Origin of the sequence: Kribbella sp. CCNWLW201 (assembly GCF_037203805.1) — a bacterium.
GTDB lineage: Bacteria > Actinomycetota > Actinomycetes > Propionibacteriales > Kribbellaceae > Kribbella.
The window spans coordinates 1-113926 of sequence record NZ_JBBCBQ010000016.1 but is presented as its reverse complement, the minus strand read 5'-3'; the positions used below and the strand labels follow the sequence as shown (position 1 = coordinate 113926).

The window sequence follows — 113926 nt, the reverse complement described above, 5'->3', positions numbered from 1 at the left end:
GCCGCCGTTCCAGTCCCGCACCACCCAGTCGACGCGGACGTTCCGCGCGGTCAGGCCGGCGTTGGAGACCTGCAGGTTGACCGTCTTGGACCCACCGGTGTTCCAGAGGTTGAACGGCTGGTCGGTCCACAGGTCGATGCCCAGATCACCGTCGCGAGCGATCACGCCGGCCGAGTGCGGCCGCATCACACCGAGCACGATGTTCGTCTCGATGAAGCCGCTGGAGGCGCTGACGGCCGTCCCGACCGCGTGCAGGTAGCCATTGTTGCTGAAGCCGATCGTGCTCTGCGGGACGCGGATGAACGCGCGGTTGTCCGACCAGGTGTAGGAGTAGCAGACGCCGTTGGTGGTCTCGAACGGGATGCCGCCACGGAGCTCACCCGTGTCGGGATCGCGATCCCGGTTCCACAGCGCCACCGGGTCGTAGTCCTCGGTCGCGGTCCCCATCACCGCGCGGGCGAGCCGGAAGCTGTCGGACCTGAGGTTCGCGACCCCGGTCACGTCCCAGCGCACCCGGGCCTTCCGCAGTCCGACCGTGAACGTTCCGACGACCTGGCCGATCGGCGCCGTGTAGGTGATCGTGAACTGCTGGGCACTGTTCTGGACGATCGAGGTGATCCCGGTCGTTCGCAGGATGATCTTGTCCTCACCCGACATGTAGGCGTACTCGAAGGTCGTCAGGTTGAAGCGATGGACGCCGCCCCCGTCGAGCACTTTGACGTAGCCGCTGTCAGGTACGGCGACCAGCACGACAGTCGGGTTCGTCGCAGAATCGGCGATCTGGACCTCGGCGGCATACGCCGGAGTCGACGGCAGCGTCGTACCGAGGACGGTGGCGGCCACCGTGCCTCCGAGCACGGCGCGCCTGCTGAGGTTGAGCGGATCAGGCACGGACATCGGGGACCTTCCTTCCGGGGTCAGCCCTTCACGCCGGTGAAGCCGAGACCGGCGACGACGTAGCGCTGCAGAACGAGGAAGACGAGCACCGGCGGGGCCAGCGCCATCGCCATCGCGGCGATCAACTCGTCCAGCGGAGCGGAGTCGACCAGGTTCACCAACGCGACGCTGATCGGTTGCAGAGTGGGATCGGAGATCACCACCAACGGCCAGATGAACTCTTTCCAGGAGTGCATGATCGACAGCAGGCTGATGACCGCGATCACCGGCCGGCTCATCGGCAACACGATCCGGGTGAGCAGCTGCCACGTACTCGCGCCGTCCACTTTCGCCGCGTCGTACAGCTCCTGCGGCAGCGCTTCGAAGAAGCGCGTGGCCAGCAGGACGTTGAAGGCGTTCGCGCCGGCTGGCAGCCAGATCGCCCAGTAGGTGTCGAGCAGGTTGATGTGCAACAGCGGGACGTCCAGCACGGTGAGGAACAGGCTCACCAGCGACACGGTGTACGGCACGAACATGGTGGCGAGGATGGCGCCGTACACATAGCGGCCGATCCTTGGACGGATCACCGCGAACGCGAAGCCGGCCGTCATCGCCACGATCAGCTGGACCGCCCACGAGCCGATCACGACCTGCACGGTGTTGGCCAGGTAGCGGCCGACGCCGAGCTCGGTGAACGCTCGGGCGAAGTTGCCCCACTCAGGATCCGCGGGCCAGAGCCGGAGCGGGTGTGCGACGAGCTCGGCGGGTGGTGTCACCGCACCCTTGACGGTCCAGTACAGCGGCCCGACACCGATCACCAGTAGGGCCAGCAGCGTCAGTAGCTGGACCGTCCGCAGCGCGAAGGCGGTCCCGGGCCGGCGCAGATCGTTGCTCGACGCAAACGTCGTCATCGGCTCGCTCACGTGGTGCTCCAGCTTCTGGTCAGGCGGAGATAGCCGGCCGACAACACGGCCAGGACGAGGGCGAGCAGCACCGACAAGGCGGCGGCCTGTCCGTACTCGCCTTCCTGGAACGCGTACCGGAAGATCAGCAGCAGCACGGTCACGGTGGCGTTGTCCGGACCGCCCTGGGTGAAGATGTACGGCTCGGTGAAGACCTGAATCGTGCCGATCAGCTGCAACAGCAGGAGCAACCCGATCACCGGCCGCAGCTGTGGCAGCAGTACGTGCCAGATCCGCCGCCAGATCCCCGCGCCGTCACTCTCGGCGGCTTCGTACAGCTCCGCGGGTACGCCGGTCATCGCGGCCAGGTAGATGAGTGCGGCTCCGCCCATCCCGGCCCACGTTGCCTCCAGCACCAGGCTCAGCATCGCCGTCTGCGACGACTGCAGCCACGGGTACGGCCCGAGTCCGACGAGGCCGAGGAGCTGGTTGAACAGGCCGGTGCCCGGATCGTAGAACCACTTCCACAGCAGGATCGCGACCACCGGCGGAACCACGACCGGGAGGTACACGACTACCCGGAAGACCGCGCCACCACGCCGTACTGTCGACATGATCGCGGCGAGCACGATCGGTGCCGGGAAGCCGATCAGCAGACCCAGTCCGACGAACAGCAGGGTGTTCCATAGCGCCGTACCCACCAGTGGGTCCGACAGCACGGCCTGGAAGTTCTGCAGTCCGACCCAGACCGCGGGATCGACCAGATTCGTTTGCTGGAAGGAGATCAGCAGCCCGCGCAGGATCGGCCACCACGAGAACAGCCCGAAGATCACCAGCGCCGGGGTGAGGAACACCAGGCCGAGGAATTCGCGGCGGAGGCCGGCGCCGCGGCGGGACCTCGCCGCGGCCGGCCGGGCCGGGGCGGTGTTCCGCCGCGGGGGCGGCGCCAGGACTGTGGTCACTTCTGCTCCGCGGCCAGCAGCTTCTCAGCGTCCGCGTCCGCCTTGGCCAGCAGAGCGTCGATGTCGGCTTCGCGTTTGGTCAGCACGGACTGCACGACCGGGTCGAGCAGGGTGTAGAGCTTCTGCGCGGCGACCGGCGGCTCGGGTCGCAGCTCCAGCTTCGGCGTCCCGTCCAGCCACGGCCGGAAGTGCTCGAGTTCGACGTTCACGTAGGGCTTGATCGCGGTGTTGATCTTGTCCTGCTGGGCCGTCGTGAACAGCGGCAGCGTCGGTACGCCGACCGCGGCCTCGGGATCCTTGGCCAACTCCTTCGCACGCTCGGCCGCGATCTGCGGGTTGTACTGCGCCTCGGCCTGGGCGAACAGCAGCCACTTCACCGCCGCCTCCATCTTCTCCTTCGGCACCGACGCGGGGACCATGAACACCTCGGCACCACCGAGCGTCGCCCGGCCACCCGCCTGCGGCAGCGCGGTGATGCCGTAGTCGCCGGTGTTCTTCATCCCGAACTTGGTCTTGGCCAGCCGGTACGTTCCCGGCGTACCCATGAACATCCCGATCTGCCCGGCGGCGAACTGCTTGACCACGTCGTCCTGGTCCATCAGCTGGTTCTGGCCCATCGAGTTGTCCGTCCAGCGCATCTCCTTGATCAGCTGGAGTGCCTTCTTCGTCGGCTCTTCGTTGACCGCGGCAACGTACTTGCCGCCCTGCTCGGTCTCCATCGAGCCGCCGTGGGTGTAGGTGAGCATGGTCAGCTGCCAGCCACCGGTGTTGCCCTTCGACTCATGGACGAACCCCGCCTTGCCGGTCTTCGCGCTGACCTGCCGGGCGGCCGCGCGGACCTCATCCCACGTCGCCGGCGGCTTGTCCGGATCCAGCCCGGCCTGGGTGAACAGCTTGCGGTTGTAGACGAGGCCCTGCGCGAACGGCGCCTGCGGGATGCCGTACACCTGCCCGGCGCTGTCACTCAGCGGCTGGAGCACCTGCGGGTTGAACTCCTGGTAGTGGTTCCACTGCTTCAGCGCATCGGTGATCGGCTGCACGTGCTTGCGGGCGATCAGGCCCTGCGGCTCGGTCAGCGGCACCTGGATGATGTCCTCGATGGTCTTCCCGGCCAGCTTCGCGGAGAACGTCAGCGGATCCCACCTGTTCTCGGTGCCCTCGATCGTGATGCCCGGGTTCTTCGCCTCGAAGTCGCTCACCAGTCGCTCGAACTGCGCCAGCGCAGCGCTGTCCGTCGGGGCGGGCCTGCCCTGCACCCGCAGCACGATGTCCGCTCCGGCGCCACCTTCGTCGTTCGTGGTCGGGGTGAGCCCTGAGCACCCGGTCAGCGCGAGACCGATCGCAACCACCAGAATCCGGGCAGCACGAACACGCATCGTTGTAGCCATGTGTTTCTCCATGAAGGATCGGTACGACGACCGGACGCAGCCGGCTCGCCGTACGCCTGAGTCAGGCGCCGTGTGGCGCGGGACCGGTCGAGGCGCGCGGAATCAGCCGCGACCCGACCTCGACGAACGTCGCGTCCGGCCCGGAGACGTTGCCGTTGATGGCCTCGACGATCAGGTCGGCGGCCTGGGTGGCCACCGCCTGTGGTGAGATCCGGATCGTGGTGAGGGCCGGGATCGACGTACTCGCCAGCAACGTGTCGTCGATACCGATCACGCTGATCTGCCCCGGCACCGCGATGCCGGCTCCTGCGAGTTGGTGCAGCAATCCGACCGCGACCAGGTCGTTGTGCGCGAGGATCGCGGTCGCACCGTTCGCGACCGCCAGGGTCGCGGCGTGCAGACCGGTCTCGAACCGCGGTTCGTACGGCCCGAGCTCCACCATCGCGAGCCCGTGGGCGTCGAACGTTTCTCTTATCGACTTGCCCCGGGAATGTTCGGGCCGGGAGCAGTTGACGAACACGCAACTGGTGTGACCGAGCGCCCGCAGGTGCTCGGCCGCCTGACTGATGCCTGGCGTGAGGGACACGTGCAGCTCGGGGATGCCCGGCACGTGGCGATTCACCAGCAGCAGCGGAACCTCGGCGGCCAGGTCCAGCAGGCGGCCGTCGGACAGGGTCGATGCCCACAGCACCAGACCGTCGACCTTCTTCACGATCGCGTCGATCGTGACGAGTTCGTCGGATTCGCGCTCGTCACAGTCGGCCACCAGCAGCGTGTGGCCGTGGTGGCGGGCCCTGGCCTGCATCGCTTTGACGATCGGCGGGAAGAACGGGTTCGCGATGTCCGGGATCACCAGGCCGAGCGACTCGGTCCGGCCGCTGCGCAGCGTCCGGGCCGCGGGATCCGGCCTGTACCCGAGCTTGTCGGCGGCGTCGAGCACCCGCCGCCGGGTCGCCTCCTGCACCTGGTCCGGCGCGGTGAACACCCGCGAGACCGTGGACGGCGACACACCCGCTGCCTTCGCCACATCCCTGACCGTCGAGGCCATCGCGGTTCTCCCTTCCGTCGACCCGGCTGGTGCTGACCTGGCCTCCGTTGACCTGGCTGAAACATGCTTGCAATCGATCCTGCAACATGTCAACAGGTCGGCCTAGCATTCCTTGGCCCGCCCTGGAATGCTCGTCCTACATCGGATGACAACGTTCCTGAAACAAAGGTGAGACAGATGAAGATCACCGGCTGGGAAGTACTCACGCTCCCCGACCGCGGCGACGCGATGATGCTGGTCGTGGTCGATACCGACGAGGGCATCCACGGCATCGGCGAGGTGGGCATCCGCTCTCGGCAACGCGCCGTCGCAGGCGGCGTCGACCACCTGGGCGCGCTGATCACCGGCGAGGATCCGATGCGGGTGGAGCACCTCTGGCAGGTGATGTTCCGCAGCGGCTTCTACCCCGCGGACCGCATCCTCAGCTCGGCGATCGCCGCCATCGACGTCGCGTTGTGGGACATCCGCGGCAAGGCCCTCGGCGTCCCGGTCCACCAGCTTCTGGGCGGACCGGTACGTGACTACGTCCCCTGCTACGTCCACGTCGGCGACGGGATGGCCGACCGGCCCAGGTTCCTCGAGCGCTGCCGCTCCCTGGTCGCCGAGGGCTGGCATCACCTGCGGTTCTCGGTTCCGCACGATGACGCCGTACTGGACGAACGGCGCACTCTTCGCGAGGCGATCCACTTGTTCCACCAGGTGCGCGAGGTGGTCGGTGAGGACATCGAGCTGATTCTCGACGTCCACACCCGTCTCGACCCGCCCGAGGCGCTGACCCTGTGCCGCGAGATCGAATCGGCCCGGCCCTACTTCGTCGAAGACGCGATCCGGGCCGAGCATCCCGACGCATACCGGTCGCTTCGCGCGCGGACCGGCGTACCTCTGGCTGCTGGTGAGCAGTTCGCATCCAAGTGGGAGTTCGCGCGGCTGCTCGAGCACGATCTGATCGACTACGCCCGGGTCGACGTGGCGATCGCCGGCGGTATCACGGAGGCGCGCAAGATCGCGGCCACTTGCGAGACCCACTACATCAAGCTGGCCACTCACAACCCGCTCGGACCGGTGACCGCCGCCTCGTCGCTGCACCTCAATCTCGCGACTCCGATCGCCGCCATCCAGGAGCACCAGTCCGAGCCGGCACCAGAACTCGCGACCCTGTTCACCACCCGCCCGGCCGTCGTACCCGGTCGAGTCCTGAGCTCGGACTTGCCGGGGCTAGGGGTCGACATCGACCGCGAACGCGCCCGCGCCGCCCACGCGGAGGCCCGCGAACTCCCCCACCTGCACCGCCCCGACGGCTCCTTCACCAACTGGTGACCAGCCGCCGCGATGACTTGACAGCGGCAGTCCGCGGAGAAATCCTGGGCTTCTGTCGCTGCTAAGTGCACTGGTCAGACCAGTAGCTGGAGGATCATGAATGAGAGCCAGCGGTTCCAGGGCCGGATCGGCCTGACCCAGCTGGATTCCGAGCCGCACTGGGCGCCGGTCCGGACGCCGGGAGCCTCGGCGCCGAACGTCGTCTACGTGGTCCTCGACGACGTCGGGTTCGCCGATCTCGGCTGCTTCGGCTCGGAGATCGACACCCCGACGATCGACGGTCTCGCCGCCGAGGGGCTGCGCTACGTCAACTTCCACGCGACGCCGTTGTGCTCGCCGACCCGGGCCTCCCTGCTGACCGGGCGGAACCACCACTCGGTCGGGATGCGCCTGCTGTCCAACCTGGACACCGGCTACCCGAACGGGCGCGGCTACGTCACGAAGTCCGCCGCGACTCTGGCCGAGATGCTGGTCGACACCGGCTACAACACGATGTGCGTCGGGAAGTGGCACCTGGCCCCGACCGAGCACACGACCGCGTCCGGTCCGTACGACCAGTGGCCGCTCGGCCGCGGCTTCGAGCGGTACTACGGCTTCCTCGAGGCAGAGACCGACTGCTTCTATCCCGAGCTCTACGCGGACAACCACGCGATCGAGGCGCCGGCGCGGCCGGAGGACGGCTACCACCTGACCACCGATCTGGTCGACCAGGCGATCTCCTTCGTCCGGGCCCAGACCTCGGTGACGCCGGACAAGCCGTTCTTCCTTCATCTCGCCTTCGCCGCCGCACACGCGCCGCATCAGGCTCCGCAGGAGTACCTCGACAAGTACCGCGGTCGCTACGACGAGGGCTGGGACGTCATCCGCGAGGCACGGTTCGCACGGCAGAAGGAACTCGGTGTCATCCCGCCCGAGACCCGGTTACCACCGCGCAACGACGGAGTCGAGCCGTGGGCGGAGCTCACCGCCGACGAGCGCCGGCTGTTCGCTCGCCTGCAGGAGGCGTACGCCGCGATGCTCGACCACACCGACGCCCAGTTGCGGCGGTTCGTCGATGCCCTGGCCGCGCTTGGCCGACTCGACAACACGATGATCGTGCTGATGTCCGACAACGGCGCCAGTCAGGAGGGCGGCCGGCGGGGATCGCTCAACCCGGCAGCCTTCCAGAATGGCATCGAGCCGGACTTCGCCTGGAACCTGGAGCACCTCGACGAGATCGGCGGACCACGCGGTCACTCGAACTACCCGTGGGGCTGGGCACAGGCAGGCAACACACCGTTCCGCCGCTACAAGCAGAACACTCACGAGGGCGGCGTACGCGTGCCGCTGATCGTGCGGCACCCCGGCGCGATCACCGACTCCGGTGCGATCCGCTCACAGTTCCATCACGTCACCGACATCACGCCGACTGTGCTCGATGTCGTCGGTGTGGAGGCGCCGGAGGTCTACCGGGGTGTGCCGCAGCTCCCCCTGCACGGCACGCCGCTGACCTACACCTTCGACGACGCCGCGGCGCCGACCCGACATCGCACGCAGTACTTCGAGATGTTCGGTCATCGCGCCATCTGGCACGACGGGTGGAAAGCCGTCGCCTTCCATCAACGCGGCACGGAGTACGCCGACGACCGGTGGGAACTGTTCGACACCACGACCGACTGGTCGGAGTGTGACGACGTCGCCGAGCGCTATCCGGAGAAGCTCGCCGAGCTCCAGCAACGGTTCTGGGCCGAGGCCGGCAAGTACGACGTCCTGCCGCTCGACGACCGTGGCTTCGCCGTACGCGCCAAGGTGCCCAGGCCGGGATCGGTCCGCGCTCGACGGCAGTTCGTGTACTACCGCGGGATGCCGCACCTGCCGGCCGCCGCTTGCCCACCGACGATGAACCGCTCGCACCGCATCACTGCCTTCGTCGAGCGAACCGCGTCGGATGGCGACGGAGTGCTGGTCGCCCTCGGCGGCGTAGCCACCGGGTTCTCCCTGTTCATCAAGGACGGCTGTCTGGTGTTCGACCACAACTACCTCGGTCAGCACACGGTCATCCGCTCCTCGTCGCCCATTCCAGTTGGTACGACGGAGCTCGCGGTTGACGTCGAGGAGACCGGCGACTGCACCGCCGCCGTACGGCTGATGGTGGGTGCGGACGAGGTGGCCGCCGCGAAGCTCGACGCCGTACTGCCGAACTTCCATGGCTGGGAGGGTCTGGACGTCGGCCAGGACGGTGCGTCTCCGGTCTCATCCGAGTACGACGACACCTTCCCGTACCAGGGTTACCTCGACCGCGTCGTCATCGAACTCGAGGACGACGACGTGCCCCTGTTCGAAACCGTCGATTGATCCCTTGCGCGACAGTGCTCGTCGATCGCTGGCCGAGTATCTTGTATTGTCACAGTCTGCCAACGGCAGCCACTCTGTGCGATGCCCACCGCGCTGCGCCGGCCGGCGTCGTACGACGATATGACCGAGGAGCTCGCGCCTATGCCCGACGACTTCAGCCCAGTGATCCGGACGGACATTCCGCACTCGGCGCGGATCTGGAATTACTGGATGGGAGGGAAGGACAACTTCGAGATCGACCGCGTCGTGGGCGACGCCGGCGCGGAAGTCGATCCGGACATCAAGACGATGGCGGTGGAATCCCGGCAGTTCCTGGTGCGCTCGGTGCGCCACCTGGCCGCCGAGGAGGGCATCCGCCAGTTCCTCGACATCGGCACGGGCCTGCCGACGATGCAGAACACCCATGAGGTCGCCCAGAGCGTGGCGCCGGACGCGAAGATCGTCTACGTCGACAACGACCCGATGGTGCTCGCGCACGCCCGCGCGTTGCTGGTGAACACCACGCCCGAGGGCGTGACCACCTACGTCGACTGTGACTACCACAAGCCTGAGCAGATCATCGCCGATGCCCGGAACGTGCTGAACTTCAGTCAGCCGATCGGCGTCATGTTCATGGGTGTGCTCGGCCACGCTCAGACCTATGAGGACCTGCGCCGCATCGTGTCTACGGTGATGGACGCGGTCCCGTCGGGGAGCTACCTGACGATGTGGGACGGCACGATCGACAGCCAGGCCTACGTCGACCTCTGCGAGGGCTACGCCAAGACCGGTGGTGTTCCCTACATTCCCCGGCCGCGGGAGGAGATCCGCGCGGTGTTCGATGGGCTGGAGATGCTGCCGCCTGGCTTCGTCTCGATCACGCAGTGGTGGGCGCACGAAGACGACGCCGACCTGAGCGAAGCAGAGCCGATCTCCGCCTATGGTGCGGTCGCCCGAAAGGCATAACTGACGCTCGTCATGACGTGCCCGGCTGGAGTACCAGCCGGGCACGTGCTGCGCTCAGCGGATAGATGCACGCTGAGCCGCCGAAGTTGCGGCCGGCAGCGAATTGTTCGGCGATCGTTGTCGCAGTGGCGGCCTTTCGATGTTCGCCAATAAATAAAGGGCTTTTCGTGCTTCGGGGAGCTAGGCAGCGACGGTTTCGGCTGCCATTCTGCGGACATGAGCGCTGGGGGTTTCAGGGTGAAGGCATTGGTCGCAGCGGTTTCGTTGGTGTTCGCGGCGGTGATGGCACCCGCCGCGTCCGCCGTACCGGAGAAGGCGAGTTCGCCAGATCCGAATCTGACCGTCAGTGCGGTCACCCTCGGACGTACGTCGGTCGCCGTCTCCGGGCTGAACACCGTGGCGGTGCCAGTCACTGTGACCGCCAAGTACGCCACGACTGAGCCGTACACCATCTATCTCAACGTGTTCCTGGATCGCACCGGCGGCACCGGGCCGGCCAGGTACATGGTCGCGGCCCTCCTGAAGCTGGCGTCGGGAACGATCCAGGACGGCGTCTGGAAGGGCTACCTGTACGTACCGTCGACGGCGAACGGGACGTTCAAGGTCTCCGGCGTGATGCAGGGCCAGACCATCGACGGCTCCGACGGCAGCACGACGAGCCCGACTCCCTTCGCCGGTCCGAGCATCTCCGTCACCGGCTACCACCTGCCGAAGATCGGCGTCTCGATCATCCCGAAGATCGTGCCGTTCGGTACGGCGTACACGGCCCGCGTCGCGATCACCGACTCCGCGACCGGCAAGCCGTACGGCAGCCGGATCAACGTCCAGATCACCTGGGACAACCTCTGCGTCGAGTACGACGGAGACCGCTACTTCACCAACACCTCCGGCGTCGTCGACCGGCCGTATCCGGCCGCCGCCGGGGACGCCTTGAACTGCGTCCGGTTGCGAGGTCGTGCGTTCGACACCGCAGCGCTCGGCTGGTGGGTCGCCCGGCCGGGGATCGTCGGCGCGACGCCGTCCAAGACGAGCGTCCCGGTCGGCACGATCGTCCCGGTCAACGGCACGGTGGCGGGCGCTCCCTCCAACTGCCCAGTGATCCTGCAGCGCCTGTCCGGTTCGACGGTCTGGCGCGGAGTGAGCCAAGACGTCGTCCGGCAGAGCGGGCGATTCACAGTCCTTGCCCAGCCGCCGTACGCCGGCAACATCATCTACCGCGTGTACTTCCCACGCTGCTCCCGCTTCCAGCCCGGCTACAGCAAGAACTTCGTGATCCGGGGAACCTGATGAGGAGACTGGGGGCGGGACTCACCACTGCCTTCACCTTCCGCGGCTACTGACCTAGGCGTCCTTGACGAACAGGATCCCGTTGTTGCTGGCCAGGTGTGCAGGGTCCAGCGGGGAGTAGCCGTACCACGGGGAAACGCGGGGAACGGGTGTCACGTCCGCCAATCGGCGGGCGTCGACGAGGTACCGGTCCTCCGGGAGTGCGTACAGGAGTCCTTCGATGGTGTCCGGAGGCGGGGTGTCCACTCCCTGGTGGCGGATCGTGCCGAGGGCCGTGGCGAGGACGGCGTACTCATCTCCCAACTGAGCACTCACGATCGCGCCGGCGCTCCACCATTCCGACAGCAGGCCGCCCATCCGCATCGTGCTCTTGTCCCGTTGCAGATGGCCGTTGTGGGCACTCACCAACGTCGGACCCCGTTCGGCGAGGGCGAGCAGGTTGGCCGCCATCATTGCGTCCCGTACGCCGAGCAGCCACGCCATCCGGCCCGGCGACGTATCGGCCATCCAGTAGTGATAACGCAGCAGACCGGTGGCGGTTCGCCCATAGAGGCGTGCGCGGTCCCAGGCGTCCGGCTCAGACACCAGCTGTGGCATCTGCGCGTCGAGCAGCGCCACCAGATCATCGGCGAGCAGCCGCAGCTCTTTGGCCTCTGGCGTCCGGCCAACAGACTGGGACGGGTCTCGCATCGCGGCGGGGTCCATCCATTGGTCGTCGTCGCCGAGCAGGCGGTCGAGCGTTTCCGCCGTACAGGGAAGCAAGTCGGCGTCCACCCGAGCAGTGAGGTAGCCGTGCAGCGCGGTGAGCGCCTCCCGCGGACTCGCGGCGCCGGTGATCTCCAGCGGACCATCGAATCCGGCGAAACGCACGTGCTCGGATGCAGGCCGCCCGTCGTTGTACGCCCGCATCCAGCGCACCAACTCACGATTCCCCGCGAAGCCACCCCACTCATGACTGAACCCGCGCTCCATCACGTCATCGAGAACACCATTGCCCGAGGCAACGTACTCGTCCACCACCCGCCCCATCAGGCAATCACTCTCGATCGCAATCGTCCGATACCCCTCCCGCTCGACAAGCTCCCGAAACAGCTCGTTCCGCACCTCCAGCAGAACGCCGTCCCCATGAGTCGGCTCCCCCACCCCGAGCAACCGCGGCCTACCCGCCACCAAGCCCACCACACCAGCAGCACCGACAACCTGAACGACCTCTGCGATCCCAACGCTCATACCCTCAACAGTATCGTTGAACTGTCGAATGCAGACTTCTCGTCAGATCTCAGCGAACTGCAAGCCAAAACCTTCAAATCAACGGGCAACCCATCAGCTGAACTCATCCCCAGCGGGCGAAACTCCGAAGCGACTGCGAGCCAGTCCCGATCCGGGCAGACTGTGGTCCAAGCCGGGTCCCCAGAGCCGGACGTGCCCCGGCGCTGCGGATCTGCGCCGGGGCTCGCTCAGGTCAGCCGCTGATGGTGCGGTAGGCGCAGTCGCGGATCGGACCATCGTTGGAGTAGTCCTTGCGGCAGATGGTCAGCCGGACGTCGGCCTGCTCCCGGATGATGTCGACGTTGTTGCCGCTGCAGTCCTTGCCGTCACCGTCACCGTCCCCGGTCCCGTCCTTGTCCGCGACCCACGCGAAGTGACTCCAGCTGCCATCAGCCTGCTTGACCGAAATCCGGCCGATCGCACTCATATAGTCCCCGGCGTCATCACACACCGTGTACGAGTCGCCGTCGTCGTTGAAGGTGAGGTGCCCGTACCCATTGCTCACCTCCGGAAGCGCCGCCGAAGCCACCGGCGCCGCAACCCACATCACGCCGGCCACCATCCCAGCCCCCACCGCCGCCACCTTGAGTCCACGCATAACTCTCTCCCTCATCCCAGCCGAGCCCTTGCCAACCCGGTCCCAACACACCCTCGTGCCACCCCCTCCCCCTGACGAATCCCTTGCAGGAACCTGCAAAACCACCAGTACGACGCCCCCGTCAGCGCCGGCGCCGCCGCGAAAGATGTCGAAAGGATCTGCACTCATGCAGGCGCCGTCGGTCAGGCAGTCGACTGTAACGACGGTGGTCGCCACCCGATGATCCATGAGACATGGCTGTGCAAACAGCTGACGCTCGCACAGCCTGGGGGTGGGTTCGTGCTCACGACGGTCACCGCTACCGTCCTCTGCGGTTCAGCAGGCAGCCTTCGCGAGGTACTGCGCCTGTTCGTCGACTACCAGCCGACAAGTCAACGGATGCGAGGTCGTCGTACGTGGCAACGATCAGGGGAGTCGAATGACCGTCGCGCGCAGATTGCGCCATCATGCAGCCAACCGCCACCGTCCGCCGGAGGTCCAACTCCTATCGGCTGGTCAAGACCCCACGAGGACCGGCGATCAGGACTCGGACGCGCCGATGTCCGAGGGTTCCTCCAGTGCGCTGAACACGGATCATCGAGTCGACCAGGCGGCGGTGCTCGGCGCGACGTTGGCCGCAACGGTTAGCATCTCCGCCGCCGACGGGCCGTGGGAGCCGATGGAGTCTGTTGTCGGCGCGGTACTGATCTGCCTGGTGATCACCTACGTCGACGCCGAGTCTCTATCCGATGACAGGTATAGGCGTCGGCGCGTGGCGCTAGCCAGCGTGCTCGGAGTGTGCTGGTGCCTGGTGATCGCATGGCCGCTGCAACTCGCGCTATCCGGCCTTGGGCTCGGCCGGTGGACCGACTTCTTGTTGCCACTCCTCTGGATCGTGTTGGCATGGAGCCAGGTACGACGTATGCGACGCGGCCGGCCCCCATGGCCACGGAAGAGTTGGCTGATGGCATTGACACGCCGACTCTGACATTGCCAATCGCTCAACACGAGCAACGCCTGCTTGAGCGTTTGAGTCAGGGGCATGTCAGGCCGGTTGAGTGACTCCACTTTCGTCCTCATCCTGCGCGGCTGAGTCGGTGACATGTCCTTCCGAAGCGGATGCATCCGTGAACTCCTCGGCAGGCGGGGCGTCCGCGTCGCTCAAGGTCTGGTAGCGGGCTGCGGAGTACGCCACGGCGATTGAGAAGGCTCCGACGATCAGGGTCGCCACCACGGGGATGATGTCCGGCACTGAGGCTTCCGTAGTCGTCAGCGATATCAGAGCGGTCGTGCCAATCAGCGAGAGGAACGCGATATGCGCAGTTCCGCTAGCCAACCTGGTCACAAGCTTGTCTTGTTCAATCGATCGATTTCTGAAGCGGACCCGCAGACTTGCTCCGACGCCGGCGACCGTGGCGAGGGTGCCGAGCGAAACCCAATCGGCCCAAAGAAGCCTGGAGTCGGAGTCGTGCACCTGGACAAGATGGTCGCGAACACCACTCCACATCAGCAGCACCAGCAACGGCGGCAGCGTCACGACGGTCAGGTTCTTCAGTAGCCCAGTGGCGGCTTGGCCGAACCCGTGGTCCGCGAGCAGGACCAGGATCGAGTAGACCAGCATGATCCCGGCAATGCTGAAGCCCATTCCTGCTGTGGTCTGCACAGCGGCGACGCGATTGGTGCCTGCCGTTTCCCCTGCCACCAACGCGTAGTCCAAGCTTGAGGCCACCAGAGCAACAAAGGCACTGGTGAGTGGCGCAACACTGTGCCATCGGAACGACGTAGCTGTCCCGGAATCCCGCTTACTCGCCACCAAGGCGACTAACGCAGCGAACGAGAAGCCTGCCAGCACACCCGCAAGCTGCGAATAGAAGCCGGCAACTTCCGGAAGATCCGGCGCCGACGCGACGAGAACGCGCAATGCCATGCGATGACCTCTCCCCCGTGGCAATCCACCAGCGCCACCTTGCCCCATACATCGGCCCCGTACGCCGACTGTTACAGCGGCAAACTCGTTGGGTCTTGTGGGAAAGCAAACGCCCCACGGAGCAGGGTGGAGGTTGAGGTGCCGCCAAGCAGCCCGAAGCGCGGCGGACCTGAACTGTCAGCTCGACGGCACCGACGCAAACGTCCCTTGCAGGCGCCAGATCGTGTCGCGATGCTCGACGAACGCGCCACCAGCCTCCAGGCCTGTCTTGGCAACGAGAGCCTTGAGTTCGGCGTTCACGCCGTAGTCATCCGTTGAGCGCACGTCGATGACGAACGAATCCAAACCGGACTCCAGGCGCGCTTGGGCAACCTCCTGCCAAAGCGGCTCATGCGGGAGCCACACGAGGCCATCTGGAACGTGCGGAGATCGGGTCGGCTTCAACTTCATCGTCGCCAGAACAGTCCGCCCGCTAGTCGCCTTCCGGCCCGCGGAAGCACCTACGTCGACACTCGGAACGCCAGGCAGTGTGGGAATGGAAAGTCCTAGGTCGAGTCCCGAACTCTGATCCCAGCCCTCCACCCGTATGACATCTACGGTCAGCGCACCGAGGGAGCGGATCAGCCTCTGTGCTTCGGCGACTTTGTGCTCGAACAGGAACCGGTGGAAGTCAGCAACCGGAATGTAGGCAGGTGGATCGATCGGGTGGCCGATATAGACAACATTCTTGCGAGGGTGTCCGACGGGGAACCGCAGTGCCTCCGCATCCGACCAGGACACGGGCACAAGTTCTTCACCAGCCTCCTGCATCTTCCGCCGCGCCTCCACGATCAGTTGGACTGCAAGACCGGCTACTCCAGCGAAGCCGACGCCGACGAGGAATGACGATTTCACGGCGTCTAGCCAAGGCGACTTGCTGGTGGCAGCGGCGGCCGGCAACTTGTCCGTCACGACGATGATCCGGCGGTGGTCATAGGGCAACTTCAGCAACGCGCTTCCACTCATGCCTCTCCCCGTCTGCGACACTTCTGGGCGAGCTTCGGGCAGGCAACGCCCCGCACCACTCAGGCTCCCCCACTGCCTAGATCGCAGGACCAACACGTTCCGTTACAACTGCGCTGTTACCGATCACCGCTCCTGCTCGCTCTCGACTGTGCGTTCCCGCCGCCAGTGCCCGGCGGCCCGGTGCTGGCTACATCGCCCAGCGTGGAAACGTGTTACTGCACGCCGTGTTTCTCGTCTCTCGACGGTGTTTCGAGGACGCGACCAGCCTTGGCTGTCGGAACACCTGGCGGCGGCTCCGCGGGGGTTTCGAATAGCGCGCGACGATAGGAGCACGCGTGGTGTGGGCGGGTGGGAGCGATGGCGAGCTCGCGACGAAGGTGCGGGAGTAGCGGCGTGTGGGAAGGTTTACTTCAGCTCGGCGGAGGTCTTGCCCAACAGGCGGCGGGCGACGATTAGTTGTTGGATTTGTTGGGTGCCTTCGAAGATGTCCAGGATCTTGGAGTCTCTAGCCCATTTTTCTAGGAGGTGGTGTTCGGAGTAGCCGAGGGGGGCGGTTAGTTCTATGCAGCGGAGGGTTATGTCGTTGGCGGTGCGGCCGGCTTTGGCTTTGGCCATGGAGGCCTGGAGTGAGTTGGGTTGGCCGTTGTCGGCCATCCAGGCGGCTTGGAGGGTGAGGAGGTAGGCGGCTTCCCAATCGGATTCCATCTGGAGGTACGACGCTGCCGCCGCGGGCTGGAGGTGGACCGGGCGGTCGTAGTCGACTTCCACGCCGGCTTCGGCGAGCAGTTCCCGGGTGAGCTCCAACGAGGCGCGGGCCACGCCGACGGCCATGGCGGCGACCAGGGGTCGGGTGTTGTCGAAGGTCTGCATGACGCCCGCAAACCCTTTGTCCGTGTCGATTTCGGGCGAGCCCAGGAGGTTCTCGACGGGCACCCGGCAGTTCTCGAAGCGGATGGTGGCGGTGTCGGAAGCGCGGATGCCGAGCTTGTGCTCGAGCCGTTCGACCGTCATCCCGGGGGCGTCCTTCGGTACGACGAACGACTTGATCGCAGCGCGTCCCAGCGACTTGTCCAGCGTCGCCCACACCACGACCGCGTCGCAGCGGCCGCCCGCGGTGACGAAGATCTTCTCGCCGTCGAGGACGTAGTGATCGCCGTCCAGCCGCGCCGTCGTCTGGATGTTGGCAGAGTCGGATCCGCACCCGGGCTCGGTGATCGCCATCCCGGCCCAGACTCCGTCGAAGCGCCGCAACTGCTCGTCGGATGCCACCGACGCGATCGCGGAATTGCCCAGGCCCTGGCGCGGCATCGACAACAGCAGCCCGACGTCACCCCAGCACATCTCCATGACCGACAACGCCGAGGAGAGGTTCGATCCGTTCACGACCCCGTCCGAGGAGTCCGCAGTACGACGTACGCCGGAAGCGCCGGCGCCCGATCCGGTGCCCGAGGCACCTAATCCGTCGACCATCGCGGCGAGCATGTCCAGCTCGACCGGGTAGGCGTGCTCGGCCAGGTCGTACTTGCGCGAGTTCGGTCGCAGCATCTCGGCCGCGACCTGATGCGCCTGGTTGATGAACGCGCGGAACTTCCGTGGGGTCTCGAGGTTGATCATCAGACCAGCACCGCACCTTCCATCACGCCGATCGCCCGCAGGTCGCGGTACCACCGCTCCACCGGATGCTCCTTCACGAACCCGTGCCCGCCGAGCAACTGCACCCCGTCGGTCCCGATCTGCATGCCCTTGTCCGTGCACAACCGCCGCGCCAGTGCGACCTCGCGAGCGAACGGAAGCCCTCGCTCCGCACGCGATCCGGCCCGATAGGTGACGAGCCGCATCCCCTCCAGCTCGATCCCGATGTTGGCGACCATGAAGGCGACCGACTGCCGGTGACTGATCGGCTCGCCAAAGGCCACCCGAGAGTTCACGTACGGCGTCACGTAGTCGAGCACAGCCTTGGCCGTACCGAGCGACAACGCACACCACCCGAGCCGCGACAGCCGCACACACTCGGCGTAATCCTCAAATGTCCCCAACGGCACAGCCGGCACGTCCTCGAGGATGACCCGGCTCAGCGAGGCTGCCCGCAGTCCCATCGACGGCTCGGCCTCGATCGTCACGCCAGGATGACCGGACTCCACCAGGAACAACGCGGGACCGGAAGACTCCGACTGCGCCGCGATCACGAACAGCTCGGCCTCGGCGCCCCGCGGCACCAGCGACTTCACCCCGTTCAACCGCCCACGGGAGTACGTCGTCTGCAGCGTGAACGGATCGAACAGCGAACGCGGTTCGAGGATCGCCAACGCGGCCGCCGGTACCGACGAGCCGGTGAACGCGGGTAGGTACGTCGCCTGCTGTGTCTCGTCACCCCACAGCGAGATCGCCGTACTCACCGCCGCCGGGGCCAGGCACGCGACCGCCTGACCCAGGTCGCCGTGCGCCATCGCTTCACCCACGAGTACGCCGGTCATCGCGGAGCGCTCGGTGACGATGCCGCCGAGTTCCTCCGGTACTTCGATCAGGCTCAACCCGAGCTCGGCGGACTGCTCGAGCACCTTCGCATCAGTCGTGCATGCGGTGTCGGCACCGGACGCGGCGGGACGCAGTACCTCGGCGGCGAACTCGCGGACGACCTCGACCACCATCTGCTGGTCCTCGGTCGGCGTCAGGTCGAACCGCCCGGTCCCCTTCGCGGCCGGCAGCCGCGCGGGCTGGGTCAGCCGGGACGCGGCGGTGAAGCTCCGGGTCAGCGCGCCGGCCGTCCGGAATCCGGTCTTGGTCGCCTCGAACACCACCCGCTCGGTCTGCTTCCGCAACCCGAACCGGTCGATCGCCCGCGAGTTCGCCAGCCGGTTCAGCAACGCGACCCCGCGGCCGATGGCGTCTCGGCGGCTCTTCACCTGAAGGCTCATACCCGCCACTGTAAACCGAAGTTACAACTCAGGTCACGTGACCCAGCCCACACCCCGCCGTACGATCCGTTCCATGGGTACGACGGACGACCGGACGCAGGCACTGGCCGATCGGCTCCTCCGGGACGCCGGCGGAGCCCTGGAGCTCTACACCATCTACCTCGGCGAACGACTGGGCCTCTACCGGGCGCTCGTGGACCACGGCCCCGCCAGCGAAGTCGAGCTGGCCGATCACACCGGCATCGCGCCGCGCTACCTCCGCGAGTGGCTCGAGCACCACGCCGCCAGCGGCCTGATCGACGTCGACGACACAACCGCGGAACCAGAGGTACGGCGCTACAGCCTGCCGCCCGAGCACATCCCGGTCCTCGCCGATCCGGACGACGTCCGCTACCAGGCCCACCAGGGCGTGGAGATCGCCCGCGCCGGCCGGCGGCTGCCCGACCTGGTCGAGGCCTTCAGGACCGGCGGCGCACCGCCCCCGCTTGCCTGGGAACCCGAAGGACGGGCGGAGTGGAACCGCCCGCTGTTCCTGAACCTGCTCACGAAGGAGTGGCTGCCCTCGATCCCGGAGCTCGACCGCAGGCTCCGCACCGACCCGCCCGCCCGGCTCGCCGACGTTGCCTGCGGCACCGGCTGGGCGGCGATCGCCATCGCGCAGGCCTATCCCCGCGTCACCGTGGACGGGTTCGATCTCGACCAGGACGCGGTCGTCGCGGCGCGGGAGCACGCCGAGGAGGCCGGCGTGGCCGATCGGGTGACCTTCACAGTCACGGACGCCTCCGATCCGGCTCAAACGGCCGGCTACGACCTCGTCACCATCATCGAGGCCCTGCACGACATGACGCGCCCGGTCGAGGTCCTGCGCGGTGTGCGGGAGATGCTCGCCCCGGACGGAACTCTCCTGGTCGTCGACGAGCTGGTCGAGGACGAGTTCACCGCGCCGGCGTCAGACCTCGAGCGGTACCACTACAGCTGGAGCGTCCTGTCCTGCCTACCCGACGCGATGGGAGACCCACAGACCGCGGCGACGGGAGCGGTGATGCGTCCGTCGACTCTTCGCCGCTACGCCACCGAGGCAGGCTTCCGGGACCTGCAGGTCCTCCCGATCGAGGACGACTACTTGCGCTTCTACCGGCTGATTCCCTGATCTCCGGAGATACCGGCGGCCTTGGCGGTCAGATACCGCTGTTCAGGCAGGCTCGTCGTACGACGTGCCGCGGCGAGGTAGTGCTCATGCGCCTTCGCCGGCTCCCCCGCGCGCTCATACAAGTGCGCCCGTACGGCGTCCAGCCGGTGTGTCTCGGTGAGGTTCTTGTCGTCGTCGAGCGTGGCCAGCAAGTCGAGACCCGCTTGGGGACCTTCGACCTGGGCGAGTGCGATCGCCCGGTTCAGCGTGACCATCGGGTTCGGCGCGAGCTTCTCCAGCAGCAGGTAGAGAGCCAGGATCTGGCGCCAGTCGGTCTCGTCAGTACTCGGCGCCTCGGCATGGATCGCCGCGATCGCCGCCTGCACCTGGTACGGCCCGGCCGCGCCCTGAGCCAGGGTCCGCAGGATCAACGCGGCACCCTCCTCGATCTGCTCGCGATCCCACAGCGCCCGGTCCTGCTCGTCGATCGGCACCAGGCCGCCGTCGGCCGTCGTACGCGCCGTACGACGGGAATCCGTCAGCAGCATCAGGGCCAGCAGGCCGGCCACCTCACCGTCGCCGGGCAGGGACTCGTGCAGCATCCGGGTCAGTCGGATCGCCTCGGCGGTCAGCTCGACCCGCTGTAGTTCCTCACCCGAGCTGGCCGTATAGCCCTCGTTGAAGATCAGGTACAGCACCTGCAGCACCACCCGCAGCCGGTCCGCCTGCTCCTCCTCCGGCGGCATCTCGAACCGGCTGCCGGCCGCCTTGATGCTCTTCTTCGCCCGGCTGATCCGCGGTGCCATGGTTGCCTCCGGCACCATGAAGGCCCGGGCGATCTCCGTGGTCGTCAGACCGCCGACCGCACGCAACGTGAGCGCGACCTGCGAGGCCGGGGTGACGGCCGGATGACAGCACAGGAAGAGCAGAGTGAGCGTGTCGTCGGAGTCCGGCGGCGCGTCCGCATCGGCGCCTGGGGCAACCATCTCCTCAGGCCCGGCCATCGCGGCGACCGTGTCCTCACGCCGCCGCCGAGCGCTCTCACTGCGGAACTGGTCGGTCAACCGCCGGGTCGCGACCGTGATCAACCACCCCCGCGGATTCGCCGGTACGCCGTCCACCGGCCACTGCGTCGCCGCCGCCAGCAAAGCCTCCTGTACGGCGTCCTCACACAGATCGAACTGCCCGTACCGCCGAGCCAGGAACCCCAGCACCTGCGGCGCCAACTCCCGCAGCACCCCTTCCACACCCACGCCGTCACTCACCGCGATTCCCTCCCGCAAGCCGTCCTTGCACCCTACGCGTAGGACCAGCCGGACCAGCCGTTCACCTGGACGACGATGACCGGGCCGCGCGGCGGATCGGCTTCGTACTGTGGGTACTTCGCCCGCAGCAACTCAACCGCCGCCGGCGCCTCCGGCAGCACCCGCGCAACCCCGTCGACCCGCACCCACCACAGGTGCGTCCAGTCCTCGTCGTACTCGTCGACCAGGATCGCCACCCGCTCGTTCTCCGCGATGTTGCGCAACCGCTTCAACGCGGTCGTCGTCTTCGGCTTCTGATCGATCCCGACGAACACCTCGTCGCCGTGCACCGCGTACGTCACCGGTACGACGTGTGGCCGCAGGTCGGCTCCCACAGTCGCCAACCGGCCCACCCGCGCCGCCGCGACCCGGGCCCTGCAGGTGCCCTCGTCAAGTCGCACGTCAGCGTTGTAGGTGTCGGAGTGCCGCGGCTGGGAAGGTGCGGGTGAGGGGGCCGAGGAGGGAGGCGTCGCGGAGGGCGGTCCGGGCGGCCAGGTGGCCGCAGGCGCCGTGGACGCCGCCACCGGGGTGGATGGCGGAGCTACCGAGGTAGAGGCCGGACACGAAGGTGCGCGGACTGCCAAGGCCGATGGTCGGGCGGAAGACCAACTGCTGGTGGAGTTGCATGGTGCCGCCGCCCAGCGCACCGAGACCGAGGGATGCGTTGCCGGCCTCGAAGGCGCTCGGGCGCTGCACGTCCCGGTCGATGATCAGCTCGCTGAACCCGGGGGCGTACCGCTCGATCGCACGCTCCATCCGGCCAGCCAGTTTCGCCGCCGACTCGTCGTCGGCGATCCCGCGCGGCAGGTGCGCGTAAGCCCAGACCGCCTCGGTCCCCTCCGGTGAGCGGGACGGATCGGCCTTCGTGGTCTGCCCGATCAGCAGGAACGGCGTCGACGGCAGCCGGCCGGTGTCGAGGTCGGCGCTCAGGTGGACCAGGTCGTCAGCGGTCCCAGCCAGGTGGACCACCCCGGCGGACCGCGCCTCGGGCGACCGCCACGGGATCGGCCCGCTCAGCCGGAAGTTCAGCTTGACCGTCGGATAGTCCCACTCGAATCGCTCGTCCAGGTCCCGCCGCAATCCCGCCGGAATCGTTGCACTCGGCAACAGGGCGTCGTACAGCGCCGGCGCGGAGGTGTCCGCGATGACGGCGCGGTTGACCACCACCGTCTCGCCGGAAGCCGTGCGTACGCCGGTCACCCGGCCGGACGAGATCTCGATCGCGCTGACCGGCGTACCGGCGACAAGCAAAACACCGGCGCGTTCGGCCCGGCTGACCAGGGCGCCGGACAACGAGTTCGAGCCGCCGGCAGCCACCGGGTAGCCGACGTCCTGCGCCAGCATCGAGAGCAGCCAGCCCATCGTCCCGCTGACGCTGCCCGACAACGGCGCGTCCGCGTGCAAGGCGTTGCCGGCGAGCACGGCGCCACCACGTGGGCCTTCGAACAGCTCCTTGCCCATCCTGTGCATCGGCATCGCCATGAACCGGGCGAACCGCAGCAACTCCCCCGCCGACCCGAGCTTGCGGACCAGGTTGATCCCCGGCCGGACCGGCGGCCACGAGGTGAGCAGCGACTTCAGCAGGGGCTCGCGGATCGCGACGTACTGCTGGTAGAGCCGCAGCCAGGCGTCGCCGTCTCCCGGGTGGTCGGCCGCGATCGACTTCGCGGTGTCCTCGGGGTCTGGGTGGAGCGCGACCGAGCCGCCTTCCTCGTCCAGCAGGTGCACGAGCGGGAGTGGCGCGTGGGCCCAGCGCAGGCCGTGCTTCTCCAGCTCGAGCGCGCGCAGTACCGGTGACGCCACGCCGAGTGGGTAGCTCGAACTGAAACGGTCGCTGATCCAGCCGTCGCTCTCGGTCGACCGGACCGCGCCGCCGAAGGTCTCCGCGGCCTCCAGCACCAGCACGTCCCAGCCCGCGTCGGCGAGGGCGATCGCGCTCACCAGCCCGTTCGGCCCCGACCCGATCACCACGGCATCAACACTGCGCGGCAGCATGCCTACGACCTTAGGGCATGCGGGATGCCCTAACTCTGCCGGGACTCGATCTCTCGCATCAGGGTGGTCAGCTCGCGGGCGCGCCCCACCATGGCCGGGTCCACCATCCGGCCGTCCGGCAGCACGATGACACCGCCTTCGGCCACTCCAGCTTTCTCGACTGCGGTCAGCAAGGCCTCGGCTTCGGCCAGTTGTACGGCGGTCGGCGTGAAGCACTCGACGATCGTCGACAACTGCCGCGGGTGGATCGCCGTACGCCCGACGAAACCGAGCGCCCGGCCCTCCAGACTCGTCTGCCGTAGTCCGTCCAGATCGTTGACATGCGGATACACCGACATCATCGGAGCACCCAACCCGGCGGCCCGGGACGCCGACACCAGCCGGCCGCGCGCCCACGCCAGACCCGCCGACCCGTCCACCCCGAGCGAACTCGCCAGGTCTGCCTCACCCAGACCGATCGCCACCACGCGAGGGTCCGCGGTCGCGATCTCGAACGCCTTCTCCAGTCCCAGTGGCGACTCGATCACGGCCGTGATCCTTGCCGACGGCACTTGTTCCAGTACGGCGTGCACATCGGCCGCGCTCTCCACCTTCGGCAACCGGATCCGGATCCGCGGAAGCACGGCCACCGCGCCCAGGTCGTCCTCGATCCACGGCGTACCGGGCGCGTTGACCCGGACCTCCACCGGCCCCGACGCGTTGGCGGCGATCCACGCCACCGCCCAGCCGCGCGCGGCCGCCTTGTCGTCGACCGGTACGGCGTCCTCCAGGTCGAACACGACCAGATCCGGGCCCGCGGCAACTGCCTTCGCGAATCGATCCGGCCGGTTCGCCGGGACATACAGGGCAGTCAGCACTTAGACCACGCCGGCTTCGCGCAATGCCGCGAGTTGCTCGGGCGTGACACCGATCTCCGCGAGCACCTCGTCGGTGTTCGCGCCATGCGGCCGGCCGGCCCAGCGGATCGACCCCGGCGACTCCGACAACCGGAACAACACGTTCTGCATCTGCACCGGTCCCCCCAACTCCTCGTCGTCCACGGCAACGATCGTCTGCAGAGCGGCGTACTGCGGATCGGTCATGATCCCGCGGATGTCGTGCACCGGCCCTACCGCGGCCTCGGCCTTCTCGAACTCCGCCATCACCTCGTCCAGCGGTCGCTCGGCGATCCACGACCCGACCGCCTCGTCGAGCTCGTCGGCATGCAAAGCACGCTCGCGCCCGGTCGCGAACCAGGGCTGGGCGACCAGATCCGGCCGCCCTACCAGCGTCACCACCCGCTCGGCGATGCTCTGCGAACTCGTCGACACCGCGACCCACCGGCCGTCCGCGGTCCGGTAGACGTTGCGCGGCGCGTTGTTCGACGACCGGTTCCCCAGCCGCGGCTGCACGTACCCGGTCTGCTGGTACGCCGTGATACCGCCGCCGAGCATCATCAGGATCGGCTCGATGATCGCCATGTCGATCACCTGGCCCTGACCGGACCGATCGCGCTCGCGCAGCGCGACTATCACGGCGTACGCGGTCGCGAGCGCGGTGATCCCGTCCGCCAGCCCGAACGGCGGCAGCGTCGGCGGACCATCCGGCTCACCGGTGACGGCGGCGAACCCGCTCATCGCCTCCGCCAGCGACCCGAACCCAGGCCTGCTCGACCAAGGTCCCACCTGGCCGAAAGCCGTCACCCGGGCGATCACCAGCCGTGGGTTGGCGTCCAGCAATACGTCGGGACCGAGACCCCAGCGCTCCAGCGTCCCCGGCCGGAAGTTCTCGATCAGTACGTCGTTCTGACGCACCAGGTCGAGGAAGACATCGCGACCCCGGGACAGGTCGAGCGTCGCGAGCCGCTTGTTCCGGCCGAGCGTCTTGAACCACAGCCCGACCCCGTCCTTCGAGGCACCGTGTGTCCGGGCCGCATCGGGCCGGGCCGGGTGCTCGATCTTGGTGACATCGGCCCCGAAGTCAGCCAGGAACGTCGCCGCCAGCGGTCCCGCGAACAGCGTCGCCGCCTCAAGTACCTTCACACCGTCGAGTGGAGCAGTCCTCATCCCGCACACCTGAAACCGATGGTCTCCGAGCGATCGAGACCACCACCGGTCAGCACCAGCTTGAAGCTCACCTCAGGCTCCTTGGGCCCGCCGTCGGCGTACCAGTCGGAGCCCTCGGCAACATAATGCGAGCCGCCCTTGAGGATGCAGAACCGGCTGCGCCCGTCACGGTGCTCGCTCTCGGTCAGGTTCCACACCATCGGCTCGGCCCGGGTGAACCCGTCCAGCCCGGCCGCGACCTGCCACTCGTCCTCGGTCGGCAACCGCCCACCGCGCCACTCCGCATACGCCCGCGCGTCCGGCAGGTCGACGTACGTCACCGGCTGGTCCTCGGTCCCGGCCACGGGCGCGCCGTCCACCCAGTGCTTGAGGAACCGGTTCGCAATCCGCGGCCGGTAGCCGGTCGCGGCGAGGAACTCGGCGTACTCGGCGTTCGTCACCTCGGACACCGCAACCGAGATGCCCTCCAGGACGACATCACGCTGGACCGTCTGAGTGTCGTGCAACCGTGGCGGCAGCGGCTTCCACTCCTCCACGTACGGCGCCTGGTCGTACAAACCGGTCTCGCGACGCCGATGCCGGACCGTCAACGCCTGCTCCCCCGCCGGTACGACGACGACCGGGCCGATGGACGCATCACCCGAGACCTCGGGAACCGGAAGACGCTGGGCCGGTGCAGCCGGGAACGCGGAGTCCTTCAGGTGTGGTCGAGGCAGAGTACCCAGTCGGCGAGCAGTCGCCCGGCAACTGGATCCGGCCGTGGCACCGACCCGGACGATCCCGGTGACGCCACGCCCCGGGACGACCAGGTGGACCCCATCGTCATCGGCGGTGATCGGCACCCCGGAGGTCACGTCGTACCAGTCGCCGACCTGATCCTCCGAGCGCAGCACGATGCCCTCGAAGTCCTGCTCGTCGCGGTTGATCAGCGTCCAGAAGGTGATGTCGGCCAGATCCCAGCGCGAGCCGTAGACGCCGTGCTCACGCGCCTTGTCCGGCACCTCCGGGGTCAACTGGATCCAGTCGCCGTTGATCAGCACCGGCGCGAAGGCCCGTTGCGCGGCGACCATCCGGCGCAGCGTCGCCCGGTCGCGCGCGTTCCAGCCGACCCACGCCGAGAAGACCGACTCCCAGACCAGCATGCCGACGCCGTTCACCCAGGCCGACTGCAGCTCGTCGCTGTGATCGCGGTTCCAGCGGCGGGTGTGGTGCATCATGTGCCGGCGCTCGAACAGGTGCGCCCGCAGTACGCCGGGAGCCTTCGTGTCGGCGAACCACTGCGCCCAGGACAGCGCGTGGTCCCCGATCCTTGCCATCGGCAACCGCGACTCGCCCTCCAGCGCGATCGCCGGGTTCGCCCTCCGGAGCGCGCGGGCGAAGGCCGGGTCGCCCTCCTTCAGTGTGTCCAGGAAGACACCGTCGACGGCGTAGTCCGTGACCAGGGCGGCGAACTCGTCCGCGTCGGAACGCGCCGCCCGGCGGGTGCCGACGTCCCACGGGTTGTAGTCGAAGAACACCTTCAGCCCGAGCCGGTGCAGATCGTCGATCAGCTCCCGCAGGTCGGGTACGTCGCGGTAGAAGTCGAACTGGTTGCGCGAGTCGATCCCGATCACCGGGTACGCATGCCACAGCACGACCGCGTCGTACCCGCCGAAGTCCTCGACCGCGTGCTGGACGAACTTGTCCGGGGTGAACTTCCCGGTCGCGACGTCGTACAGCTGGTCGTCCCAGAGCCAGACGAGCGCCACCGAGTACGCCGTCTGGGTCCACTCCCGGCCGGGGACCTCGTAGTGGGTGCCGTCGTACGGCGTCCGGTCGTAGGCGCCGATCAACCACTCGGCGAGCTTGCCGCGCCACCGCGGCAGGTCGGCCGGGTCCTCCGGCGCGCCGAGGATCTTGGCGTCGTCGAGGAAGGCCAGGTCGGCCCGGAGCCCCAGGTCCACCTTGGCAGGCAGATCGATGGGCCGCGGCTCGAGCGGATTCACAGGTACACCTCCGCATAACGCGCGTCGATTGCATCCCCGTGAGGCACCGAGGCAATCGCCCCCGCGGCCTGAACACTCAATGAAGCAGCAACGTTAGCGCGTCGGACAGCATTCGTCAGGTCGCTTGGCGTGATCGGGTCGGTAGCTGACACGGCAGACAATGTTGCCGCGAGCACCCCGCAGAACGTGTCGCCCGCGGCCGTGGTGTCCACCACGTCGACCGGTACCCCGGGGACGACGATCTCACCCTCGCCGCGGGTCAGGATCACCGCGCCCGCACCGCCGAGGGTGACCACCGCGGCGGGCACCCGCTTGAGCAGTGCGGACCGGTCGGCGCCGGCGATCAGCTCGGCCTCGGTCTCGTTCACCACCAGCAGGTCGACGTCGGCGAGCAACTCGTCGGACAGCTCGGCCGCCGGGGCCGCGTTGAGGATGAAGAACGAGCTCGTCGCGGCCGCCTCCCGCACGGTGTCGAACGGGATCTCCAGTTGGGAAAGGACGATTTTCGCCCGGCCCACGACCCGGGCCGCGTCCTCGGTCAGGGCCAGCTCGCCGTTCGCACCCGGCGCGACCACGATCGCGTTCTCGCCGGACTCGTCGACGGTGATGATCGCCGTACCGGTCGGGGTGGTCGACGACGACACCAGGGAGAGGTCGACACCGGAGCCGGACAGCGCGTCGCGGAGCAGGTCGCCGGCGTCGTCGACGCCGAGTGAGGCAACGATCGCGGTTCGGGCGCCCGCCCGGGCCGACGCGACCGCCTGGTTCGCTCCCTTGCCACCCGGTCCGCGGGTCATCACCCCCGAGAGCACTGTTTCGCCGGGGCGCGGGATCCGCTGGACCGGGAGCACCAGGTCCACGTTCGCACTGCCTACTACGACCACGTCCGGGACGACATCAGGCTCCACGCCGCGCCACCTCCACAGTCCTCGCAGCCAGCTCGTCGATCGCGATCTGGTTCATTCCCGGCAGGCTCGTGGCCACCCGGTTGTCCAGTGGTGCAGACCACTCTGCCGGAACCCCGCGTACTGCGCCAAACACCGCACCGACCGTGGCGCCGGCCGAGTCAGTGTCCCAGCCACCCATCACCGAACGACCGACCGCGGTCGCGAAGTCGGGCGCCGTCAACGCGTACGCCGTGAGTGCGCTGTTGTTCACCGCGTGCACCCAATGCAGGTCGCCGTACTCGGCATGCAGAGCGTCGAGCGCGTCGTCCAGTTCAGCATCCGCGAGGGCCAATCCGAACCGGACAGCTTGTGCGATTGCGCCATCGGCAGCGACCACCTCCAGCCCGGCGAGGGCCACTTCCCGTGGGTCGTCCAAGACCAGCGCGGCTGCTGACATCGCAGCGACCCAGAGGGCTCCGTCGACACCTGCGCCGGTGTGGCTCAGCCGTGCGTCGACCAGCGCGAGCCGGGCGGCCGCCGTCCGGTCGCCGGGGTGCGCCCAGCCGTACACGTCGGTGCGGATCTGGGCACCGATCCACTCGCGGAACGGGTTACCGACCACCGCTGCCCGGTCCGGCTCGACTCCTTCGAGAAGGTTGCGGTAGGCAACACGCTCGGCGGTGAACACCCGCCCGGCCGGCAGGTCGTTCAGCCAGGCCTGGGCGACGTCCTCGGTGGTCAGCGCCGAGCCGTGCCGCTCCAGCAACTGCAAGGCCAGGATCGCGAAGTTGAGGTCGTCGTCCTCGGGCATCCCGTTGATGACCTCGCGCAGGCTCGTCGGCTTCGACCGCCGGTTCCACGGCCACCGCTTCTGCACCTCGTCCGGTACGCCGATCGCGGTGATGTACTGCGTCAGCGGCCACTGGCCGGACGTCTCCAGGATCTCCCGGATGCCGTCGCGCGGGATCTTCTCCACCGGCTTGCCGAGCAGGTTCCCTGCGGCCCGGCCGAGCCACGCGTTGAGCACCCGCTGATCGTCGGCCGCACCGAGCACGGGGAGATCCGGGATGACCGGTTCCTGCCACTTGGTCGCCCGCCGGTCCAGCTCGTCCATCAGCTCGCGGGCCAGCGACCGCAGCTCCGGCGACGCCGGTGCGTCCGAGGCACCCGAGGCCGGGGCATCCGTCGTACCGCCGGCTTCGCGCCAGCGCGCCTCGACGTCGGCGACATCCACACCTTCGGAACGGGATTGGATCAGTTGATGCGGCAGCAGATCCTCCGGCTGCACCCAGGTCAGTCTCATCCGCGTCCTTCTTTCCCTTCTTGCGGCAGCCGAAACGCGTGCATTCAGACCAGTGCGTCCAGGGCCGTGGTTCGCCGCGCCCACCGCTCGGCGTCGGCCGCGCGGATGTCCTCCGCCACCGACGCCATCACGCGGCCGGGTCGCTCCAGGTTGGTCTTGCTCGCCGCGGCGATGTCCGCCGCCCAGTCGGCCGGTACCCCGTCCAGGCCGCTGAGCGCACCGGTGATCGCACCGGCCATCGACGCGATCGAGTCCGCGTCGCGGCCGTAGTTCGTGCCGCCGAGGACTGCCCGCCGTACGTCGCCACCGGAAACCAGGACGAACCCGAGCGCGACCGGAAGCTCCTCGATCGATTTGGTCCGGCTCGGCCGGCGCGCGTCCAGAGACTGGTCGCGGTAGTCCGGCCCGACCAGGTCGTACGGCTCGATCGCCTTACGCAGCAGGGGGATCGCCTGTTCCCAGTCGATGATTCCGTCCGCCGCGTCAGCCACCGCCTCGACGGCCCTCCGAGTGCCGTCCTTGGCCAGCCTCAGGGCAGCGTCCACCGCCGAGGCGGCCGTTGCCCCCGGCACCATCGCGGCGGCGACGGCGGCCGCGAACACGCCGGCCGCCTCCCGCCCGTAACTCGACTGGTGGGCGCCGGCCAGGTCGATCGCCTCCGCGTAGGCGCCTTCCGGGTCACCCGCGTTGGCGATCCCGACCGGCGCCACGTACATCGCCGCACCGCAGTTGACGATGTTGCCGACGCCGGCCTCACGCGGATCGACGTGCCCGTAGTGCAACCGGGTGACCAGCCACTTCTCGGCCAGGAACACCCGGTGCAGCAGCAGCGCGTCGGTCTCCAGCTCGGGCACCCAACGGCGCCCGTTCAGCATCTTCGGCACCAGCAGGTCCGCGATCGCGTACGCGTCCAGGTGGGCCCGGCGCTCGTCGTACACCTCGACCAAGGCATGCGTCATCAAGGTGTCGTCGGTGATGTGCCCGTCGCCCTTGTGGTACGGCGCAATCGGCCGAGCTGTGCGCCAATCGTCGTACCAGGGTCCGACGATGCCGGTCACCCAGCCGCCGTGCCGCTCCCGGATCGCCTCCGGGGTCCAGCCCTCGACGGCACCACCGATCGCGTCACCGACCGCGGAGCCGACGAGGGCACCTGTTGCCTTCTCTTCCAGCAAGGACATCAGCTGTTGACCTGACCCCATCCGTCACTCAGTTTCTTGCCCAGCGTGGCCAGATCGGTCTTGTTCGCCAAGTACTCCTGGAGCGCCGGCGTCGCGATCTGGTCCTTCCACTTCGGGTAGTTCTCCACCGTCTGGAACGGCGCCTTGGTCAGCTCACTGCCACTGGCCAGCGTCTGCTGCCAGCCGTTCTTACCGCCGGTCGCCTTCAGGATCGCGTCCCGGGCCGCCTGGGTGGTCGGGATCAGCCAGTCACCCTGACCGACCGCGGCCAGGTTCTCGGCCTTCATGAAGTAGTCGATGAACTGCGCGGCCTGCTTAATGTGCTTGCCCTCGGCCGGCACGGACAGCGTCTGCGGGTTCGCCGCCTGCTTGGTGCTGGTGCCCATCAGCGGCGGCAGCACCTCCCACTGGAATCCCTTCGGCGCCTGCTCGACCATCTGCTGGGCCGCGTAGTTGCCACCAACAACCATCGCGTACTTGCCGGCGAAGAAGCCGGGCAGTACGTCGGAACCGCTCTGGGTCAGCGAGGTCGGCTCGATCGACTTGTCCGTGTACGCCATCGCGTGGATCCGCTTCGGCACCTCGAGCTCGGGGTCGCCGATCTTCGCCTTCGCGTCCCGGCCGGAGCCCTCGAAGAACTGCGCGTCGAAGTTCATGCCCAGGTTCAGCACGGTCGCGGTCGGGCTCTTCAGACCCCAGCCCAGGCCGTACTTGCCACCGGCGGTGAGCTTCTTGGCATCCGCCTGCAGCTGGTCCCAGCTCAGCGAGTCACCGGTCGTCGCGATCCCGGCCTGCTTGAGCAGCGCGGAGTTGCCGAAGACGACGTACGACTGCAGCAGGGTCGGCGCCGCCCATACCTTGCCGTCGCTGGAGACCGAGTCCCAGACCCCCTGCGGTACGGCGTCCTTCGTCTCCTGGCTCAGGTACGGCGACAGGTCGGCGAGGTACCCCTGGTTCGCGAAACCGGTGATGTCGGCGGACTCGTCGTGGATGATGTCCGGCGCCGTACCGCCCTGGAACTGGGTGACCAGCTGGTCGTGCACCGAGTCCCAGCTGCCCTGGACGTACTCGACCTGGATGTTCGGGTTGGCCGCGTTCCAGTCCGCGACGATCTTCTTGGTCGCGGCGACGGTGGTCTTCTGGAAGGCGAGGCTCTGGAACTTCAGCGTCACCTTCTCGGTCGACGATCCGGAGTCACCGGAGCTGCCGTCACTGTTGCCACCGCAGGCCGCGAGCGCCACCAGAGCGCCCGCCGCCATCAGGGCAGTCATTGCTTTTCTCATTGCATCTCCTCAGGGGATTTCTAACCCTTGACTGCGCCGCTGAGCAGGCCGGACACCAGCCGGCGCTGCAGGAAGGCGAAGAACACCAGGCTCGGGACAGTTGCCAGTACAGATGCCGCGGCCAGCGGTCCGAACTGGACCTGGCCCTCGGCACCGACGAAGCGGGCCAGGACCAGCGGCAGCGTCTTGAGCTCCGGATCCTGCAACAGGACCAGAGCGAAGAAGAACTCGTTCCACGCCGAGATGAAGGTGAACATCGCGGTCGCGATCAAACCCGGCCGCAGTAGCGGCATCACGATCGACACGATGGTCCGCAGCCGCCCGGCCCCGTCCACCGACGCGGCCTCCTCCAGCTCCCGCGGTACGGCGGCCACGTAGCCCTGCAGCATCCACAACGCGAACGGCATCGACCAGACCATGTAGACGATCACCACGCCGGGGATCGTGTTGGTCAGGTGCAGCGGCCGCAGGATCATGAACAGCGGGATCACGATCAGGATCACCGGGAACACCTGGCTGACCAGGATCCAGCCGTTCGTGATCGGCCGCAGCCGGCTGCGGAACCGGGCCAGCGCGTAGGCGACCGGCAGCGACACGATCAGCACCAGGATCGTGCTCGCGATCGAGATCTGCAGGCTGTTGCCGAGTCCCCGGACCAGACCCTGCTCGCTCAACGCGTCGCTGTAGTTGGAGAAGTCAATGTCCTTCGGGAACAACGAGGGCGTGATACTCGCGAACTCCCGTGGCGACTTCAGCGAGCTGGAGATCAGCCAGAGCAGCGGGAAGCCGAGGAAGATCAGGTAGCAGACGACGGCGACGTACTGCAGGACCCGGGCGGCCGGACGCGTTCTCATGCTTCGCTCCTCAGCCGGTTCCGCAGGTAGAAGGCGAGGAAGACGATGATGATGACGACCATCACGTCACCCATCGCGGCAGCCATGCCGAAGTTCCCGTACCGGAACGCCTCGTTGTAGGCGAACAGCATCGGCAGCATCGTCTTGCCACCCGGCCCGCCGGCGGTGAGCACGTAGACCAGGCCGAACGAGTTGAAGTTCCAGATCATGTCCAGACTGGTGATCGCCACGATTACGGTCTTCAGCTGCGGCAGCGTGATGTTCCAGAACTGGCTCCACGCGCTCGCACCGTCCACCGCGGCCGCCTCGTACAGCGACCGGTCGATACCTTGCAGACCGGCCAGCAGGGTCACTGTGGTCATCGGCATCCCGACCCAGATGCCGACCACGATCACGGCCGGCAACGCCGTACTGAAGTCGCCCAGGAAGTTGATTGGCTGGTCGGTCAGGTTGAGCTTCTGCAGCACCTCGTTGACCGGGCCGTTGGTCGGGTGCAGCAGCAGCCGCCACATGATCGCGACCACCACCGGCGGCATCGCCCACGGGATCAGCGCCAGTGTCCGGGCGACGCCGCGGAACTTGATGTTCGTGTTCAGCAGCAACGCCAGGCCGAGCGCGGCGACGAACTGCAGGATCGTCACCGACAGGGTCCAGATCACCCCGATCCGGAACGAAGACCAGAACAGGTCGTTCTGCAGGAGCTTGGTGAAGTTGTCGAAGCCGATGAAGTTCGTGTCGACGTTCAGGCCGGCCCGGGCGTCGGTGAAGCCGAGCGCGATACCGCGGATCAGCGGGTAGACACTGAGCAGCAGGACCGGGAGCAACGCGGGCAGGAAGAGAAAGATCGCTTCCCGGTTCTGCTTCGGCCTTCCGGTCGGCGCCTTCTGCTTCGCGGGCGCGGTCATAGTCGCGGTCATGGCGTCGACCCCCGCACACTGAGAGACGGCTGTACGACGATCCGCTTCGGACTCCGGGTGGAATCCTCAATCCTTGCCAACAGCAACTCAGCAGCCCGCCGCCCCCGCTCAGCCGACCCCAGATTCACACTGGTCAACGGCGGAAAACTCTGCTCAGCCAACTCACTGTCATCCATCCCCACCACAGCCACGTCCTTGGGTACCTCGAGTCCGGCCGCCGCCAACTCATGCATGAGCCCGACGGCCAGCAGGTCATTTGCGCAGATCACTGCATCCGGGTGTGGCTTTTCCAACACGTCCGGTGCTGCGGCGCGGCCGGCGGCGAAGGTGAAGTCGGCTGCTTCGGCGGTTGCGGCCGGCTGTAGGTCGTGTGCTCGGAGGGCGTCGGCGAAGCCCTTCGCGCGGGCCTCTCCCGGCACGGTGTCGGCGGGGCCGTTGAGGAAGGCGATGCGGCGGCGGCCCTTTTGTACAAGGTGTTCGACGGCGAGCAGCATGCCCTTGGGTGAGTTCGCGCGGACCGTGTCGACGCCGGCCTTGGCGGGGACGTTACCGGCGACGACCACCGGGACCTCGCACTCGCGGATCGACTTGATCAGGTCCTCGTCGACGCGCAGCGGGCTGATCACCAGACCGTCGGCGTACCCTCGCGCCATCCCCCGAACCAACGCGACCTCGTCCACCACGTCCGGCCCTGTCGTCGTCACCACCAGGCGATAGCCGGCCGCCGAGACGACTTCCTCGACCGCCCGCATCATCGTCACGTACACCGGGTTGCCGACGTCCGCAACGGCCAGCGTGAGCTGGAACGTCCGGCCGACCTTGAGCGACCGGGCCCGCGCGTCCGGCACGTACCCGAGCTCCTGGACCGCCCGCTGCACCCGCTCGACCATCTCCTCGGTGGCCGGCAAACCGTTCAGCACCCGTGACACCGACGCCACCGAGACCCCGGCTGCCCGGGCCACTCCAGCGATCGTCGGACGGCTCACGCCCGCCTCCTGTAATCGTTCTTGTAATCGTTTACAGATCAGACATTAAAGCGGCCTCCCGCAACCGTCAACACCGAGCCAACGACGACCACATCCTGAAACCGGACCGTGACCCAGCAGCCTCCTCCTGGGCGCACCCCCCGCCCGAGAGCATCGACTGTAAGGAGTTGGTCGTCGGAAAGCCTTTGTAGCCGGCACACTCCCCACACTCGACGGCTCCTCGAACGTCGCCGCACCAACCAACTCGCGAGGCGCGTGGAGCGGCACGCTGGCTTCAGTGGACGAGCCCGTCGGACACGGTGGCTTCACTGGACCTCAGGGGGCGGGGACCGTCGGGCACGGTGGCTTCACTGGACCTCAGGGAGCGGGGACCGTCGGGCACGGTGGCTTCACTGGACCTCAGGGGGCGGGGACCGTCGGGCACGGTGGCTTCAGTCGCGGGAGGGCTGTGGACAGGGATCAGCGTCGCCCGGTGATATGGGGCAAGCTCAGGGGATGGGGCACGTCTACAGGTGGCCGATGGCCAAGCGACGGAAGGATCTGCTCGCCGGCGGGGTTACCCGGGCACAGTTGGAATCCGAGCGCTGGGTCTCGCCGCACTTCGGCTACCACCGATCGGCGCAGGTCAATGACTCGGTCAGGCAGCGCATTCTGGATGCGGTTGCTGTGATGCCGTCTGGCGGTGTGGTCGGAGGCTGGGCTTCGGCGTACCTGCAAGGTGTTGCCTACCTGGACGGCGGCTGGGGAGCTGTCCGGGGTGAGGTGCGGGTTGGCGAACCGGTGCTCCTCGTGGTCCCGCCCAGGAGTGTGGTGAACCGGCCGGGCATCACGACTCTACGGGCGACTCTGCAGCCGGACGATGTGGTTGAGTGCAACGGTGTCAGTTGTACGACGGGCACCCGGACGGCGTACGACCTGCTCCGACTGGCGCCGGACCTGACCGAGGCGGTCGTCGCCGGAGACTGCATGCTTCATGCCGGACTCACCGACTCCAGCGCGATCTCGCAGTACGCCGGCACTCATCCAGGCCGCAGAGGCATCCGGCGGCTCCGCGATGCGCTGCCGCTACTGAACAGAATGGCCGCGTCTCCACCGGAATCGAGGCTCAGGATGCTGTGCCGGCAGGCGGGCCTGCCTCCGCTTGAGGTGAACGTACCGGTGTTCGATGTCGACGGGATCTTCCTCGGCATCGTCGACCTGCTGGAACCGGTGGCCGGTCTCGGTCTCGAGTACGACGGTGCCTACCACCGGGATCTCGGACAACACACCGCGGACAATCATCGCGAGGAGGGTCTCGAACGCAACGGACTGACGATCGTCCGGGTGACGTCATTGGACCTGAAGAACGAGGAGACTCTGCTCAGCCGGATCCGCCGCGCTCATCAAATATGTCTGACCACCACATCCATCGCCGGCCGATGGACCTACCGCCGCCGCACCGCATGACCAAGTACTCGCCACGCTGACTTCACTCGCGGGTTGCCCGCAGCCGGATCATCGAGTGTGGCGAGTGTGTCGTCGGAAGCCCTTTGCCGGCGGCAAGGTTCTCACACTCGATGATCCGAACTGTCGGACGTCACGCGCTAGCCCCGGTAGAGGAGCCAGGCGTCGGCCATGCGTTGGGACTGGCCGGGGGTGAACTCGGTGTAGCAGGAGTCGAAGGAGTAGTCCATGTAGTTGTGGATCGGGTCGAGTCCGGGTGCCTTGCAGGTGTCCTTGCCTTCGGGGCATCCGCGGGTCGGCGTCTTCTGCGCCGGCGTGTCGGCGACGAAGTCACCGTGCGGGCTGCAGCCGCCGTCGAAGGTGTGCAGGAGGTCCAGCCAGTGGCCGACCTCGTGCGTCCCCGTCTCGCCCTGGTCGTATTGGCCCGCGTACTTCGTCGACGTACCTGGCATGGACTCCCAGTCGACGACGACGCCGTCGAGGTAGGCCTGCCCAGGCTTCGTCACGACGTCGGGCAAGTACGCCCAGCCGAGGTAGGCGCCCGCGGTCGTCGAGTACCAGTTCAGGGCACCTGGTCCGCCGGTGTGGAGGGTCCGCTTCATGGTGTGTTCGTTCGTGCCGCCGATGCCGCCGTAGAACCAGGCCGCGTTGTCGGTCCGGGTCACTCCGGCCAGCCGGAAGCCGAAGCCGCTGTTGTCGCCACCTTCGCCGCCCGCGAACGTGTTGTTGAGGACAGCGATCTGCGCGTTGATCTGCTCCGTCGTCACCGCACCGATCGCGCCGTCGGTGATCACGTGGAAGTACACCGGGACCGTCACTTTGAAGCCGGGTCCGGCCTTGCCCTTCGCCGATGCCGGCAGATCCACGACGGTCTGCCCGGTATTCGGCTCCCGCACCGGCCCGCCGCGCGCTTCGGCAGTCGATGGGTCGCACGGTGCGAACCATTCGTTACCCGGTGTCGCCGCCTGGCTCGGCACCCCCGCCAAACCACCGCACACCAATGCTGCGACCGCGATGCCCACGACATGCTTGTTCCACCACATAACGCCTCACCCCTCGGGTGGGAACCGTCCCCACCTGTACCGAGGTAAGCACTCAGAAGGCAGCAGTGGAAGAGGTCACTCGTCCTCTTCGTCGGCGCCCGGGCGCTCGGCCCAGGGGGTTTCCTTGGCGGGGCGGACCACGATGAGTTTGTCGCCGGCAGCAAGGACCGAGACGCTGGAGTCGTAGTACCGGTGCACTCTGCCGTCGCGGACGACGGACACGACCCGGTCCGGCACCGCCGACGGGGGTTTGCCGACCTCGCGGCCGAGGACGGGTCGTTCGGCCACCTCGAGACCCTCGCCGTACGTCAGCAGGTCCTCCATCACCTCGCCGAGGTTCGGGCTGACCGCCGACAGTCCGAGCAGCCGGCCGACAGCCTCGGACGACGTGACGACCGCGTCGGCGCCGCTCTGCCGGAGCAGCGGGACGTTGTCCTCCTCGCGGACCGCGACCACGATGTGCGCGTCCGGGTTCAGTTGCCGCACGGCCAGCGTGACGAGCACCGCCGCGTCGTCGCGATCGGTCGTGACGATCACGTCGCGCGCCGTACTCACCTCGGCCCGGCGCAGCACCGTCCGGTTCGTCGCGTCGCCGTGGAACGCCGCCATCTGATCGTTGCCCGCGTCACCGATCGCCTGCGCCCGCGGGTCGATCACCACGATGCTCTCGCGCTTCACCCCGTTGCTGATCAGCGTCTGGACGGCGGACCGGCCTTTGGTGCCGTAGCCGACGACGACAGTGTGGTCCTTCATGCGCTTCCTCCATCGCGTGTCGCGCATGATGCGACGACCTTCGGTTGCCAGGACTTCCAGTGTCGTGCCAACCAGGACCACCAGGAACGAGATCCGCAACGGCGTCACGATGAAGGCGTTGACCAGCCGGGCCGTCGGCGTCACCGGAGTGATGTCGCCGTACCCGGTCGTGGTCAGAGTGACAGTCGCGTAGTAGATCGCGTCAACCAGGCCGACGGTGCCGTCGTAGCTGTCCTTGTAGCCGTCACGATCGACCACCACGATCAGCACCATCAGGGTCAGCAGGCCCATTGCCACCAGAAAGCGGAGGAACAGCTGAAAGAGCGGCGAGCGCGTGCTCGCGGGCAGGTTGACCAGCAGACCGTGTGGATTGCGACCGATGGGAAGGGGTGACACGAGACTGACGATATTGCACCGGGGGCTGATCCACCGCATTCGACAGGCTCTGGTCGGACAGGGCGACCGTGACCATCAGGTTGTCGCCGTCCTGCACCACCCGGGACCGCATCCGCAGCCGCTCGAGGGTGCGGAGCATCGCGTGGTTCTCCGGCTGCACCACGCAGACGACCCGATCGGCTCCCAGGCCACGCGCCTCGATGACGACCCGGCGGAGCAACTGCAGTCCCAGACCCTGGCCCTGCCAGCCGTCCTCGACGAGTACGGCGACCTCCATCGTCGTACTGCCGAACTCCTCCCAGGGCGCGGCTGTCGCCATTCCGATCACGCCGTCACCGACGGCCGCCACGACCGAGATCCCGCCGGCCGGTGCGGCCAGGTGCCGCGCGGTCCGGGTGGTCAGCTTCGGCATCGGCACGTGATAGCGCCGGGTGCGGCTCTCGTACGAGCACCGCTCGTGCATGGCGACCACGGCCTCGGCGTCCTCGACGGTCGCCTTCCGCAGATCCGGTACGCCGTCACCCGGGCGCGGGCCCTCCATCACGGTCCCCTGGTACCGCTCGGCCAGCCGGCCGGCGATCTCCACGAGTACGTCGGCCCGAGCCCACTCGGCCGGGGTGTACTCCTCGAACCCCTGCAGATTGCCCAGCTCCTCGTCCACGGACACGGGATCGTCGATCAGTCGCAGTACGGCGCGCAGGTAGCGAGTCGGGCTGTCACTCAGTACGTCGGCCTTGCACGGACGGACCGTCGTACGGGAGCAACCCGCCTCGGCGACCAGGGCGGTCAGGTCGTCGGCGGTCCAGCCGACACCGGTGGACACCACCAGCTCGTCGACGGCGCCGGTCTCGGCGGTGAACACTTCCAGACTCAGAATGTTGATGTCGTCCGCACCACACCGTGCAGCGAGTTCGGCCAGAGCACCGGGCCGGTCGGCGAGTTCAGTCCTGATCTTCCAGAGCATGCGGACGCCCCTCCCTCGTGACAACGTCCCTCCACTCTCCGCCGAAGGTGTTGCCCACCCGGGTCGCGCATGTTACGCCCGCGTCAACCTTCCCAACCCACATCCCACCCGGCCACCCCGTCCCCCAGCACCCGGACCAACCCCCAACCCGAGGGGTTGACCCCTCACGTGGGGGGTTGCCCACCGAGAATCTCAGGGGGCAACCCGCTGACTCGAGGGTTGCCCCCTGGGATGTGGGGTTGCCTCAGGCGAGGCACGCGACTGCTCGGCTCGGTGCGAACCCGGGCGCAGCCCGGTGCACGAGGGGATATCCGCTCGGCTTGTGCCTTCTCCCCTGGTGTACGAGGGGAGAAGGCAGCACTCACGGGGATATCCCCCTGGCGGTGTGGCGGGGATCGCGGGCTGCGTCAGCGCCTGCGCATCTTTGGGAGGCGGGGGGCGATCTTGGGTTTGCGGGCGGCCAGGACTACGGCGGGCTCGCGTTTGTCGAGGTCGGCGTGGCGGAGCAGATCGGGGTAGCTGTTCTGCGGGACCGGCGGATAGGTCGTCACGATCGCGTCGCCGCTGAAGACGAAGAAGATCGCCTGGCCGTCCCGGATGACCTTCAGCAAGGAGCCGTCGCGGACGGTGAGGGCGTGTTCGATCGCCTTCTTCCGGGCGGACCGTTTCGCGAGCGCCGCCTGGACCGCCTGCTGAGCCGGCTCGCGACCGTGCTTGATCGCCTCGACCGCGAGCGGACCGTACCGCACGCCGTACTTGACCAGATTCTTGGCCAACCGCCCACGCCCACCACCAGCACCTGCCATACCACGAGCGTACTGACTGGACCGGTCAGCTGAGTTGGGCGACCGACTCACGCACGACCACCGGGCACGGCAGCCAAGTTGGATGCGTCGAGCGGTACCAGAAGTTGCTGCTGCTCTGGATGAGCCGAGTCAGGGTGGCCACCGCCCAGGCGCCCATCTCGTAGTGCGGCAGGGCAACGGTTGTCAGCGCCGGGTAGACGCTGCCCGCGATCGGCGCCTGGTCGTCGAACCCGACGATCGAGACGTCGTCCGGCACCCGCAGGCCGAGTTCCTGCGCGGCCCGGTAGGCACCCATCGCCATCCGGTCGTTGTAACAGAAGATCGCCGTCGGCCGGTCGGCGCGATCGAGCAGCTCGCGGCAGGCCGTGTAGCCGCCCGCCGCCTCCGAGACACCAGAGGCGATCAGCCGCTCGTCGGGTGAGATGCCCGCGTCCGCGAGGCCGCGCCGGTACCCGACCAGGCGGCCCCGGGTGGCCGGGACGTCGATACTCGAGTTCGCGAAGGCGATCCGTCGATGCCCGGACGCGACCAGCAGGGCCACCAGGTCGGCGGCCCCGCTCGCCTCGTCGGGCAGTACGGCGGGTACGACGCCTTGCCGGTCCAGAGCTCCTATCAACACCGCCGGCACCGTCCGCAGCTCATGTGGCACGGAAACTTCGTGGTGGAACACGGTGGCGTAGATGATGCCGTCGACCTGACGCTCGATCAGGGCCCGGGCGTCGGCGCGGCGGGCCGCCGCGCCGGCGTCGAGATGCGAGTTGATGATCGCGAGCGTGAGGTTGTGGCGGCTCGCCTCCTCCTGGGCGCCGAGGATGATGCGCCCCGCGTGCGGAGTGGTGGCGATCTCCTCGGTCAGCAAGCCGATCATGTCCGAGGCACGGGTGCGCAGGCCGCGGGCGAGCCGGTTCGGGGTGTACCCGAGGTCGCGCGCGACCGAACGCACCCGCTCGCGGGTCGCCTCACTCGTGCGCGTGTTCGGCGTCTCGTTGAGCACGTGCGAAACCGTCGTGACTGACACGCCGGCAGCGCGCGCGACATCCCGGATCCCGACTTTCCGCACCTCGTCCTGCTCGCCCGGCACGCTCATGGACAGGCCTCACTCATCCCAGAGGCCGTGCTCCGGCCATCGACGCGGCAGCCGTTCCTCGACCGGTGGCAGGTCGGCATGCGGAGCGTGCTCGCCCACCTGGTACCAGTAGGCGACGCTGGAGTAGTCGTTGCCCTGATCGTTCGCGTGTCCGTGCTCGATCGACACCCGCAGGCTCTTCTCGAACCGGACAGGGTCCTCGATGTGCCAGCGGAACATGCTCCACAAGCCGAAGTGCTCCTGCGGACTCGCACCGAGCGTGATGCCGTGGTAGGGACCGGCGTACTCGCCACTCGGGAATCCCCACGCCGCACCGAAGTAGTCCTCCGTACCGGTTCCGTGCAGGGACGGTGGCCAGACCTCTCCGTCGATGAAGAACATGTCGTCGCCCTCCCCCGGCCAGGTGAACACCTGGTTGGAGGCGTCGAAGTTGTCGATGCTCAGCACGCAGCCAACGTAGTGCCCTTTGCCGGTCGCATCGAGGATCACGTAGTTGTCGTCGCCGGTCAGATTCGTCCCGGGCAGGTCCCACGGCGCCGGGTTCTCGAGATCGGTGGTGTGGCGCACCGCGACGGTCGGCTTCTCCTGCCGGTAGTAGGCGTGGAAGCGGCCGACGTCGTCCGGGATGGGCTCGTCGCTGAGCGCGTAGTCGACGTAATAGAAGAGGTTCTCGATGGGCTGATCGCTCTCGTTGCGGATCTGGATCTTCGCCCGGCTGCCGAACGGCATCGGGAAGTAACTGTTCATCGCGGCCGCGAACGGTCCCTTCGGCCCCCGCCGCGGGCCGAACACAGCGTTCAGGGGAAGCGACATGTAATGCTTCGCGACCGCGTGCCCGACGCCGAAGAAGTCACCGAGCGGCGCTCGAACGCTGGGGTTGTCCTCGCCGTCCCAGAACATCTCGATCACGAGTTTGCGCAGGTACTTCTCCGAGTAGCAGCGCGTGGTGAGCCAGATGTGCTCGATCCGGCCGGAACCCGCGATATCGGCGATCACGAAGGTCTCGCCCGCGGGCACCACCTTGAAGTCTCTATTGCCGCCGCTTCGGTCCCAGCTCGACTCGCGACGCGACCGGCCGGACTTGACGTGCGCCAGGCCGCCGAGCGGGCTGTTGGGTTGCCAGAACTCCATAGTGTTTGGAATCGCTTTCTTTTGTAGGGGTCAGCCCTTGACGGCACCGAGGGTCAGGCCGGCGACGATGTGTCGCTGGAGGGCGAGGGTGAGCAGGATGACGGGCACGGAGTAGACCGCCGCGAGCGCGGTCATCCCGCCCCAGTCGAGGCCGAACTGGGTCTGGAAGTTCGCGATCACGATCGGCGTGGTCTGCGCCCGCACCGACGTGAGCAGCAGCGCGAACAGGAACTCGTTCCAGGACGCGAGGAACGCGAAGATGGCGGTCACCGCGAGCCCGCCGGACACGACCGGCAGTACGACGTGCCACAGCGCCCCGAGCCGATCACTGCCGTCGACCTTCGCGGCCTCTTCGAGTTCGCCGGGCACCGCCTCGAAGAAACTCGACATCAGCCAGATCGTCAGCGGCAACGAGATCGTGGTGTGCGCGATCGCCAGTCCGATCGAGGTGTCGGCGATACCGAGCGATCGCATCGTCTCGACGAGTGGCGCTCCGACCGCGATCGTCGGCACCATCCGGGTGACCAGGGCGGCGATCACGAAGACCCGCCCGCTCGGCGTGCGGTACCGAGTGATCGCGTACGCCGCCGGCACCCCGAGCACGAGTGAGAACGCCGTACTGATAACCGCCGTCACGGCACTGTTGATCAGCGCCGGTACGACGCCTTCCCTGCTGAGCGCCGCCACATAGTTGTCGAGCGTCCACTGCGAAGGCAACACCTTCGGCGGTACGGCGATCGCGTCGAGCGGAGCCTTGAACGACGTCAGCAGCAGGTAGACGAAGGGAAACCCGTAGAGCACCAGCGCAATGGCCAGCGCACCCCAGAGCAGGAGTCGGGCAGAACGCCGGCGTGTTTCGAGGCCGCTCATGCCTGCTCACTTCCGGGCCGCCAGATGGCCAGGATCGCCGCGGCCGCGACCACGAGCATCGCGATCAGGTACACGGTGCCCATGGCACTGGCCAGTCCTGGATCTCCGTTCCGCGTCATGGTGCGGTAGATGAGCAGGCTGAGTGTCGTCGTACTCTCCTGCGGCCCGCCGTTGGTCTGGATGAGGATGATGTCGAACGCCCGCGCGGCGTCGATGCCCCGGACGATGAGCGCCACGGCGATCACCGGACGGAGCAGCGGCAGGATGATCCGGAGCAGCAGGGTCGGGAACCGCACACCGTCGATGCGCGCGGCCTCGATCACGTCACCCGGGATGTTCTGCAGTCCGGCGAAGAGCACGAGCGTGATGAACGAGGTTGTCAGCCAGATGTCCGGCAGCGCGACCGAGAACAGCGCGATCTTCGGGTCGCTCAGCCAGCCCAGCTGGTCGGTGCTGTGCAGCACTCCCGCCCGGCGGAGCAACTCGTTCAGGATGCCGAAGTTGTCGATGAGCAGGAATCTCCACAACAACCCGGCGACGACCGGCGCGACCATCAGCGGGTACATGAAGACGGTACGGAACACCGCCGATCGGTTGCCGAGGGCCGAGAAGACGAGCGCCACCGCGATGCCGAAGGTGAACTCGAGCGCGACCACGACGACCGTGTAGACGATCGTGCGCACCGAGGCGTCCTGGAACGCCGGCGAGCTGAACGCCGTGACGAAGTTGTCGAAGCCCACGAAGCTGCGCGGACCGCCGTCGATCGGCGAGATCTGGTAGAAGGCATTCGAGACGAACCTGATCAGGGGCCACGCCACGAAGGCGAGCAGGAACAGCGCGGCAGGCGCGGTCAGGACAAGCGCGAACCGGCGGTCGGTGAGGCGCACAAGCGGATCCTTCGGAATCGGCGGCGGTCCGGCGGGCTACTTGACGATGGCCTCGATCTGGGCCTTCGCGTTCTTCAGCAGGGCCGCGTTGTCGGCGCCCTTCACGACCGCCTTCTGCAGCATCGGGGTGAGCACCGTGGTGACGATCTGCTGCCACTTCGGCGTGGCCGGCCGGGCGATCGTCGCGGGTGACTCGAGCGTCTTGAGGATGGCCGGGTAGTTCTCGTGCCCGGCCACACCGGCCTGCGACTCGAACGCCGAGACGCGGGCGACCAGGCCCAGGGACGTCTTGACCGAGAGCTCGTTGTGCTCGTAGGCGAAGGTGATGAACTTCTTGGCTTCCGCCTGCTTGCTCGTTGCCTTGGGCACCGAGAGGTACCAGGCGCCGGGTACGCCGGCGATCCCGCCGGGACCGGCGATCATCGGGGCGACGCCGATCTTGCCCTTGACCTTGGCATCGGCCGGAGTCTGGGTGTAGGCGTGTCCCCAGAAGCGCATCATGGCGAGCTTCCCCTGGTAGAAGAGGTTCTGCGCGCCGGCCCAGTCGAGCTGCGCGGCGCCCGCCGGCGCGTACGGCAGCAGGCTGGTGTAGAAGTTCAGCGCCTCGAGGTGGTCGGCGTCGTCGATGCTGACCTGACCACTCTTCGGGTCCAGAACCATCGTCTTCTCACCGGTCTGGGACACAGTCGCCAGCCACTCCGTCTCGACGGCACCCTTGACGTCGGTGCCGTACAGGTCGGTCTGCCCGTCGCCGTTGGTGTCGCGGGTGAAGAACTCGGCCACATCCCGGTACTGCTTCCACGTCGTCGGAGGGACGAGTGGGTACCCGTACTTCGCCTTGAAGGCGGCCTTCTCCTTCGGGTCGCCAAAGAGGTCGGTGCGGTAGTAGAGGATCTCGGAGTTCGTCCAGACCGGCATTCCGACGTACGCCCCGTCGACCTGTGCCTCGGTCACCAGGCCCGGGAACAGATCGCCTTTCACGCTGTCGGTGAAGAGGTCGTCGAGCGGCGAGACGCCGGCCGCGAAGGCACTCAACCAGATGGCGTCGAGCGCTGCGACGTCGAAGGAGGCCTGGCCCGAGCCGAGCTCGGTCTGGACTCGGTCGTACAGGCCGTCGTAGGGCAGTTCGACCAGGTCGACCGTCGTACCGGTCTCCTTCTTGTACAGGTCGGCGATCGGCTGGAGCTCGGCGCGGCCGCCACCCTCCACCAGGACAGTCAGGGTGTCGCTGCCGCCGCCACCGGAGCTTCCGCCGGCGCCGCATCCGGCGGCGACCAGGACCATGCTCGCGATGACGGCGATACCGCGTACGACGGTCCGCGGACGACCGCTCGTGCTGCGAAGCTTCCTCACTTCGACTCCGTTCCTGCCGGGAGCTCGACCACCGCTCTTACCGGCACACCAGGCTGATTAAACGTTTTGGCAAAACGTCTTGGCAGCAGTGTTCCCAGCCCGGCGGCGGCCGGTCAACGCCAAAGTTCTGCCAAACCGATGCCAAAACGTTTGGCACCTCCGGACGGTCTTGCCCCGGTTCGGCCGCAGACCGCCGCCGCGACCGCGGGTGTGGTGACTGCGCCGGGTCGGCATGCGGGGCTTGGCTGGTTCAGGCACCATTGAGCGCGTGGCCACTCCCAATCCGCGCCGTCCGATCATGCCCGGCAACAAGTTGTTCGAGTCGCTGCCCGGTGCTGCCGACCCGGCGGCTGTGACCGAGGTCGCGCACCGGACCGCCGAACTCCTGGTCCGCGGTGTGCGGTCCTCGGAGGATGCCGAGGTGCACGCGCGGGTGGTGAAGCTGGCCGACGACTACGGCCTCGACGAACTCGCCGAGCTCTGGTCCGACGCGCCGGCCGACTCCCTGCCGGGGTCACTGTGGCGGCTGTACCTGTTGCGGTCGTGGGTGCACTCGAACGCGGAGGGAGTCTCCCGCGAGTTCGCGGCCGGACGCCGGTACGCCGAGGTGCACGCGGTGGTCGCGGGAGTCGCCGAACCACCCGGACCGACCGAGGTGCGCGACATGGTCGACGCCGTACTGCGGGGTGTCGCGACCGGGGATTTCGCCACCACTCTGGACCGGGCGGCGGCGTTCGCGCGGATCGTCGCGACCGGCCGGGCGCACCTCGCCGACGACGGGCACGACCAGGTGCTGTCGGCATCGAGACTGGTCGAGATGGCGGATCAGTTGCAGACCGCGGCGCGGGCCGAACGCGCCGGGCAGCTCTGGTAGTTGCGTACCAACACGTAGGATGCTATGGCGTCTTGCGGCCCGAGATCCCCACAGGACAAGGGGTTTGGCCACCCGTTACACTGTTCGAGGTGTCGGGCCGGCGTAAGCCCCGGGTCCCAAATTAAGCCGCTACGAGCGGCCACGCGCCGTGAGGCGCTTCCCGGTCCGACGCCACATACTTTGCAGCGCGCCCCCAGCCGACCCGCTGGGGGCGTGCTGGGTTTCTAGCGGATTCCGTAGAAACGGTTGAGGGTTTGGGTGACAGACTTGCCGCTGGAGTCCGTCAGTTCGGTCTTGAGGGTGACGAAGTCGGTGGCCTTGGTGTTGTCGGCCAGGGCGATGACCTTGGTGCCCAGGTTGACCACCGGGATCTGGGTCCAGGTGCTGCCGTCGTCGTACGACGTCCAGACTCGGGCCTTCGTGAAGCGGCCGGCCTTGTACCAGTGGCCGGTCTCCGCGGTGATGGTGATCGGGAAGGCACGCACACGCGGAGCGCGGTCGTTGAGGTCGACGGGGAGGTCGTAGTCGGGGAAGAGCAACGGCAGCGGCTTGCCCGCATCGGCGGCCGAGCTGTTCCACTTCCACCGGGTCTCGGCCGTCGTCGGCGACTCCCACTTGTAGTCGCCGCGTTGCCAGCGGAGCAGCTCGTACACCAGCTCGAAGTTCGTCGCCGCGGCCGGCACGTCCCAGAACCCCTGCCCGTAGAACCCGTACCGTCCCAGCGACACCCCGTCGGCCAGCAACTCGGTGCCGCCCAGGTCGAGGAACCCGCCCCGGGAGAAGTGCCCCGGCTCGGTGTCGGACCAGCTCGGGAAGTTGCTCCAGATCGAGTTGCCCTCCCGAGCCGCCGGCGCGTACTTCAGCCCGGTCGTCTGGTCCGTCACCATCCCCGGCCGCAACCCGGCCTTGTACCAGGTCTCGGTGTGCCGGCTTCCGGCCTGGTACGACGTGGCCGTCGAAGTCATCAGGGTCGCGAACGGCCAGCTCATCGTGTCCGAGTGCCCGACCATCTGCGACACCTTCGTGTCCCGGTCGGCCGTCACCAGATGCTGCACCCGCGTCGGCGCCGCCACGGATCCCCGGGCTCCGGTCGGGATCAGGTTGATACTCCACGGTCGCCACACATCGACGTACTCGGAGTACGTGTAGTCCTTGCCCGGTGTGTAGTACGTCGCATCGATCGTGGCCAGCTCGCGATCGCGGACCCGGTGCTCCGGCTTGCCCTTGATCTGCTGCTCATGCGTGAAGGCCAGGCTGTAGAGGTACGGCGACTTCGCGCCGGCCGGTGATGCGTACTGCCACCCCTCGACCACCTCGAAGGTGCCACGCTGAACCTCGGGCGTCTCCCCCAGGTAGACCGACTTGATCTGTGTGCCGAAGCTGCGACTCGAGGCGAGGATCCAGTTGTCGACAATCCGACCATAGGTCAGGCTGCCGCCCTTGCGCTCGGTCGGCCGCTGGGTCGTCACCGTGGCCTCGGCCGCCGTGCGAGCGTCGTAGGTGATGGTGGTGTTCTCGGTCAGCGTGATCTCGGGGTTGCCGAGGAAGGCGTACGACTCGACCATCCCCTCGGCGGCCTCGGTCGCGATGATCGCGGCCAGCGAGTACGTGCCCGCTCGCAGGTGCAGGGTGCGGTCCGCGCCCTCGAACCCGATCCGCTGCGCGGCGATGCTGTCGGTGTCGAACACGTCCAGCGCGGTGATCGACGAGGCCGGCTGCCCGTTGCGGTCGATGAGTTTGAACGTGACGTCGACGAACTGCGGTTCGAGGTAGAAGCCGACCGGGGTGACGACCGTCCGGCCGTCATTGCCGGTAGCAACCACCCGGGCGCTGATCGCGCCGTACAGGCCGTAGTCCAGCGACGCGGACGGGTCGATGGTCACCGGCACCTCGGCGGACCCGCCGGCCGGGACGGTCAACGAGCTTGCGCCGAAGGTGATGAGTGACGACGGCAACGGCTTCCCGTTGTTGCCGCGGGCATCCGTTGCGAAGGTCAGGGTGACCGGCGACTTCCCGCTGTTGTGGTAGGTCAGCGGCTTGGTGAGCTTGTCCGCCGGCGTGTGCGGCCAGGCGAACGTGCCCAAGTCCGTCGTACCCGGGCCGGTCACCTGCTGATTGACTGCCTGCGCGACGTTGAGCTCACCGGCACCCTGCTCGTAGATCCCGACCGTGCTGGTTGACCGCACCGAGTTCTGCAGCGCCGCCTTCAGTTGCTGGCCGGTCCAATCCGGGTGCTGCTGCTTCAGGATCGCGGCCGCACCGGCCACGTGCGGCGTCGCCATCGACGTCCCGTTCATGTCGGTGTACGCCGAATCGCCGCGCCCACCGGCCCGGGCCGCGGTGATGTCCACACCGGGCGCCGCGATGTCGGGCTTGACCGCGTGGTTGCTCATCACCGGGCCGCGACTGGAGAAGTCCGCGGTGGTCTGGGTGAGGTCGGTCGCCGCGACCGTCAACGCCGAGGCCGCGCAGCCCGGGCTGCTGATGGTCTCGGCCGGTCCGTAGAGATTGCCGGCAGCAACGACGAAGAGGACGCCGGACGAGGCGCTGATGCGATCGACGGCGGCGGCCATCGGGTCGGTGCAGTCGACGGGTTCCGACGTACCGATGCTCATGCTGATCACGTCGGCGCCCTCGGCAACGGCCCATTCCATTCCGGCGATGATCCAGGACAGGTCGCCGCTGCCGTAGTCGTTCAGGACCTTGCCCGACAGCAGTTGCGTGCCCGGGGCGACACCCTTGTTCTTACCGTTGGAGGCGACGCCGCGGCCCGCGACTGTGGACGACGTGTGGGTGCCGTGGCCGTCGTGGTCGATGACGTCCGGGCTGTCGGTGAAGTTCTGCTGGGCCTTGACCGCTCCAACCAGGTCCGGGTGCTCCGCGTCGACACCTGAGTCCAGTACGGCGACCGTCGTACCGGTGCCGTCGTACCCGGCCTGCCAGGCTTGCGGGGCGCCGACGTACCGCACGCTCTGGTCGAGCGTCTTGTGCACCTTCGCGTCGAGCCACAGCTTCTGCACGTCGCGACCGGTCGACAGCGTCTGCCAGGTCTCGCGTGCACGGGCCTTGTCGGTTCGGAGCGCGGCGGCACCGACAGACGACAGGGTCCGCGTGCGGGTGGACCCGGTGGGGACGGCCTGCTGTGCTGCGCGGGCTGTGGGCTTGTAGGTGGCGATGACCGGGATCTGGCTCGTCGACGCGTCGTCGTACCCCTGTCGGATCAGGCCGCTCACGTTGAACAGCGCCTGGTCGACTTTCCCATTGTTGACAAGCTTCGCCGCGCTGTCGGGTACGACGTACAGGTCCTTGCCGACCGTACGAGTCTCGTAGCCGGCCTGCGTCGGGTCGGCGGGGACGAAGCGGACATTGCTCCGCCCACTGCCGGCGGGACTGACCTGGACCTTGTCGCCGGTGAGCAGGGTGACGACCTTCTCGGCGTCCACCTGCACGGGCAGGGTCGGCCGGGAGTCGGTGTCAGGTGGAGCAGCCGAAGAGGGTACGGCGACGACGGCGAGTAGGGCGGTGACGGCTGCGCCGGCCAAGGTTTTGCGCGCAAGTGAGCGGAAAATCATGCGGAGGACCACCTTCAGGACGGTTTCGCGGGTCAGTTCATCGCAAAACCGCCAGCCAAGGAGGGGCCGAGCCTGGCAAGATTGCGACAATTCACGAACCCGCCAGGGTCCGGCCGCCACACAACCGTCTGCTGGGAGGCATCGTGCTCGACGTGCTCGGACTGGATGACTCCGAAGAACTCGCCTACCGCGCCCTCGTCGAGGTGCCGTCGTACGACGCCGCCGAGCTGGCCGGCCGACTCGGCTGCCACCCGGTCGAGGCCGCCCGCGCACTGGTCGCACTGGAGTCGCTAGGCCTGGCCGCACGCTCCAGCAGCGGCACGGATCGGTACGTCGCCTCTCCCCCATCGGTGGCACTCGCAGCACTCGCTGTGCAGCGCGAGGAGGAGTTGCGGCGGGCACAGCGCGAGATCGAGTCGCTGGCGGAGGTCTACCGAGGCACGGACACCGAGCGATCGGTCAGCGATGTCGTGGACGTCGTACGTGGTGCGAAGGCGGTCGGGCAGCGGTTCGCTCAGCTGCAGATGTCTGCGCGGGAGGAGGTCCTCGGGTTCGTCAAAGCGGAGATTGCGGTCGTCCCACCCGAGGACAACAAGGAGGAGGACGCGGCGGTCACTCGTGGCGTGCGTTATCGCGTGCTGATCGAGCGGAGCGCGTTCGACCGGCCTGGGTTCTTCAGTGCCGCAGCTGACTCGCTGCAGGCCGGTGAAGAGGTCCGCGTGGTGCAGGAGCTGCCGATGCGGTTACTGATCGTGGACCGGCGCATCGCACTCGTCCCACTGCTGTCCGGTGCCGGCGGGAGCATCGGAGCGCTCATCGTGCACAGCAGCGGCATGCTCGACGCACTGCTCGCTCTGTTCGACCGGGTATGGCGTGACGGCCTGCCACTCGTCCTGGGCACGGACGGCATGGTGGAGGGGCCGTCGGACGGTCTGCCCGAGCTGGACGCCCGCATTCTCGGCCTACTGCTGGCGGGCCTCACCGACCAGGCGGTCGCCAACCAGCTCAACCTGTCGATGCGCACGGTCCAGCGCCGGGTCCGGGCCCTGATGGACCTGGTCTCCGCGGACACCCGGCTCCAACTGGGCTTCCACGCGGCCCGCCGAGGCTGGATCTGAGGCAGCTCAGGGTTCGATCCGGGAAAATCCCCTATCGATATCGCCGAAACGCGAGCACACTCGGTGAGAGTTACCGGTCGCCTGGGGAGGCCGCTGATCAGCCAGGGAGGGGCGATCGGCAATGGAGGGGACTTCCGGAGTTGTGCACGCGGAAGGCGTCGTACGTGTGTACGGCGAGGGTGATACCGCCGTACGGGCGTTGCACGGAGTGGATGTGCAGATCGAGCCTGGTCAGCTGACGGCGGTGATGGGGCCGTCGGGCTCGGGCAAGTCGACGATGATGCACATCCTGGCCGGGCTGGACCGCCCGACGTCGGGCTCGGTGCAGATCGACGGCACCGAGATCACCACACTCGGCGACGACGCGCTGACCAAGCTGCGCCGCAAGCACATCGGCTTCATCTTCCAGTTCTTCAACCTGCTCCCGATGCTGACCGCGCGGGACAACATCGTGCTGCCGCTGACGATCGCCGGCGAGAAGCCGGACCCGGAGTTCTTCGCCGAACTGGTCGAACGGGTCGGGCTCGCCGACCGGCTGCACCACCGGCCGGCCGAGCTGTCCGGTGGCCAGCAGCAGCGGGTCGCGATCGCGCGGGCCCTGGTGTCGCGGCCGACGGTCGTGTTCGCCGACGAACCGACCGGCAACCTGGACTCCCGGACCAGCGCCGAGATCCTCGACCTGATGCGCGGCTCGGTCGACGAGTACGGCCAGACCACGGTGATGGTGACCCACGACGCGAAGGCGGCCGCGATGGCCGACCGGGTGCTTTATCTGGCCGACGGCGAGATCGTGAAGGAGACCGGCCAGTCCAGCCAGCACGAGATCCTGCAAGTGATCGACACGCTGGACCTGCAGTGATCCGGTTCGCGTTGCAGGGCATGCTGGCCCGCAAACTTCGTACCGCGCTGACCGCGATCGGCATCGTCCTCGGGGTCTCGCTGATCTCCGGCACCTATGTGCTGACCGACTCTGTCACGGGCGCGTTCGACTCGATCATCAGCGAGAACTACAAGAACACCGACGCCGCGATCACCGGCAAGACGGCCTTCGACCCGTCCGACGACGGCACTACGACAGCGCCGCCGTTCGATGCGGGTCTGCTGCAGGAGGTCCGGAACCTGCCCGAGGTCGGCGCGGCCGGCGGCAACGTGTTCGGCGAGGCGCAACTGATCGGCAAGGACGGCAAGGCAGTCGTCTTCGGCGGCGCTCCGAACCTCGGCTTCAGCGTCGATCCGGCGCTGCCGCAGTTCAACTCGCTCACCCTCGTGTCCGGCGACTGGCCGAAGGCCGACGAGGTGGTCATCGACACGCACAGCGCGCAGGAGAAGGGGTTCGCGGCCGGCGACACGATCCGGGTCCAGGCACGTGGGGCCGCTGAGCAGATGCGGATCGCCGGACTCGTCGAGTTCGGTGCCATCTCGTCGATCGGTGGCGCGACGCTGGCCGGGTTCGATCTGGCGACCGCACAGCGGGTGTTCGACAAGTCCGGCAAGCTGGATCAGATCCTGATCGCGGCCAAGCCGAACACCGGCGAGCAGCAGTTGCTCGACGCGGTGCAGCGCATCCTGCCGGAGGCGACCCAGGTTCGGTCCGCCGAGGACCAGGCGGCCGAGGAAGCGTCCGAGATCAGCGGTTTCCTGACCTTCCTGGAGACGTTCCTGCTGGTGTTCGGCGGGATCGCGCTGTTCGTCGGCTCGTTCGTGATCGCCAACTCGCTGTCGATCACGATCGCCCAGCGGACCCGCGAGTTCGCCACCCTGCGAACGCTCGGTGCCTCGCGCCGGCAGATTCTCGGCACGGTAGTGCTCGAGGCGTTGGTGACCGGGTTCGTCTCGGCGGTGGTCGGGCTGTTCCTCGGCCTGGCGATCGCGACCGGGTTGTTCAATCTGTTCGACTCGGTCGGCTTCACGCTGCCCAACAACGGATTGGTGTTCCAGACCCGCACGATCGTCGTCGCGCTGGTGGTCGGCGTACTGGTAACTGTGCTCGCCAGCCTCCGGCCGGCCTGGCGCGCGACCCGGGTTCCGCCGATCGCCGCGGTCCGCGAAGGTGCCACGCTCGCACCGGGCCGGTTGCACCGCTTCCGCCCGGTCGGCGCTGCCCTGCTCGCCGCCGGTGGCATCGCGCTGGTGCTGGTCGGATTGTTCGCAGACGGATTGTCGACAAGCACCTTGTTGTCGTGCCTCGGCGCCGGTGTCCTGCTGTTGTTCATCGGGATCGCGGCATTCTCAGCGCGACTCGTGCGGCCGCTCGCGGCGGTGTCGGATCCGATCGCGCGCTGGTCGGTCGTCGTACTGACGGCTCTGATCTGGCCGATCTTCCTGGTCCCGTTGTGGCTGGTACGGCGGCTGTTCCGGCGGCCGGCCGAGTTCCCGCGGGTCCTCCCCGACCGGCCGGCGGTCGCTATCGGCGGTCAGAACAGCCGGCGCGATCCACACCGTACGGCGTCGACCGCCGCGGCCCTGATGATCGGGCTGGCTCTCGTCACCCTGGTCGCGACCCTCGGCGCGGGCATCATCAAGCCGTTCGAGGAGGCCGTGGACGGGATCTTCAGCGCCGACTACGCGATCACCGCGCAGAACAACTTCAGCCCGTTGCCGCCGACGGTCGCCACCGCAGCCGCCGACGTACCTGCGGTCGAGGAGATCACCAGTGTGCGCGGCGGCCAGGCCAAGGCGTTCGACAAGACGATCGTGATCACCGCGGTCGATGCCGAGGCGCCGGATCTGCTCACGTTCGACTGGCGAGCCGGCTCGCAGGCGTCGCTCGCTGAGCTCGGGACCGACGGTGCGATCGTCGATGCCGAGTACGCCGACGAGCACGCCCTCGCCCTGGGTTCGCGGTTCGCGATGGAGACCGTGACCGGGAAGGTGCTGCAACTGCAGGTTCGCGGCATCTTCCGTCCGCCGGCCGGCGGGTCGCCGTTCGGGAACGTGACGATCTCGACCGCGACCTTCGACTCGGCCAGCACCCAGCCGATGAACATCTTCACCTTCGTCAACCTGCGCGGCGGCGTGACGGCGGAGAACTCCGCCGCGCTGCGGAGTGCGCTGAGCACGTTCCCGAACGCGAAGGCGATGACGCGGGACGAGTTCAAGAAGGCGCAGACGGACAACGTGAAGGGCCTGTTGAACGTGCTGTACGTGCTGCTCGCGCTGTCGGTGCTGGTGAGCCTGTTCGGCATCGTCAACACGCTGGTGCTGACCGTCTTCGAGCGGACCCGCGAGCTCGGCATGCTCCGCGCGATCGGCCTGACCCGAGGTCAGGTGAAGAGGATGATCCGCCAGGAGAGTGTGATCACCGCACTGATCGGCGCGGTGATCGGGATCGCCCTCGGCCTGCTGCTCGCCTCACTGCTGGCCGCCCGGCTGGACGAGGTCACCTTCACCGTCCCGACCGGACAGTTGGTGATCTTCGCCGTCGTCGCCGTCGTGGTCGGCATCTTCGCCGCCATCTGGCCGGCCCGCCGCGCAGCCAAACTGAACCCGCTGGAGGCACTCCAGTACGAGTAGAGCTGATCCCTTGCGGTGTTAGCTTTCCAGGCTGTGAAGCGCATCGCCGCCGCCCTGGCCGTAGCCCTGACTGTGACCGGTTGTTCGACCGTGGAGTCGAAGGACATCCGGACCAGCGGGATGACTGCCAACCTGGTCGTCACGCTGCCTGAGAACGCCGACGAGGCCGACCTGAGTGCCTCGCTGCGGGTCGGCACCCTCACCTTCGTCGAGCTCGGCGGAGGTGAGGAGATCACCGCGGCGGGTGGCGGCAAGTCCACAACGCTCGATCATCACCGCGCCGCCGGGGTGACGGAGTACCGCAGCCGCCTCGACGGCGTGACCACGGCGGGTACCGAGATCACCTTCAGCCTCAAGCGGGACGGCGACAACGCGTCCGCTCCGACGTCGACCGTCGTACTGCCCGAGCGCGTCCGACTGGTCGCACCTGCGGCTGGTACGACGTTCTCCCGGCGGGCCGACCTCGCCGTACGGATCGACAGCGGCCGGCAGCCGTCGGTCCTCACCTGGGCCGGCGAATGCATCCAACCCGGCAGCCTGCAACTGGAGCCGGGCCGGACCTCGGCCACGATCGCCCGCGGCTCGATCAAGCCGGCCGCTACGACCGCGACTCCGAGCCCCTCCACGTCCACGTGTCAGATCGATCTCACGCTGACTCGCCGGGTCGAGGGCACGCTGGACAAGGCGTTCAAGGACGGCTCCATCGTGGCCGAGACCCAGTCGGTGCGACGGGTCGTATCCGCTCCGTAGTCGGTCGGCGACACGCGGCGGTCACCAGTAGGCCTTTTCTCGGCTACCTTCACGAAGGCACAGGTATCCCTGTGGCAGCGAGCCTCAGGGTGTATCCGCCCATACCCCTCCGGAAGGAAGACCCCTCATGCGCCGCCTTACCCGCGCGCTGCTTCCGCTTGCCCTCGTCGCCGGGCTGCTGCCTGCCGCACCGGCCGCGGCCACCCGCGGCGACTTCGACATCCAGGCCCACCGCGGCGGCCTCGGGCTCACCGTGGAAAGCACCATCGCGTCCTTCACGCACGGCCTCGAGCTGGGCGTCAGCACCCTCGAGCTCGACGTCCAGATCACCCAGGACGGCTACGCGGTCGTCACCCACGACCGGCGCGTGTCGGGCAGCAAGTGCAAGGACACCGCGCCGTACACCCCGGGCGACCCCGAGTACCCGTACGTCGGCAAGTACATCAACACGCTGTCGTTGAAGCAGGTCAAGCAGCTCGACTGCGGTTCGCAGACGCTGCCGAACTTCCCCGGCCAGCAGCCCGATCCCGGCGCCCAGATGCCGGAGCTGCGCGACATCTTCGCGCTGGTGCACCGGTTCCACGCGTACGGCGTGAAGCTGAACATCGAGACCAAGGTCGAAGCAGGTGCGCCGACCGAGACCGCGCCACGCGAGCAGTTCGTGCAGGTCGTCGCCAAAGAGGTCCGGCAGGCACGAATCGCCCGGCAGGTGACGATCCAGAGCTTCGACTGGGGCGCCCTGATGCGGATGCGCCAGGTCGCGCCCGAACTGCCGCTGGTCGCGCTCACGAACTACGACTTCCTGCAGGTCGGTCAGCCGGGCAAGTCGCCGTGGCTGGGCGGAATCGACATCGACGACTTCGGCGGCGACCTGGTGAAGGCGACCAAGTCCTTCGGCGCCTCGGCCATCTCACCGGTGCACGGCTTCCCGCAGGACGGCAAGGTCACCGATCCGACCTACCGGCCGTACGTCACCGCCGACATGGTCGAGTCGGCGCACCAGGCCGGTATGAAGGTGGTGCCGTGGACGGTCGACGACCCGGCGACCATGCAGTCGCTGATCGACAAGGGTGTCGACGGGATCATCACCGACTACCCCGACCGGCTGCGTGACGTCGTACGCTCCGAAGGCTTCAAGCTGCCACGGTCGTACGACGCTCCCGCCGTACGCGCGCTGCCGTCGGCTCACGCACACAACGACTACGAGCACCGGCGGCCGCTGCAGGATGCGCTGGACCGTGGGTTCAACAGTGTCGAGGCGGACGTATGGCTGGTCGACGGCGAACTGCGGGTCGCGCATGACCTGGAGGACGCCGTACCGGGGCGCAACCTGGAGAGCCTCTACCTGAAGCCGCTGGCCGACCGGGTGCGGGAGAACCACGGGCAGGTGTACAAACACGGGCGCGACTTCCAGTTGCTCATCGACATCAAGAGCGACGGCCCTTCGACGTACGCCGCCATCGACACGGAACTCACGAAGTACCGCGGGATCAGCACGGTGTTCATCAACGGACGCGTGCTGAAGGGCGCGGTGACGTCAGTGATCAGCGGCAACCGGCCGCTCGACGTACTGAAGGCGCAGAAGGTTCGATACGCCGGGTACGACGGCCGGCTCAGCGACCTGCAGTCGGGGATGCCGGCGTCACTCATGCCGTTGGTGAGCGACAACTGGACGAAGAACTTCACCTGGAACGGCATCGGCCCGATGCCGGCCGCCGAGCGGACCAAGCTGCACGACATCGTGGTGCAGGCTCACCACGCCGGCTACCGGGTGCGCTTCTGGGCAACGCCTGATGTGCGCGGTGCAGCGCGTGAGGCGTTGTGGAGCGAGCTGGCGGCGGCAGGGGTCGACCACATCAACACGGACGACCTGCACGGCCTGGAGTCGTTCCTCAGAAGCTGAGGCTCAGGGTTTGACTTCCGTGAGGGCGATGAGGTCGCCGCCCTCACGGAAGGCCTTGCGCTGGCGGACGGCTCCGTTGCCGGTGCTCAATACCCGCTGGAGCGAGTCTTCAACCAGCTCCGCGTCACCCAGTTCCTCCAGCGCCGGTAGGAGGTACTGGCGGAGCCGCTCGATCACCTCGGTCATCGGCATCGGTTCAGCGCTTCTGACGTCCAGTCCGTTGCCGGTGATCCCGTCACGCGCGGCCAGCCAGTAGGCGGCGCGCAGTACCTCCGGCTCCAACGTCGGGCCCTGCGTGCCGTCATCGAGCGCAGTCATCACCAGAGCCCGGACGAGGGTCGCGAGCAGCACAGACTCGTCCACAGTGAGTGGTACGTCGCTGACCCGCACCTCGACGGTCGGTAGGTGCGTGGACGGCCGGATGTCCCAGTAGACCATCTGCTCGTCCATGAGAGTCCCTGCCGCCATGTGCATCGCCACCAGCGCGTCGTAATGCTCGACAGACTCCAAGTACGGTGGCGGTCCGGCACACGGCCACCGCGTCGTCATCAGCCACCGCCAGCTCGCGAAGCCGGTGTCCTGATCCAGGTAGATCGGTGAGTTCGCGGTCAGTGCCAGCAGTGTCGGCAGCCACGGTCGCACGTAGTTGCTGACCCTGACAGCCGCCTCCTTGTCCGGTACGTCGACATGCACGTGGCAACCGCAGACACCCTGCTCCCGCGCCAGCAGCCCCCACCGCGACGCCAGCTCCTGGTAACGCGGCTTGTTGGTGATGGACTGGGTAGCCTTGCCATGGGGCGGTACACCGATAGCCAGCAGCTGTGCGCCCTCCGCAGCGGCCGCCCCGGCGAGTTTGGAGCGCATCTCGGTCAGGTGGCCGCGCAGCTCCGAAGTGGTGACGCAGGCCGGGGAGTTGATCTCCACCATGGCCCTGGTCAGCTCCACGGTGATATCGAGGTCGTGCAGATCCGCCACGACCGCCTTGCTGCGCGGGAGTGGTTCACCTGTGGCCGAGACCAGCAGGAGCTCTTCCTCGACTCCGATCAAAGGATGTCTCACCCTCGGCCGGTACCCGCTGACAAACCGGTGGCGGCTAGGCTCTGCGGCGTGAGCCTGCCGACTGTCACCGCGACCCGCTACGTGCTGCCGTTGCGTGAGGGCGGCTCACTCCCCGGTGTTGTCGAGGGCAACGATCTCGGCACCTACGTGCTCAAGTTCCAGGGCGCCGGGCAAGGGCCGAAAGCACTGGTCGCCGAGGTGATCGTCGGTGAGCTGTTCCGCCGGCTCGGACTGCGGGTGCCGGAACTCAAGCTGATGCACCTCGACCCCGCGATCGGCAAGTCGGAGCCCGACTTCGAGATCCAGGAACTGCTGCTGCGCAGCGCCGGCCTGAACCTGGCCGTCGACTTCCTCCCCGGCTCCTTCGGGTACGACGGTTCGGCCGGCAACCCGGGTGACGAAGGCATGGCCCGGATCCTCTGGCTGGACGCGTACGTCGCCAACGTCGACCGGTCCTGGCGGAACACGAACATGCTGGTGTGGCACAAGAACCTCTGGCTGATCGACCACGGCGCCGCGTTGTACTTCCACCACTCGTGGATGTCGGCGGAGAAGTTCGCCGCCCTCCCGTACGACGCGTCGGACCACGTGTTCTCCATCGCCGCACCCGCCGTACCCGATCTGGATGCGGAGATGGCGGCGGCGATCACTCCTGAGTTGCTCACCGAGGTGATCGGGCTGGTGCCGGACGAGTGGATCGACGACGGCGATCGAGAGCGATACCTCGGTCACCTGACCGCACGGTTGGAGAACCGGTCCGCGTGGCTGCCTGGAGGTGCCCGATGAGTGCGGACCTGGTGCCTTTCGACTATGTGATCTTGCGGGCGGCGCCGCGGATTCATCGCGGTGAGTTCGTCAACGTCGGCGCGGTCCTGTACTGCCGTGCACTGGACTTCCTGGCGGCCGCATGGGACGTCGAACCGACCAGGTTGAAGGCACTCGACCCCGCGGTCGACGTGGACGTGGTGTGCGCGTCGCTGGAGCACATCCGGTCGATCTGCGCGGGCGATCCGGCTGGCGGGCCGGCCGCGGCGACCCGGATCGGCGAGCGCTTCCGCTGGCTCGCGGCACCCCGCAGTACCGTCGTACATCCGGGACCGATTCACAGCGGGCTCACCAACGACCCCGCCGCGGACCTGGACCGACTCCTCGACGCCTTCGTGCGTTAGTCAGAGGGTGCCCATCTCGACGATGCGGTGCCTGATTCCGTACGCGACGGCGGCGGTTCGCGAGTCGACGCCGAGCTTGGTGAAGATGTTGGACACGTGGCGATGAACCGTTCGCTCGCTGAGGTGCAGCTCGTTGGCGATCGCACGGTTCGCCTTGCCTCGGGCGATGAGGCAGAGGATCTCGACCTCCCGTCGAGTGAGCCCGTGGATCTCGGAGCCGGTGTCCGTGGCCGCGACGATCCGGTCCAGCTGAGCCAGATCCGGCCCCGCGCCGAGCCGTTCGAACGTCTCCCGGGCCGCTGAGAATTCGAGCTGCGCACCGTCATGGTCATCGAGCGCGCGGCAGGCCTGGCCGATCAGGACGTTCACGGTGGCCCGCTCGTGTGGGGCATCCTGCTCCTGCCAGGTACTGACGGCCCGCCGGAGGAGTGGCAACGCGCTTGCGGGATCGCCCTCGGCGAGCGCCAGCGCGCCTCTGACGGCACACGTCTCGGCCTCCGTGACCGGCGTCGCCGACTCCGCCGTGATCGCCTCGATCTCGGTGACGGCATCCCGGGCCGCCTCGATCTTCCTCTCCTCGAGGTGGATGGTGACCGCGGCCTTCAACAGGTCCAGGCGCTCGGGCTGCGCGGACACCTCGGTCAGCGCCCGACGGATGCCGGCTGACGCTGCGTCGACGTCACCTTCGGCGAGCCTGAGCAGGGCGAGCCCTGGTTGTGTCGGGCAACCGTTCTCCGCCGCCCGGCGGTAGGCGTCTTCGGCGGCATCCCACTCGCCACGAAGCCGCCGTACCTCACCGAGCTGGTAGAACGCGTGGCCGCAGACCCAGCCGGCGTGGCCGTCGAGGTCGGTACACACCGCGGCGATCTCGTCGAGGGCTTCCGGCCAGGCACCGTTGAGGAACATCAGCCGGGAGCGGTAGATGCGGCAGTTCCCGAGGTACGCACCGCCCAGACTGTGCAGCGAGTCGAGCCACCTGGCCATCGACCGGTTCCACGCCCGGGCACGAGCGAAGTCGCGGGCCAGACAGCACCCGCGGACGGCGGCGCAGTAGATCCAGGGGGTGACGCGTGGCGAGAGGCCGTCGGTGCGGAGGATGGCCATCGCCTCCTCCAGGTGATCGAGCCCGTCGTGCGGCCGCCCCTCGTCGATCAGGATCTGACCCCACAGGCTCAATGCCCAGGGGATCACCTCGCCCTGCCCCTGGTCGACGATCGCGCTCAGCAGCTCGGCGGCGCCGGAGCGGTGGCCGGTCGCTGCGTGGAACATCGCCTCGGGGATCTTGAGCCACAGACAGGTGGCCATCTCGGGGCCCAGGATGCGGCTCGTGTGCTTGAGCCAACCGCCGGCTTGGACGATCTCATTGCCGGTGAACAGGGCCCACCACAGCCAGAACGCGACCTGCGCCGCGTCATCGAGTTCGCCGGCGCTGACCCGGAGGCCGAAGACCCGGTGAAGCAGGGCGACCGCCTCGTCGCCCCGGGCACAGACCTGGGCCGCCTCGGCGAACGCTTCCAGATCCTCGACGGCGAGCGGCTTTTCGGCATCTGCCACGGCGTACTCCGCGCACGCCTCCTCCCACCGGGAGGCCCGGTGAAGCTCCCGTGCGCGGGCCAGGTGTGCCGTGGCAACGGCTTCCATGCCTCCAGCATGGACCGGCGGATCGGCGATGGGTAGTTGTACCCACGCCCTCGGAGTCAGGGTGGCAGCCAATGCCGATTCGTCCCGACGCTCGGTCGGCCAGTCTCGAATCAAGCTCGAACGAGACCTGAGGAGTTCCGATGAAGACAACAACCGTGAACGGCATCGAGTTGGCCTACGACGTCCAGGGCGAGGGGGAACCGGTCCTGTTCATCCACGGCGCCATCTGGGCGGACTTCCTTCGTCCGTTGGCCGAACAGCCGGCGCTCCGCGGGTTCCAGCGGATCCGCTACCACCGGCGCGGGTACGGCGAGAGCGGCGGACCGGCCGGTGGCTTCGACCTGCAGGCGGCCGACATCGTTGCCCTGCTGGACCACCTCGAGGTGGACCGGGCACACCTTGTCGGCCACTCCGAGGGCGCGATGATCGCTCTCGTCCTCGCCACCGCCTACCCCGATCGAGTGCGGTCCCTGGCCCTGCTCGAACCGCTGCCGTCGAGTAGTTGGCTGGCTGCCGGCGACTTCGCGGACCTGCTCGGAACCTTGGGACCGGCGTTCGAGGCGATGGTGGGTCATTACCAAGCAGGTGACATCGCGGGCGCTTACGACGCGCTCTTCGAGCCAACTGGCCTGGATTGGCGCGCGGCGACGGACGCCGCGGGGCCCGGCGTCGTCGACCAGGGCATCAGGGACGCGGCAACGTTCGTCGAGGGCGAAGCGTCCGCGTTGGTCGCGTGGGACTACGGGAGCGCGCAGGCGGCAGCGATCGACTGCCCGGTGCTCTCCTGGGGTACTGGTGCGGAGAACCCGGTCACCCCCGCGACGCGAGCCTTTCTCTACGAGTTGTTCCCGCAACGCGAGGAGGTCGTCCTCGAGGGCGGAGACCACTTCTCGGTCACCACGGACCCAGCGGCCGTCGCCGAACCGATCGCCGAGTTCGTCGCGCGGCACAGCGTGGCCACCAGGGCCAGGGTTTAGCTCTCCAGCGCTGTCGAGACCACCTCGCGGGCCTGGGCGAAGACCTGTTCGAGGTGGTCGGCGCCCTTGAAGGACTCGCCGTAGATCTTGTAGAGGTCCTCGGTACCGGACGGGCGCGCCGCGAACCACGCCGACTCGGTGGTGACCTTCAGCCCGCCGATCGCGGCACCGTTGCCCGGGGCACTCGTCAGCCGATCCACGATCGGCTCCCCGGCCAACTCTGTCGCCGTCACCGCGTCGGCGGACAGCTTGGACAGCTTGGCCTTCTGGTCGCGCGTGGCCGGTGCGTCCACTCGTGAGTACGCCGACGCGCCGAACCGCTCCACCAGCTTGGCGTGAGCCTGTGACGGCGTCTCACCGGTGACTGCGGTGATCTCACTGGCCAGCAACGCCAGCAGGATGCCGTCCTTGTCAGTGGTCCACACAGTCCCGTCGAACCGCAGGAAGCTCGCTCCGGCCGACTCCTCGCCGCCGAAGCCAACCGATCCGTCGACCAGACCGGGTACGAACCACTTGAAGCCGACCGGCACCTCCCACAGCCGCCGGCCGAGGTCCGCGACCACCCGGTCGATCAGGGACGACGACACCAGGGTCTTGCCGACGGCAACCTCCGGGCCCCACTGCCGGTTGGCGAACAGGTAGGAGATGGCGACAGCGAGGTAGTGGTTCGGGTTCATCAGCCCGGCGTCCGGGGTGACGATGCCGTGCCGGTCCGCGTCCGCGTCGTTTCCGGTCGCCACGTCGTACCGGTCCCGCTGGGCGACCAGGGAGGCCATCGCGTACGGCGACGAGCAGTCCATCCGGATCTTGCCGTCGTGGTCCAGCGTCATGAACGACCAGGCCGGGTCGACAGTCGGGTTGACCACGGTCAGGTCGAGGTCGTGCCGCTCGGCGATCGCGGCCCAGTAGTCGACGCTCGCGCCGCCGAGCGGGTCCGCTCCGATCTTCACACCGGCCGCTCGGATCGCGTCCAGGTTCAGCACCGACGGCAGGTCGTCGACGTAGTGGCCGACGAAGTCGTACTCCCCTGCGGCTGACCGGGCCTGCTCGAACGGCTTGCGTCGTACCTCACGGTTGCCGCCCGCGATCAGCTCGTTGGCCCGCGCCGCGATCCAGCCGGTCGCGTCGGAGTCGGCCGGGCCACCGTGGGGCGGGTTGTACTTGATGCCGCCGTCGCGTGGCGGGTTGTGCGACGGTGTGATGACGATGCCGTCCGCACCGGCGCCGGCACCGCGGTTGAGCCGCAGGATCGCGTGCGACACACCAGGGGTCGGCGTGAGCCGGTCAGCGCTGTCCACAAGGGTCTGTACGCCGTTGCCCGCGAGCACCTCGAGCACAGTCCGCCAGGCCGGCTCGGACAGGCCGTGACTGTCCCGGCCGACCAGGAGCGGTCCAGACGTGCCCTCACCGGCGCGGTACTCGCAGACCGCCTGGGTGATGGCCAGGATGTGCGCCTCGTTGAACGCGCCGTCCAGGCTCGATCCGCGATGTCCCGACGTACCGAAGACGACCTTCTGGGCGGGGTTCTCCACGTCCGGAGTGAGGTCGTCGTACGCCTTCAGCAGCGCGTCGACGTCGATGAGGTCCTCGGGCTGAGCGGGCTGGCCTGCGCGTGGGTGCATGGTGACATGCAACAATCCCCGGCCCGAGAGCACAACTCCGGGGGTGTGCGTCTCAGCTCGTGTACGGCGTCAGCAGTTGATCGACCGGGGCGTAGTCGTCTGTCAGCACCGGCGCATCGCCGACGAAAGCCGTCAGGTCGTCCTGCACCTGCATGGTCGGGCCGACCTTGGTCGCGATCGCCGCCACGTTGATGGGCTGGTCCGAGCCGACCAGCACGAAGTTGCCGCCGGACTGGCCCGCGAGCTCGTCCTTGCGAGCGATCACGGCGACATGCGCGAACTCCGCCTGCAGGGTCTTGATCTCGGCCTTGGCGAAGGCGAGGTTGCCGAAGTCGATGACGTTGACCAGGTAGATGCCGTCCGGCCGCAGTACCCGGCGGATGTCCCCGACCAGCTCGCGCGTGGTCAGGTGCCACGGCACGGAGACCCCGCTGAACGCATCCATGACGATCAGGTCGTCGCTGTCGGTCGCCTCGTCCCGGATGCCGAGCCGGCCGTCGCGGACCGTGATGTCCAGATCCGGACCGGTCCGCACCCCCAGCTCCTTCTTGTCCAACTCGACGACGGCCCCGTCGATCTCGTACACCTTGTTGTGGGTGCCCGGCCTGGTCGCGGTCAGGTAGCGCGGCATGGTCAGCCCGCCGCCACCGATGTGCAACGCGTCCAGCCGCCGGTTGTCCTCCCAGGTGCCGTTGATCGCGGCGGCGAAGTTCTTGATGTACTCGAACTCCAGGAAGGTCGGGTCCTTCAGGTCGACGTACGAGTGCCGCAGCTGGTCCAGGTACAGCGTGCGCCCGCTCTCGCGATTGGGGTCCGCCACCACCCGTGCGCAGTGGTACGCCGTTTCCACCTCACAAGGCCGTGGTGCGACCACAGTCAGGGTGGCACCGATGAGTGCCAGGGCTACCGGCTTCACGGCCGCTCGAGTGCCTCGCAGTACGACGGTCAACGCGGCACCGGCGACCACCAGCAGACCGCCGAGGGCGAGCAGGATCGTGCTGACCGGGACCTTCGACACGAACACGAACCCGGTCAGCACCGTGCCAGCAATCCCACCGACCGTTGCGTACGCCGACAACCGGCCAACGACCGTACCGGTCTGTGCCAGCGTCGCCAAGCGCAGTTTGGTCACCATGGGCGTCACAGCCGCCAGCAGCGAGGCCGGGGCGAACAGTGCTATCGCGAGCACCAGGAACACCAGATCGGTGCCGCCACCACGCAGTGACTCACCGGTCCAGCGCACGACCGGGAGGATCAGCATCACCAGGGCACCGCCGATCAGCACCAGCGGCCCCAGTGTCTTCCGCGGCGGCACCGCGTCGGCGTAGCGTCCGCCCAGCGCCGACCCGGTGGCGATAGCGGCCAGCGCGACCCCGATGACCGCAGTGTTCGTCTCCAGCGTCAGCCCGATGTACGGCGCCACCAGCCGCAGCGAAACCAGCTCCAGCACCATCACGGCCGCCGAACTGCCGAACGCCAACGCGATCGCCAGCCGCGACCCCACATCACCCTTGCTCACCGCGTCACCCTATCTGTCGATCCACACCACCCCCGTTCGTCAGTACTGCGAAGGAGGGAAGTCATGGACCCTGACCCAGCGACCAGCGCGCGCCTCTACGCCGCCACCCGGGAGCGGGTGAGCACTGCGGTGCGCAAGCTTGACCCGTCCGACCTGAGCCGCACAGTTAAGGCCTGCCCGGAGTGGACCGTGCACAACCTGGTCTCACACCTGGCCGGCGTGGCAACGGGCTTCGCCGCGGGCAACCTCGACGGTGCGCCGCGACCGCCGTGGACCGCCGTCCAGGTCGAAGCACGCCGTTCTCTGCCGATCGACGCCGTAATGGAGGAATGGGCGCGCAGCGGTCCGGCGCTCGAGCAAGTGATCCTGGCCGGCACCTCAGATCATCCGCTGGTGTGCAACCCGTGGGCCGATGCCGGCACGCATGAGGCAGATCTGCACGGCGTACTCGGGATCGGGCGACCACCGGAGGAGCTGTGGATGGCCGCGCTGAACTGGGCGCTGCCCGACCCGGACCCGTCGGACGACGTGCCAGGCACGCTGTCGATCATCACCCTCGACGGCACGTACGAGATCGGCACCGGCTCTCCCGTTGCCGTCGTTCGCACGTCGTCGTACGAGCTCTTCAGAGCGGTGTTCGGCCGTCGTAGCGCGGAACAGATCCGGTCGTGGACGTGGTCGACCCCCGAGTACGCCGACGCCTGGAGCCGGGAGCTCCCCCGCCTGCCACAGACGGCCGAGGCTTTACTCGATTGACCCTGACGTTGCGTGAGGCTTGAGCATCGGGCGCATGCATGAGTACACCAGTCCTGTTCCGATGCCCGCCCTCGATGCGACCGCGCCAGAGATCTATCGGGAGATCTACGGCATGCCGATGTTCGTCACCATCCCGACCGGCGACCTGGCGGCGTCGAAGGACTTCTGGATCCGCGGGCTCGGGTTCATCGACTTCTTCTCGGCACCCGGCGGCGGCGTGACCCACCTCCGCAGGTGGGCGTTCCAGGACATCCTTCTCGTGCCGGGAACGCCCGCGCCCGATCCGGCGGCGCAGAGCATCAGCTTCGCCTGTGTGCTGGGGCAGCTCGACGAGATCGTCGCCCGCTGCGAGGAGCTCGTCCCGGGCTGCACCGACGGGCCGCGCCTGATGCCGTGGAACTCGGTCGAGCTGACCGTCACCACCCCGGAGAACGCCCGCGTCACGATGACTGCCGCTCGTCCGCTGGACGAGGCCGGGGCTGCCAGTATTCGCGCGCTGGGAATCGACCTCCCTTGAGAGACTGACCCGGTGACCTCTGATGAGCTGACGGTCGGCCAGGCGGCGGCGCTGGTCGGCCTCAGCGTCCGGACACTGCACCACTGGGACACGGTCGGCCTGGTCCGGCCCAGCGACCGTACCCTGGCCGGCTACCGGGTCTACTCCGCCGACGACATCGCCCGGATCCATCGAGTCCTCGTCTACCGCGAGCTCGGCCTCCCGCTCGCCGAGATCAGCGTGCTATTGGACGACCCGGCCGTCGACGCCCGCTCGCATCTCCGCCGCCAACGGGAGCAGCTCACCGAGCGGATCGGCCAGCTGCAGACGATGGTGTACGCCGTCGACCGGATGCTCGCGGCATCGACCTCGGGCATCAAACTGACACCGCAGGAACAGGTCGAGATCTTCGGCACGGACTGGCAGCCCGAGTGGGTCCAGGAGGCCGAGGTGCGCTGGGGTGACACGAAACAGTGGACGCAGTACGTCGAGCGGACCAGTTCGCTGACCCCTGACGACTGGCGCCAGGTCGCGGCGGACACCGAGGGGCTGAACGCGGATCTGGCTGCGGCTCACGACGATGGCGTCGTACCCGGGTCAGACGAAGGGAACGCCCTGGCGGAGCGCCATCGCGAGTCGTTCTCCCGCTACTTCGACTGCACGCACGCCATGCACGCCTGCCTGGCCCGGATGTTCGTCAGCGACCCCGGCTACACCAGCTACTACGAATCCCTCTCCCCCGGGCTGACGCGCTGGCTGCATGCGCTCATCTTCGCGAACACCTCCGCGCACGGGGTGGACCCCGAATCGGCGACCTGGGGCTAATCCAGCTTGGCGATCAAGCTCTTGGGAGCGATCTGGCGGAAGGCTCCCTCGACCAGGTCCTCGAGGTGGTCCCAGTCCACGTCCTCCACATCGAGGTAGACGCCGAGCCAGCCGCGATGACCGACGTACGGCGGCCTGAAGAAGTGCTCGGGGTCCTCCTGGACCAGCGACTCCTGCATCCCGGGCGGCGCCGCGCACCACAGCGCGACCCGGTCGTCGTGATGCTGGTTGGCGAACATCACGAACACCTTCTTGTCCCGCACGAACCACGTCGGCTCACCATGGCTCAGCCGCTCTGTCGCCTCCGGCATCGCCAGACAGAGTCCCCGTAACCGCTCGAGCGCCTCCATGTGTCCTCCCTCAGTGGCGTGGGCCTGGTGTCACCACACCGGCTTCGTACGCGTAGACCACGGCCTGGGCGCGGTCCCGCAGGTCCAGCTTGGTCAGGATGTTGCTCACGTGCGTCTTCACGGTCTGCTCCGCCAGCACGAGCTCCGCCGCGATCTGCCGGTTGGACAGTCCGCGCGCGACCTGCCGCAGTACGTCGGTCTCTCGCGGCGTCAGGTGGACCGGAGTGATCGGCACAGTCGGCTGCACCCGTGCGAAGTCCTCCACCAGTCTCCGGGTGACGGACGGCGCCAGCAACGCGTCTCCGGCCGCCACGACCCGGACCGCCGCTGCCAACTCGTCTGGGGTCGAGTGCTTCAGCAGGAACCCGCTCGCGCCCGCCCGGAGTGCGGCGTACACGTAGTCGTCCAGATCGAACGTGGTGAGCATGATGACGCGCGGCTCCGGTGCACCGGCGGCCAGGATCCGGCGGGTCGCGGCCAGCCCGTCCAGCACCGGCATCCGCACGTCCATCAGGATCACGTCCGGACGCAGCTCGGCCGCCAGCACGACCGCCTCGGCCCCATCCCCCGCCTGCCCGACGACCTCGAGGTCCGGCTGCGCGTCCAGCAAGGCGCTGAACCCGGCCCGCACCATCTCCTGGTCGTCAACCACCAGCACCCTGATCGCCACTCGCCACCTCCTCTCCCACCGGTATCGACGCCTCCACCAGATAACCGCCCTCCGGGGTCGGCCCCACGCTCACAGTCCCATCCAGCAGTGCCACTCGCTCTCGCATCCCGACCAAGCCGTGCCCGCTTCCCGGTACTGGCGGGGTATGCGTCGGGCCGTTCCAGATCTTCAGGATGAGGTCGTCGCCTTCCCGCCGTACCGTCACCTGTACGGCGGCCTTCGGTGAGTGGCGCACTGCGTTGCTGAGTGCCTCCTGCACGACTCTGTACGCCGCCAACTCGACTGCTGGGTCCAGTCCGGTCGGCATCCCGTCGTCCAGGCGTACGTCTGCTCCTGCTTGCCTCGTACTCGCGACGAGGTCCTCTAGCTGGGTGAGTCCTGGCTGCGGGCCTAACGGGGACTCCTCGTCTCGCAATAGCCGTAGTACGCGCCGCATCTCCGTCAGCGACGCCCTCGCCGCATCTGCGATCTCCGCGAACTCTCCTCGTACGTCGTCCGAGAGCTTCGGGATGCGATGCGGCGCACTGTCCGCGCGGACCACCACGACGGACAGGTGGTGCGCGACGACATCGTGAAGCTCACGCGCGATCCTCGCCCGCTCCTCCAGTCGGGCCCTCTTGGCCCGTTCCTCTTTACTGATGCCTTCCAACTCGGCCAGACCGCGACGCGTGTCCGCCCGCGACCGCAGCAGATCGGCGACCACGACCGCGATAGCCGACTGCACCGCCATGACGAGCAGGCCGCCCCAGTCACCCCGGTCGGGCGCTGTTGCCACCGCTGCAGCACCGACGACTTGCGTGACCACCCACCAGGTGGCCAACTCGCGCCGGCTCATCCCTCGGGCGCCGACGATCGCGAGAACGAAGGAGTGACCGAACGCCGCAGTGGTCCCCCACGGCCACGGCTCGCTCGGTTCCGGCACGGTCGCGGCGGCCGTGATCGCCGTGAGGAGCAGAGAGACGACCAGTGCGGTACGGGGTCTCAGCCAGGCCAGCGCGAGTGCGAGTCCTCGTGCGAGAGCCAGCGCGAGTACGGCGCCGAGCGGGACGCGGTAGTGCTGGCTCAGATCCAGCACGGTCAGGAACGCCAGGCCGGCGACTCCCAGACCGGCGACCCAGGCCCAGCGGCCGCGTGGCCATCCGTTTGCGGTCACGTTCGGGACCCTAGTCGGCGCGGTGTCACAGTTGCTGGATCCACGACCAGATCAGCAGCAGACCGGCGACGCAGACGGAGATGGTTGCCGGGAGCACCCACTGACCGGCTGAGTTGTAGAGCCGCCGTACCAGGGCCGTGTGCAGCCACTCGACAGCGCGGAACACGAACAGCAACGCCACGATGATCGGCACCGAGATCGCGGCATGCGCCGCCCACGCACCCGCCAACGTCGGACCACCCCACGTCCCCGGCCCGAACGGGCCGTGCTCCACCAGCCCGTAGAACGGGCCCCGCACGACCGCCATCACCAACAACATCACCAGAAACCAACTCAGCACCCCCAGCACCGAACTGACCAAACCAAACCCGAACAACTCCCCCGCCCCGGGCTCCGACCCCGACCCCGTCCGCGGCTCGACAACACCCCGGACCCCACTCCGCCGGGTCAGCTGCTGCCGGCGCCGGTCCGTGGTGCGCTCCTGGCCGGTGATCGCGTCGGCCATCGTCTGCATCCCGAGTCCGACCAGGCGAGCGTCGTACCCGATCGATCGGAGCAGCCGGCCGGGGAGCCGGCCGCGCCGGTGCCCGGATACCGGTCTGTCCGGGCTGGTCGGGCTGGTCGTGATGGTGTCCGTCATGGTCTCTCCTCAGGTCTCAAGTCCTGAGATCGAGGCTAGGAACCAGCGGTACGCCGGACATCCGGCCGGCGAGCCAAATCGCACCCCGTACCACGGTAGGGGGTCTGCTGTGATCCAGGTCACAGTGACCACGGTCCGTGTCGCGGCGTTACACGGTCAGTGCCGGACGGCGTGTGCTGCTTCAGTTCACATCCTGGGTGCCCGACGGTGCAAGCGGCCATGCCGCGCCCGACAGGAGGTTCGGACCATCATGCGCATTCGGAACCTGGCGGTGACCGCCACGCTGATCCCGGTTTTGATGCTCGCCGGTTGCGGTAACGACGGTTCGTCGTCGGACGTCGCCGCGTCGACCCCCGGCGCCAAGAAGGCGTCGAAGAACGGGCTCACCGAGCAGGTCGGCAGCGCCGGTCAGTCCGACCCGGTCGTGAACGCCTACTACGAGTACCGGGTCGCCCTCGACGTGATGATGCGCAGCGGCGGCCGGAAGACGAAACAACTCGCGCCGGTGATGACGCCGAACCTCTTCCAGTCGATCAGCGCGCAGGCGAAGTACTACCGCACCAAGAAGCTGCACAACACGGGCACCACCAAGGTGCTCTGGGCCAAACGCACCCTCGCCTCGAACGGCGTGATCGTCAGCGCCTGCTACGACACCACCGCGGCCCGCACCGTCAACGCCAGAGGCCGCTCCGTGCTCCCCAACACCACTCCGACCCGCTGGCTCGACGAAATGCGGGTCCAGCAACTCCAAGGCCGCTGGGTGGTGGACGGCGGCAGCACCACCCCCAACGCCTGCTAACCCCGTAGCCCCCGGCAACCCACGCGGCTGCCACCTGCCTCAGATCGGCTCCGGTTCGCTGCCACCCGGCACACCTCGCGACCCGGAGCCGCAGCAGCGCGGAGAACTCAGCTCTCCGCGCTGCTGCGTTCCCCTCACGGGTGGCGGACCATCTGCTGCAGCAGGGCTTCCACCGCGTCGCGGAGCTCGTCGTCATGCTCCGGACCGGACCAGACGACGACGCAGCCCTTGTCCCCCAACTTGCTCGCGACCATCTCTCGCGCCGGCGTCGGATCACCCTGATTGAGTACGACGACCAGCCGCCGGCCGTCGCGCTGCAACCGATCCAGCAGCGGCGGCAGCGTCGACCCGCGGAACACCCCGGGGTCGCTCTTCACCTTCGTCTCGACCATCACGCCGCGCCCGCGGATCACCAGCAGGAAGTCGGCCCGGTCCCGGGTGAACTCGCGATCGTGGTAGATCCGCGCCTTCGGCCAGAGCCGCTGCAACGCCTTGTCGACGTCGGCGTCATACCGCGCCGCCAGCCGGCTCACCCGTGAACTCGTCCCGCGCGGCCGGAACGCTTCGGGCGTACGGCGGCCAGCCCGTCGCCGTCCGAACAGCGGCGCCAACCAACGCCTGAACCTCGTGTCGATCATCGGCGGACCCCTCGACCTAGCCGGCACTTAACCCCAGTCTCCCCACCCGGCCGTACCGCCCAACCTCCCCGCCCCGATCGTGATCCCACCGCCACAAAACCGCCCGCCAGCGGGTGACGCGTGCAGTTCGACAGGAGGTATCCGGCGATCGAGCCGTATTTGCCGGTCTGCTCAGGCGCGCGTCGCCGGCAGTGGCCGCATACGTCCTGTCGAACTGCAGCGGTGGTCAGCTGTTCTTGATCGCGGAGACCTCGATCTCCAGCGTGACCTTCTCGCTGACCAGGACGCCGCCGGTCTCCAGGGCCGCGTTCCAGTTCACGCCGTAGTCCTTGCGGTTGATCACCACCGAGCCCTCGAGCCCGACCCGCTGGTTGCCGAACGGGTCCGTCGCCGACCCGGTGAACTCGAACGGAACCTCGACCGACTTCGTCACACCCCGCACCGTCAGATCACCGACGACCGTGAACGTGGTGTCGTCGTCCTGCTTGATCGCGGTCGACACGAACGTCAGCTCCGCGTGGTTGTCCATGTCCAGGAAGTCGTTGCTGCGCAGGTGCTCGTCCCGCTGGCTGTTGCGCGTATCGATGCTCTTGGCCTGGATGGTCACCCGGCCGGACGAGTTCTCCGGGTTCGCCCCGTCGAGGTGGATCGTCCCCTCGAACTCGTTGAACGAGCCCCGCACCTTCGTCACCATCGCGTGCCGGGCGACGAACCCGACCCGGCTGTGCGCGGTGTCGATGGTGTAGTCACCGGTCAGAGCGGCGTACTCAGCGGCCATGAAGTACTCCTCCAGAGGGATTCATAGTTGAAGTTTGCACAGTCCATCCTTCACCCATCGGAGTTGATGTGTCAACCGCCAGCCATCCTCGATCCGTCGGCCGCTGACCGTTGCCGTCAGCAACTAGCAGCGTGATATTCGGTTGCGAGTACGACGACCGACCGGTGTGATGTGTGGTCGAAGGAACGGAGGACCGTCGTGCAACCGCTCACCGCCGAGGAGATCAGGCGCTCGTTCGTCAACTCGTCCAAGAGCCTGGTCAAGGCGATGACACTGCCCCGAGGCTTCACCGAGCTACCGTGGGAGTCGCTCGACTACCTCGGCTGGCGCGACCCGAAGGCGCCCAACCGCGGGTACCTCGTCGTACGGCGAGACGATGGCGTCACCGGGATCGCACTGAACACCCAGGCCACCGGCAAACCGCGTCGCGGCACCGGGCTCTGCGACCTCTGCTACACCGCACACCACGTAACAGACGTCGCACTCTTCGCGGCCCGCCGAGCCGGTACGGCCGGCCGCGAGGGCAACACCGTGGGCCTGTACATCTGCGCGGATCTCGCCTGCTCGCTCTACCTGCGCGGGCTGCGCGACCTCGAAGTACCGCAGGGCGAAACCGCGACACCCGAGGTGCGGGCCGAGCGCCTCACCAACCGGCTCGAAGGTTTCGTGAATCGCGTCCTCGCTTGAGCTTCCGGAGTGGGTACTGGGAACTACGCTTGGTACAGCGGCAGTCCACACGGGCGAAGGGAGAGCGAGTCGCGATGACGGAGTTCAGAATCACGCACGAGATCCACGAGGTTCATCCGGACATCCGCGAGAGGCTCACCGCGACGACGATCGAAGCCATCAACGAGTCCAGCTCCCGGTCCGCCGAAGACGCCGCCCTGGTCCTGCGCCACAAACTCGGCGAGATCGGCGTCCACATGAGCGACGCCGCCTGCCTGGCCGCCATCGAACGCATCCGCTCCGGCAAACAACTCCGCTTCGAAATAGAACGCGAAGACGACCCAGAGGACTAGACCACACGCCGGGACGCTTAACACGACCCAAGCGCCCTAGCATCCCCGCGTCTACCTCACAGCCTCAACACCCGCCCACCTTGAGAAGCCACCGACCACAATTCGGCTCGAATCATGGCCGGTGCATTCTCAAGGTTGGTGCAGGCGCCGCAAGCCGCAGATCCCAGCGGTGCGCCCGCGCTCCGCCCACCGGCCCCGCCCAAGCACCCCGGGCCGAGTCAGCCGACCCCGTCGACTACCCGCCGTGCCCGGCCACGCGTCCACCCCCACCGGAGGCACCGGCCAAGCACACCCCGCCGAGCTAGCCCCACCCACCACCCAGCGGCACCAACCGGCGGCCGTCCACCCAGGAGCGCGCCCGCACCCACCCCATCCCACCTCAGGCCTAGCGCCCTGCCCGGCGGGCAGAGGGGTGGTTTCGGCCGCGGACGGGCAGGTGTGGTGGAGCGCGGGTTGCCGACTGTGGTTGAGCGGGGTGGGGTCTGCTGCGGGTGGTGTTCAGCCGGCCTTGGGTGGGTTGGCGTGGAGGGATAGGTCGGTTGTGGTTAGGAGAGGGTGGAGGGTCAGGCCGGCGTCGGTCAGGGGTTGCGGGGTGGTGGGGTTGCGGTTGATGACGCAGACGGCGTGGGTGATGTTGGCGCCCTGGGCGCGGAGTTCCTCGGTGGAGAGGACGATCTGACCGCCGGTGGTGACGACATCCTCGACGATGGTCACGCGCCGGCCGGCCGTCTCAGCGCCTTCCGCGAGCCGACGCGTCCCGTACTCCTTGGCCTGCTTCCGCACGAACGCACACGGCAGCCCGGTATGACGACCAAGCGCCGTCACCACCGGAATCCCACCCATCTCCAACCCCGCAAGCACCTCGGTATCCGCCGGCACCAAAGGCACCATCGCCTCAGCGATCGCATCAAGCAGCACCGGATCCCCCTCGAACCGGTACTTGTCGAAGTACTCCCCCGCCACCTGCCCCGACCGCAACACGAACTCACCAGTCAGATGCGCAGCCGCATAAACCCGCCGCCCCAACTCCTCAATCTCCACGCCCCGACCCTATCGGCCCACCTCGCCACCAGAGATTCCTCCCAACCAACCACGACGGAGCCCAGGCACCTCGGGCCGCAACACTCAACCGGCCCCCGGCCAACCAACCCAGGGCAACTGGAGCCGGAGGGCTCGACCTGCCCTTTGATCCACCAACCCGAGCCACCTCGGGCCGCAAGACCCAACTGACCCTTCGATCCAACCAACCCGAGGCATCTCGGGCCGCAAGACTCGATCGGCCGCCAAGGCAGCTGGCAGCTCGGGGTGGGAGGGTCAGCCGGCTCTTTGGTTGGGGGTTGGGGGTTGGCCGGAGGGTAGGACGTGAGTTTGTGGGAGCAGGCGGCGGAAGTCTTCGGTGGAGATGATTGGGATGTTGTACTCGCGGGCGGCGCGGGCCTTGACCGACAGGCTGTCCACGTCGGCTGCGACCACGAAGGTCGTGTCGGGCCGGACGAATTCCTGCGGCGCGAACCCACCCGCGACAGCCCGGTCCCACCACACCTCGCGCGGCTCGATCATGTCCCCGGTGAACACCAGCGTGCTCCCCGGTGGAAACCCCTGCGCCCCTGGACGAGCCGGTACGACGTACCGCCCGGAACTCGCCCGCAGCAACGCGTCGTCCACGTCGGACGCACGATGCCCGAGCATCACCGCGACCCGGTCGAGATCGCTGCGCTGGTCCGGGGTGATCTCGCCATCACCCCACGACGCCTCGGCCAGCGCGGACACGTAGTACCGATGCATCTCCTTCACCTCGGACCGCGTCAGCCCGAGCTCGGTCGCGACTTGCACGAGCTGGTCGGCATCGGTCGCGGTGATCTCGCGGTCGGACACGATCCCGTCGAGGAGCGCGAGGTACGAGTCGGCCTGCGGTGGCTCGGGGACCCGGGGCAACTGATCGACGATCCGGCTCATCCACCCATGTCGGCCACCGGCATGCACCGGCCGCACTGTCGGCGAGACGTCCGACCCAGGCAACGCCGGCCAAGGCAACCGCCTGATCTCCTCGTAGGCCCACTGCCACGGCGGTGGCGACGGAAACGCCTGCAAATACTGGGCAAACAGCTCGGCCGTCGCCCGGGTGTCTGCCAACGCCGAATGCCAGCCCTCGATTGAGATCCCGGCCGCCGCACAACACGCACCGAGTGTGCGCTTCGCCCCCGGGTAGAGATATCCGGCCAACGCCATCGTGCACATCGACCGCTCGGTGATCAGCGGTACGGCGTATCCGAGCCGGCCGAACTCCGCCCGCAGGAACCCCAGGTCGAACTCGACGTTGTGCCCGACAACCATCCGCCCGGCGAGCAATCCACCAAGCTCCCGCGCCACATCGCCGAACTCCGGCGCGGCCAGCACGTCAGCGGTCAGGATCCCGTGAATGTGCTGCGGCCCGAGATCGCGTTGTGGATTCAGCAACGTCACCCACTCGTGCTCCACCTGCCCGCGCGCGTCCAACAGCACAACGGCGATCTCTATCACCCGGTGCCGATGGCTTGGCAACAGGCCGGTCGTCTCGGTGTCGATGACGGCGTACATCCGCGGCGCCTCCTCCGGCTCGGTTGACCGACGTGCATCAACCCAATCACACGCTGCCGACAGTTTTCGCGATCAGTCCACAGGGACGTCGACCGCGATCTCCTCACCCAGCCGAGCACCGTGCGACAGCTGCAGATCATCCCCGCTCCAGAACCGCCCGGGGTCGTACCAGTTCGGCGAACGCCCGTGCAGCAACCCCATCTCCTCGTACGTCACCGCCACGACCTCGGCGCAGTACGCCGACTCGAGCTCGAGCTCACGCGACCCGCGGCGAAACGCGGGGATCCGCCCCCGGGCCCACCGCGACGCCAGTCGGGCCGTCGACGGGAACGGCGTACCGTCCAATCGCGCGACAGTCCGCAGTACGGCGTCCTCCATCTCCCGCGTCACGGGGTGATCCAACTGGCGCAACCAGGCCTGCTGACCGTACTTCCGCGACCACACCAGCACCGCGTCACGCAGGTCATGCAATTGCACACCGCGCTGATGGTTACCGGTCCACATATCCGGCAGCGAACGGCCGAGCTCGGCGTGCCACATCAGCGGCGGCAGGTCCTCGACGACGATCGCCATCCCGACGTGGTTGATCGGGCTGTTCGTGGTCAGCTGAATGGCCCGGTCGGCGGCTTTCGCACCGCGGAACAGCCAAATGTCACCTGTTCGTGTCAGTTCCGTAGCGTCATCCAGTGAAATCCGGGTCTCCACGTCGCTAGGTTAGTCGCCATGAAGGTATGGAAGGTCGTAGGACTTGCGGGGCTCGTCGGCGTGGCCGCAACGGGCGTGGTGATCGCGCGGGGTGAGCGGAAGCGCCGCGCCTACACGCCGGAAGAGGTACGCGACCGGCTCAAGACCCGGGTCAAAGAAGCAGCGAACGCGTAGGCCCTCGGCTGGGCGTGAGCGGTACGCCGTAACTCGGTGGTACGGCGTTACTCCTTCACGCCCGGCCACATTTCTGTTTGCACGCGGCAACAACCAGCGTCAAAGTTTGTGGAGAGCAACTTCTTCCAGTCGGCCGGACGTGATCGTCGCGGTCTGATAGGTGCAGTACGGTTGCCGGCGCCGATCCGTCGGCGACCCCGGATTCAGCAACCGCAGTCCACCCGCGCTCGTCGTGTCCCACGGGATGTGACTGTGACCGAACACCAGCACATCGACCCCTGGGTACGCCTTCTCGCAGCGCTCCTCGCGTCCCTTCGCCGGCCCGGTCTCGTGCACCACCGCAAGCGACACCCCGTCGAGCGTGACCCGAGCGACCTCCGGCAGCCGCGCTCGTAGCTCCGGCCCGTCGTTGTTGCCCCAGCACCCGATCAGCCGCGCGGCACGAGCCTCCAACTCGTCCAGCAGCGCCACGCTCACCCAGTCCCCGGCGTGGATCACCACATCGGCCCGATCGATCGCGTCCCACACCGGCTCGGGCAGTCGCTTCGCCCGTACCGGCAGATGAGTGTCCGAGATCAGCACCAACCGCATGCGCCCACTCTCTACGCCGGCAGCGACTCGAGCAACTCCTTCTCCTTGGCGGGGCTCAGACCGGCCTTGCGTTCGCGGTCCAGGCCGAGCTCGCGCTCCCAGGCCAGCGTGTCCGCCAGGAACTCCCGCCGCGACCGATGCGTCAGCCCGGCCTCCCGAGCCGCCGCCCCGCTGCGACTCGACCAGCCCTCATATCCGGGCGCGGTCAACCACATCGCCAGCGAATCCGGCCCCATGTACTGCTCGACCTTCTGCTCCTCGAGCCACTCCCGCGGCGCGAGCACCACCGGACCGGTGTGACCGCCGACCTCGCGCACCAGCTCGATCCACTCCCCGAACGCAACCACCGGCCCGTGCGTGTCGAAGGTCCCGGTCCTTCCCTCGGTGGCGTTGTCCAGCAACCAGGAAGCCAGGTCCCGTACGTCGACGACCGCCGTGGAGAGCTCCGGCGTATCCGGCACCAGCATCGGCTCCTCCGGCGCCCGGGCCGCCCGCGCCACCCACGCCCCGGCGCGATCGCTCTTGTCCCCCGGCCCACCGATCAGCCCGGCCCGCGCGATCACCAGTCGATCCCCGACCGTCTCGACCGACGCCAGTTCGCAGGCGACCTTCGCTTCGCCGTACTGCTCCCGGTCGACCACGTCGACGTCTGCCGGCGCCCGCAGTACGGCGGACTCGTCGGCACCCGGGGTGTCGTACTTCTCGTACACATTGACCGACGACACATAGGTCCAGTGCTTCACCTTCGCCCCGAAGGCCGCCAGCGCCCCACGCACGAACCCGGGCTGCCACGACACCTCGAACACCGCATCCCAGTCCCGATCAGGTACGGCGTCGTACGCGTCCGGGCGACTGCGATCGGCCGCGACCAGCGTCGCCCCGTCCGCCACGCCACCGCTCTCGCCGCGCGCCAGACACGTGACCGAATGCCCACGCGCCACCGCCTGCGTCGCGATCTCGCGACCCAACCAGGCCGTCCCGCCAAGAATCAGAATCTCCACACCGGCAACCCAATCAGTGCGTGCCGACAAAACCCAGACACCTCTGCTCAGGGCAGAAACCAACGCTTCGTGATCCGTCGCGGGCAAGGGGTCACCAGCGGTACCGAGCCCTTGCAGTGCCGGGGATCCAGGCGCAGTGTCGGAAGAGGAGGTCACCGGAAGTGGGGGCCGTGGGCAAGGGGGACAAATGGCTTTCGTTCAGATCATCGAGTACCGCACCGCGAAGCCGGACGACGTCGCGGCGCTCACCGACGAGTTCCGCAAGGGTCGCGAGGCGGCCGGCGAGGGTGCGGCCCCGACCCTCGCGATGACCGGTGCCGACCGGGACGACCCGGGGCGGTACTTCGCGATCGTCCAGTTCGAGTCGTACGAGGAGGCCATGGAGAACTCCAACCGGGCCGACACGAGCGAGTACGCAGCCAAGATGATGGAACTCTGCGACGGGCCGCCGACGTATTACAACCTCGACGTGGTGCAGTCGATGGAGTTCTGAACCAGTGAGCACTCGGGCCCAGCCGCCACCGCGAGTCCGGCTGGGCCCGAGCCTTGTCGTCGTACTCGATGCCTTGTGCAACCAGAACGTTCGGCGGGCCGGTGCCCGAAGGGAGGATTCGGCACCGGCCACCGATCAGACCGGATCCGCGGCGCCGGACCCGGTCCGGCTCACCGGAACACCCGGTACGACGACCAGCCGCTCGGCGGCGCCCCGCCGTACGAACCGCGGTCGCTGTCGTGGTGCAAGGGATCGGGGTCCTGTGGCTCGGGGGCGGAGTGCAGATCCGGCCACGGTCTCGGGGGGAGGGATTCGCGGGGTGGCAGTTTGAGCTCGGGATCGGGCCCTTGTTCCGGGTCGAGCCACTCGATCACGGTGGCACCGCCGTGGCCGTGGATGGCGACCACGGACTCGATGCCGTCCCAGACCGTGGTGGTCGGATAGTCGCCGTACCAGCGGAGCGCGACGGCCCCGTCGGTGAACTGGACGCCCTCGGCAACGGGCCCGGTGCCACTGACACCGGAGACGTCATGATGGCGGATCAGCCGGAAGCGACGGGACGTCATTTCGGGGCTACCTCCCAGAGCCGCTCGCCCGGTAGCGCACGGTCCGGGCCGGGGTCGGCGTCGGGGATCGGATCACTGGTCACACGCAGGCCGGCGAACCGGCGCGACATGGCCGCTGCGTAGCGTTCGGCCAACTCGGCCTCCGCCCGGTAGTCCGCGACGACGTGGTCCCCGAACCACACTCGTACGCGGCGACGTTGGGGAACAGGATCGGACATCTCAATGCACCCGCCTACCCGGCCGGCACGTTCCCATCAGCGGTATCGAAGAACTCCGGTTCACATCGATCACTTCCACTTCCCTGTGGGGATGGGTTCACAGGTAGTGACGGACCACACAACCCTTCATGACGCGATTCCCCCAAAACTTTTCAAACCCACCCACTTCGCACAAGCGTTCGACCACCCCTACAGCACCCAGGGCCGCCAGACATCGACGTCGGGGCCGTCCGGACTGATCGGCTGGTCGAAGGTGTGTGTGCCTACCCCGGGCAGGTGAGCTGCCACCAACGTGTCCAGGTTGTGTGCGAGCAGCATCGGCAGGTCATCCACGAACCCGCCCTCGCAACCGGCAACCTCCCGCAACAACTCAGCCACCTGTAAGGGCGAGGAGGCAACGGCCACGAAGACACAGTCGACAACGGACATCAGGTGACCACCCAAGGACCCCACACATCGTCGTCTGGTACATCGAGCGTCGTACCGGGTGGAAAGGTGCAAACGCCGGCGCCGGGTAGGTATGCCGCGATCATCAGACAGGGGGCGTGGCTGAGGATGATTGCCACGTCGGGCCGGCTGTCGGCCAGCTCGTCGAAGACGGCACGGGCTTCCCGTGCCTGCAACTCTTCGTCCTTCCTCCCTAGGAGGCGTACGTCGACCACCCCCGTGTACCGGTCGATCGCCGAGACGTCCTCGGGCTCCGGGTCGATCTCGCCGTACGTATTCGGCTCGATGACGAAGACAAGCTCCCTGTCCACGGTCCGGGCGCGGCCGCGGAACAGGTACGTGTTGTCCGCCAGCTCCGGACCCTCGACCGCCTCCAACCGCAACACCTCCGCCAGCCACTCAGCCGTCTCGCCGAGCGGCCCACCCGCAGCCAGAAAGATGTCGTCGTCAGTGGACATCAGGTGCCCGCCAACTCAGCTCCGATGTACGGCGTCGTCCTCGCCGCACATCAGCGGATGGCATCGAGGATTTGGGCTGCGGTCATCGGATCGGACAGATCGACCATACGCATCGAGCCTGGTTCGATCAGGTGGAGTCCTCGCCGCCCGGGCAGAACTCGTCTGACGAACCACTCGGCGAACTCGGCCGCAGCTTCGGCATCCGCGGGATCCAAGCTGACCGCCTGCCCTGTACCGCTCAGCGCAACGCCGAGCTCACGAGGCGCCGGTTCGAGGGGGATCAGCGCCTCGAGCGCCATCGACGAACCGGCGACAGCCCCGACCTCAACCCGTGCATCAGGCCACCGCTCCCGCAAGGCCGCCGCGAGGTCCTCCGCCTCCACCACCCAGTCCGGCTCTTCCAACGGCGCGACCAGATACTCGGTCATGAATCGTCCCATTGCGTCAACGTCACGTGTCCCGGAACATCCAGCTTCTGCATGCGATCCCGAAAGTATGCTGCCGCATCCTCGTCGTTGGTGATGATTTCAAGCCCTTCGACTGGGTTGACTCCGTCACCGATCACCTCGCGGTACTTGAGCAGCATGTGATCGTTCTTCTCCTCCGCGATCTTGCGCAAGAACGGCGGCAACGAATCCGGCCGGTAGCAGGACTTCCCCGAGGTAGGTGCTACATACTTGGCGTCCTGCGCGTGACGCAGCAGGTCGTCAAGACTGTCCGCCCAAACCGCTCTGGGCAGTCGCTCATCGAGCGTCAGACGGAACTCGATCGGGCCACAGTGCTTCCGCTGGAACTCAGCCTCCGGATCGAACCCGACGGCCGGTCTGATCCGGCCGAGCGTAACCAACTGCTCTCGGTACTCGACGAAGCCGCCTTCGACGTCACCCGCATCGATGTCCAGCGCCGGCTCGGCTACATCAGGCACCTGCCGCTCGTCACCACGAACGCTTGCCAGTTCCGGAAGCTCGATGTCGACAGCGATTGGCTGTTGGTGTTCCTCGGGGTAGTCGAAGGTGGCTTCGACGTGGTTGGGGGTGATGGTGAGGAGGGCGTGGTCCCAGGTTTGGTCGGCGGACTTGGACATGGCTTCGAGGAGGGCCCGCGCTGCTTCGGTGAGGTCTGCGGTGATCTGGAAGTCCTGGAGGAGGCGGTCCTCGCGTTGTTGGTGTTGCTTCTCGTTGCGTTCTTCGATGGTCAGGTCGCCGGTTTCGGTGACCGTGATCTCGATCTCCAGTTCCTCGGGCTCGTCGCGGTGCTCTTCGTCCTTCTCGTGTTGTTTGCGGAACCTTTCGAAGGCTTTGCGGGCGACGGTGATGAGGGGTGGTTCGGTTTCCTCGGGGAGGTCGAGGTCTTCGTAGGTGGCGGTGAGGCGTTTGGCGCGGCCTTTGGTGTCGCGTTCGACCACATCGCTCTTGCCGCCGGTGGCTTTGTTGCGGTCGGCGGAGTCGCTCGAGGGGCGGTTCGTCGTACGGGTGTCGCCGATCAGGCGTTCGGCCCAGGCGCGGGCCTTCGGGGGCGCCATGGACAGGTAGTGGGCGGCGGCCTCGCAGGCGCGGGCGGCCGCGTCGAGTTGCTGGGCCGCGACGGTCGCGCGGCCTTGGGAGGCCGTCAGGGCGACCTGGGCGTTCTCGCGGCAGCGGTCGGCGGTGCGCTGCAGGTGCTGGATCACCTGCGGCGCCTCGTCGAGACAGTCGACGAGCCCGCGCGCGACCCGCTGCAGGTCCGACGGCATGAGCTCAGATCTGGTCGGCGTAGTTCTTGCAGCCGGCCGAGGCGATCTCCAAGGCTTCGGCGGCCTGTTCGACCGCCTTGCCGGCCGCGTCCAGGATCTCCGAGATGTCCCGGTCGACGCCGGTCGCCGTACCCGCGATCAGGCTCTCCACCTGCTGACTGTGCTGGGTGAAGCGCAGCTTGAAACCGGCCAGGCCGCCTGCCGCCTGCTTGGCCTCCATCGAGACCTGGTGCAGCTGTTCCTTGAGCCGCTGTACATCAGACACCTTGACCCTCTTCCCTCAACGACGCTTCTTCGGCAGCACGATCGCCGTACCGGACACGACCACCGGTACCAGGATCGCCAGCCACCAGGGCAGCCCGGATGCCATCACCGCGACGACCAGGACCGCACCACCCCAGCCCCACCACCGGGCGCCGGGCAGCCGCGGCAGTCCGAGCGCCCGCGACGCCGCCAGCATCGTGACGGCGGTGATGGCGGCGGCCTCCACTCCGGCCAGGAACGACCGCGTGACCACCCACACCACCACGAACCCGACCAGCATCAGGGCGGCGCTGATCGTACGACGCTTGCGGCGCTCCTGTTCAGCCCGGGCGTCCGCACGGACCTGTTCGAGCTGGTCGACGGCTTCAGCGAGTTGTTTGGTCAGCCGGGCAGCTGCCGTCTCCAGGTCGGTCAGCGCGCGGATCTCGGGGAAGGCGACGTTCACCCGCTTGCCCTCGGCGGGCAGGCCGGCACGCTGCAGACTGGCCGCTGCCTGCTCGGCCAGCGCGTTCAGCCGGGCTTCCACCTTGCGGCCGCGCTCTGCCATCGCATCGGCCTCAGCCAGCGCCGTGGCCTCTGCCTTCGACTTGTGCGCGGTCAACCGGTCCTGCGCCTGCTGTGCGTCCGCTCTGGCTCCCGCTACCTGCCGCAGCGCCCGTGCGTACTCTGCCCACTGCTGTTCTTCGGTCTTCATCGCCGTACCAACTCCACCGCGCGGTCCACCTCGTCAGACCGCAGTGCGGCAAACGGTACGACGACCTGGGCCTCGGGATGCAGTCCGTCCCACAGGAGCGCGCGGTGTGGTTCGGAAGCCCACCGCACCAGCGGTCCACAGACTGCACGTACGCCGTCCTGCGGGTGCCTGAGGAAGAGGTGAGTCGCCACGTTGGCACGCCCGTACCCGAGCTGCTCGGTGCATACGTGCAGCCGGTTCCACCAGCCGAAGGTGATGAGCCCCTGCGCAGGCCCGTCCCGGATGATGTCCTGCAACGCGTTCGCCGGGCTCTCGAAGAACCCCTCCGCGTGCAACTGCATCCTCGGCACCCCGTGGAACCCGAACCCGAGCAGATAAGTCTCCCCACCTACCTGTCCGTCCCGCACTGTGTCTCGTAGCGAGAACAGCCGCGGCGCGATGTCGTCGTGCTTGTCGACCGTCTCGACCTCACACCCGAGCTGCCGCAACGCCTGGATCAACGCACCCTTGCCATCGGCAACATCCGGCGCCGAGTTGGTGCCGTCTATGAAGAGGAAGCGCGGCGGGTCGACCGCTGCGGCCGCGGCCGAGAAGGCGAGACCACTCAGTACGCCGAGCGCGTCGACCGGGCCGTCACCCAGCACGAGTACGCCGGCCCCGGGCTCGGGCCGTACCTCGACCGGCACCGGCGCCTCGGTCACCGCGATCGGCAGCCCGGTCCACGGCCGGCCCAACTCGGGCTGCACCGCGGCCGCCGTGTCCGCCAACCGCGCCGGCTCGGCGAGATGGAACACCCGCGGCGGATGCGTCATACCCGACTTGTTCCACAGCTCGCGTCGTAGCTCGTCCAGCACCGGTTTGTCCGCGAAGCTCACCAGCACGTGCTGGTTGTCGTCCGGGGAGCCGAAGTTCGCGTTCAGCACCGCCTCGCCGCGGAACTGCAGCTCCGACGCCGCCGTGTTCCCGTTCCGCAGGATCGCCTGCGCGTCGGCCGGGGTCGTCTTCAACGCGATCCGGTACGGCACCTGCCCGAAGATCGAGTCGCGCCGGGTCGACAGCCGCTTGACCCCCTCGATCGTCTGCGTCGCGAGTACGACGTGGACGCCGTACGCGCGTCCCAGCCGAACCAGCCGCTCCAGCAACTTCGCCGCCTCGTCAGCCAGCTCGTCGTCGTCCTCGAGCAGCACCTGGAACTCATCCAGTACGACGAGGATGCGCGGCGGCCGATCCGGTCCGGGAGCGAGCTCGGCGATGTCGGCGACGTTGCCGTGCGACTTGAAGATCTCGCTGCGACGCGCCAGCTCGTCCGACAGATGACGCAGCACGGCGAGACCGAACGCGCGGTCGCTGTGGATGCCGAGCACGCGCACATGCGGCAGCCAGTGCTCCCGGTCAGTCGCCGGACCGAGCGCGGAGAACTCGACACCATGCTTGAAGTCGAGCAGGTACATCTCCAGGTCGGCCGGGTCGTAGCGCGCGGCGAGACCGTGGATCATCACGAGCAGCAGGTTCGACTTGCCCTGACCGACCGCGCCGCCGACCAGGACGTGCGGCAGGGCGGGGTTTCCGCTGCGCAACCGCACCAGCGCCGGCGTGCGATCGTCGTACCCGATCACCGTGCTGAGCTCGTCCTTGACGGGTTGCCACCAGGTCGATCGGTCCGGCAGTGTCCGCTCGAAATCGATCGTCGGCAGTACGGCGATGTCGGCCAGCTCGGCCACCACATCACAGATGCCGGCGGCAACATTCGCGTCGAACGGCGGATCGAGTTTCGCCGGTACACCGGGAAGTTGGGCGATCTCGACCTTCTCGCCCGCGATCGAAACGGGGGTGAGCAGGTCGAGCAACTGCTTGGTGTCGACGTCGTTCTCGGGCGTCATCGACGGGTCGTGGTGGACCAGGAAGCAGATGCCGCGCTCGCCGCCGGTTGCCGCGAGCCGGAGCAGGTCGCGCTGGGCGAGCGTGTCGATGCCGGCCGGGTAGTCGAACAGGATGACCAGCCGATAGGGATCGGTGACCCGGCCCGTCTCGCGGATCAGGTCCTCGAACCGCTTGTGCCCGAGTTGTGCCTGCCGGCTGGCGCGCAACGACGAGACGTCGACCAGCCCGGACAGCACGCCGTGCAACTGCTCCGCAGTGTGTGTTGCCCTAGGCACCAATTGCGGATACTTCGTGGTCAGGTGACCCAGCAACCCCATCGTGCCGGTCAGGCGCGGGTCGAACGCGTCGATCCTGAGCCGGAAGGGTTCGGCGGCCGCGACCAGCCGCATCGCCACGCTCTGCAGGAGTCTGCGGGCCGACTCGTTGCGATCGGCGGTGACCTTCCAGCCGTTCGTGCGCAGCAGTGGCGCGGCCACCGGCGTACCGGCCTCGAGCTCGCCCACCCGCACGTACGACGGGATGCCCGCGCCGACCAGTTGGCGCGAACGCCAACGCGCGTCGTTCGGCGGGATCGAGGCGAGACCCGGCGCGAGACGGTCCGCGAGCAGACGTGCGGTCGGCTCGGCCGCGGCCAACGCCTCGGCGGTCTTGGCGTCGACCAGTCCGCGTGACTCCCGCCGGGCGATGGCGGTCTGTTCCTGCAGCTGACGATGCAGCTGCACGGCCCGCTGATGCTCGCCGTACGTCAGCCTGCGGGCGTTCTCCAGCAACAGCCCGAGCGCGTGTTGGAGACCACGGATCCGGGCTTCCAGGAGCTCCGGTGAAACCGGTCCGGGCGTACTTCCCCCGTCAGGCTTCTCCGTCACGAGCACCGTCCTTCCACTTCTGCCCCGCGACACCACTTGCCTGGAGTAACCATGTCACACCACCAGTCCCTGTGGTCACTCCAGGCATCAGTAGTCTCACGTATCAGTCGGAGCTCAGTCGGGGGCGACGATCTCGAGCTCGTAGCCGTCGTCGTTGTGCAGGAAGGCGGCGTAATGCTGCGGGCCGCCGGCGTACGGGTGGCGGTCGGCGAACATCAGCGTCCAGCCGTGCTTGGTGGCCTCGGCAACGATCGCGTCGACCTCGGCCCGGCCGGCCGCGTTCAGCGCGAGGTGGTTCATCCCGGGGCGGAGCCGGTCGTGTTCACCGGCCGACATCGCCGGGCTCTGCTCCACCACGACATAGCTGCCGTCGGGCGCGGTCCAGGTCATCCCGCCGGGCCAGCCGTCACCGTCCTTCCAGCCCAGCCGGTTGAGGACCCAGCCCCAACTGGTCAGTGCCCGGGACAGGTCCGGGACCCAGATCTCGATGTGATGCACCGCAGCGGCCATCGGAGCATTATCTGTGCTCGTCGAAATGGTTCGTCACCGCCACCGAGACCAGCCCCGACAGCGCCAGCCAGACCAGCGCCGCGAGCAGCCACGGCCACCAGGACCGCCCCTGCGCGGCCTCGGCCACCGCCTTGCCGAACAACCCGCCGGCGGGCGCGAAGACGAGCACGAGCAACACCCGCGCGATCGACGTCTCCCTGGTCATTCCTTCATTGTCCGAGCCGATCGCTCCGCCTGCAGAAACCTTGGCGTTTCGCGCCCGGTCACCTTTCTGTCCGTGGCAGGGTTTAGCGTCTGGCGTGACAAGTAAGGATCGGGGGACATGGTGAGCGAGACCCGGATCGAGACGACGGCCTACGGAGCGGCCGCGCTGGAGAGCCTGCGTGCCGTCGTCGCGCGGCTCAAGGGCGACGATCCGATGAAGCCTGTCACCTTGCTCCTCCCGAACAACCTCTCCGGCGTCATCGCCCGCCGCCATCTGGCCCTCACCGGGATCGCCGGGCTCTACCTGGGGACCTTGGGTCGCTTGGCCGAGCAGTTGGCGGCCGGCACCCTCTCGCCGCGGCGGCCGGCGACCCGGCCGATCGTGGCGGCGACCTGGCGGACGGCACTGTCCAAAGCGCCCGGGATCTTCCACGAGGTCGCCGAACACCCGTCCACCATCCAAGCGCTTGCCTCAGCCCACCGAGAGCTTCGCGACCTCACCGACCCCGCGCTAGAGCGGGTCGCCGGCGCCTCCGTACTCGGCCCGGACCTCGTCCGCCTGCACCGCCACGTGACATCCGAGCTCGCGCCGGAGTGGTACGACGAAACCGACCTCCTCCGCGCCGCGGCATCACGGGTCGCAACTGAACCCGGCATCGTCGCCGAACTCGGCGCTCTCGTCCTCTATCTCCCGCAGGAGCTCACCCAGACCGAGGCCGCGTTCGTCGAGGCGCTCGGCAGCGCCGCGGCCGACCTCACCGTAATCGTGGGCCTGACCGACGTACGACGTGCCGACCGGGCCGTCCGTCGTTCGCTGGAACGGATCGGGATCGACCTGCCGTCGTCGATCTCGAAGAACTATCCGGTCGCGACCGAGGTCCTGAACGCGTCCGACGCCGACGACGAGGTCCGCTGCGTCGTCCGTGATGTGGTCGCGTCCCTCGAGCACACGCCGGCCCATCGGATCGCGGTCCTCTACTCCGCCGCGACGCCGTACGCGCGACTCCTGCACGAACACCTCGCGGCCGCTCGCATCGAGGTCAACGGGCCGGGCACTCGACCGGTTCACGAGCGCGCGATCGCCCGGACCCTGCTCGAGGTGCTCGCGCTCGTCGACCAGGATCTGCCCCGCGCCGACGTGTTCCGCGCGCTGGCGAACGCGCCGACTCGCGACTTCACCGGCGAGCGGATCCCGGTGCCGCAGTGGGAACGCATGTCTCGCGTCGCCGGGGTGGTCCGCGGCGACGACTGGGATACGCGGCTAGCGCGGTACGCCGAGTCGGAGCGCCGTACCGCCAATCAGGAGGAGGCAGCCGAGGATCCACGGCCCGCGGCGATCCGGCGCGCACAGTACAACGCGGCCAAGGCCGAGCGCCTGCATGCGTTTGCGTCGGAGCTTCGCCGTCGGCTGCACGCGGTCGCCGTACTGGAGACGTGGTCCGACCTGGCCGGCGGGGTGTTGCAGCTTTTCCACGATCTGCTCGGCGACTACTCGTCGCTGCCGATCGAGGAGCAGTACGCCGCCGTCGCGGTCGAGAGCTCGTTGAAGGGGCTGTCGACCTTGGACGAGCTCGGTACGCCGGCCAGCCTGACGGTGCTGCGCGACGTACTGGATCTCGAGCTGCAACAGTCGCTCCCCCGCGTCGGGACGTTCGGCACCGGCGTACTCGTGGCTCCGCTGTCGGCGAGTGTCGGGCTGTCGGCCGACATCGTGTACGTCGTCGGGCTGTCGGAAGATCTGTATCCGGGGCGAGTGCACGAGGATGCGCTGCTCCCCCATCGGGTCCGCGAGGCGGCGGCGCCCGAGTTGGCGTCGTTCCGGGATCGGCTGGACGAGAAGCAGCGGCATTTGCTGGCCGCGTTCTCGGCTGGTTCGCGGAAGGTGGTGGCGTCGTTCCCGCGTGGCGACCTGCGTCGATCGTCGCGGCGACTCCCGACCCGGTGGTTGCTGGGGACACTTCGCTCGTTGACCGGAGACCATGCGCTCGCGGCGACCGAGTGGGATCAGGCCGAGTACGGCGACCGCTTGTTGACGTCGGCGTCGTACGCGGGATCGTTGACGACGGCAACCATGCCCGCGACGGAGCAGGAGTGGCAGGTCCGGGCGGTGTCGGCGCGGTTGTGGCTGGACGACGCGGTGGTGGTTCGCGCGCGGGAGCTGTTGCGCGGCCGCGGGAGCAACGCGTTCACCCGCTTCGACGGGGATCTGTCGGGGGTGTCGGGACTGCCCGAGTACGCGGTGGAGGATCGGATCGCGTCGCCGACGTCGCTGGAGGCGTACGCGACCTGCCCGCACGCGTACTTCGTCGAGCGGCTGCTTCAGGTGGAGCCGCTGGAGTCGCCCGAGGATCTGCTCGTCATCTCGCCGTTGCAGGTGGGGAATCTGATCCACAACAGCCTGGACGCGTTCGTGTCGCGGCTGGCCGGATCGCTGCCGGCGTACGGCGAGGCGTGGACGGCCGAGCAACGGTCGTTGCTACTGGCAATCGGTGCGGAGCTCGCCGATCAGTTCGAGGCGGAAGGACTGACCGGGCATCCACGATTGTGGCAACGGGAGCGGCTGCGGATCCTCGGCGACCTGATGGTGTTGCTGAACGACGACGATCGCTGGCGGGCCGAGCGGGACGCGTCGGTGGTGGCCTCGGAGTTGCGGTTCGGGTTCGACGGTGAGCCGCCGGTGGAGATCCCGGTACCGTCGGGTCGGGTGTTGCTGCGGGGTTCGGCCGACAAGGTCGACCTTGGCCGGGACGGGACGATCTATGTCACGGACGTGAAGACCGGCGGCTTCTCGCGGTACGAGGCGATCGAGTCGGATCCGGTCGCGGGCGGGACGAAGCTGCAGCTTCCGGTCTACGCATACGCCGCGCGGGCCCGGCTTGGTGAAGAGTCCACACCGGTCGAGGCGTCGTACTGGTTCGTGCGCAAGGGCGGGAAGCGGATCCCGGTGCCGCTCACCCCTGAGGTCGAGGCCCGGTACGTCGAGACGCTCGATGTGATCGTGTCGTCGATCGCGGCCGGGTACTTCCCACCCAAGGCGCCCGAGGTGCCGGACTTCCTCTGGGTGCAGTGCCCGTACTGCAACCCGGACGGGATCGGCCACAGCGAGGTGCGGGCCCGGTGGGATCGGAAACGGCATGATCCGACGCTGTCGCGCTTGGTCCGATTGATCGATCCTGTGGTGTTCGAGGAGACCGGCGATGAGTGAGCAGTTGCTGGACGGGCCGGCGCGCGAGCGGATCCAGTCGGACACGTCGTCGACGCTCTTCGTCGAGGCGGGGGCTGGGTCGGGGAAGACGCATGCGCTGGTCGAGCGGGTGACCACCTTGGTCCTGCGGGACGGCGTACCACTGCGGACCATCGCGGCCGTGACCTTCACCGAGAAGGCGGGCGCGGAGCTGCGGGATCGGTTGCGGGTGGAGTTCGAGAAGGCGCGGAAGGGGCCGGCTGCTCGTCTGGCGGATGCAGCGTTGGACGACCTTGACTCGGCGTCGATCGGGACGTTGCACGCCTTTGCTCAGCAGCTGTTGCTGGCCCATCCGATCGAGGCCGGGTTGCCGCCGCTGATCGACGTACTGGATGAAGTCGGGTCGTCGGTCGCGTTCGAGGAACGCTGGTCGGAGTTGCAGCAGCAGTTGCTCGACGACGACTCGATCGCGGAGCCGTTGCTGCTCGCGATGGCGGTCGGGGTCGAGCTCAAGCATCTGCGGTCGCTGGCGCGGTTGTTCGGGAACGACTGGGACTTGATCGCCGAGCGCGTGCTGGTCGATCCGCCCGAGTTGGTGTCGATGCCGGATCTGAACGGTCTGGTCGCCGCGGCCGCGCAGATCGGCGGGGTGGCCGAGTCGTGCCTGGATCCCGAGGACCGGTTGCTGCCGAAGGTGCAGCAGATCCGTGAGCTCGGGGTGATGCTCGACGCCGCGTCGGACCAGGAGACGCAGCTGGCGATCCTGCAGACGTTCCGCGGGCTGAAGGTCGGCCGGATCGGTCGCAAGGAGAACTGGCCGGATATCAACAAGGTGCGCGGCGACTGCACCGAGGTGGTCGAGGTCGCCGGATCACTGGTCGAACTGTTGCTCGATGCGTGCCTTCGGCATCTTTCCCATTGGGTCGCGGAGCGGGTGCTGGAGTCGGCGGAGCTACGGCGGGCCGAGGGGCGGCTGGAGTTCCACGATCTGCTGGTGCTGGCGCGGGATCTGCTGCGGCGGGACGCGTCGGTGCGGTCGGCGTTGCAGGAGCGGTTCGAGCGATTGCTGCTGGACGAGTTCCAGGACACCGATCCGATCCAGATCGAGCTGGCGGTGCGGATCGCGGGCGGTGCCGAGGCTTCGGCCGAGGACTGGCGCGAGGTGGAGGTGCCGGAGGGCCGGCTGTTCGTGGTCGGCGATCCGAAGCAGTCGATCTACCGGTTCCGGCGGGCGAACATCGCGACGTACCTGACGGCGCAGGACCTGCTCGGCGAGACGGTTGCCCTGACGACGAACTTCCGGACGGTGTCGCCGGTCCTGGACTGGATCAACACGGTGTTCGGATCGCTGATCCAGGCGCAGGAAGCGGCCCAGCCGTCGTACCAGGCGCTGTCTCCGCACCGCACCGGTCCGTCGTCGGGGCGTCCGGCGCGGGTTGTTGCGCCCCAGCCCAAGGAGGTCAAGGGGGATCAGCTCTCGCTCCTAGGCGAGCTCGACGAGCCGTCCGACCCGTCTGCTTCGCCCGACTCCCCCGACTCTCTCGACTCGGCCGACGGTGTGGATCTGGCGACGGTTCTGCCGTTCCGCCGTAGCTCCGACGAGCCTCCGAGCGCTCCAACTGACGACTTCGACGAGACCGTCTCGGGTCCGGCCGTCACCATCCTCGGCGCCGAGCCACACAACGACCTTCCCCGTGCCCAGGCCTCCGTCCTCCGCGAGCGCGAGGCCGGCGACGTGGCCGCCGTCGTCGAGCAGGCGTTGACCGACGGCTGGCTGGTGTACGACGACCGCGCCCACGGCTGGCGACCCGCGGAAGCCGGCGACATCGCCGTACTGGTTCCGGCCCGTACGTCGTTGCCGTTCCTCGAGGACGCCCTGGACCGGGCAGACATCCCGTACCGGGCCGAGGCAAGCTCACTCGTCTACCAGACCGCTGAGGTCCGCGACCTCCTCTCCTGCGCTCGGGCCCTCGGCGATCCGAGCGATCAGCTCGCGCTCGTCACCACGCTGCGCTCGCCACTGTTCGGTTGCGGCGACGACGATCTCTATGTCTGGAAGCGATCCGGCGGTTCGTTCAACCTGACTGCGCCTGTCCCCGATGGGCTCTTGACCCACCCGGTCGGCGAGGCCATGGAGTGGCTCCGGCGTACGTACTACGCCGCGCGCTGGCTCACGCCGAGCGAAGTCCTGGCGAAGATCGTCGCCGATCGCCGCATGCTCGAGGTCGCCGCGATCGGACCGCGGGCGCGGGATGCGTGGCGCCGAGTCCGGTTCGTGGTCGATCAGGCGCGGGCGTGGTCGGAGGTGGAGCACGGCGGCCTGCGGTCGTACCTCGCCTGGGCCGCGCACCAAGGTGAAGAGGCTTCGCGGGTCGCCGAGGCGGTGCTGCCCGAGACCGACGCGGACGCGGTCCGCGTGATGACGATCCATGCCGCGAAGGGTCTGGAGTTCCCGATCGTCATCCTGTCCGGCATGACCGCCGCGCCGAACCGGCAACGCGGCGTCCAGGTGCTCTGGCCACCGGACGGCGGCTACGCGGTGAAGCTCAAGTCGTCGGTCCAGACCGAGGACTTCGATCTCGTCCAGCCGGTCGACGAGCAGATGGACGACTACGAACGCCGCCGCCTCCTGTACGTCGCCGCCACCCGTGCGCGCGATCACCTGGTGGTGTCGCTGCACCGCTCCGGCAACCGGCGTCACTCCAGCAACGCCGAACTCATCGCCTCCGCCGGCGGCGTCGAGGCTCCGCACGTCACGCTGTTCGAGAGCCCACCTCCGGTCGAACGCGAGCCACGGTCGTCGGCGGACGTCACGCCGCCGATCTCCCGCTCCGACTGGGAATCCCGCGTCGCCGCCGCCCAGTCCGCCAGCCGCCGTCGCTCCGCCCAGAGCGCGTCCGGCCTGGAAGGAACCGGCCCGGATGTCGCCTTGACCGACGTCGATCCGGGCACGGCCAAGGCAGCTCGCGACCTCGAGCTCCCACCCTGGTCCAAGGGCCGCTACGGCACCGCGATCGGCCGGGCCGTCCACGGCGTCATGCAAGTCGTCGACCTCAGGACTGGCTCAGGCCTCGAAGCCGCCGTTTCCGCCCAGTGCTTGGCCGAGGGCGTCCTCGAGTACGCCGATGTCGTGGCAGCCCTGACACGATCCGCTCTGGCGTCCGAGGTGGTCAAACGTGCTGCGGAGCGCGAACACTGGCGTGAGTCGTACGTCGGCGCCGTACAACCCGACGGCACGATCCTCGAGGGATTCGTCGACCTCATCTACCGCGAGGACGACGGCCGACTCGTCATCGTCGACTACAAGACGGACGCCGTACCCGCTGCCGCGCTGGACAGCCGGGTCACGTACTACGCGCCCCAACTCCAGGCGTATGCCACCACCCTGCCGAACGCAGGGCCGCCAGTCCTTCTCTTCCTGAACCCGGCGGGGGCGGTGGAGCGCGCGCTCTAGGCAACCAGCCGTACGGCCATTACGACGATCACCACGCTCGACCCGAGCGCAGTCAGCAACCGTCCGAGGTGGCCGGTCAACGCTCGCCCGAGCAACGCGCCACCGCCGGCAAGCAACAGTTGCCAACTGGCCGACGCCACGAACGCGGCGACCACGAACACCGCACGTTCACCGGCAGCCATCGAGTTCGAACCGCCGAGAACGAGCGCCGCGAAGTAGATCACCGTCATCGGACTCAGCAGAGTCATGCCGAGCAGGCCGACGTACGCCTTGAACGCGCCGACCGGCATCTCCTGAGTTATCCCGGTCAGGCGATGCGCCCGATACCGCCGTACCGCCTTCACCGCGCCGCTCACCGCGAGCGCCAACAGCACCACGACGGAAACCCAACGCAGCGGTACGACGATCGGCGCGAGCAACGGCGCCAACGCCGACCCGGCAACCGCGGCCACCAACGCATAAATCCCGTCCGCCGACGCGATCCCCAACGCGGCACAAGCCCCGACCCGCAACGAACTCCGCGCGGTCAACGCGACCAGATAGGTCCCCACAGGCCCGACCGGCATGGCGATCCCATACCCAGCCAACACCCCGGCGACCAGCGCCCCCGTCACGACTGAACGAGGATCGACCTCCACCAACGACCACCCAGCTGCTGACCCCGCCCCGCCCCAACGGCAGCAACGTTCACCAGCAACACCCCAACGGTCGTCTCCATCCCCGCATCATCAACCCCGACCCCACCCCCAGCAACCCATTTACAACCCCTTGCCACCTGCCACCATCTGAGCCGGCCGAAGTGATCGGTCAGGAATCGAGAAGCAGGCTTGGGCGGGGCGCTCATAGCGTTGCCACCAGAGAGTTCAGGTCGAATCAACTGGAGGTAGCCATGACTCAGAAGCAGCAGACGGCGAAGCGCAAGCCCGGTACGCCCGGACCGTTCTCACGCTGGATTCAGCGGACCATGAACGCCCGTACGAGCCGCAAGATCCACGGTGGTCGCGACAAGTTCATGGGCATGGACGTACTCGTCCTCAAGACCCTCGGCCGCCGGAGCCGCGAGCCCCGCGAAACCCCGCTGGCCTGGTTCCCGGACGGCGAGAACGCCTGGCTGGTCGTCGCTTCCGGCGGCGGCAGCCAACACCCCGACTGGCACGCCAACCTCATGGCTCACCCCACCAGCGCGTCCGTCGCCTTCCCCGGCCGCGACCCCCTCCCGGTAATCCCAACCCCGCTCGAAGGCCCCACCCGCGACCAGGCCTGGCAAGCGATCACCACCGCCCAACCCCGCCTAGCCAAGTACCAGTCCAAGTCCGCCCGCCAGTACCCCGTCATCCGCCTCACGCCTCGTTGACAGGTCCGGCGGTCAGGGGCCGGCGCGTCGGGTATTGAAGGGCGGTGAGCAACTGACTGTGCAAGTTCGCGTTGGAATACAGCCCACCGCCTTGGTCGCCCGCACGTCCGCCGGTTCGATCGGTGAAACGGCCGCCCGCTTCCTCGACGAGAAGAATCCAGGGCGCGTGATCCCAGATGTAGTACCGCTCGACGAGGAAGGCGTCGATTTCGCCACGAACGAGTTCCACGAGCGGGAGAGGGCTCCCCGGTCCGCGGGCCGCACTCGAGAGCCGGGCTCTGAACGCGTCATCCAGAGCCTCGAGCCGAGCATCAGCCACCGCCGACGTGGTGCTGACTTCGAGGCGCTGCAATTCGGCCTCCTCGCGTGGCCAGGACGACTCGAAAGCCCCGCCGCCTCGGATCGCCCACCAGCAGCGCCGCAGCGCAGGAGCGGTGACGACCGCGAGCTCAATGCTCCCGGCAACCTCCAGCGCAATCTGAACTCGCCAGTTCGGGTCACGCCGGCTGAAGAATGACGTACCGTCCACCGGGTCGATGATCCAGACCCGGTCGGACTCACCGAGTCGACCAAGTTCCTCGCCGAGGAGCGCGTCCATCGGCCTCGCCACAGACAACGTTTCGCGAATCAGCCGCTCGACTGCCCGGTCGGCTTCCGTGACTTGTGTGCCGTCGGCCTTCAGCGTTGCCGCAACGCCGGCCTCGAAGTAGCCGAGCGCGAGCTCCGCCGCCAGATCTGACATGTCGAACGCGAGTTGTAAGTCATCACCGCCGTCCACGATCGGCGACGCTATCAGCCAAGGCTCGCGCCCGACGCGCCGTCGGAGAACGGGCGGGTAAGGGCCGGACTGGGGTCATGGGTGCCTCCGCTCGGTTGATGGGGGGTTACTGAGAGTTTATGGAGATTGGAGGCTCAGTAGAGCGGATGATTACAGGTTGTGGATAACGGGAAGTGACCCAGGCGTGTGGGTGAGCGGGGGGTCGCCTACGATCTGCGGAAACGGGGTCAGGAAATCGTTCGGATGATGGTCTGCCTGCTGGCGGGTCTGCCACCAAGAGTGTGAGGGTGTGGCTCATGAACATCGGTACTCGGAAGATCGTCGTCGACGAGGCTATAGCGCAGCTGCGGCTGTACGCCGAGACGAACGGCGCTGTACTGCGCTACTACGACGGTCTACCGGGAATGACATGCATCGGGGGGTCCGACCCGAACCAGATCACGCTCGAGGATCTGGCTCGGACGATGGTGATCGGTTCCGACCTGCGGGCGATGGACATCCCGTGGTTGCTCGAGGTGGACGCGGAGAAGGAACTCGCGGCCATCCCGGTCGACGCGCGGCTGGAGGATGCGAAACCGGACAGCGAGCTGTTCGAGGCGGCGATGGCGCTGGACGAGAAGTTCACCGGCCACCGCGGGTTCGGCCACGCCAAGAAGTCGAAGCTGCTGCACCTGAAGCGGCCGTACCTCTACCCGGTCACCGACAGCTTCATCCGGATGACCTATGGCTCGGCCTCCGCCGGTGCGGAGTTCCTGAAGGCGGTCCACAACGACCTGGTCAACCCGGCCAACGTGCGCGACTTCAAGCTGCTGCAGGTTCGGCTGATCGCGGAGCCGTCCACGTCGGCCGCTCGTCTGCTGGGCGAGGTTCCCACCCTCCGCCTGCTCGACATCCTGGCCTCACTCCTGGGCGAGGCTAAATGACCCCGAGCCGCGCCAGCGGTTCCACCAACTCGCGCTCCTCGTAGGACAGGTGTGAGAGCAGCGTGTCGTCCAACAGGTCGACCGCTGCTCGCAGACCGTCGATGTCCCCCGAGCCGTCGACCAGAGCGACCAGTGCCTTGTCCACACCTTCCAGTACGTCGTGAATGACGCGGTGCTCCTCTTCCAACCGGTCCACGACGGGTACTAGCGCCGGGTCGGCCCGACGCAGGTGTGGGAACAGTGAGGCGTCCTCCAGCGAGTGGTGAGTGGTCACCAGCCGGCAGTACGACTCGCAGTACGTTCCCAGCGTCCAGTTGTTCTGCCGCATGGTCATCGTGTTGATGTGCGACCGCGCCTGCCCGACACCGATCGACCCCGCAGCCACTTGCTCCACCAGGTCGCGGATCTGCTCGAGCTCTGCACGCAGATGGTCGTGTACGTCGATCAGATGCTGACCCGACGACAGCTGGTACGGCGTGTACGTGCGCTCCGGATCCAACGCCGGCCCGGTGGGTCGCTCCGACTCGTCCAGCAGTTGTACGGCGCTACGTCGTACAGCAGGAGGTGGAGTCGGCACAACGCTGAACCCACCAGGCGCAGCACCAGAAGCAACCGCAGCGCGCTCTGAGACAGCGGCACCAGAGCGGGCCGCCTCCACTGCCTCACGGACACCCGCTGCCACCTCAGCAAAGCGCCTGATGTCGTCCGGGTCGTCAGAGCCGAGGATGTACGTGCTCATCCCCTCCCCCAGCGTCAGCTCGGCGAGCTGGTCGATCCAAAGCTCCTCCGGCCCCTGCAGGAACCCACCACCACGTCCGTCGAACCGCCCCGACAGGTTGTAGAGCCGCCGTACCGACGCAGGGTCCCGCCCTGCCTCCACAGCAGCCTCATCGATGATCTTGTTCATCGCAGCGAGCTGGTCCGGTCCGGCGTACCCACTGCTCGGCAGCCAGCCGTCAGCGACCCGTCCGGTCAGCGCGAGCATGCGCGGCTTGTACGCGCCCAGCCAGATCGACACATCGTGTGCCGGCTGCGGACCACGCTTGGCACCGGCCACGGTGTACTGCTTGCCGGCCAGCCGGATGCCACCACCCTGTGGCGTCCACACCTCGCGCATGATCGCGATGGCCTCTTCCAGCGCAGTGATGCTCTGCCCTGTGGTCAGCCGGGGACCAGCGTTCGCAGCGACGGCGTCCAGGAAGCCGCCGGCGCCAAGACCCAGCTCCACTCGGCCACCACTGATCAGGTCGAGTGTGGCGACGCTGCGGGCGAGGACGACCGGCTGGCGCAGCGGGAGGTTGGCGACGTTCGTGGCGACCTTGACCCGTTGGGTCTGGGCGGCGACGACGGACAGGAGCGTCCACGCGTCCATCAGCCGCGGCTGGTACGGGTGGTCCTGGAAGGTGACCAGGTCGAGGCCGACCTGCTCGGTCAGCTGCGCCAGCGCGATCACCCGGGCCGGGTTGTCGACCGCCGGGGTCAGGAACGTGCCGAAGACCAGCTCATGGCCGTAGTCCATGGTTCACCTTTCACAAGTCTGCTTGACCACGAAACTACTTCGCTGCACGAATAATCTCAAGTCAAGACCATCTGCCAAGCAGAAGTCACTGCAGGCGGAATGCTTGCTCCAGCGAAAGAGCGCTGCCGGCGTCCCAAGCGGTCTGGTAGGCAGCGTCTCCCAGAGCATCGCGAGCGACCGCCACAGCTCTGCTGATGTCACCGGACTCTGCCGACGTGACCAGGTAGCCCTCCGCTGCACGGGTCGCGTCAGCAGCACCCAGGAGCTTCGCAGCGACGGTCTTGTCGGGCAGGCAGGCGGCAATGCCCTCCAGTGACCAGCACATGCCCCGCAGCGACTCGTACTCCTCCGAGATGCGGAAGGCCTCGAGGTGCAGCTCGAGAGCACTCTCCGGATCGCCACGGAGCTCCACGACGTACGCCAGCTCCGTCAGCACCATCGAGAGGTAGAGGACCGGATCCTGCTGGCGGCGCGCCTCATCCACCAGTGCACGCAGCCGCATCTCCGCCTCTTCCAGAGCGCCGGTACGACGTGCTGCGTAGGCCAGCACGATCTCCGCCAAGGCCTGGGTCGCGCGCTGGTCCTGCTCGGCCGCAAGGCGCAGAGCACGCTCGCCATGGCCACGGGCCGCGTCGTAGTTGCCCTGCCTGATCTCAGTCCACCCGAGCATCCCCAGCGACCCTGCAAGCTCTGGCCAGAGCCCCAGCTCCTCCGCCAGCTGTACGTCCTCCCGCTGCAGCCGCGCAGCCTTGTCGAAGTCGCCAGTGAACTCCGCATGCGCACTGAGCCAGCTGGTCGCCTGCAACACTCCCCACCGGTCACCCAGCGAGCGGAAGATGCGAGCACTCTCCGAAGCATCGGCATGCAGAGCCGCGACGTCGGACCGCACATGTGCATGCTTGGCACGCGCCGCGAGCACCGCAGCGACACCCCACTGGTCGCCGTCCGCCTCGAAGGTCTTCAGCGCGCGCTCCAGCAGCGCCAGACAGGTCACGAGGTCCCCGGCATCGCTACCGGCAAAGGCGATCCACCACTGCGCCCGAGCGTCCGCAGACTCCAGCCACCGGTCCCGCTCACTCCCAGCGTCACTGTCACCCTGCACGTACATGAACCCGACCCGCCAAGCACCTGCCCGAGCAGAGCCCGGCACTGCCTCCAGCGACCGCAGTGCCTCAGCAGTCCGCCCACGCAGGTACCAGTACCAAGCGAGTGCATCCACCAACCGCTCAGCAACCTCCACCTGCTCAGTCGCCACAGCCCGGTCCAGTGCCGACCGCATGTTGGCGGCATCCTCATCAAGCAGCTGCAACCACCTGCTCTGCTCAGCGCCGTACAGATGCGGTCGAGCCTCTTCAGCAAACGACGTGTAGTACTCGAGGTGCCGCTGCTGAACTGACTCCAGCTCACCGACAAAACGCAGCTTCTCCAAGCAGTACGCCGCCACAGACTCCAGCAGCCGGTATCGCGGCCCCTCCGCCCCCTGCACCGGTACGACGAGCGACCGGTCCACCAGCCGTACCAGTACATCCAGCACGTCGACCCCTGGCTCAGCACACACCACCGACGCGGCATCCGGCGTACAGCCATCCGCATGTACGGCGAGACGGCGCAGAACAGCCTGCTCGTCCGGGCTGAGCAGTTCCCAGCTCCAGTCGATCATCGCGTGCAGAGTCTGCTGACGCGGTGCAGCACCACGGTGTCCGGTCGCGAGCAAGCGGAACCGATCGTCCAGTCGGGCAACGAGTCCACGGACTCCTAGAGCTCGTACTCGGGTCGCCGCGAGCTCCAGCGCGAGCGGGATCCCGTCAAGGCGTCGGCACAGGACGGCGACGTCCGCAGCAGTCGCGGCCGACAGACTGAAGTCCCTAGAAGCAGCTGACGCCCGGGCGACGAACAACTGGACCGCACTGCACTCACCCACCGCATCAGGCTCAGTATCGCGTGATGGCACCTCAAGCGTCGGCACAGACCACACGACCTCACCGGCCAACCCCAGCGGCTCGCGACTCGTTGCCAGCACCCGCAAGCCGGGCGCGGCGGCCAGCAGCCGGTCTGTCAGGTCAGCAACCTCCGAGACGATCTGTTCGCAGTTGTCGAGCACCAGCAACCGGGAGCCCATCACAGCGGCAAGCCGCTCCACGGCGGTGATCTCGCGGAGATCCATGGCTGCGTACACGGCATCCATCAGAGAGCTACGAACCGAGAGAGCAGCAGGAGTCACCGCAGCCAGCTCAACCAGCACGACTCCGTCAGAGAACCGGTCAGCGACTTGAGCGGCAGCAGCCAAGGCCAGCCGGGTCTTGCCCACTCCCCCAGGCCCAGTCAGCGTCACGAGCCGTGAGGACGCCAGACACGAGCTGACGTCGGCCAGCGCCTCTGAACGACCGATCAGCTCGGTGAGCTGGGCTGGGAGGTTAGAACGTCGACTAGGTAGCTCCTGCGTGAGGATCGACTGGTGGAGCGCGACCAGCTCCGGACTGGGGTCCAGCCCCAGCTCGTCGGCTAGCAGCAGACGCAGCTCCTCGTAGCTCTCCAGTGCCTCGCTCTGCCGACCACTCCGGTAGAGCGCCCTCATGTGACTCGCCCGTAGATGCTCACGCAGCGGGTGCTCGGCAACGAGCGCGGCCAACTCACCCACCGAGGCGTCGGCCCAGGACTCCACTGCAGTGAGCCGCTGCTCGTTCAGCCGGGCTACAGCCGTCTCGACGAACGCCTCATCCGCGAAGTCGGCGTACGCCGGTCCACGCCACAGTGTGAGCGCCTCACTGAGCTGCCCGGCCGCTACCCGGTCGGCAAAGGTCAGAGCGTCGTACGACGAGCTGTCGACGGTGATCGAGTAGCCGGCCGGACCGGACTTCACCAGTGCCCGGCTGCCGGGCTCCGCGTCCTCGAAGGCGCGCCGGAGCTGTGAGACCTTCGCGGACAGGGTCCCGGACGGGTTGCCGGGGAGCTGGGAGCCCCAGAGGTCGTCGATGAGGCGGTCAGCCGGCACCGGACGGCCCTCGTGGACCAGGAGGTCGGCCAGCAGGGCGCGGACCTTCAGGCCCTGGATGGCCACGGGTTCCCCCGCGTCCGTCCAGGCAGTGACCGGCCCCAGCACCCCGAAACGCATGGCCGCACCTTAACCGCCACACCGGGTTTACGCCCGACCGGAAAGAAACCGTAAACGGGATCCGGCAGAGTCTGGGACATCAGGAAGGAGGAAGCAGATGCGACTGGCAGTGATCATCGGCAGCACCCGCAACGGGCGGTTCGGACCGACCGTGGCCCACTGGCTCGCCCAGCAGGCCGCCAAGCAGTTCGAGGTGGACCTGATCGACCTGGCCACCGCGAACCTGCCGACCGCACTGCCCGACACCGACGACGAGACACCCGCCGAGGTCGCCGTACTGGCTCCGAGACTCGCCACCGCGGACGCGTTCGCAGTGGTGACACCGGAGTACAACAGCAGCTTCCCGGCACCGCTGAAGACCGCACTGGACTGGTACTACGAGGAGTGGCACGCCAAGCCGGTCGCGATCGTCAGCTACGGCCGGGAGACCGGTGGACTGTACGCCACAGCACAGCTGCGGCAGGTCTTCACCGAGCTCCAGGCCGTCACCATCCGCAACACGGTCGCACTGCCCTGCTACTGGGAGCAGTTCACCGCGGACGGCCACTGGCCACGGCCGACCGCCGGCTACGAGGCCCAGGCCAAGCTCATGCTCGACCAGCTCGTCTGGTGGGCCCAAGCGCTCCTTCAAGCGCGCACGCAACGTCCATACCAACCGTAAGGAAGAACAATGAGGAAGCTGATCGAGTCCACGTTCCTGACCACCAACGGCGTCATCGAGAACCCGCAGGACTATTCCCCGCCGTACTGGGACGACGAGCACGGCGCCTACGCCCAGGGCCTGATGGAGAACGTCGAGGCCCAGCTGCTCGGCCGGGTCACCTACGAAGGCTTCGCGGAGGCCTGGTCACAGCGCAGCGGTGACCCGTTCACCGACCACTTCAACGCGATGCCGAAGTACGTCGCCTCCCGCACCCTCACCGGGGAGCTGACCTGGAACGCCCGGCTGCTCGAGGGCGACGCCGCCGAGGCGGTCAAGCGGCTCAAGCAGGAGGACGGGGGCGACCTGATCAAGTACGGAACGGGTGAGTTCTCCAAGACGCTGCTGGAGCACAAGCTGGTCGACGAGTACCACTTCTGGATCTTTCCGGTCCTGGCCAGTGGTGCGAAGTTGTTCGACGACGTCGACGTCGCCATCACCCACCTCGAACTGCTCGGCACGACCACCTTCAAGTCCGGCATCGTCGTCCACAAGCTGGCCCCGAAGGCCTGAGCGCACCCAACCGATTCCAGCCGGTCACCGAAGTCAGGTGGCCGGCTGGACGCTTGTCCGGGTACTCCGTGGGTACCGGTTCGGCCTCGGGGATGTGAGGCGGCGCTGGGGGCCCGCCTGCCGAAGGTCCTCGCGATCAGTTCTCCGGATCGCCAGGTCTGCACAGCCCAATCGGACTGGAGGTCTGATGGATACCGTCCTGACAGTCGTCATCGTCGTCGTCGTGGTGCTCGCGGCGGCCGGGTTGCTGTTCATGTACCAGCGCAGACGCTCGGGTGAACTGCAGCAGCGGTTCGGCCCGGAGTACGAGCACACCATCGAGGAGTCGGGCGACCGGCGCAGCGCCGAACGCGAACTGCGTGAGCGCGAGCGCCGCGTGTCGAAGCTCGACATCACACCGTTGAGCCGGGGGTCCGCAGAGCAGTACCGGGCCGAGTGGGCTCAGGTGCAGCAGAGCTTCGTCGACCAGCCCGCGGCCGCCGTCGCCGATGCCGACCAGCTCGTCCTGCGGATGATGCGTGAGTCCGGCTACCCGGTCGACGAGTTCGACCAGCGCGTCAACGACATCTCGGTGGAGCACCCGGAGGTCGCCGCGCACTACCGCGACGCGCACCGGGTCGCGGTCGCCCAGGCCAAGGGTGAGACCGACACGGAGGAACTCCGCCAGGCCGTCACCGCCTACCGCTACCTGGTCGAGGCACTGCTGGCCGACAGCGGGGACGCGAAGCACTCACATGACGCCAAGGAGCAAGCATGACCACCACGCCAGACGACCGCCGATTCGATGAGACGGACGAAGACCGCCGCATGACCGACGCCGACCACGCCGCCCTCGACGCGGACCGTACGACGGATGCAGGCGAACCCGGCCGTACGACGGACCTCGGCGACGCGGACCGTACGACGGACACGAGTGAAACCGACCGTACGACGGACCTCGGCGAAACCGACCGCTCGACGGACCTCGGCGACGCGGACCGTACGACGGACACCCGCGCGGATCAGGCGACGACGACCGACCGCGGCGTCGAGTGGACCGCGGCCGGCAACCAGCCGGACACCTCGACCCAGCCGTTGGTGGCAGAGGACGTGGCGGTCGACTTCAGGACCCGGTGGGAGGTCATCCAGCAAGGGTTCGTCGACGATCCGCGCAACTCGGTGAGTGAAGCCGACAAGCTGGTCGACGATCTGCTCAAGCGCCTGTCGGCGAGCTTCGAGGAACAGCACCAGGGTCTGGAGAAGCAGTGGTCCGACGGTGAGCCGTCGACCGAGGACCTGCGCTCGGCCCTGCAGAAGTACCGTGCCTTCTTCCAACGCCTGCTGGCGATGTAGACGAACACCGGTCAGCCCGTACGGCGAACGTCGTACGGGCTGACTGTTCGTTGCCTAGGGCACGATGTTCTGGTTGAGGTGGAACAGGTTGCCCGGGTCGTACTTGCGCTTGACCTCGACCAACCGGTCGTAGTTGTCCTTGTAGTTGTCCTGGATCCGGCCCTGGTCGTCGCCGGCCATGAAGTTGATGTAGCCGCCGGCCTCGGACAGCGGTGCGACGTCGTCGTAGTACGACTTGACCCACTCGATGTTGGCGTCGTTGTCGGCCGGGTCCGGCCACATTCCCGCGATCACGGTCGCGAAGTTCGCGTCCCGGTAGGCGAACGCGGTCGCGCCGGGCGTGACCCGGTGGCAAGCGCCGTCGATCGGGTAGATATGCACGGTCGAGTTCACCGCCGGCAGGCCGGGCGCGTGCCGCAGGTGTGCCTGGATCGCCTCGTCGGTGAGTTCGGTGACGAAGTTCGCCTTCCAGTAGTGCTGCAGGCCCGGCGGGACGAGTGCGTCGAAGGCGCTGTTCAGCGCCGGGTACGGCATCGGCCCGACCATCTCGGCGACCACCGGCGCGAACTCACGGAACTTCGAGATCTCCGCCTCGCCCTGATCCGGATCACCGGCCCAGCAGCCGACGATCAGCGCGAACACGTCACCGTGCCGGTCCTCCGGGATGAACGGCAGCGGCGGCGCGATCTGGAACGCCGGGAACCCGCCGAGCTGTTCGGGCGCATCCCCGATCATGTCCCGGAACCCGGCCACCACGGCGGCCGCGTCGGCCATCTCGAACAGCATCGGACCGCCGTAGATCGTCGACACCGGTGCCAGCCTGAACTCGAGCGCGGTCACCACGCCGAAGTTGCCGCCGCCACCGCGCAACGCCCAGAACAGGTCGTCGTTCTCCTTCTCGCTGGCGATCAGGAACCGCCCGTCCGCGGTCACCACGTCCGCCGAGATCAGGTTGTCGCAGGCCAGCCCGAGCCCTCGGTCCAGGTAGCCGATCCCGCCGCCGAGGGTCAGACCGCCGACCCCGGTGGTCGAGATGATGCCGCCGGTCGACGCCAGCCCGAAGGCGTGTGTCGCCGCGTTGTAATCACCCCAGGTCGCACCGCCACCCGCGCGAGCGGTCCGGCTGACAGGGTTCACCCGGACATTGCGCATCCCGCTCAGGTCGACGACCACACCGTCGTCCACGGTGCCGAAGCCCGGCACGCTGTGCCCGCCGCCCCGCACTGCCAGATCCAGTTCGTTGGACCGCGCGAAATCCACCGCGGCCATCACGTCACCAGCGTTCTCACACCGCACCACGACCCGCGGACGCCGGTCGTACATGGCTTGGTGGACCCGGCGCGCCTCGTCGTACCCCTCGTCGCCGTCGGTAAAGACCTGTCCCCTGGTGCGTTCCCTCAAGTCATCGATCGTCCCCATGACCCCTCCACGGCTGTCACGTCAAGACCAGCGCCACAACCGGCGCTACACAGACCAGCCGTCGCCGTCGGGCGCAGCGCGAGCAACCCACCCCAGAGAGCGTCTGAACCCCCGACGGGCAGCCGGACCTCCCCCAGACCCACCCGTTCTTCTCTCGACCGTCCCTCGCGACCCCGGTTTCGTCAACGGCCCGCCGCTGACGAAACCCTTACCTGTTCGTCCGCGGCGATGCGTAAGGCGGCGGCGACCGCGGCGACTGCCGGCGTACGGCTGCGGCGCGTGAGCAGGAAGACCTCCCGGCCGACGGCTCCTTCGGCAGGTAGGCGGACCGCGACTCCGGGAGCGCCGTACCCGAGCACCAGATCCGGCAGCAGCGCACCGGCTCCCGTCGTACGGACCAGCTCCAGCAGGATCAGGAAGTCGTCGGAGCTGTAGCGCAGGTCAGGCTCGAACCCGCCGAGCTCCCGGCAGACCCGCACGTGCATCTCGCGATGCCCGGTGTCGGGCTGGCAAGCGGCCCACGGTACGTCGGCCAGCCGCGCCATCGGCACCCGGTCGACGGCGGCCTCGGGATGATCGGCGGGCAACACGACGTGGATGCGTTCACGCAGCAACCGCTCGCGATCCAGGTCGGCGTGCACGGCGCGAGGTTGGCCGTCGTACTCGTCGCCGACCACGACGTCCAACTGATGCAGCCGCAGGGCCGGCGCCGCCTGCTCCACCTCGACCTCTGCCGCCTCGACGCGGATATCGGGATCGCTCACGGCCAACGCCCGTACTGCCGGAGCCACGATCCGCAGGAACGCGGACTGAAACGCGGCGATCTGGACCACACCGGCCGCCCGCCCGGCCGCGATCGTGGCCAGCTCGGCCTCCGCCGCCTCCACGCCTTCCAGCAGTACGGCGGCGTGACGCACGAGGACCTGGCCTGCGGCGGTGAGTCGGACGTTGCGGCCGATCCGTTCGAGTAACGGCGTACCGGCCTCTCGCTCCAGCACTGAGAGCTGCTGGGAGATGGCACTGGGCGTGTACCCGAGCGCCCGCGCGGCGCCGTGCACGGTGCCACGAGCGTGCACCTCGCGGAGCAGACGCAGCCGGTGGAGATCCAACATCTGTTCAGGATAGCTACACGATGCTGTCCATGAAGTCGCGATGGACCTGAACAGTTTGGACCGGGACCATCGATCCCGTGGGACGACTCTTCTGCTTACTTTCCGCCGCCGGGTTCGGGGCGATGGCCGTGTTCGGCAAGCTGGCCTACGACGCGGGTGTGTCGGTGGACGCGCTGCTGCTGGTCCGTTTCGGGCTGGCCGGCGGCCTGTTGATCGTGATCGCACTGGCCCGAGGGGCGCTGCGCCAACTCCCCCGCCGGGCCGTGCTCGCCGGACTGGGTATGGGGGTGTTCGGCTACGCGGCGCAGGCGGGTCTCTACTTCTCCGCGCTGGCCAGGATCGACGCGTCGATGGTCGCGCTGATCCTGTACGTGTATCCGGTGCTGGTCATGGCCGGGGCGATCGTGCTCAGGCGAGAACGCGCGTCGCGGCGGCGGATGTGGGCGCTGGGCGTAGCGCTGACTGGGATCGTGCTGGTGCTCAGCGGGGCGACAACTGGGCGGTTCGACTGGCTGGGTGCATTGCTGGCGCTGGGCGCAGCGCTCACCTACACCGGTTACATCCTGGTCGGCGACCGCGTGACGGCCGACGTACCTCCGCTCGCCTTGACCGCGCTCGTGTGCACCGGGGCCTTCGGCACCTTCCTCGTGACCGGGTTCCTGCGCGGTGGCACCGACCTCGGTTTCGCTCCGATCGGGTGGTTGTGGCTGGCAGCGTTGGCGCTGGTCAGCACGGTCGGAGCGATCCTGCTGTTCTTCGCGGGGATGGCCCGGGTCGGCCCGTCAGTGGCGTCGATCCTGTCCATCCTCGAGCCAGTGGTGACGGTGGTCGCCGCTGCGGTCGTGTTCGGCGAGACGCTCACCGTGATGCAGTGGCTCGGCGGCTCGCTGGTGCTGGCCGCCGTACTGATCGTGCAATGGCCGCGCCGTCCGCAGGCTGCGTCAGGACGGTCTGCAGGCAGGCGCCTCCACGAGAGCGGTATTGGCTCGGGCAGCAGCGTTGAGGTTCCTAGTGGCACCTGACCAGGCCGCTTCCCAGAGCTGCTGCGCGTGTTCCGAGCCGAAGTCGCCGGCCGCATGCGCCGCCATCATCGCCAGATGCTTCTCCCAGTCCGCGGCGGCGGCCCCGTTCGCGGCGGCCGCCGTCTGCAGGATCTTCAACCGGTGATTGCACGCTGCCGCGGACGCTCCGGTCAGCGTCGCGCAGCCCCCGGCCGAGCTGCGTTGCGCGACTATTGCGGCATCCAGCCGGGCAATATCCGCGGGACCGGCGAGCCGGGTGCGTTTCCAAATTTCTTTGGTGACAGCCGCGGAATTCTTGCCGGCCAGCAGATCGGTCCGCGCCGCCACGTGTTCGCGCCAATGCCCGGCGGCAGTGCGTGCCGCGGTCAGTACGGCACCAGTCGCCGCGAGTTCTGCGTTGCACGCGTCAGCCGGGGAGACTGCCTGTTGCGCTGTTTTCGCTGTCTGTGCAGGCGCACTCGCGGTTGGTGAAGGTTGACCCGACGGTGAGTCGTCGTCCGATCCGACGAGCGCGATCGCGACGCCGGCCGCGGCGATCACGGCGACGGACAGTCCCAGCGCGAGCACCAACGGTCCCCGGCTGCGATGTATTGCCCGTCTGGCCTTCGACATTTTTCAAGCCCCCTGCTTGAACAATTCGACCGTCCGGCCCAAATGCTGCCATGCGGACTATCGAAAGGCGAACAATTCACCCTACGAGGCAGTAATCACGCAATCCGTGCGGTGCCGCTCCGGCGCCGCGGGCCGCGAATCGTTGTGTGAACTTTCGCCGGATTCTCGTCGTCCGACGGCAGACTTGACCGTATGGACCGGCGGATGACGTGGACGGGAGTCGCCGCGCTCGTGATGACGGCCGCGATCGCCTGCACCTCCCAGGACGACGCGGCACCCCCGGCGTCAACTCCGAGCGAAACCTCCTCGACGCCCACCACGTCATCCGCTCCGCCGGCTCCATCGACGCCGACCACCGCTACGCCTACGGCAGCACCGCACCCGGTCTCATTGCAGGCGATGATGACGAGGAAGTACGACGGCCGGAACCTCCGGCTCGGCCGCGTCCTCGCCCGCAACACCGCCTACACCCGGTACTACGTCACGTACTCGAGCGGCTCACTCACCATCTCCGGCATCATGAACGTCCCGCGCACCCCCGGCCGGCACCCGGCGCTCGTCCTGAACCACGGTCACATCGACCCGGCGATCTACACCAACGGCCGCGGCCTGATGCGTGAGCAGGACTACCTCGCCCGGCGCGGGTACGTCGTACTGCACACCGACTATCGCGGACACGCACAGTCGTCCGACGATCCGCGGGAGGGCGTGGACATGCGCCTCGGGTACACCGAGGACGCGATCAACGCCGTCCTCGCGCTGCGAACCTCGCCGTCCGTCGACCCGAACCGGATCGGCATGCTCGGCCGGTCGATGGGCGGCGGGGTCACCTACAACGCGCTGGTCGCGCAACCCGGGCTGATCAAGGCCGCGGTCGTCTTCGCACCGGTCAGTTCCGATACCGCCGACAACTTCAACCGCTGGGTGCGGAACGACCGTCCGATCGGGGCGACCGTGCTGCGCACGTACGGCGAACCGGCGCGCAACCCGGCGTTCTGGCGCAATGTGTCAGCGGTCAACTTCTTCGAGCGGGTCACCGAGCCGGTGCTGATCCACCATGGCGAGTCCGACTCGACCTGCCCGATCGCGTGGTCCCGTGAGACTCTCGCGGCGCTCAAGGCGGCCGGCAAGACCGCCTCGATGTACACCTATCCGGGCGAGGAACACGCGTTCGGCCCCGCCTGGCCGACCTCGATGGCCCGCACGGTCGCCTTCCTCAAGCAACACGGGGTTTGACAGCGCTGACGGCGTACATCGTCAGCGACAGGTGGAACTCGCCACGGTCGGCGGCGTCGGCGATGCCCTGGGCGAAGGCCTCCGCTTCCGCGCGGGTGATGACGCCGGCCTCGAGGGAGGTCAGGTGCATCATCGAGACGAAGCCCTGCCGCGCGCCTTCCTGTGGTTCGATCCAGGTGGCGGCGGTCTCGCCGGTGATCTCCAGGCCCGCGCCAGCTAGTAGACCCCGCAGCCGGCGGCCGGAGTACGGGTTCGCCGAGTCGGCGAGGAAGTAGTCGACCATCCGCTGGAGGATGGCGGGATCGGCCGGATGGATGATCGCCGTCGACCAGTCCGTGTCGATCAACGCGATCCGCCCGCCGGGCCGCAGTACCCGGGCCATCTCCCGGACCGCGCCGGCCGGGTCGGCCAGGTGCTGCAGCACCCGCTCGCTGCGCAGCACGTCCACCGACTCCGCCTCGAAGGGCAGGGCGTTCGCATCGCCTTCGACGAACTCGGTGTTGACTCCCGCGGCACGTCGTACCGCTTCCGCCCGGAGGCCCGCGCTCGGCTCGACGCCGATCGCTCGCCCCGCCGGACCGACCAGCTTCGCGAACCGTACGACGTCCTCGCCGGTCCCCGAGCCGACGTCGACCGCGGTCTCGCCGGCGGCCGGCGCCAGCTGGCCGAGAGCCCACGCCTTCAAGGTCTGTACGGCGGGGCGCTGCGCCATCAGGTCCAGGATCATCGCCAGCTTGGCGGTGTCCTGCGTCTCCACGTCCGCGAGCTTGAAACTCCCCCGCGACAGGTCGATCCCGGACTCGTCCGTCTCCGTCATCCCACTCCCCCTTCAGTGCGAACGACGTCATCGCACTCCCCTGTGGTGCGATCGAGCGTAGCGCCGGACGAGCCCGGGGCCGACTGTTTTTCCCTTTCGGGCAACAGTTCCCCTCCTGCAAACGGCTCAGTACTGCGGTTCCCAGTCCTCGTCACGCATCCGGAGGATCGCCCACCCCACCGCGGCGAATCCGGCTGCCTGCAGGCCCCAGCCGACGAGATCCAGCGTGTGACTGACCACCACGACCGCGGCGATGAGATGGATCGGTTGCGAGATCGCGGTCGCCACCGCGGCCCATCGGGGCACGATGTGCGAGCGCCACATCGCGATCCCGAGCAGGATCGTGCCGATAACATGCCCGGCGACGAAGACGATCCCGGCGATGTCCATCGTGCCGTGGCTCACCTCGGCGGCCCGGGTGATCGCGGCCGGATCCAGTCCCGCCGTACCCGCGGACCAGATGAAGATGTCGCCGGACGCCATCCACGGCAGCGCGAGATACCCGGGTACGACGAGCAGCAGCGCGATCGCGGTGAGCCACGGGGCCCGGCGACGGGTCAGCCGGCCGACGGCGTACGCGCCGGGGACCAGCGTCAGGATCCCGATGAAGCCCAGCCAGAGCACGAGCGACCCTCGATCGAGATTGTCGACAATCTTATTGGTGATCGTCGACATGTCGTCGACCGTGTCGTACGGCAGGAAGTACCGCAGCAGCGCGATCGCGGCCGGGCCGATCGGCAGGATCAGCGCCGCGAACCACCGCGACACCGGTCGGACGTCGGCTCGCGTCGTACGCGTCAATGTCTGGCTCATCGCGCACCTACCGGCTCGCGAGACGGCAGCAGTACCGCCACGACTCCGAAGATCGTTGCCGCCACCCCCACACCTGCGGCGGCGACCGCTGCCGCGGGTACGTCGGACACGAAGAACGCGGGTACTGCGAGGAGTGCCGAGGCGAGCCGCAGCGTGATGAGCGGAGCCAACGACCACCGCTTCCCCTGCCACGCGAACCCGATCAGCACCAGACTCACCAGACCGACCACCGCCGCGCCGATCGCGATCTCCATCGGCGGGTGTTCCCCGTCGGTCAACACCGGTGTCAGCAGATCCGCAACCGACACCAGAGCCAGTACAACCAATCCCAGTTTGTGCATTGTCATCCCCTCTCCTGAGGGCACAACTGTCCGACGATCCCCGCGTCTAACACTTGGGCGCGCACTCCCCCGTGACCAGGCAATCCCCCGACTCACCCGGGAACCCGATCCCGAGACGCCGGGACACGTCTGGGCGCACACTCTCCGTATGAAGGCCTCACCACAACCGACCCGTCGCTGGCTGGCCGGCGGGCTCGGCGGGTTCGTCGCCGCGGAAGTGATCGCGGCGCTCATCCTCGCCGCGGTACTGGGATGGGGCTGGCAGATCCTGGTCGAGGCATTCGTGCTGACGAACGGGTTGATGGGGCTGACGTTCGGCCTGTGCGGCGCGGTGATCGCCTGGCATCGGCCGAGCAATCCAATCGGCTGGCTGTTCATCGCCGACGGCATCGGGCACGCCACGACAGCGGTGACCACGCCGATCAGTCAAATGATGGGCGACGCGGACGCCCCGATGGTCGCCCAGCGCCTGATCGTCACGCTCTCGATGGCGGCCTGGCCGTGGTCGATCGGGCTGTTCCTTCCGCTGGCGCTGCTACTGTTCCCGACCGGCAGGCTGCTCTCGCCCCGCTGGCGCTGGGCCGCGATCGGCATCATCGTCACGTCGCCTCTGTTCGTCCTCGAGATGACCGGCGATGGCAGCGCACCCGGTGAAGGGCTTCCGTCCGGCTACCTGACCATCTCGTCGTATGACGCTCTCCAGCCGCTGTGGACGATCACCGAGGTCCGCGGCCTCATCGCGTTGCTGCTGGCAATCACCTGCCTGGCGATCAGGTACCGCCGGGCCGATGAAGTGGGCCGCCGGCAACTCCTGTGGTTGCTGCTGGCATCGGTCATCGCGATCCTGTTCGTGACGCCGTGGTCGCTCATCGCCGGCACACCAATCCTTGTCCTACTGGCGATTCCGCTGATCCCGGTGGCCGTCGCGGTCGCGATCGTGCGCTACCAACTCCTCGACATCCGGCTGGTCGTCTCGCGCGCGCTGACCTGGGCGGTGCTGTCGTTGGTTGCCGTCGGCGCCTACGCTGCACTGGCCGCGATCCTGGGCTCGCTGATCTCGTCCCAAGTCGGCCGCTCCGCCGCGATCACCGTCTTCGTCGCCTTGATCATCGCCCCGATCCTGCCCCGCCTACAGCGCCTCGTCGATCGAGCCCTCTACGGCGACCGCGGCGACCCAGCCCGAGTAGCATCCCGAATCAGCGAACACCTCTCCGCCGGCCTCCCCGGCGCCACCGACCACCCAACCGCCAGCCACGCCGGAGCCGGCAACCACCCGGCCACCGACCACCCCGGTGTCGCCGACCTTTCCGGTGTCGCCGACCACCTGACCACCGACCACCCAGGTGCCGCCGATTACCCGACCGCCAGTGCCCGCAAGCACCCGCCCACCGACCACTCCGCTGTCACCGACCACCTGACCGCTGGCCTACCTGGTGTCATCGCGTCCATCCGCTCGGCGCTGCGGTTCCCGTACGTTGCTCTGATTGTTGACAATACGATCGTCGCCTCGGACGGTAGGCCGTCGGCCACCGTCGTACCGCTGAATCTGGAGTACGGCGGCGCCACGGTCGGCGCACTGAACATCGGGCTGCGGTCGGGTGAGTCGGAGTTGTCCTCGGCCGACCGCAACGTGCTTCGGCTGGTCGCCGTACCGCTCGCTGTCGCATTGCATGCAACCCGATTGTCGACAGAGCTCCAGTCGTCCCGCGAGAAGCTGGTCGCGGCCCGCGAGGAGGAGCGCCGCCGGCTCCGCCGCGACCTGCACGACGGACTCGGCCCGACTCTGACCGGTGTCGCGTTCACCGCCGATGCCGCGGCCAACCTGATCGCGACCGACACGGACAAGGCTCGCGACCTCCTCGCGACCCTGCGCACCGACACCCGTACCGCGATCGCCGACGTACGACGGCTTGTCGACAATCTACGACCACCTGCGCTCGACGAACTCGGCCTAGTCGGAGCACTGCGGCAGCGCGCGGATCAGCTGTCGTTCCGGGCGGACGGGGCATCGATCCAGGTGGACGTCTCGGCGGACGGGCTGCCGCCGCTGCCGGCAGCTCTCGAGGTCGCGGCGTACCGGATCGCGACCGAGGCGCTCACGAACATCGTCAGACACTCGCACGCGACGTCCGCCGTACTAGCGTTGCGCTGTGGTGACGACCTGGAGATCGAGGTGACCGACGACGGACCGCCGAACGGCGAGTGGCGTCCCGGCGTCGGTCTGCACGCGATGCGGGAACGCGCCGCCGAGCTGGGCGGTCGTTTCGAGGCAGGACCGTCGCCGGCCGGAGGCGTCGTACGAGCGAGTTTCCCCTTGGAGCACAGATGATTCGCGTGGTGCTGGCCGATGATCATCCGGTCGTCCGGGCGGGGTTGTCGGCCTTGCTCACGTCGTTGCCGGGGATCGAGGTCGTGGGGGTCGCCGCGACCGGCCGCGAGGCGATCCGTGAGGTGATCACGACGCGGCCCGATGTCGCCGTACTGGATCTTCAGATGCCTGACCTCGACGGGTTCGCCGCGACGCGGGAGCTCGGACGGTCGGCGCCGGAGGTCGCCGTACTGGTGCTGACGATGTTCGAGGACGACGACTCGGTTTTCGCGGCGATGCGCGCGGGCGCCCGCGGCTACCTGGTCAAAGGGGCTGAGCAGGACGAGATCGCGCGAGCCATCCGCGCGGTCGCGGCCGGTGAGGCGATCTTCGGCCCTGGTGTCGCCCGGCGCGTGCTGGGGTTCTTCTCCGCCCCGCCTCCCGCGGCCGACCCGTTCCCCGAGCTCACCACCCGCGAACGCCAGATCCTCGACCTGCTCGCCGCCGGCCTCTCCAACTCCGCCATCGCCAACCGCCTCGACCTGGCCGCCAAGACCGTCGCCAACAACGTCTCCGCCATCTTCACCAAACTCGGCATCGCCGACCGCGCCACCGCCATCATCCAAGCCCGCAACGCCGGCCTCGGCGGCGCCGAGCAACCCCGCTAACGGGGAGCGATTCATGGGGAGAACCGGCTTTTCTGCTCGATGTGTGGGTGGTCGTTGACCGGTGCGGAACGCGAACCGGTCGCTGGTCGCCGCCTTCGTGTCCCAAGTGCCGTACCGCCGGGGTTCCTGTCGACCT

106 protein-coding genes (1 of these 106 cut by a window edge) are annotated in these 113926 nt (G+C 67.9%); 36 read left to right on the top strand and 70 right to left on the bottom strand.

From position 1 onward, the window contains the following. From V9K99_RS40430 to V9K99_RS40410, 5 genes are all read right to left on the bottom strand, one after another. On the bottom strand, positions 1 to 897 hold the beginning of the coding sequence (locus V9K99_RS40430; protein WP_337007963.1) for a hypothetical protein. 1473 nt of this gene lie to the left of the window's left edge; the window shows 897 of its 2370 coding nt (coding positions 1–897); its start codon is at positions 895 to 897; its stop codon lies off the left edge, out of view. 20 nt (positions 898 to 917) lie between these two features. Continuing rightward, positions 918 to 1799: a carbohydrate ABC transporter permease gene (locus tag V9K99_RS40425; protein ID WP_337007961.1), complete on the bottom strand. Its 882-nt coding sequence runs from the start codon at positions 1797 to 1799 to the stop codon at positions 918 to 920. Then, on the bottom strand, positions 1796 to 2740 hold the full coding sequence (locus V9K99_RS40420) for a carbohydrate ABC transporter permease (protein ID WP_337007959.1): 945 nt from the start codon (positions 2738 to 2740) through the stop codon (positions 1796 to 1798). The genes V9K99_RS40425 and V9K99_RS40420 overlap by 4 nt, the downstream gene beginning before the upstream one ends. Then, complete coding sequence (locus tag V9K99_RS40415) at positions 2737 to 4128, bottom strand: ABC transporter substrate-binding protein (RefSeq protein WP_337007957.1); 1392 nt, start codon at positions 4126 to 4128, stop codon at positions 2737 to 2739. The genes V9K99_RS40420 and V9K99_RS40415 overlap by 4 nt, the downstream gene beginning before the upstream one ends. 61 nt (positions 4129 to 4189) lie before the next feature. Further along, on the bottom strand, positions 4190 to 5176 hold the full coding sequence (locus V9K99_RS40410; RefSeq protein ID WP_337007955.1) for a LacI family DNA-binding transcriptional regulator: 987 nt from the start codon (positions 5174 to 5176) through the stop codon (positions 4190 to 4192). Between the two features lie 177 nt (positions 5177 to 5353). On the opposite strand from V9K99_RS40410, the gene V9K99_RS40405 reads away from it, so the two are divergent. From V9K99_RS40405 to V9K99_RS40390, 4 genes are all read left to right on the top strand, one after another. Next, entirely contained in the window at positions 5354 to 6493 is a 1140-nt protein-coding gene (locus V9K99_RS40405; protein ID WP_337007953.1) for a mandelate racemase/muconate lactonizing enzyme family protein, read from the top strand. A gap of 96 nt (positions 6494 to 6589) precedes the next feature. Beyond that, positions 6590 to 8827 carry a sulfatase-like hydrolase/transferase gene (locus V9K99_RS40400; RefSeq protein WP_337007951.1) on the top strand — a complete coding sequence of 746 codons (2238 nt, stop codon included), beginning with the start codon at positions 6590 to 6592 and terminating at the stop codon, positions 8825 to 8827. Between the two features lie 81 nt (positions 8828 to 8908). Beyond that, positions 8909 to 9772 (top strand): SAM-dependent methyltransferase, encoded by an 864-nt coding sequence (locus tag V9K99_RS40395; RefSeq protein ID WP_337007949.1) that lies wholly within the window; start codon positions 8909 to 8911, stop codon positions 9770 to 9772. 216 nt (positions 9773 to 9988) lie between these two features. Continuing rightward, entirely contained in the window at positions 9989 to 11059 is a 1071-nt protein-coding gene (locus V9K99_RS40390; RefSeq protein ID WP_337007947.1) for a hypothetical protein, read from the top strand. Positions 11060 to 11113: 54 nt separating this feature from the next. Here V9K99_RS40390 and V9K99_RS40385 read toward each other — a convergent pair whose 3' ends face one another. Together V9K99_RS40385 and V9K99_RS40380 are read right to left on the bottom strand one after the other, a co-directional pair. Next, positions 11114 to 12289 carry an erythromycin esterase family protein gene (locus V9K99_RS40385; RefSeq protein WP_337007945.1) on the bottom strand — a complete coding sequence of 392 codons (1176 nt, stop codon included), beginning with the start codon at positions 12287 to 12289 and terminating at the stop codon, positions 11114 to 11116. Between the two features lie 232 nt (positions 12290 to 12521). After that, a complete protein-coding gene (locus V9K99_RS40380) occupies positions 12522 to 12926 on the bottom strand; it encodes a hypothetical protein (RefSeq protein WP_337007943.1) in 405 nt (134 codons plus the stop codon). Positions 12927 to 13464: 538 nt separating this feature from the next. Between V9K99_RS40380 and V9K99_RS40375 the strand changes: the two genes are divergently transcribed. Further along, positions 13465 to 13893: a hypothetical protein gene (locus V9K99_RS40375; protein ID WP_337007941.1), complete on the top strand. Its 429-nt coding sequence runs from the start codon at positions 13465 to 13467 to the stop codon at positions 13891 to 13893. Positions 13894 to 13950: 57 nt separating this feature from the next. Here V9K99_RS40375 and V9K99_RS40370 read toward each other — a convergent pair whose 3' ends face one another. The 4 genes from V9K99_RS40370 to V9K99_RS40355 form a co-directional block, all read right to left on the bottom strand. Beyond that, complete coding sequence (locus tag V9K99_RS40370; RefSeq protein ID WP_337007939.1) at positions 13951 to 14832, bottom strand: hypothetical protein; 882 nt, start codon at positions 14830 to 14832, stop codon at positions 13951 to 13953. A 177-nt stretch (positions 14833 to 15009) separates the two neighbouring features. Then, positions 15010 to 15837 (bottom strand): hypothetical protein, encoded by an 828-nt coding sequence (locus V9K99_RS40365; protein WP_337007937.1) that lies wholly within the window; start codon positions 15835 to 15837, stop codon positions 15010 to 15012. 405 nt (positions 15838 to 16242) lie between these two features. Further along, positions 16243 to 17451, bottom strand: a complete 1209-nt coding sequence (locus V9K99_RS40360; protein WP_337007935.1) for an acyl-CoA dehydrogenase family protein — start codon at positions 17449 to 17451, stop codon at positions 16243 to 16245. Continuing rightward, a complete protein-coding gene (locus V9K99_RS40355) occupies positions 17451 to 18752 on the bottom strand; it encodes an acyl-CoA dehydrogenase family protein (RefSeq protein WP_337007933.1) in 1302 nt (433 codons plus the stop codon). Before V9K99_RS40355 ends, V9K99_RS40360 begins: the two co-directional genes overlap by 1 nt. A gap of 73 nt (positions 18753 to 18825) precedes the next feature. Here V9K99_RS40355 and V9K99_RS40350 point away from each other — a divergent pair, with 73 nt between their 5' ends. After that, on the top strand, positions 18826 to 19902 hold the full coding sequence (locus V9K99_RS40350) for a class I SAM-dependent methyltransferase (RefSeq protein WP_337007931.1): 1077 nt from the start codon (positions 18826 to 18828) through the stop codon (positions 19900 to 19902). Here V9K99_RS40350 and V9K99_RS40345 read toward each other — a convergent pair. Genes V9K99_RS40345 through V9K99_RS40285 form a run of 13 tightly spaced genes read right to left on the bottom strand, consistent with a single transcriptional unit; the run spans position 19884 to position 34618 of the window. Next, positions 19884 to 21146, bottom strand: a complete 1263-nt coding sequence (locus V9K99_RS40345) for an RNA polymerase sigma factor (RefSeq protein ID WP_337007929.1) — start codon at positions 21144 to 21146, stop codon at positions 19884 to 19886. The genes V9K99_RS40350 and V9K99_RS40345 overlap by 19 nt on opposite strands. 32 nt (positions 21147 to 21178) lie before the next feature. After that, the gene (locus tag V9K99_RS40340; RefSeq protein WP_337007927.1) at positions 21179 to 21586 is read right to left on the bottom strand and encodes a TIGR03668 family PPOX class F420-dependent oxidoreductase; all 408 of its coding nucleotides are present in this window, start codon (positions 21584 to 21586) and stop codon (positions 21179 to 21181) included. Position 21587: 1 nt separating this feature from the next. Further along, positions 21588 to 23180, bottom strand: a complete 1593-nt coding sequence (locus V9K99_RS40335; RefSeq protein WP_337007925.1) for a phytoene desaturase family protein — start codon at positions 23178 to 23180, stop codon at positions 21588 to 21590. A gap of 29 nt (positions 23181 to 23209) precedes the next feature. Further along, complete coding sequence (locus tag V9K99_RS40330) at positions 23210 to 24037, bottom strand: HpcH/HpaI aldolase/citrate lyase family protein (RefSeq protein WP_337007923.1); 828 nt, start codon at positions 24035 to 24037, stop codon at positions 23210 to 23212. Continuing rightward, a complete protein-coding gene (locus tag V9K99_RS40325) occupies positions 24038 to 25201 on the bottom strand; it encodes a CaiB/BaiF CoA transferase family protein (protein WP_442914755.1) in 1164 nt (387 codons plus the stop codon). A gap of 20 nt (positions 25202 to 25221) precedes the next feature. Further along, positions 25222 to 27210, bottom strand: coding sequence for an SUMF1/EgtB/PvdO family nonheme iron enzyme (locus V9K99_RS40320; protein ID WP_337007919.1), 1989 nt, complete (start codon positions 27208 to 27210; stop codon positions 25222 to 25224). Next, entirely contained in the window at positions 27207 to 28118 is a 912-nt protein-coding gene (locus tag V9K99_RS40315; protein ID WP_337007917.1) for a ribokinase, read from the bottom strand. The genes V9K99_RS40320 and V9K99_RS40315 overlap by 4 nt, the downstream gene beginning before the upstream one ends. Further along, complete coding sequence (locus V9K99_RS40310; protein ID WP_337007915.1) at positions 28108 to 29400, bottom strand: ADP-ribosylglycohydrolase family protein; 1293 nt, start codon at positions 29398 to 29400, stop codon at positions 28108 to 28110. The genes V9K99_RS40315 and V9K99_RS40310 overlap by 11 nt, the downstream gene beginning before the upstream one ends. A 44-nt stretch (positions 29401 to 29444) precedes the next feature. Beyond that, positions 29445 to 30578: an ADP-ribosylglycohydrolase family protein gene (locus V9K99_RS40305; RefSeq protein ID WP_337007913.1), complete on the bottom strand. Its 1134-nt coding sequence runs from the start codon at positions 30576 to 30578 to the stop codon at positions 29445 to 29447. Further along, entirely contained in the window at positions 30578 to 31861 is a 1284-nt protein-coding gene (locus V9K99_RS40300) for an ABC transporter substrate-binding protein (protein WP_337007911.1), read from the bottom strand. Before V9K99_RS40300 ends, V9K99_RS40305 begins: the two co-directional genes overlap by 1 nt. Positions 31862 to 31881: 20 nt before the next feature. After that, entirely contained in the window at positions 31882 to 32715 is an 834-nt protein-coding gene (locus tag V9K99_RS40295; protein ID WP_337007909.1) for a carbohydrate ABC transporter permease, read from the bottom strand. Further along, positions 32712 to 33632, bottom strand: coding sequence for a carbohydrate ABC transporter permease (locus tag V9K99_RS40290; RefSeq protein WP_337007907.1), 921 nt, complete (start codon positions 33630 to 33632; stop codon positions 32712 to 32714). Before V9K99_RS40290 ends, V9K99_RS40295 begins: the two co-directional genes overlap by 4 nt. Continuing rightward, positions 33629 to 34618 carry a LacI family DNA-binding transcriptional regulator gene (locus V9K99_RS40285; protein ID WP_337007905.1) on the bottom strand — a complete coding sequence of 330 codons (990 nt, stop codon included), beginning with the start codon at positions 34616 to 34618 and terminating at the stop codon, positions 33629 to 33631. The genes V9K99_RS40290 and V9K99_RS40285 overlap by 4 nt, the downstream gene beginning before the upstream one ends. 519 nt (positions 34619 to 35137) lie before the next feature. Between V9K99_RS40285 and V9K99_RS40280 the strand changes: the two genes are divergently transcribed. Then, positions 35138 to 36064 carry an endonuclease domain-containing protein gene (locus V9K99_RS40280; protein ID WP_337007904.1) on the top strand — a complete coding sequence of 309 codons (927 nt, stop codon included), beginning with the start codon at positions 35138 to 35140 and terminating at the stop codon, positions 36062 to 36064. Between the two features lie 137 nt (positions 36065 to 36201). On the opposite strand, the gene V9K99_RS40275 is transcribed toward V9K99_RS40280, so the two are convergent. The 9 genes from V9K99_RS40275 to V9K99_RS40235 form a co-directional block, all read right to left on the bottom strand. After that, positions 36202 to 37104 carry a zinc metalloprotease gene (locus V9K99_RS40275; RefSeq protein WP_337007902.1) on the bottom strand — a complete coding sequence of 301 codons (903 nt, stop codon included), beginning with the start codon at positions 37102 to 37104 and terminating at the stop codon, positions 36202 to 36204. A gap of 75 nt (positions 37105 to 37179) precedes the next feature. Continuing rightward, positions 37180 to 38148 carry a potassium channel family protein gene (locus V9K99_RS40270; protein ID WP_337007900.1) on the bottom strand — a complete coding sequence of 323 codons (969 nt, stop codon included), beginning with the start codon at positions 38146 to 38148 and terminating at the stop codon, positions 37180 to 37182. Then, positions 38102 to 39217, bottom strand: a complete 1116-nt coding sequence (locus V9K99_RS40265) for a GNAT family N-acetyltransferase (RefSeq protein ID WP_337007898.1) — start codon at positions 39215 to 39217, stop codon at positions 38102 to 38104. Before V9K99_RS40265 ends, V9K99_RS40270 begins: the two co-directional genes overlap by 47 nt. A 407-nt stretch (positions 39218 to 39624) precedes the next feature. After that, positions 39625 to 40023: a hypothetical protein gene (locus V9K99_RS40260; protein WP_337007896.1), complete on the bottom strand. Its 399-nt coding sequence runs from the start codon at positions 40021 to 40023 to the stop codon at positions 39625 to 39627. A gap of 25 nt (positions 40024 to 40048) precedes the next feature. Next, a complete protein-coding gene (locus V9K99_RS40255; RefSeq protein WP_337007894.1) occupies positions 40049 to 41110 on the bottom strand; it encodes a LacI family DNA-binding transcriptional regulator in 1062 nt (353 codons plus the stop codon). A 9-nt stretch (positions 41111 to 41119) separates the two neighbouring features. After that, positions 41120 to 42241 carry a glycoside hydrolase family 172 protein gene (locus V9K99_RS40250; RefSeq protein ID WP_337007892.1) on the bottom strand — a complete coding sequence of 374 codons (1122 nt, stop codon included), beginning with the start codon at positions 42239 to 42241 and terminating at the stop codon, positions 41120 to 41122. A 30-nt stretch (positions 42242 to 42271) separates the two neighbouring features. Further along, on the bottom strand, positions 42272 to 43111 hold the full coding sequence (locus V9K99_RS40245; protein ID WP_337007890.1) for a carbohydrate ABC transporter permease: 840 nt from the start codon (positions 43109 to 43111) through the stop codon (positions 42272 to 42274). Then, positions 43108 to 43998 carry a carbohydrate ABC transporter permease gene (locus V9K99_RS40240; protein ID WP_337007888.1) on the bottom strand — a complete coding sequence of 297 codons (891 nt, stop codon included), beginning with the start codon at positions 43996 to 43998 and terminating at the stop codon, positions 43108 to 43110. The genes V9K99_RS40245 and V9K99_RS40240 overlap by 4 nt, the downstream gene beginning before the upstream one ends. 36 nt (positions 43999 to 44034) lie before the next feature. Then, complete coding sequence (locus tag V9K99_RS40235) at positions 44035 to 45351, bottom strand: ABC transporter substrate-binding protein (RefSeq protein WP_337007886.1); 1317 nt, start codon at positions 45349 to 45351, stop codon at positions 44035 to 44037. Between the two features lie 268 nt (positions 45352 to 45619). Here V9K99_RS40235 and V9K99_RS40230 point away from each other — a divergent pair, with 268 nt between their 5' ends. After that, on the top strand, positions 45620 to 46225 hold the full coding sequence (locus V9K99_RS40230; protein ID WP_337007884.1) for a hypothetical protein: 606 nt from the start codon (positions 45620 to 45622) through the stop codon (positions 46223 to 46225). A gap of 224 nt (positions 46226 to 46449) precedes the next feature. Here V9K99_RS40230 and V9K99_RS40225 read toward each other — a convergent pair whose 3' ends face one another. Further along, complete coding sequence (locus tag V9K99_RS40225) at positions 46450 to 49797, bottom strand: S8 family serine peptidase (RefSeq protein ID WP_337007883.1); 3348 nt, start codon at positions 49795 to 49797, stop codon at positions 46450 to 46452. A gap of 143 nt (positions 49798 to 49940) precedes the next feature. Between V9K99_RS40225 and V9K99_RS40220 the strand changes: the two genes are divergently transcribed. The 5 genes from V9K99_RS40220 (at position 49941) to V9K99_RS40200 (ending at position 57081) form a co-directional block, all read left to right on the top strand. Beyond that, positions 49941 to 50915 (top strand): hypothetical protein, encoded by a 975-nt coding sequence (locus V9K99_RS40220; protein WP_337007881.1) that lies wholly within the window; start codon positions 49941 to 49943, stop codon positions 50913 to 50915. A gap of 121 nt (positions 50916 to 51036) precedes the next feature. Beyond that, positions 51037 to 51774, top strand: coding sequence for an ABC transporter ATP-binding protein (locus V9K99_RS40215; protein WP_337007880.1), 738 nt, complete (start codon positions 51037 to 51039; stop codon positions 51772 to 51774). Further along, positions 51771 to 54428 carry an ABC transporter permease gene (locus tag V9K99_RS40210; RefSeq protein WP_337007878.1) on the top strand — a complete coding sequence of 886 codons (2658 nt, stop codon included), beginning with the start codon at positions 51771 to 51773 and terminating at the stop codon, positions 54426 to 54428. The genes V9K99_RS40215 and V9K99_RS40210 overlap by 4 nt, the downstream gene beginning before the upstream one ends. 33 nt (positions 54429 to 54461) lie before the next feature. Beyond that, the gene (locus tag V9K99_RS40205; protein WP_337007876.1) at positions 54462 to 55178 is read left to right on the top strand and encodes a hypothetical protein; all 717 of its coding nucleotides are present in this window, start codon (positions 54462 to 54464) and stop codon (positions 55176 to 55178) included. A gap of 127 nt (positions 55179 to 55305) precedes the next feature. Further along, positions 55306 to 57081 (top strand): glycerophosphodiester phosphodiesterase family protein, encoded by a 1776-nt coding sequence (locus V9K99_RS40200; RefSeq protein WP_337007874.1) that lies wholly within the window; start codon positions 55306 to 55308, stop codon positions 57079 to 57081. A gap of 3 nt (positions 57082 to 57084) precedes the next feature. On the opposite strand, the gene V9K99_RS40195 is transcribed toward V9K99_RS40200, so the two are convergent. Next, positions 57085 to 58140 (bottom strand): carboxylate-amine ligase, encoded by a 1056-nt coding sequence (locus V9K99_RS40195; RefSeq protein ID WP_337007873.1) that lies wholly within the window; start codon positions 58138 to 58140, stop codon positions 57085 to 57087. Between the two features lie 48 nt (positions 58141 to 58188). Here V9K99_RS40195 and V9K99_RS40190 point away from each other — a divergent pair, with 48 nt between their 5' ends. Both V9K99_RS40190 and V9K99_RS40185 read left to right on the top strand, forming a co-directional pair. Beyond that, on the top strand, positions 58189 to 58926 hold the full coding sequence (locus tag V9K99_RS40190) for a HipA family kinase (RefSeq protein ID WP_337007871.1): 738 nt from the start codon (positions 58189 to 58191) through the stop codon (positions 58924 to 58926). Continuing rightward, positions 58923 to 59309 carry a DUF3037 domain-containing protein gene (locus V9K99_RS40185; protein ID WP_337007869.1) on the top strand — a complete coding sequence of 129 codons (387 nt, stop codon included), beginning with the start codon at positions 58923 to 58925 and terminating at the stop codon, positions 59307 to 59309. The genes V9K99_RS40190 and V9K99_RS40185 overlap by 4 nt, the downstream gene beginning before the upstream one ends. Here V9K99_RS40185 and V9K99_RS40180 read toward each other — a convergent pair whose 3' ends face one another. Next, on the bottom strand, positions 59310 to 60950 hold the full coding sequence (locus V9K99_RS40180; RefSeq protein ID WP_337007867.1) for a response regulator transcription factor: 1641 nt from the start codon (positions 60948 to 60950) through the stop codon (positions 59310 to 59312). Positions 60951 to 61090: 140 nt separating this feature from the next. Between V9K99_RS40180 and V9K99_RS40175 the strand changes: the two genes are divergently transcribed. After that, a complete protein-coding gene (locus tag V9K99_RS40175; RefSeq protein ID WP_337007865.1) occupies positions 61091 to 61927 on the top strand; it encodes an alpha/beta fold hydrolase in 837 nt (278 codons plus the stop codon). Here the strand turns inward: V9K99_RS40175 and pgm are convergent. Together pgm and V9K99_RS40165 are read right to left on the bottom strand one after the other, a co-directional pair. Then, positions 61924 to 63549, bottom strand: coding sequence for a phosphoglucomutase (alpha-D-glucose-1,6-bisphosphate-dependent) (gene pgm / locus V9K99_RS40170; protein WP_337007863.1), 1626 nt, complete (start codon positions 63547 to 63549; stop codon positions 61924 to 61926). The genes V9K99_RS40175 and pgm overlap by 4 nt on opposite strands. Positions 63550 to 63601: 52 nt before the next feature. After that, positions 63602 to 65068: a fused MFS/spermidine synthase gene (locus tag V9K99_RS40165; RefSeq protein ID WP_337007861.1), complete on the bottom strand. Its 1467-nt coding sequence runs from the start codon at positions 65066 to 65068 to the stop codon at positions 63602 to 63604. 63 nt (positions 65069 to 65131) lie between these two features. Between V9K99_RS40165 and V9K99_RS40160 the strand changes: the two genes are divergently transcribed. Genes V9K99_RS40160 through V9K99_RS40150 form a run of 3 tightly spaced genes read left to right on the top strand, consistent with a single transcriptional unit; the run spans position 65132 to position 67145 of the window. After that, positions 65132 to 65824 carry a maleylpyruvate isomerase N-terminal domain-containing protein gene (locus V9K99_RS40160; RefSeq protein WP_337007859.1) on the top strand — a complete coding sequence of 231 codons (693 nt, stop codon included), beginning with the start codon at positions 65132 to 65134 and terminating at the stop codon, positions 65822 to 65824. 34 nt (positions 65825 to 65858) lie between these two features. Further along, positions 65859 to 66341, top strand: coding sequence for a VOC family protein (locus tag V9K99_RS40155; RefSeq protein WP_337007857.1), 483 nt, complete (start codon positions 65859 to 65861; stop codon positions 66339 to 66341). A 12-nt stretch (positions 66342 to 66353) separates the two neighbouring features. Continuing rightward, positions 66354 to 67145, top strand: a complete 792-nt coding sequence (locus V9K99_RS40150) for a MerR family transcriptional regulator (protein WP_337007855.1) — start codon at positions 66354 to 66356, stop codon at positions 67143 to 67145. On the opposite strand, the gene V9K99_RS40145 is transcribed toward V9K99_RS40150, so the two are convergent. The 4 genes from V9K99_RS40145 to V9K99_RS40130 are packed head-to-tail and all read right to left on the bottom strand — an operon-like array spanning position 67142 to position 69958. Then, positions 67142 to 67495, bottom strand: a complete 354-nt coding sequence (locus tag V9K99_RS40145) for an MmcQ/YjbR family DNA-binding protein (RefSeq protein ID WP_337007853.1) — start codon at positions 67493 to 67495, stop codon at positions 67142 to 67144. The genes V9K99_RS40150 and V9K99_RS40145 overlap by 4 nt on opposite strands. Positions 67496 to 67505: 10 nt before the next feature. Further along, a complete protein-coding gene (locus V9K99_RS40140) occupies positions 67506 to 68129 on the bottom strand; it encodes a response regulator (RefSeq protein WP_442914756.1) in 624 nt (207 codons plus the stop codon). Positions 68130 to 68139: 10 nt separating this feature from the next. Beyond that, positions 68140 to 69318, bottom strand: a complete 1179-nt coding sequence (locus tag V9K99_RS40135) for a sensor histidine kinase (RefSeq protein ID WP_337007850.1) — start codon at positions 69316 to 69318, stop codon at positions 68140 to 68142. A gap of 25 nt (positions 69319 to 69343) precedes the next feature. Continuing rightward, complete coding sequence (locus tag V9K99_RS40130; protein WP_337007849.1) at positions 69344 to 69958, bottom strand: hypothetical protein; 615 nt, start codon at positions 69956 to 69958, stop codon at positions 69344 to 69346. A gap of 250 nt (positions 69959 to 70208) precedes the next feature. On the opposite strand from V9K99_RS40130, the gene V9K99_RS40125 reads away from it, so the two are divergent. Then, positions 70209 to 70757 (top strand): hypothetical protein, encoded by a 549-nt coding sequence (locus V9K99_RS40125; RefSeq protein WP_337007848.1) that lies wholly within the window; start codon positions 70209 to 70211, stop codon positions 70755 to 70757. A 134-nt stretch (positions 70758 to 70891) separates the two neighbouring features. On the opposite strand, the gene V9K99_RS40120 is transcribed toward V9K99_RS40125, so the two are convergent. Both V9K99_RS40120 and V9K99_RS40115 read right to left on the bottom strand, forming a co-directional pair. Continuing rightward, the gene (locus tag V9K99_RS40120; protein WP_337007847.1) at positions 70892 to 71395 is read right to left on the bottom strand and encodes a hypothetical protein; all 504 of its coding nucleotides are present in this window, start codon (positions 71393 to 71395) and stop codon (positions 70892 to 70894) included. A gap of 226 nt (positions 71396 to 71621) precedes the next feature. After that, entirely contained in the window at positions 71622 to 72173 is a 552-nt protein-coding gene (locus V9K99_RS40115; protein WP_337007846.1) for a YceI family protein, read from the bottom strand. Positions 72174 to 72371: 198 nt separating this feature from the next. Here V9K99_RS40115 and V9K99_RS40110 point away from each other — a divergent pair, with 198 nt between their 5' ends. After that, complete coding sequence (locus V9K99_RS40110; protein ID WP_337007845.1) at positions 72372 to 72860, top strand: FBP domain-containing protein; 489 nt, start codon at positions 72372 to 72374, stop codon at positions 72858 to 72860. 74 nt (positions 72861 to 72934) lie between these two features. Then, positions 72935 to 73192, top strand: coding sequence for a hypothetical protein (locus V9K99_RS40105; protein ID WP_337007844.1), 258 nt, complete (start codon positions 72935 to 72937; stop codon positions 73190 to 73192). Positions 73193 to 73690: 498 nt separating this feature from the next. On the opposite strand, the gene V9K99_RS40100 is transcribed toward V9K99_RS40105, so the two are convergent. From V9K99_RS40100 to V9K99_RS40090, 3 genes are all read right to left on the bottom strand, one after another. Next, positions 73691 to 74233, bottom strand: coding sequence for an orotate phosphoribosyltransferase (locus V9K99_RS40100; RefSeq protein ID WP_337007843.1), 543 nt, complete (start codon positions 74231 to 74233; stop codon positions 73691 to 73693). Between the two features lie 273 nt (positions 74234 to 74506). Beyond that, entirely contained in the window at positions 74507 to 75769 is a 1263-nt protein-coding gene (locus V9K99_RS40095; RefSeq protein ID WP_337007842.1) for an exonuclease domain-containing protein, read from the bottom strand. 72 nt (positions 75770 to 75841) lie between these two features. Further along, complete coding sequence (locus V9K99_RS40090; RefSeq protein WP_337007841.1) at positions 75842 to 76474, bottom strand: hypothetical protein; 633 nt, start codon at positions 76472 to 76474, stop codon at positions 75842 to 75844. An 18-nt stretch (positions 76475 to 76492) separates the two neighbouring features. On the opposite strand from V9K99_RS40090, the gene V9K99_RS40085 reads away from it, so the two are divergent. Beyond that, positions 76493 to 76648: a hypothetical protein gene (locus tag V9K99_RS40085; protein WP_165546543.1), complete on the top strand. Its 156-nt coding sequence runs from the start codon at positions 76493 to 76495 to the stop codon at positions 76646 to 76648. A 99-nt stretch (positions 76649 to 76747) separates the two neighbouring features. On the opposite strand, the gene V9K99_RS40080 is transcribed toward V9K99_RS40085, so the two are convergent. Together V9K99_RS40080 and V9K99_RS40075 are read right to left on the bottom strand one after the other, a co-directional pair. After that, positions 76748 to 77239 (bottom strand): metallophosphoesterase family protein, encoded by a 492-nt coding sequence (locus tag V9K99_RS40080; protein WP_337007840.1) that lies wholly within the window; start codon positions 77237 to 77239, stop codon positions 76748 to 76750. Positions 77240 to 77250: 11 nt separating this feature from the next. Further along, positions 77251 to 78240 (bottom strand): NAD-dependent epimerase/dehydratase family protein, encoded by a 990-nt coding sequence (locus V9K99_RS40075; protein ID WP_337007839.1) that lies wholly within the window; start codon positions 78238 to 78240, stop codon positions 77251 to 77253. A gap of 187 nt (positions 78241 to 78427) precedes the next feature. Between V9K99_RS40075 and V9K99_RS40070 the strand changes: the two genes are divergently transcribed. Beyond that, positions 78428 to 78733: a hypothetical protein gene (locus V9K99_RS40070; protein WP_337007838.1), complete on the top strand. Its 306-nt coding sequence runs from the start codon at positions 78428 to 78430 to the stop codon at positions 78731 to 78733. Positions 78734 to 78903: 170 nt separating this feature from the next. Here the strand turns inward: V9K99_RS40070 and V9K99_RS40065 are convergent, their stop codons facing one another. From V9K99_RS40065 to V9K99_RS40015, 11 genes are all read right to left on the bottom strand, one after another. Then, positions 78904 to 79299: a hypothetical protein gene (locus V9K99_RS40065; protein WP_337007837.1), complete on the bottom strand. Its 396-nt coding sequence runs from the start codon at positions 79297 to 79299 to the stop codon at positions 78904 to 78906. Further along, positions 79296 to 79517 (bottom strand): hypothetical protein, encoded by a 222-nt coding sequence (locus tag V9K99_RS40060; RefSeq protein WP_337007836.1) that lies wholly within the window; start codon positions 79515 to 79517, stop codon positions 79296 to 79298. Before V9K99_RS40060 ends, V9K99_RS40065 begins: the two co-directional genes overlap by 4 nt. A gap of 189 nt (positions 79518 to 79706) precedes the next feature. Next, complete coding sequence (locus tag V9K99_RS40055; RefSeq protein WP_337007835.1) at positions 79707 to 79946, bottom strand: hypothetical protein; 240 nt, start codon at positions 79944 to 79946, stop codon at positions 79707 to 79709. Continuing rightward, positions 79946 to 80422, bottom strand: a complete 477-nt coding sequence (locus V9K99_RS40050) for a hypothetical protein (protein WP_337007834.1) — start codon at positions 80420 to 80422, stop codon at positions 79946 to 79948. Before V9K99_RS40050 ends, V9K99_RS40055 begins: the two co-directional genes overlap by 1 nt. Before the next feature lie 50 nt (positions 80423 to 80472). After that, positions 80473 to 80850: a hypothetical protein gene (locus V9K99_RS40045; RefSeq protein WP_337007833.1), complete on the bottom strand. Its 378-nt coding sequence runs from the start codon at positions 80848 to 80850 to the stop codon at positions 80473 to 80475. Then, positions 80847 to 82154 carry a restriction endonuclease fold toxin-2 domain-containing protein gene (locus V9K99_RS40040; RefSeq protein ID WP_337007832.1) on the bottom strand — a complete coding sequence of 436 codons (1308 nt, stop codon included), beginning with the start codon at positions 82152 to 82154 and terminating at the stop codon, positions 80847 to 80849. The genes V9K99_RS40045 and V9K99_RS40040 overlap by 4 nt, the downstream gene beginning before the upstream one ends. A 4-nt stretch (positions 82155 to 82158) precedes the next feature. After that, on the bottom strand, positions 82159 to 82419 hold the full coding sequence (locus tag V9K99_RS40035; protein WP_337007831.1) for a hypothetical protein: 261 nt from the start codon (positions 82417 to 82419) through the stop codon (positions 82159 to 82161). 15 nt (positions 82420 to 82434) lie between these two features. Next, on the bottom strand, positions 82435 to 83112 hold the full coding sequence (locus V9K99_RS40030) for a hypothetical protein (RefSeq protein WP_337007830.1): 678 nt from the start codon (positions 83110 to 83112) through the stop codon (positions 82435 to 82437). Beyond that, the gene (locus V9K99_RS40025; protein WP_337007829.1) at positions 83109 to 85859 is read right to left on the bottom strand and encodes an FtsK/SpoIIIE domain-containing protein; all 2751 of its coding nucleotides are present in this window, start codon (positions 85857 to 85859) and stop codon (positions 83109 to 83111) included. Before V9K99_RS40025 ends, V9K99_RS40030 begins: the two co-directional genes overlap by 4 nt. A 114-nt stretch (positions 85860 to 85973) precedes the next feature. Next, positions 85974 to 86369: a VOC family protein gene (locus V9K99_RS40020; RefSeq protein WP_337007828.1), complete on the bottom strand. Its 396-nt coding sequence runs from the start codon at positions 86367 to 86369 to the stop codon at positions 85974 to 85976. Between the two features lie 7 nt (positions 86370 to 86376). Further along, entirely contained in the window at positions 86377 to 86574 is a 198-nt protein-coding gene (locus V9K99_RS40015; RefSeq protein WP_337007827.1) for a hypothetical protein, read from the bottom strand. 117 nt (positions 86575 to 86691) lie between these two features. On the opposite strand from V9K99_RS40015, the gene V9K99_RS40010 reads away from it, so the two are divergent. Beyond that, positions 86692 to 89778, top strand: a complete 3087-nt coding sequence (locus tag V9K99_RS40010) for a PD-(D/E)XK nuclease family protein (RefSeq protein ID WP_337007826.1) — start codon at positions 86692 to 86694, stop codon at positions 89776 to 89778. After that, complete coding sequence (locus tag V9K99_RS40005; protein ID WP_337007825.1) at positions 89771 to 93211, top strand: UvrD-helicase domain-containing protein; 3441 nt, start codon at positions 89771 to 89773, stop codon at positions 93209 to 93211. The genes V9K99_RS40010 and V9K99_RS40005 overlap by 8 nt, the downstream gene beginning before the upstream one ends. Here V9K99_RS40005 and V9K99_RS40000 read toward each other — a convergent pair. After that, the gene (locus V9K99_RS40000) at positions 93208 to 93825 is read right to left on the bottom strand and encodes a LysE family transporter (protein WP_337007824.1); all 618 of its coding nucleotides are present in this window, start codon (positions 93823 to 93825) and stop codon (positions 93208 to 93210) included. The two genes, V9K99_RS40005 and V9K99_RS40000, sit on opposite strands and share 4 nt — an antisense overlap. Positions 93826 to 94100: 275 nt before the next feature. On the opposite strand from V9K99_RS40000, the gene V9K99_RS39995 reads away from it, so the two are divergent. Next, on the top strand, positions 94101 to 94565 hold the full coding sequence (locus tag V9K99_RS39995) for a nitroreductase family deazaflavin-dependent oxidoreductase (RefSeq protein WP_337007823.1): 465 nt from the start codon (positions 94101 to 94103) through the stop codon (positions 94563 to 94565). Here V9K99_RS39995 and V9K99_RS39990 read toward each other — a convergent pair. Further along, the gene (locus tag V9K99_RS39990; RefSeq protein WP_337007822.1) at positions 94552 to 95343 is read right to left on the bottom strand and encodes an inositol monophosphatase family protein; all 792 of its coding nucleotides are present in this window, start codon (positions 95341 to 95343) and stop codon (positions 94552 to 94554) included. The two genes, V9K99_RS39995 and V9K99_RS39990, sit on opposite strands and share 14 nt — an antisense overlap. A 296-nt stretch (positions 95344 to 95639) precedes the next feature. Here V9K99_RS39990 and V9K99_RS39985 point away from each other — a divergent pair, with 296 nt between their 5' ends. Beyond that, positions 95640 to 96266, top strand: coding sequence for a DUF6308 family protein (locus V9K99_RS39985; protein ID WP_337007821.1), 627 nt, complete (start codon positions 95640 to 95642; stop codon positions 96264 to 96266). On the opposite strand, the gene V9K99_RS39980 is transcribed toward V9K99_RS39985, so the two are convergent. Then, complete coding sequence (locus V9K99_RS39980; RefSeq protein WP_337007820.1) at positions 96259 to 97785, bottom strand: LLM class flavin-dependent oxidoreductase; 1527 nt, start codon at positions 97783 to 97785, stop codon at positions 96259 to 96261. The genes V9K99_RS39985 and V9K99_RS39980 overlap by 8 nt on opposite strands. Before the next feature lie 85 nt (positions 97786 to 97870). Beyond that, entirely contained in the window at positions 97871 to 100897 is a 3027-nt protein-coding gene (locus V9K99_RS39975) for a BTAD domain-containing putative transcriptional regulator (RefSeq protein WP_337007819.1), read from the bottom strand. Between the two features lie 97 nt (positions 100898 to 100994). Here V9K99_RS39975 and V9K99_RS39970 point away from each other — a divergent pair, with 97 nt between their 5' ends. The 4 genes from V9K99_RS39970 to V9K99_RS39955 all read left to right on the top strand — a co-directional run bounded on the left by V9K99_RS39970 (position 100995) and on the right by V9K99_RS39955 (position 103442). Continuing rightward, positions 100995 to 101558 (top strand): NADPH-dependent FMN reductase, encoded by a 564-nt coding sequence (locus V9K99_RS39970; protein ID WP_337007818.1) that lies wholly within the window; start codon positions 100995 to 100997, stop codon positions 101556 to 101558. Positions 101559 to 101567: 9 nt separating this feature from the next. Continuing rightward, positions 101568 to 102110 (top strand): dihydrofolate reductase family protein, encoded by a 543-nt coding sequence (locus V9K99_RS39965; protein WP_337007817.1) that lies wholly within the window; start codon positions 101568 to 101570, stop codon positions 102108 to 102110. A 187-nt stretch (positions 102111 to 102297) separates the two neighbouring features. Further along, on the top strand, positions 102298 to 102867 hold the full coding sequence (locus V9K99_RS39960; RefSeq protein ID WP_337007816.1) for a hypothetical protein: 570 nt from the start codon (positions 102298 to 102300) through the stop codon (positions 102865 to 102867). Then, positions 102864 to 103442, top strand: a complete 579-nt coding sequence (locus tag V9K99_RS39955; RefSeq protein WP_337007815.1) for a hypothetical protein — start codon at positions 102864 to 102866, stop codon at positions 103440 to 103442. The genes V9K99_RS39960 and V9K99_RS39955 overlap by 4 nt, the downstream gene beginning before the upstream one ends. Positions 103443 to 103496: 54 nt before the next feature. On the opposite strand, the gene V9K99_RS39950 is transcribed toward V9K99_RS39955, so the two are convergent. After that, on the bottom strand, positions 103497 to 104861 hold the full coding sequence (locus V9K99_RS39950; RefSeq protein ID WP_337007814.1) for an FAD-binding oxidoreductase: 1365 nt from the start codon (positions 104859 to 104861) through the stop codon (positions 103497 to 103499). A gap of 182 nt (positions 104862 to 105043) precedes the next feature. Continuing rightward, positions 105044 to 105973, bottom strand: a complete 930-nt coding sequence (locus tag V9K99_RS39945) for a LysR family transcriptional regulator (protein WP_337007813.1) — start codon at positions 105971 to 105973, stop codon at positions 105044 to 105046. Between the two features lie 77 nt (positions 105974 to 106050). Here V9K99_RS39945 and V9K99_RS39940 point away from each other — a divergent pair, with 77 nt between their 5' ends. Further along, complete coding sequence (locus tag V9K99_RS39940) at positions 106051 to 106995, top strand: DMT family transporter (protein WP_337007812.1); 945 nt, start codon at positions 106051 to 106053, stop codon at positions 106993 to 106995. On the opposite strand, the gene V9K99_RS39935 is transcribed toward V9K99_RS39940, so the two are convergent. Beyond that, positions 106915 to 107562 carry a hypothetical protein gene (locus V9K99_RS39935; RefSeq protein ID WP_337007811.1) on the bottom strand — a complete coding sequence of 216 codons (648 nt, stop codon included), beginning with the start codon at positions 107560 to 107562 and terminating at the stop codon, positions 106915 to 106917. The two genes, V9K99_RS39940 and V9K99_RS39935, sit on opposite strands and share 81 nt — an antisense overlap. Before the next feature lie 249 nt (positions 107563 to 107811). On the opposite strand from V9K99_RS39935, the gene V9K99_RS39930 reads away from it, so the two are divergent. Then, positions 107812 to 108843 (top strand): alpha/beta hydrolase family protein, encoded by a 1032-nt coding sequence (locus tag V9K99_RS39930; protein WP_337007810.1) that lies wholly within the window; start codon positions 107812 to 107814, stop codon positions 108841 to 108843. Here the strand turns inward: V9K99_RS39930 and V9K99_RS39925 are convergent. The 3 genes from V9K99_RS39925 to V9K99_RS39915 all read right to left on the bottom strand — a co-directional run bounded on the left by V9K99_RS39925 (position 108824) and on the right by V9K99_RS39915 (position 110820). Beyond that, positions 108824 to 109660 (bottom strand): methyltransferase domain-containing protein, encoded by an 837-nt coding sequence (locus tag V9K99_RS39925; protein WP_337007809.1) that lies wholly within the window; start codon positions 109658 to 109660, stop codon positions 108824 to 108826. The genes V9K99_RS39930 and V9K99_RS39925 overlap by 20 nt on opposite strands. A 126-nt stretch (positions 109661 to 109786) precedes the next feature. After that, positions 109787 to 110473: a hypothetical protein gene (locus V9K99_RS39920; RefSeq protein WP_337007808.1), complete on the bottom strand. Its 687-nt coding sequence runs from the start codon at positions 110471 to 110473 to the stop codon at positions 109787 to 109789. Continuing rightward, positions 110470 to 110820: a hypothetical protein gene (locus tag V9K99_RS39915; protein WP_337007807.1), complete on the bottom strand. Its 351-nt coding sequence runs from the start codon at positions 110818 to 110820 to the stop codon at positions 110470 to 110472. Before V9K99_RS39915 ends, V9K99_RS39920 begins: the two co-directional genes overlap by 4 nt. A gap of 142 nt (positions 110821 to 110962) precedes the next feature. Between V9K99_RS39915 and V9K99_RS39910 the strand changes: the two genes are divergently transcribed. Continuing rightward, the gene (locus V9K99_RS39910; protein WP_337007806.1) at positions 110963 to 113143 is read left to right on the top strand and encodes a sensor histidine kinase; all 2181 of its coding nucleotides are present in this window, start codon (positions 110963 to 110965) and stop codon (positions 113141 to 113143) included. Continuing rightward, positions 113140 to 113790, top strand: coding sequence for a response regulator transcription factor (locus V9K99_RS39905; RefSeq protein ID WP_337007805.1), 651 nt, complete (start codon positions 113140 to 113142; stop codon positions 113788 to 113790). The genes V9K99_RS39910 and V9K99_RS39905 overlap by 4 nt, the downstream gene beginning before the upstream one ends. Positions 113791 to 113926: the final 136 nt, after the last annotated feature.

Excerpts from the sequence above, each read along its gene's own strand:
- V9K99_RS40415 (WP_337007957.1), bottom strand. The coding sequence starts at position 4,128 with ATGGCTACAACGATGCGTGTTCGTGCTGCCCGGATTCTGGTGGTTGCG.
- V9K99_RS40410 (WP_337007955.1), bottom strand. The coding sequence starts at position 5,176 with ATGGCCTCGACGGTCAGGGATGTGGCGAAGGCAGCGGGTGTGTCGCCG.
- V9K99_RS40405 (WP_337007953.1), top strand. The coding sequence starts at position 5,354 with ATGAAGATCACCGGCTGGGAAGTACTCACGCTCCCCGACCGCGGCGAC.
- V9K99_RS40400 (WP_337007951.1), top strand. The coding sequence starts at position 6,590 with ATGAATGAGAGCCAGCGGTTCCAGGGCCGGATCGGCCTGACCCAGCTG.
- V9K99_RS40395 (WP_337007949.1), top strand. The coding sequence starts at position 8,909 with ATGCCCACCGCGCTGCGCCGGCCGGCGTCGTACGACGATATGACCGAG.
- V9K99_RS40390 (WP_337007947.1), top strand. The coding sequence starts at position 9,989 with ATGAGCGCTGGGGGTTTCAGGGTGAAGGCATTGGTCGCAGCGGTTTCG.
- V9K99_RS40385 (WP_337007945.1), bottom strand. The coding sequence starts at position 12,289 with ATGAGCGTTGGGATCGCAGAGGTCGTTCAGGTTGTCGGTGCTGCTGGT.
- V9K99_RS40380 (WP_337007943.1), bottom strand. The coding sequence starts at position 12,926 with ATGCGTGGACTCAAGGTGGCGGCGGTGGGGGCTGGGATGGTGGCCGGC.
- V9K99_RS40375 (WP_337007941.1), top strand. The coding sequence starts at position 13,465 with ATGTCCGAGGGTTCCTCCAGTGCGCTGAACACGGATCATCGAGTCGAC.
- V9K99_RS40370 (WP_337007939.1), bottom strand. The coding sequence starts at position 14,832 with ATGGCATTGCGCGTTCTCGTCGCGTCGGCGCCGGATCTTCCGGAAGTT.
- V9K99_RS40365 (WP_337007937.1), bottom strand. The coding sequence starts at position 15,837 with ATGAGTGGAAGCGCGTTGCTGAAGTTGCCCTATGACCACCGCCGGATC.
- V9K99_RS40360 (WP_337007935.1), bottom strand. The coding sequence starts at position 17,451 with ATGATCAACCTCGAGACCCCACGGAAGTTCCGCGCGTTCATCAACCAG.
- V9K99_RS40355 (WP_337007933.1), bottom strand. The coding sequence starts at position 18,752 with ATGAGCCTTCAGGTGAAGAGCCGCCGAGACGCCATCGGCCGCGGGGTC.
- V9K99_RS40350 (WP_337007931.1), top strand. The coding sequence starts at position 18,826 with ATGGGTACGACGGACGACCGGACGCAGGCACTGGCCGATCGGCTCCTC.
- V9K99_RS40335 (WP_337007925.1), bottom strand. The coding sequence starts at position 23,180 with ATGCTGCCGCGCAGTGTTGATGCCGTGGTGATCGGGTCGGGGCCGAAC.
- V9K99_RS40310 (WP_337007915.1), bottom strand. The coding sequence starts at position 29,400 with ATGAGACTGACCTGGGTGCAGCCGGAGGATCTGCTGCCGCATCAACTG.
- V9K99_RS40305 (WP_337007913.1), bottom strand. The coding sequence starts at position 30,578 with ATGTCCTTGCTGGAAGAGAAGGCAACAGGTGCCCTCGTCGGCTCCGCG.
- V9K99_RS40300 (WP_337007911.1), bottom strand. The coding sequence starts at position 31,861 with ATGAGAAAAGCAATGACTGCCCTGATGGCGGCGGGCGCTCTGGTGGCG.
- V9K99_RS40295 (WP_337007909.1), bottom strand. The coding sequence starts at position 32,715 with ATGAGAACGCGTCCGGCCGCCCGGGTCCTGCAGTACGTCGCCGTCGTC.
- V9K99_RS40290 (WP_337007907.1), bottom strand. The coding sequence starts at position 33,632 with ATGACCGCGACTATGACCGCGCCCGCGAAGCAGAAGGCGCCGACCGGA.
- V9K99_RS40280 (WP_337007904.1), top strand. The coding sequence starts at position 35,138 with ATGGCCAAGCGACGGAAGGATCTGCTCGCCGGCGGGGTTACCCGGGCA.
- V9K99_RS40275 (WP_337007902.1), bottom strand. The coding sequence starts at position 37,104 with ATGTGGTGGAACAAGCATGTCGTGGGCATCGCGGTCGCAGCATTGGTG.
- V9K99_RS40270 (WP_337007900.1), bottom strand. The coding sequence starts at position 38,148 with ATGGGCCTGCTGACCCTGATGGTGCTGATCGTGGTGGTCGATCGTGAC.
- V9K99_RS40265 (WP_337007898.1), bottom strand. The coding sequence starts at position 39,217 with ATGCTCTGGAAGATCAGGACTGAACTCGCCGACCGGCCCGGTGCTCTG.
- V9K99_RS40260 (WP_337007896.1), bottom strand. The coding sequence starts at position 40,023 with ATGGCAGGTGCTGGTGGTGGGCGTGGGCGGTTGGCCAAGAATCTGGTC.
- V9K99_RS40255 (WP_337007894.1), bottom strand. The coding sequence starts at position 41,110 with ATGAGCGTGCCGGGCGAGCAGGACGAGGTGCGGAAAGTCGGGATCCGG.
- V9K99_RS40250 (WP_337007892.1), bottom strand. The coding sequence starts at position 42,241 with ATGGAGTTCTGGCAACCCAACAGCCCGCTCGGCGGCCTGGCGCACGTC.
- V9K99_RS40245 (WP_337007890.1), bottom strand. The coding sequence starts at position 43,111 with ATGAGCGGCCTCGAAACACGCCGGCGTTCTGCCCGACTCCTGCTCTGG.
- V9K99_RS40225 (WP_337007883.1), bottom strand. The coding sequence starts at position 49,797 with ATGATTTTCCGCTCACTTGCGCGCAAAACCTTGGCCGGCGCAGCCGTC.
- V9K99_RS40215 (WP_337007880.1), top strand. The coding sequence starts at position 51,037 with ATGGAGGGGACTTCCGGAGTTGTGCACGCGGAAGGCGTCGTACGTGTG.
- V9K99_RS40200 (WP_337007874.1), top strand. The coding sequence starts at position 55,306 with ATGCGCCGCCTTACCCGCGCGCTGCTTCCGCTTGCCCTCGTCGCCGGG.
- V9K99_RS40185 (WP_337007869.1), top strand. The coding sequence starts at position 58,923 with ATGAGTGCGGACCTGGTGCCTTTCGACTATGTGATCTTGCGGGCGGCG.
- V9K99_RS40180 (WP_337007867.1), bottom strand. The coding sequence starts at position 60,950 with ATGGAAGCCGTTGCCACGGCACACCTGGCCCGCGCACGGGAGCTTCAC.
- V9K99_RS40175 (WP_337007865.1), top strand. The coding sequence starts at position 61,091 with ATGAAGACAACAACCGTGAACGGCATCGAGTTGGCCTACGACGTCCAG.
- pgm (WP_337007863.1), bottom strand. The coding sequence starts at position 63,549 with ATGCACCCACGCGCAGGCCAGCCCGCTCAGCCCGAGGACCTCATCGAC.
- V9K99_RS40160 (WP_337007859.1), top strand. The coding sequence starts at position 65,132 with ATGGACCCTGACCCAGCGACCAGCGCGCGCCTCTACGCCGCCACCCGG.
- V9K99_RS40155 (WP_337007857.1), top strand. The coding sequence starts at position 65,859 with ATGCATGAGTACACCAGTCCTGTTCCGATGCCCGCCCTCGATGCGACC.
- V9K99_RS40145 (WP_337007853.1), bottom strand. The coding sequence starts at position 67,495 with ATGGAGGCGCTCGAGCGGTTACGGGGACTCTGTCTGGCGATGCCGGAG.
- V9K99_RS40140 (WP_442914756.1), bottom strand. The coding sequence starts at position 68,129 with ATGGTGCGGGCCGGGTTCAGCGCCTTGCTGGACGCGCAGCCGGACCTC.
- V9K99_RS40130 (WP_337007849.1), bottom strand. The coding sequence starts at position 69,958 with ATGACGGACACCATCACGACCAGCCCGACCAGCCCGGACAGACCGGTA.
- V9K99_RS40125 (WP_337007848.1), top strand. The coding sequence starts at position 70,209 with ATGCGCATTCGGAACCTGGCGGTGACCGCCACGCTGATCCCGGTTTTG.
- V9K99_RS40120 (WP_337007847.1), bottom strand. The coding sequence starts at position 71,395 with ATGATCGACACGAGGTTCAGGCGTTGGTTGGCGCCGCTGTTCGGACGG.
- V9K99_RS40115 (WP_337007846.1), bottom strand. The coding sequence starts at position 72,173 with ATGGCCGCTGAGTACGCCGCTCTGACCGGTGACTACACCATCGACACC.
- V9K99_RS40105 (WP_337007844.1), top strand. The coding sequence starts at position 72,935 with ATGACGGAGTTCAGAATCACGCACGAGATCCACGAGGTTCATCCGGAC.
- V9K99_RS40095 (WP_337007842.1), bottom strand. The coding sequence starts at position 75,769 with ATGTACGCCGTCATCGACACCGAGACGACCGGCCTGTTGCCAAGCCAT.
- V9K99_RS40085 (WP_165546543.1), top strand. The coding sequence starts at position 76,493 with ATGAAGGTATGGAAGGTCGTAGGACTTGCGGGGCTCGTCGGCGTGGCC.
- V9K99_RS40080 (WP_337007840.1), bottom strand. The coding sequence starts at position 77,239 with ATGCGGTTGGTGCTGATCTCGGACACTCATCTGCCGGTACGGGCGAAG.
- V9K99_RS40070 (WP_337007838.1), top strand. The coding sequence starts at position 78,428 with ATGGCTTTCGTTCAGATCATCGAGTACCGCACCGCGAAGCCGGACGAC.
- V9K99_RS40065 (WP_337007837.1), bottom strand. The coding sequence starts at position 79,299 with ATGACGTCCCGTCGCTTCCGGCTGATCCGCCATCATGACGTCTCCGGT.
- V9K99_RS40060 (WP_337007836.1), bottom strand. The coding sequence starts at position 79,517 with ATGTCCGATCCTGTTCCCCAACGTCGCCGCGTACGAGTGTGGTTCGGG.
- V9K99_RS40055 (WP_337007835.1), bottom strand. The coding sequence starts at position 79,946 with ATGTCCGTTGTCGACTGTGTCTTCGTGGCCGTTGCCTCCTCGCCCTTA.
- V9K99_RS40050 (WP_337007834.1), bottom strand. The coding sequence starts at position 80,422 with ATGTCCACTGACGACGACATCTTTCTGGCTGCGGGTGGGCCGCTCGGC.
- V9K99_RS40045 (WP_337007833.1), bottom strand. The coding sequence starts at position 80,850 with ATGACCGAGTATCTGGTCGCGCCGTTGGAAGAGCCGGACTGGGTGGTG.
- V9K99_RS40040 (WP_337007832.1), bottom strand. The coding sequence starts at position 82,154 with ATGCCGTCGGACCTGCAGCGGGTCGCGCGCGGGCTCGTCGACTGTCTC.
- V9K99_RS40030 (WP_337007830.1), bottom strand. The coding sequence starts at position 83,112 with ATGAAGACCGAAGAACAGCAGTGGGCAGAGTACGCACGGGCGCTGCGG.
- V9K99_RS40020 (WP_337007828.1), bottom strand. The coding sequence starts at position 86,369 with ATGGCCGCTGCGGTGCATCACATCGAGATCTGGGTCCCGGACCTGTCC.
- V9K99_RS40015 (WP_337007827.1), bottom strand. The coding sequence starts at position 86,574 with ATGACCAGGGAGACGTCGATCGCGCGGGTGTTGCTCGTGCTCGTCTTC.
- V9K99_RS40010 (WP_337007826.1), top strand. The coding sequence starts at position 86,692 with ATGGTGAGCGAGACCCGGATCGAGACGACGGCCTACGGAGCGGCCGCG.
- V9K99_RS40005 (WP_337007825.1), top strand. The coding sequence starts at position 89,771 with ATGAGTGAGCAGTTGCTGGACGGGCCGGCGCGCGAGCGGATCCAGTCG.
- V9K99_RS39995 (WP_337007823.1), top strand. The coding sequence starts at position 94,101 with ATGACTCAGAAGCAGCAGACGGCGAAGCGCAAGCCCGGTACGCCCGGA.
- V9K99_RS39985 (WP_337007821.1), top strand. The coding sequence starts at position 95,640 with ATGAACATCGGTACTCGGAAGATCGTCGTCGACGAGGCTATAGCGCAG.
- V9K99_RS39980 (WP_337007820.1), bottom strand. The coding sequence starts at position 97,785 with ATGGACTACGGCCATGAGCTGGTCTTCGGCACGTTCCTGACCCCGGCG.
- V9K99_RS39975 (WP_337007819.1), bottom strand. The coding sequence starts at position 100,897 with ATGCGTTTCGGGGTGCTGGGGCCGGTCACTGCCTGGACGGACGCGGGG.
- V9K99_RS39970 (WP_337007818.1), top strand. The coding sequence starts at position 100,995 with ATGCGACTGGCAGTGATCATCGGCAGCACCCGCAACGGGCGGTTCGGA.
- V9K99_RS39965 (WP_337007817.1), top strand. The coding sequence starts at position 101,568 with ATGAGGAAGCTGATCGAGTCCACGTTCCTGACCACCAACGGCGTCATC.
- V9K99_RS39960 (WP_337007816.1), top strand. The coding sequence starts at position 102,298 with ATGGATACCGTCCTGACAGTCGTCATCGTCGTCGTCGTGGTGCTCGCG.
- V9K99_RS39955 (WP_337007815.1), top strand. The coding sequence starts at position 102,864 with ATGACCACCACGCCAGACGACCGCCGATTCGATGAGACGGACGAAGAC.
- V9K99_RS39950 (WP_337007814.1), bottom strand. The coding sequence starts at position 104,861 with ATGGGGACGATCGATGACTTGAGGGAACGCACCAGGGGACAGGTCTTT.
- V9K99_RS39945 (WP_337007813.1), bottom strand. The coding sequence starts at position 105,973 with ATGTTGGATCTCCACCGGCTGCGTCTGCTCCGCGAGGTGCACGCTCGT.
- V9K99_RS39930 (WP_337007810.1), top strand. The coding sequence starts at position 107,812 with ATGACGTGGACGGGAGTCGCCGCGCTCGTGATGACGGCCGCGATCGCC.
- V9K99_RS39925 (WP_337007809.1), bottom strand. The coding sequence starts at position 109,660 with ATGACGGAGACGGACGAGTCCGGGATCGACCTGTCGCGGGGGAGTTTC.
- V9K99_RS39920 (WP_337007808.1), bottom strand. The coding sequence starts at position 110,473 with ATGAGCCAGACATTGACGCGTACGACGCGAGCCGACGTCCGACCGGTG.
- V9K99_RS39915 (WP_337007807.1), bottom strand. The coding sequence starts at position 110,820 with ATGACAATGCACAAACTGGGATTGGTTGTACTGGCTCTGGTGTCGGTT.
- V9K99_RS39910 (WP_337007806.1), top strand. The coding sequence starts at position 110,963 with ATGAAGGCCTCACCACAACCGACCCGTCGCTGGCTGGCCGGCGGGCTC.
- V9K99_RS39905 (WP_337007805.1), top strand. The coding sequence starts at position 113,140 with ATGATTCGCGTGGTGCTGGCCGATGATCATCCGGTCGTCCGGGCGGGG.